The 115,343-nt window shown below is 41.1% G+C and carries 115 protein-coding genes and 1 riboswitch (2 of these 116 cut by a window edge); of the genes, 34 read left to right on the plus strand and 81 right to left on the minus strand.

What is annotated here, in order from left to right:
• On the plus strand, positions 1–810 hold the 3' portion of the coding sequence (locus ACXAH9_RS12240; RefSeq protein WP_474895149.1) for a CDP-alcohol phosphatidyltransferase family protein. 105 nt of this gene lie to the left of the window's left edge; only the last 810 of its 915 coding nucleotides appear in the window; its start codon lies beyond the left edge, outside the window; it ends in the stop codon at positions 808–810.
• 1 nt (position 811) lies between these two features.
• Here ACXAH9_RS12240 and ACXAH9_RS12245 read toward each other — a convergent pair whose 3' ends face one another.
• The 7 genes from ACXAH9_RS12245 to ACXAH9_RS12275 all read right to left on the minus strand — a co-directional run bounded on the left by ACXAH9_RS12245 (position 812) and on the right by ACXAH9_RS12275 (position 6,927).
• Positions 812–1,063 carry an acyl carrier protein gene (locus tag ACXAH9_RS12245; RefSeq protein WP_350206150.1) on the minus strand — a complete coding sequence of 84 codons (252 nt, stop codon included), beginning with the start codon at positions 1,061–1,063 and terminating at the stop codon, positions 812–814.
• On the minus strand, positions 1,060–2,343 hold the full coding sequence (locus ACXAH9_RS12250; protein ID WP_474895150.1) for a beta-ketoacyl-[acyl-carrier-protein] synthase family protein: 1,284 nt from the start codon (positions 2,341–2,343) through the stop codon (positions 1,060–1,062). The genes ACXAH9_RS12245 and ACXAH9_RS12250 overlap by 4 nt, the downstream gene beginning before the upstream one ends.
• Positions 2,344–2,346: 3 nt before the next feature.
• Entirely contained in the window at positions 2,347–2,790 is a 444-nt protein-coding gene (locus ACXAH9_RS12255) for a 3-hydroxyacyl-ACP dehydratase FabZ family protein (RefSeq protein ID WP_474895151.1), read from the minus strand.
• Positions 2,787–3,560 (minus strand): SDR family oxidoreductase, encoded by a 774-nt coding sequence (locus tag ACXAH9_RS12260; protein WP_474895152.1) that lies wholly within the window; start codon positions 3,558–3,560, stop codon positions 2,787–2,789. The genes ACXAH9_RS12255 and ACXAH9_RS12260 overlap by 4 nt, the downstream gene beginning before the upstream one ends.
• Positions 3,561–3,648: 88 nt before the next feature.
• Complete coding sequence (locus ACXAH9_RS12265) at positions 3,649–4,767, minus strand: hypothetical protein (RefSeq protein WP_474895153.1); 1,119 nt, start codon at positions 4,765–4,767, stop codon at positions 3,649–3,651.
• Entirely contained in the window at positions 4,767–5,720 is a 954-nt protein-coding gene (locus ACXAH9_RS12270; RefSeq protein WP_474895154.1) for an NAD-dependent epimerase/dehydratase family protein, read from the minus strand. The genes ACXAH9_RS12265 and ACXAH9_RS12270 overlap by 1 nt, the downstream gene beginning before the upstream one ends.
• A 1-nt stretch (position 5,721) precedes the next feature.
• Positions 5,722–6,927: an aminotransferase class I/II-fold pyridoxal phosphate-dependent enzyme gene (locus ACXAH9_RS12275; RefSeq protein WP_474895155.1), complete on the minus strand. Its 1,206-nt coding sequence runs from the start codon at positions 6,925–6,927 to the stop codon at positions 5,722–5,724.
• 95 nt (positions 6,928–7,022) lie between these two features.
• Here ACXAH9_RS12275 and ACXAH9_RS12280 point away from each other — a divergent pair, with 95 nt between their 5' ends.
• Positions 7,023–7,757: a phosphocholine cytidylyltransferase family protein gene (locus ACXAH9_RS12280; RefSeq protein WP_474895156.1), complete on the plus strand. Its 735-nt coding sequence runs from the start codon at positions 7,023–7,025 to the stop codon at positions 7,755–7,757.
• Here ACXAH9_RS12280 and ACXAH9_RS12285 read toward each other — a convergent pair whose 3' ends face one another.
• Positions 7,758–9,071 carry an inositol-3-phosphate synthase gene (locus tag ACXAH9_RS12285; RefSeq protein ID WP_474895157.1) on the minus strand — a complete coding sequence of 438 codons (1,314 nt, stop codon included), beginning with the start codon at positions 9,069–9,071 and terminating at the stop codon, positions 7,758–7,760.
• Between the two features lie 187 nt (positions 9,072–9,258).
• Here ACXAH9_RS12285 and ACXAH9_RS12290 point away from each other — a divergent pair, with 187 nt between their 5' ends.
• From ACXAH9_RS12290 to ACXAH9_RS12315, 6 genes are all read left to right on the plus strand, one after another.
• Positions 9,259–9,882 (plus strand): L-threonylcarbamoyladenylate synthase, encoded by a 624-nt coding sequence (locus ACXAH9_RS12290; protein ID WP_474895158.1) that lies wholly within the window; start codon positions 9,259–9,261, stop codon positions 9,880–9,882.
• On the plus strand, positions 9,879–10,499 hold the full coding sequence (locus ACXAH9_RS12295) for a WbqC family protein (RefSeq protein ID WP_474895159.1): 621 nt from the start codon (positions 9,879–9,881) through the stop codon (positions 10,497–10,499). The genes ACXAH9_RS12290 and ACXAH9_RS12295 overlap by 4 nt, the downstream gene beginning before the upstream one ends.
• Positions 10,500–10,638: 139 nt before the next feature.
• On the plus strand, positions 10,639–13,215 hold the full coding sequence (locus ACXAH9_RS12300) for an ATP-dependent Clp protease ATP-binding subunit (protein ID WP_474895160.1): 2,577 nt from the start codon (positions 10,639–10,641) through the stop codon (positions 13,213–13,215).
• A gap of 106 nt (positions 13,216–13,321) precedes the next feature.
• Positions 13,322–13,894: a hypothetical protein gene (locus ACXAH9_RS12305; RefSeq protein ID WP_474895161.1), complete on the plus strand. Its 573-nt coding sequence runs from the start codon at positions 13,322–13,324 to the stop codon at positions 13,892–13,894.
• Positions 13,891–14,175, plus strand: coding sequence for a winged helix-turn-helix domain-containing protein (locus ACXAH9_RS12310; protein WP_349563793.1), 285 nt, complete (start codon positions 13,891–13,893; stop codon positions 14,173–14,175). Before ACXAH9_RS12305 ends, ACXAH9_RS12310 begins: the two co-directional genes overlap by 4 nt.
• Before the next feature lie 51 nt (positions 14,176–14,226).
• A complete protein-coding gene (locus tag ACXAH9_RS12315) occupies positions 14,227–14,721 on the plus strand; it encodes a hypothetical protein (protein ID WP_474895162.1) in 495 nt (164 codons plus the stop codon).
• A 26-nt stretch (positions 14,722–14,747) separates the two neighbouring features.
• Here the strand turns inward: ACXAH9_RS12315 and ACXAH9_RS12320 are convergent, their stop codons facing one another.
• The 6 genes from ACXAH9_RS12320 to fabG form a co-directional block, all read right to left on the minus strand.
• The gene (locus ACXAH9_RS12320) at positions 14,748–16,778 is read right to left on the minus strand and encodes a hypothetical protein (protein WP_474895163.1); all 2,031 of its coding nucleotides are present in this window, start codon (positions 16,776–16,778) and stop codon (positions 14,748–14,750) included.
• 106 nt (positions 16,779–16,884) lie between these two features.
• On the minus strand, positions 16,885–18,111 hold the full coding sequence (locus ACXAH9_RS12325) for a hypothetical protein (protein WP_474895164.1): 1,227 nt from the start codon (positions 18,109–18,111) through the stop codon (positions 16,885–16,887).
• A gap of 34 nt (positions 18,112–18,145) precedes the next feature.
• Positions 18,146–19,009, minus strand: coding sequence for an outer membrane beta-barrel protein (locus tag ACXAH9_RS12330; RefSeq protein WP_474895165.1), 864 nt, complete (start codon positions 19,007–19,009; stop codon positions 18,146–18,148).
• Positions 18,978–20,681, minus strand: a complete 1,704-nt coding sequence (locus ACXAH9_RS12335) for a DUF1501 domain-containing protein (protein ID WP_474895166.1) — start codon at positions 20,679–20,681, stop codon at positions 18,978–18,980. The genes ACXAH9_RS12330 and ACXAH9_RS12335 overlap by 32 nt, the downstream gene beginning before the upstream one ends.
• 12 nt (positions 20,682–20,693) lie before the next feature.
• A complete protein-coding gene (locus tag ACXAH9_RS12340; RefSeq protein ID WP_474895167.1) occupies positions 20,694–22,466 on the minus strand; it encodes a DUF1800 domain-containing protein in 1,773 nt (590 codons plus the stop codon).
• A gap of 142 nt (positions 22,467–22,608) precedes the next feature.
• Positions 22,609–23,355, minus strand: a complete 747-nt coding sequence (gene fabG / locus ACXAH9_RS12345; RefSeq protein WP_474895168.1) for a 3-oxoacyl-[acyl-carrier-protein] reductase — start codon at positions 23,353–23,355, stop codon at positions 22,609–22,611.
• Positions 23,356–23,487: 132 nt separating this feature from the next.
• On the opposite strand from fabG, the gene lpdA (ACXAH9_RS12350) reads away from it, so the two are divergent.
• Complete coding sequence (gene lpdA / locus ACXAH9_RS12350; protein ID WP_474895169.1) at positions 23,488–24,882, plus strand: dihydrolipoyl dehydrogenase; 1,395 nt, start codon at positions 23,488–23,490, stop codon at positions 24,880–24,882.
• Positions 24,883–24,934: 52 nt separating this feature from the next.
• On the opposite strand, the gene ACXAH9_RS12355 is transcribed toward lpdA (ACXAH9_RS12350), so the two are convergent.
• The 4 genes from ACXAH9_RS12355 to ACXAH9_RS12370 are packed head-to-tail and all read right to left on the minus strand — an operon-like array spanning position 24,935 to position 28,630.
• Entirely contained in the window at positions 24,935–25,912 is a 978-nt protein-coding gene (locus ACXAH9_RS12355) for a homoserine dehydrogenase (RefSeq protein ID WP_474895170.1), read from the minus strand.
• Positions 25,909–26,877, minus strand: coding sequence for a homoserine O-acetyltransferase family protein (locus ACXAH9_RS12360; RefSeq protein ID WP_474895171.1), 969 nt, complete (start codon positions 26,875–26,877; stop codon positions 25,909–25,911). Before ACXAH9_RS12360 ends, ACXAH9_RS12355 begins: the two co-directional genes overlap by 4 nt.
• Positions 26,855–28,180 (minus strand): O-acetylhomoserine aminocarboxypropyltransferase/cysteine synthase family protein, encoded by a 1,326-nt coding sequence (locus ACXAH9_RS12365; protein WP_474895172.1) that lies wholly within the window; start codon positions 28,178–28,180, stop codon positions 26,855–26,857. Before ACXAH9_RS12365 ends, ACXAH9_RS12360 begins: the two co-directional genes overlap by 23 nt.
• 12 nt (positions 28,181–28,192) lie before the next feature.
• Positions 28,193–28,630, minus strand: coding sequence for an OsmC family protein (locus ACXAH9_RS12370; RefSeq protein ID WP_474895173.1), 438 nt, complete (start codon positions 28,628–28,630; stop codon positions 28,193–28,195).
• A gap of 257 nt (positions 28,631–28,887) precedes the next feature.
• A riboswitch (SAM riboswitch) is annotated at positions 28,888–28,992 on the minus strand.
• A 303-nt stretch (positions 28,993–29,295) separates the two neighbouring features.
• Between ACXAH9_RS12370 and ACXAH9_RS12375 the strand changes: the two genes are divergently transcribed.
• On the plus strand, positions 29,296–29,757 hold the full coding sequence (locus ACXAH9_RS12375) for a MaoC family dehydratase (RefSeq protein WP_474895174.1): 462 nt from the start codon (positions 29,296–29,298) through the stop codon (positions 29,755–29,757).
• 54 nt (positions 29,758–29,811) lie between these two features.
• Here ACXAH9_RS12375 and sucD read toward each other — a convergent pair whose 3' ends face one another.
• The gene (sucD, locus tag ACXAH9_RS12380) at positions 29,812–30,684 is read right to left on the minus strand and encodes a succinate--CoA ligase subunit alpha (protein WP_474895175.1); all 873 of its coding nucleotides are present in this window, start codon (positions 30,682–30,684) and stop codon (positions 29,812–29,814) included.
• A gap of 359 nt (positions 30,685–31,043) precedes the next feature.
• Between sucD and ACXAH9_RS12385 the strand changes: the two genes are divergently transcribed.
• Both ACXAH9_RS12385 and ACXAH9_RS12390 read left to right on the plus strand, forming a co-directional pair.
• Positions 31,044–32,363 carry an HTTM domain-containing protein gene (locus ACXAH9_RS12385; RefSeq protein ID WP_474895176.1) on the plus strand — a complete coding sequence of 440 codons (1,320 nt, stop codon included), beginning with the start codon at positions 31,044–31,046 and terminating at the stop codon, positions 32,361–32,363.
• Positions 32,356–33,375: a threonine aldolase family protein gene (locus tag ACXAH9_RS12390; protein ID WP_474895177.1), complete on the plus strand. Its 1,020-nt coding sequence runs from the start codon at positions 32,356–32,358 to the stop codon at positions 33,373–33,375. The genes ACXAH9_RS12385 and ACXAH9_RS12390 overlap by 8 nt, the downstream gene beginning before the upstream one ends.
• Here ACXAH9_RS12390 and ACXAH9_RS12395 read toward each other — a convergent pair.
• Together ACXAH9_RS12395 and ACXAH9_RS12400 are read right to left on the minus strand one after the other, a co-directional pair.
• Positions 33,353–34,237, minus strand: a complete 885-nt coding sequence (locus tag ACXAH9_RS12395; protein WP_474895178.1) for a DMT family transporter — start codon at positions 34,235–34,237, stop codon at positions 33,353–33,355. The two genes, ACXAH9_RS12390 and ACXAH9_RS12395, sit on opposite strands and share 23 nt — an antisense overlap.
• A 20-nt stretch (positions 34,238–34,257) precedes the next feature.
• On the minus strand, positions 34,258–35,262 hold the full coding sequence (locus tag ACXAH9_RS12400; RefSeq protein ID WP_474895179.1) for a fatty acid desaturase family protein: 1,005 nt from the start codon (positions 35,260–35,262) through the stop codon (positions 34,258–34,260).
• Positions 35,263–35,311: 49 nt separating this feature from the next.
• Here ACXAH9_RS12400 and ACXAH9_RS12405 point away from each other — a divergent pair, with 49 nt between their 5' ends.
• Entirely contained in the window at positions 35,312–36,580 is a 1,269-nt protein-coding gene (locus tag ACXAH9_RS12405; protein WP_474895180.1) for a replication-associated recombination protein A, read from the plus strand.
• On the opposite strand, the gene ACXAH9_RS12410 is transcribed toward ACXAH9_RS12405, so the two are convergent.
• Together ACXAH9_RS12410 and ACXAH9_RS12415 are read right to left on the minus strand one after the other, a co-directional pair.
• The gene (locus tag ACXAH9_RS12410; protein WP_474895181.1) at positions 36,577–37,008 is read right to left on the minus strand and encodes a DUF3995 domain-containing protein; all 432 of its coding nucleotides are present in this window, start codon (positions 37,006–37,008) and stop codon (positions 36,577–36,579) included. The genes ACXAH9_RS12405 and ACXAH9_RS12410 overlap by 4 nt on opposite strands.
• 11 nt (positions 37,009–37,019) lie before the next feature.
• Positions 37,020–37,790: a hypothetical protein gene (locus tag ACXAH9_RS12415; protein ID WP_474895182.1), complete on the minus strand. Its 771-nt coding sequence runs from the start codon at positions 37,788–37,790 to the stop codon at positions 37,020–37,022.
• A 66-nt stretch (positions 37,791–37,856) separates the two neighbouring features.
• Between ACXAH9_RS12415 and hutI the strand changes: the two genes are divergently transcribed.
• Positions 37,857–39,083 carry an imidazolonepropionase gene (gene hutI, locus ACXAH9_RS12420; RefSeq protein ID WP_474895183.1) on the plus strand — a complete coding sequence of 409 codons (1,227 nt, stop codon included), beginning with the start codon at positions 37,857–37,859 and terminating at the stop codon, positions 39,081–39,083.
• Positions 39,076–39,999 (plus strand): formimidoylglutamase, encoded by a 924-nt coding sequence (gene hutG, locus ACXAH9_RS12425; RefSeq protein WP_474895184.1) that lies wholly within the window; start codon positions 39,076–39,078, stop codon positions 39,997–39,999. Before hutI ends, hutG begins: the two co-directional genes overlap by 8 nt.
• Here hutG and ACXAH9_RS12430 read toward each other — a convergent pair.
• Together ACXAH9_RS12430 and ACXAH9_RS12435 are read right to left on the minus strand one after the other, a co-directional pair.
• Entirely contained in the window at positions 39,989–40,366 is a 378-nt protein-coding gene (locus ACXAH9_RS12430; RefSeq protein ID WP_474895185.1) for a RidA family protein, read from the minus strand. The two genes, hutG and ACXAH9_RS12430, sit on opposite strands and share 11 nt — an antisense overlap.
• 63 nt (positions 40,367–40,429) lie before the next feature.
• Positions 40,430–41,260 (minus strand): mechanosensitive ion channel family protein, encoded by an 831-nt coding sequence (locus ACXAH9_RS12435; RefSeq protein ID WP_474895186.1) that lies wholly within the window; start codon positions 41,258–41,260, stop codon positions 40,430–40,432.
• Between the two features lie 173 nt (positions 41,261–41,433).
• Between ACXAH9_RS12435 and ACXAH9_RS12440 the strand changes: the two genes are divergently transcribed.
• Complete coding sequence (locus ACXAH9_RS12440) at positions 41,434–43,140, plus strand: alanine/glycine:cation symporter family protein (RefSeq protein ID WP_474895187.1); 1,707 nt, start codon at positions 41,434–41,436, stop codon at positions 43,138–43,140.
• Positions 43,121–44,317 (plus strand): alpha/beta hydrolase-fold protein, encoded by a 1,197-nt coding sequence (locus tag ACXAH9_RS12445; protein WP_474895188.1) that lies wholly within the window; start codon positions 43,121–43,123, stop codon positions 44,315–44,317. The genes ACXAH9_RS12440 and ACXAH9_RS12445 overlap by 20 nt, the downstream gene beginning before the upstream one ends.
• Here the strand turns inward: ACXAH9_RS12445 and ACXAH9_RS12450 are convergent.
• The 3 genes from ACXAH9_RS12450 to ACXAH9_RS12460 all read right to left on the minus strand — a co-directional run bounded on the left by ACXAH9_RS12450 (position 44,314) and on the right by ACXAH9_RS12460 (position 45,514).
• On the minus strand, positions 44,314–44,655 hold the full coding sequence (locus tag ACXAH9_RS12450) for an MmcQ/YjbR family DNA-binding protein (protein WP_474895189.1): 342 nt from the start codon (positions 44,653–44,655) through the stop codon (positions 44,314–44,316). The two genes, ACXAH9_RS12445 and ACXAH9_RS12450, sit on opposite strands and share 4 nt — an antisense overlap.
• The gene (locus ACXAH9_RS12455) at positions 44,645–45,094 is read right to left on the minus strand and encodes an SRPBCC family protein (RefSeq protein ID WP_474895190.1); all 450 of its coding nucleotides are present in this window, start codon (positions 45,092–45,094) and stop codon (positions 44,645–44,647) included. Before ACXAH9_RS12455 ends, ACXAH9_RS12450 begins: the two co-directional genes overlap by 11 nt.
• Positions 45,095–45,172: 78 nt before the next feature.
• Positions 45,173–45,514: a TfoX/Sxy family protein gene (locus ACXAH9_RS12460; RefSeq protein WP_474895191.1), complete on the minus strand. Its 342-nt coding sequence runs from the start codon at positions 45,512–45,514 to the stop codon at positions 45,173–45,175.
• A gap of 71 nt (positions 45,515–45,585) precedes the next feature.
• Here ACXAH9_RS12460 and ACXAH9_RS12465 point away from each other — a divergent pair, with 71 nt between their 5' ends.
• Entirely contained in the window at positions 45,586–46,629 is a 1,044-nt protein-coding gene (locus ACXAH9_RS12465; RefSeq protein WP_474895192.1) for a bifunctional transcriptional activator/DNA repair enzyme AdaA, read from the plus strand.
• Here the strand turns inward: ACXAH9_RS12465 and lysA are convergent.
• The 12 genes from lysA to ACXAH9_RS12525 all read right to left on the minus strand — a co-directional run bounded on the left by lysA (position 46,623) and on the right by ACXAH9_RS12525 (position 59,273).
• Positions 46,623–47,831 carry a diaminopimelate decarboxylase gene (lysA, locus tag ACXAH9_RS12470; protein ID WP_474895193.1) on the minus strand — a complete coding sequence of 403 codons (1,209 nt, stop codon included), beginning with the start codon at positions 47,829–47,831 and terminating at the stop codon, positions 46,623–46,625. The two genes, ACXAH9_RS12465 and lysA, sit on opposite strands and share 7 nt — an antisense overlap.
• Before the next feature lie 185 nt (positions 47,832–48,016).
• Positions 48,017–48,517 (minus strand): hypothetical protein, encoded by a 501-nt coding sequence (locus ACXAH9_RS12475; protein ID WP_474895194.1) that lies wholly within the window; start codon positions 48,515–48,517, stop codon positions 48,017–48,019.
• Between the two features lie 25 nt (positions 48,518–48,542).
• The gene (gene rny, locus ACXAH9_RS12480; protein WP_474895195.1) at positions 48,543–50,108 is read right to left on the minus strand and encodes a ribonuclease Y; all 1,566 of its coding nucleotides are present in this window, start codon (positions 50,106–50,108) and stop codon (positions 48,543–48,545) included.
• Positions 50,109–50,173: 65 nt separating this feature from the next.
• Positions 50,174–50,458, minus strand: a complete 285-nt coding sequence (locus ACXAH9_RS12485) for a cell division protein ZapA (protein ID WP_349563751.1) — start codon at positions 50,456–50,458, stop codon at positions 50,174–50,176.
• A gap of 15 nt (positions 50,459–50,473) precedes the next feature.
• Entirely contained in the window at positions 50,474–50,770 is a 297-nt protein-coding gene (locus tag ACXAH9_RS12490; RefSeq protein ID WP_474895196.1) for a hypothetical protein, read from the minus strand.
• 1 nt (position 50,771) lies between these two features.
• Positions 50,772–53,183, minus strand: coding sequence for a phenylalanine--tRNA ligase subunit beta (gene pheT / locus ACXAH9_RS12495; protein ID WP_474895197.1), 2,412 nt, complete (start codon positions 53,181–53,183; stop codon positions 50,772–50,774).
• A 70-nt stretch (positions 53,184–53,253) separates the two neighbouring features.
• Positions 53,254–53,850 (minus strand): DUF1684 domain-containing protein, encoded by a 597-nt coding sequence (locus ACXAH9_RS12500; protein ID WP_474895198.1) that lies wholly within the window; start codon positions 53,848–53,850, stop codon positions 53,254–53,256.
• 22 nt (positions 53,851–53,872) lie between these two features.
• A complete protein-coding gene (gene radC, locus ACXAH9_RS12505; protein ID WP_474895199.1) occupies positions 53,873–54,565 on the minus strand; it encodes a RadC family protein in 693 nt (230 codons plus the stop codon).
• A gap of 84 nt (positions 54,566–54,649) precedes the next feature.
• Positions 54,650–54,901 carry a 30S ribosomal protein S20 gene (gene rpsT, locus ACXAH9_RS12510; RefSeq protein ID WP_474895200.1) on the minus strand — a complete coding sequence of 84 codons (252 nt, stop codon included), beginning with the start codon at positions 54,899–54,901 and terminating at the stop codon, positions 54,650–54,652.
• Positions 54,902–54,997: 96 nt separating this feature from the next.
• Positions 54,998–55,690: a TapB family protein gene (locus tag ACXAH9_RS12515; RefSeq protein ID WP_474895201.1), complete on the minus strand. Its 693-nt coding sequence runs from the start codon at positions 55,688–55,690 to the stop codon at positions 54,998–55,000.
• 153 nt (positions 55,691–55,843) lie between these two features.
• Positions 55,844–58,246, minus strand: a complete 2,403-nt coding sequence (locus ACXAH9_RS12520; protein WP_474895202.1) for a ribonucleoside-diphosphate reductase subunit alpha — start codon at positions 58,244–58,246, stop codon at positions 55,844–55,846.
• Between the two features lie 31 nt (positions 58,247–58,277).
• Entirely contained in the window at positions 58,278–59,273 is a 996-nt protein-coding gene (locus tag ACXAH9_RS12525) for a ribonucleoside-diphosphate reductase small subunit (RefSeq protein WP_474895203.1), read from the minus strand.
• Positions 59,274–59,693: 420 nt separating this feature from the next.
• Between ACXAH9_RS12525 and rplU the strand changes: the two genes are divergently transcribed.
• On the plus strand, positions 59,694–60,005 hold the full coding sequence (gene rplU / locus ACXAH9_RS12530) for a 50S ribosomal protein L21 (RefSeq protein ID WP_349563742.1): 312 nt from the start codon (positions 59,694–59,696) through the stop codon (positions 60,003–60,005).
• A 6-nt stretch (positions 60,006–60,011) separates the two neighbouring features.
• Positions 60,012–60,272 (plus strand): 50S ribosomal protein L27, encoded by a 261-nt coding sequence (rpmA, locus tag ACXAH9_RS12535; RefSeq protein WP_474895204.1) that lies wholly within the window; start codon positions 60,012–60,014, stop codon positions 60,270–60,272.
• A 136-nt stretch (positions 60,273–60,408) separates the two neighbouring features.
• Here rpmA and ACXAH9_RS12540 read toward each other — a convergent pair whose 3' ends face one another.
• From ACXAH9_RS12540 to ACXAH9_RS12565, 6 genes are all read right to left on the minus strand, one after another.
• Positions 60,409–60,900, minus strand: a complete 492-nt coding sequence (locus ACXAH9_RS12540) for an NUMOD4 domain-containing protein (RefSeq protein ID WP_349563740.1) — start codon at positions 60,898–60,900, stop codon at positions 60,409–60,411.
• A 95-nt stretch (positions 60,901–60,995) separates the two neighbouring features.
• Positions 60,996–61,445: a sterol desaturase family protein gene (locus tag ACXAH9_RS12545; protein WP_474895205.1), complete on the minus strand. Its 450-nt coding sequence runs from the start codon at positions 61,443–61,445 to the stop codon at positions 60,996–60,998.
• Positions 61,446–61,492: 47 nt separating this feature from the next.
• Positions 61,493–62,335: a phytoene/squalene synthase family protein gene (locus ACXAH9_RS12550; protein ID WP_474895206.1), complete on the minus strand. Its 843-nt coding sequence runs from the start codon at positions 62,333–62,335 to the stop codon at positions 61,493–61,495.
• Positions 62,335–63,831, minus strand: a complete 1,497-nt coding sequence (locus tag ACXAH9_RS12555) for a phytoene desaturase family protein (RefSeq protein WP_474895207.1) — start codon at positions 63,829–63,831, stop codon at positions 62,335–62,337. The genes ACXAH9_RS12550 and ACXAH9_RS12555 overlap by 1 nt, the downstream gene beginning before the upstream one ends.
• Positions 63,821–64,327, minus strand: a complete 507-nt coding sequence (locus ACXAH9_RS12560; RefSeq protein ID WP_474895208.1) for an RNA polymerase sigma factor — start codon at positions 64,325–64,327, stop codon at positions 63,821–63,823. Before ACXAH9_RS12560 ends, ACXAH9_RS12555 begins: the two co-directional genes overlap by 11 nt.
• A gap of 302 nt (positions 64,328–64,629) precedes the next feature.
• Complete coding sequence (locus tag ACXAH9_RS12565) at positions 64,630–65,520, minus strand: MerR family transcriptional regulator (protein ID WP_474895209.1); 891 nt, start codon at positions 65,518–65,520, stop codon at positions 64,630–64,632.
• 93 nt (positions 65,521–65,613) lie between these two features.
• On the opposite strand from ACXAH9_RS12565, the gene ACXAH9_RS12570 reads away from it, so the two are divergent.
• Positions 65,614–65,919 (plus strand): DUF4286 family protein, encoded by a 306-nt coding sequence (locus ACXAH9_RS12570; RefSeq protein ID WP_474895210.1) that lies wholly within the window; start codon positions 65,614–65,616, stop codon positions 65,917–65,919.
• On the opposite strand, the gene ACXAH9_RS12575 is transcribed toward ACXAH9_RS12570, so the two are convergent.
• From ACXAH9_RS12575 to serS, 3 genes are all read right to left on the minus strand, one after another.
• Positions 65,916–66,362, minus strand: a complete 447-nt coding sequence (locus ACXAH9_RS12575; RefSeq protein WP_474895211.1) for an N-acetyltransferase family protein — start codon at positions 66,360–66,362, stop codon at positions 65,916–65,918. The two genes, ACXAH9_RS12570 and ACXAH9_RS12575, sit on opposite strands and share 4 nt — an antisense overlap.
• Positions 66,359–67,159, minus strand: coding sequence for a pepsin/retropepsin-like aspartic protease family protein (locus tag ACXAH9_RS12580; protein WP_474895212.1), 801 nt, complete (start codon positions 67,157–67,159; stop codon positions 66,359–66,361). Before ACXAH9_RS12580 ends, ACXAH9_RS12575 begins: the two co-directional genes overlap by 4 nt.
• A gap of 337 nt (positions 67,160–67,496) precedes the next feature.
• Entirely contained in the window at positions 67,497–68,780 is a 1,284-nt protein-coding gene (serS, locus tag ACXAH9_RS12585; protein ID WP_474895213.1) for a serine--tRNA ligase, read from the minus strand.
• A 245-nt stretch (positions 68,781–69,025) separates the two neighbouring features.
• On the opposite strand from serS, the gene rho reads away from it, so the two are divergent.
• Positions 69,026–70,603 carry a transcription termination factor Rho gene (rho, locus tag ACXAH9_RS12590; RefSeq protein WP_474895214.1) on the plus strand — a complete coding sequence of 526 codons (1,578 nt, stop codon included), beginning with the start codon at positions 69,026–69,028 and terminating at the stop codon, positions 70,601–70,603.
• Between the two features lie 108 nt (positions 70,604–70,711).
• Entirely contained in the window at positions 70,712–71,776 is a 1,065-nt protein-coding gene (locus tag ACXAH9_RS12595; RefSeq protein WP_474895215.1) for a hypothetical protein, read from the plus strand.
• A 49-nt stretch (positions 71,777–71,825) separates the two neighbouring features.
• On the opposite strand, the gene ACXAH9_RS12600 is transcribed toward ACXAH9_RS12595, so the two are convergent.
• The 7 genes from ACXAH9_RS12600 to ACXAH9_RS12630 all read right to left on the minus strand — a co-directional run bounded on the left by ACXAH9_RS12600 (position 71,826) and on the right by ACXAH9_RS12630 (position 79,289).
• Positions 71,826–73,031 carry an NAD(P)-dependent oxidoreductase gene (locus ACXAH9_RS12600; RefSeq protein ID WP_474895216.1) on the minus strand — a complete coding sequence of 402 codons (1,206 nt, stop codon included), beginning with the start codon at positions 73,029–73,031 and terminating at the stop codon, positions 71,826–71,828.
• A 58-nt stretch (positions 73,032–73,089) separates the two neighbouring features.
• Complete coding sequence (locus ACXAH9_RS12605) at positions 73,090–73,281, minus strand: hypothetical protein (protein ID WP_474895217.1); 192 nt, start codon at positions 73,279–73,281, stop codon at positions 73,090–73,092.
• A gap of 10 nt (positions 73,282–73,291) precedes the next feature.
• Positions 73,292–74,821 carry a glutamate--tRNA ligase gene (gene gltX / locus ACXAH9_RS12610; protein WP_474895218.1) on the minus strand — a complete coding sequence of 510 codons (1,530 nt, stop codon included), beginning with the start codon at positions 74,819–74,821 and terminating at the stop codon, positions 73,292–73,294.
• Positions 74,822–74,887: 66 nt separating this feature from the next.
• Positions 74,888–75,265, minus strand: a complete 378-nt coding sequence (locus tag ACXAH9_RS12615; protein ID WP_474895219.1) for a RidA family protein — start codon at positions 75,263–75,265, stop codon at positions 74,888–74,890.
• Between the two features lie 10 nt (positions 75,266–75,275).
• Entirely contained in the window at positions 75,276–77,108 is a 1,833-nt protein-coding gene (gene glmS, locus ACXAH9_RS12620) for a glutamine--fructose-6-phosphate transaminase (isomerizing) (protein ID WP_474895220.1), read from the minus strand.
• Positions 77,109–77,119: 11 nt separating this feature from the next.
• Positions 77,120–78,532 carry a hypothetical protein gene (locus ACXAH9_RS12625; protein WP_474895221.1) on the minus strand — a complete coding sequence of 471 codons (1,413 nt, stop codon included), beginning with the start codon at positions 78,530–78,532 and terminating at the stop codon, positions 77,120–77,122.
• Complete coding sequence (locus ACXAH9_RS12630; protein WP_474895222.1) at positions 78,480–79,289, minus strand: glycogen/starch synthase; 810 nt, start codon at positions 79,287–79,289, stop codon at positions 78,480–78,482. Before ACXAH9_RS12630 ends, ACXAH9_RS12625 begins: the two co-directional genes overlap by 53 nt.
• 113 nt (positions 79,290–79,402) lie before the next feature.
• On the opposite strand from ACXAH9_RS12630, the gene panC reads away from it, so the two are divergent.
• The 6 genes from panC (at position 79,403) to ACXAH9_RS12660 (ending at position 84,674) form a co-directional block, all read left to right on the plus strand.
• Positions 79,403–80,254, plus strand: coding sequence for a pantoate--beta-alanine ligase (gene panC, locus ACXAH9_RS12635; protein WP_474895223.1), 852 nt, complete (start codon positions 79,403–79,405; stop codon positions 80,252–80,254).
• A 6-nt stretch (positions 80,255–80,260) separates the two neighbouring features.
• Positions 80,261–80,611, plus strand: a complete 351-nt coding sequence (panD, locus tag ACXAH9_RS12640; RefSeq protein ID WP_349563721.1) for an aspartate 1-decarboxylase — start codon at positions 80,261–80,263, stop codon at positions 80,609–80,611.
• 5 nt (positions 80,612–80,616) lie between these two features.
• Positions 80,617–81,603 carry a lysylphosphatidylglycerol synthase transmembrane domain-containing protein gene (locus tag ACXAH9_RS12645; protein WP_474895224.1) on the plus strand — a complete coding sequence of 329 codons (987 nt, stop codon included), beginning with the start codon at positions 80,617–80,619 and terminating at the stop codon, positions 81,601–81,603.
• 92 nt (positions 81,604–81,695) lie between these two features.
• Positions 81,696–82,385 carry a zinc metallopeptidase gene (locus ACXAH9_RS12650; RefSeq protein ID WP_474895225.1) on the plus strand — a complete coding sequence of 230 codons (690 nt, stop codon included), beginning with the start codon at positions 81,696–81,698 and terminating at the stop codon, positions 82,383–82,385.
• A 120-nt stretch (positions 82,386–82,505) separates the two neighbouring features.
• A complete protein-coding gene (locus ACXAH9_RS12655) occupies positions 82,506–83,645 on the plus strand; it encodes an acyl-CoA dehydrogenase (protein ID WP_474895226.1) in 1,140 nt (379 codons plus the stop codon).
• A gap of 114 nt (positions 83,646–83,759) precedes the next feature.
• Entirely contained in the window at positions 83,760–84,674 is a 915-nt protein-coding gene (locus ACXAH9_RS12660) for an AraC family transcriptional regulator (protein WP_349563717.1), read from the plus strand.
• Here ACXAH9_RS12660 and ACXAH9_RS12665 read toward each other — a convergent pair.
• From ACXAH9_RS12665 to ACXAH9_RS12680, 4 genes are read right to left on the minus strand one after another with little or no spacing between them, the layout of a single operon-like run.
• Complete coding sequence (locus tag ACXAH9_RS12665) at positions 84,671–85,039, minus strand: hypothetical protein (RefSeq protein WP_474895227.1); 369 nt, start codon at positions 85,037–85,039, stop codon at positions 84,671–84,673. The two genes, ACXAH9_RS12660 and ACXAH9_RS12665, sit on opposite strands and share 4 nt — an antisense overlap.
• Positions 85,017–85,376: a phage holin family protein gene (locus ACXAH9_RS12670; RefSeq protein ID WP_474895228.1), complete on the minus strand. Its 360-nt coding sequence runs from the start codon at positions 85,374–85,376 to the stop codon at positions 85,017–85,019. Before ACXAH9_RS12670 ends, ACXAH9_RS12665 begins: the two co-directional genes overlap by 23 nt.
• A 23-nt stretch (positions 85,377–85,399) precedes the next feature.
• The gene (locus ACXAH9_RS12675) at positions 85,400–86,572 is read right to left on the minus strand and encodes a Na/Pi symporter (protein ID WP_474895229.1); all 1,173 of its coding nucleotides are present in this window, start codon (positions 86,570–86,572) and stop codon (positions 85,400–85,402) included.
• Complete coding sequence (locus ACXAH9_RS12680; protein WP_349563713.1) at positions 86,572–88,287, minus strand: Na/Pi cotransporter family protein; 1,716 nt, start codon at positions 88,285–88,287, stop codon at positions 86,572–86,574. The genes ACXAH9_RS12675 and ACXAH9_RS12680 overlap by 1 nt, the downstream gene beginning before the upstream one ends.
• A gap of 232 nt (positions 88,288–88,519) precedes the next feature.
• Between ACXAH9_RS12680 and ACXAH9_RS12685 the strand changes: the two genes are divergently transcribed.
• Positions 88,520–89,689, plus strand: a complete 1,170-nt coding sequence (locus ACXAH9_RS12685) for a porin (RefSeq protein WP_350206614.1) — start codon at positions 88,520–88,522, stop codon at positions 89,687–89,689.
• Position 89,690: 1 nt separating this feature from the next.
• Here the strand turns inward: ACXAH9_RS12685 and ACXAH9_RS12690 are convergent, their stop codons facing one another.
• The 13 genes from ACXAH9_RS12690 to ACXAH9_RS12750 form a co-directional block, all read right to left on the minus strand.
• The gene (locus ACXAH9_RS12690; protein WP_474895230.1) at positions 89,691–90,881 is read right to left on the minus strand and encodes a M20 metallopeptidase family protein; all 1,191 of its coding nucleotides are present in this window, start codon (positions 90,879–90,881) and stop codon (positions 89,691–89,693) included.
• Positions 90,874–91,368, minus strand: a complete 495-nt coding sequence (locus ACXAH9_RS12695; RefSeq protein ID WP_474895231.1) for an SPOR domain-containing protein — start codon at positions 91,366–91,368, stop codon at positions 90,874–90,876. The genes ACXAH9_RS12690 and ACXAH9_RS12695 overlap by 8 nt, the downstream gene beginning before the upstream one ends.
• Positions 91,350–94,703, minus strand: coding sequence for a preprotein translocase subunit SecA (gene secA / locus ACXAH9_RS12700; protein WP_474895232.1), 3,354 nt, complete (start codon positions 94,701–94,703; stop codon positions 91,350–91,352). The genes ACXAH9_RS12695 and secA overlap by 19 nt, the downstream gene beginning before the upstream one ends.
• A gap of 198 nt (positions 94,704–94,901) precedes the next feature.
• Entirely contained in the window at positions 94,902–95,672 is a 771-nt protein-coding gene (gene dapF, locus ACXAH9_RS12705) for a diaminopimelate epimerase (protein WP_474895233.1), read from the minus strand.
• Between the two features lie 66 nt (positions 95,673–95,738).
• Positions 95,739–96,104, minus strand: a complete 366-nt coding sequence (rplS, locus tag ACXAH9_RS12710; protein ID WP_349563707.1) for a 50S ribosomal protein L19 — start codon at positions 96,102–96,104, stop codon at positions 95,739–95,741.
• 75 nt (positions 96,105–96,179) lie between these two features.
• A complete protein-coding gene (locus ACXAH9_RS12715) occupies positions 96,180–96,794 on the minus strand; it encodes a response regulator (RefSeq protein WP_474895234.1) in 615 nt (204 codons plus the stop codon).
• Complete coding sequence (locus ACXAH9_RS12720; protein WP_474895235.1) at positions 96,791–97,573, minus strand: sensor histidine kinase; 783 nt, start codon at positions 97,571–97,573, stop codon at positions 96,791–96,793. Before ACXAH9_RS12720 ends, ACXAH9_RS12715 begins: the two co-directional genes overlap by 4 nt.
• Positions 97,570–98,190 carry a hypothetical protein gene (locus ACXAH9_RS12725; RefSeq protein WP_474895236.1) on the minus strand — a complete coding sequence of 207 codons (621 nt, stop codon included), beginning with the start codon at positions 98,188–98,190 and terminating at the stop codon, positions 97,570–97,572. The genes ACXAH9_RS12720 and ACXAH9_RS12725 overlap by 4 nt, the downstream gene beginning before the upstream one ends.
• Positions 98,183–98,743 (minus strand): hypothetical protein, encoded by a 561-nt coding sequence (locus tag ACXAH9_RS12730; protein ID WP_474895237.1) that lies wholly within the window; start codon positions 98,741–98,743, stop codon positions 98,183–98,185. The genes ACXAH9_RS12725 and ACXAH9_RS12730 overlap by 8 nt, the downstream gene beginning before the upstream one ends.
• Before the next feature lie 179 nt (positions 98,744–98,922).
• Complete coding sequence (locus ACXAH9_RS12735; RefSeq protein ID WP_474895238.1) at positions 98,923–99,861, minus strand: YfaP family protein; 939 nt, start codon at positions 99,859–99,861, stop codon at positions 98,923–98,925.
• A gap of 88 nt (positions 99,862–99,949) precedes the next feature.
• Entirely contained in the window at positions 99,950–100,624 is a 675-nt protein-coding gene (gene trmD / locus ACXAH9_RS12740) for a tRNA (guanosine(37)-N1)-methyltransferase TrmD (protein ID WP_474895239.1), read from the minus strand.
• A gap of 79 nt (positions 100,625–100,703) precedes the next feature.
• The gene (gene rimM / locus ACXAH9_RS12745; protein ID WP_474895240.1) at positions 100,704–101,249 is read right to left on the minus strand and encodes a ribosome maturation factor RimM; all 546 of its coding nucleotides are present in this window, start codon (positions 101,247–101,249) and stop codon (positions 100,704–100,706) included.
• Between the two features lie 6 nt (positions 101,250–101,255).
• Positions 101,256–101,951 carry a 30S ribosomal protein S16 gene (locus ACXAH9_RS12750; RefSeq protein ID WP_474895241.1) on the minus strand — a complete coding sequence of 232 codons (696 nt, stop codon included), beginning with the start codon at positions 101,949–101,951 and terminating at the stop codon, positions 101,256–101,258.
• A 301-nt stretch (positions 101,952–102,252) separates the two neighbouring features.
• On the opposite strand from ACXAH9_RS12750, the gene ACXAH9_RS12755 reads away from it, so the two are divergent.
• The 3 genes from ACXAH9_RS12755 to lpdA (ACXAH9_RS12765) are packed head-to-tail and all read left to right on the plus strand — an operon-like array spanning position 102,253 to position 108,005.
• Positions 102,253–104,964, plus strand: coding sequence for a 2-oxoglutarate dehydrogenase E1 component (locus tag ACXAH9_RS12755; protein ID WP_474895242.1), 2,712 nt, complete (start codon positions 102,253–102,255; stop codon positions 104,962–104,964).
• Positions 104,965–105,007: 43 nt separating this feature from the next.
• Positions 105,008–106,570, plus strand: a complete 1,563-nt coding sequence (gene odhB, locus ACXAH9_RS12760) for a 2-oxoglutarate dehydrogenase complex dihydrolipoyllysine-residue succinyltransferase (protein WP_474895243.1) — start codon at positions 105,008–105,010, stop codon at positions 106,568–106,570.
• A 40-nt stretch (positions 106,571–106,610) separates the two neighbouring features.
• Positions 106,611–108,005 (plus strand): dihydrolipoyl dehydrogenase, encoded by a 1,395-nt coding sequence (gene lpdA, locus ACXAH9_RS12765; RefSeq protein ID WP_474895244.1) that lies wholly within the window; start codon positions 106,611–106,613, stop codon positions 108,003–108,005.
• A 6-nt stretch (positions 108,006–108,011) separates the two neighbouring features.
• Here lpdA (ACXAH9_RS12765) and ACXAH9_RS12770 read toward each other — a convergent pair whose 3' ends face one another.
• The 8 genes from ACXAH9_RS12770 to ACXAH9_RS12805 all read right to left on the minus strand — a co-directional run bounded on the left by ACXAH9_RS12770 (position 108,012) and on the right by ACXAH9_RS12805 (position 114,687).
• Positions 108,012–109,760: a tetratricopeptide repeat protein gene (locus ACXAH9_RS12770; protein WP_474895245.1), complete on the minus strand. Its 1,749-nt coding sequence runs from the start codon at positions 109,758–109,760 to the stop codon at positions 108,012–108,014.
• 129 nt (positions 109,761–109,889) lie between these two features.
• Positions 109,890–110,249, minus strand: a complete 360-nt coding sequence (locus ACXAH9_RS12775) for a DUF1801 domain-containing protein (protein ID WP_474895246.1) — start codon at positions 110,247–110,249, stop codon at positions 109,890–109,892.
• Positions 110,246–110,878, minus strand: coding sequence for a GyrI-like domain-containing protein (locus ACXAH9_RS12780; protein WP_474895247.1), 633 nt, complete (start codon positions 110,876–110,878; stop codon positions 110,246–110,248). Before ACXAH9_RS12780 ends, ACXAH9_RS12775 begins: the two co-directional genes overlap by 4 nt.
• Positions 110,879–110,966: 88 nt before the next feature.
• Positions 110,967–111,455 (minus strand): YybH family protein, encoded by a 489-nt coding sequence (locus tag ACXAH9_RS12785; protein WP_474895248.1) that lies wholly within the window; start codon positions 111,453–111,455, stop codon positions 110,967–110,969.
• 5 nt (positions 111,456–111,460) lie between these two features.
• Positions 111,461–112,429 carry a helix-turn-helix transcriptional regulator gene (locus ACXAH9_RS12790; protein WP_474895249.1) on the minus strand — a complete coding sequence of 323 codons (969 nt, stop codon included), beginning with the start codon at positions 112,427–112,429 and terminating at the stop codon, positions 111,461–111,463.
• Between the two features lie 46 nt (positions 112,430–112,475).
• A complete protein-coding gene (locus tag ACXAH9_RS12795; protein WP_474895250.1) occupies positions 112,476–113,360 on the minus strand; it encodes a hypothetical protein in 885 nt (294 codons plus the stop codon).
• Positions 113,361–113,514: 154 nt separating this feature from the next.
• Positions 113,515–113,868 carry an arsenate reductase family protein gene (locus ACXAH9_RS12800; protein ID WP_474895251.1) on the minus strand — a complete coding sequence of 118 codons (354 nt, stop codon included), beginning with the start codon at positions 113,866–113,868 and terminating at the stop codon, positions 113,515–113,517.
• 3 nt (positions 113,869–113,871) lie between these two features.
• The gene (locus ACXAH9_RS12805; protein ID WP_474895252.1) at positions 113,872–114,687 is read right to left on the minus strand and encodes a DUF3667 domain-containing protein; all 816 of its coding nucleotides are present in this window, start codon (positions 114,685–114,687) and stop codon (positions 113,872–113,874) included.
• Positions 114,688–114,879: 192 nt separating this feature from the next.
• Between ACXAH9_RS12805 and ACXAH9_RS12810 the strand changes: the two genes are divergently transcribed.
• Positions 114,880–115,343: the 5' end (the start) of a hypothetical protein gene (locus ACXAH9_RS12810; RefSeq protein ID WP_474895253.1), read on the plus strand. It continues 823 nt past the right edge of the window; only the first 464 of its 1,287 coding nucleotides appear in the window; it begins with the start codon at positions 114,880–114,882; its stop codon lies off the right edge, out of view.

The raw sequence follows: 115,343 nt of genomic DNA on the forward strand, positions 1-115,343 counted from the left end.
TTCTATGGGCTGTATTTTGCCAATGCAGCTAAATGGTTGAAGATGACACCCACTCAAGTTTCGATTATTAGTTTGGTGATAGGAGTAGTAGGGGGAACCTTGTTTTATTATCAAGATACTTTGTGGATCGTCGCTTTAGGCGCCTTTTTAGTGACCTGGGCGGGCGTGCTGGATAGCGCCGATGGACAACTAGCCCGAATGACCGGTCAATCATCCGAACTTGGCCGCCAGATCGATGGACTGATTGATAACCTGGTCTTTATCTCCTGTTACATAGGAGGTACAATGTATCTCATACCTATTTATGGATATTGGATCCTGCTGTTAATGGTAGCTGCAGGCCTTGCACATAGCTACAAGGCGGGACTTTACGAGTTTTATAAATCCGAATACATTTATCTGGTAGGAAAGTCCCAGGCAGGATATATCCCTTTAACGAAGGATGAAATCAAGCCAACTGGAGATAAGTGGCATCATAAAATCATGCACTACATCAACCTGGACTACACAGGTAAGCAGATAAGCTCAACTACACGATCACCAGAGGAGCGTAGCAAAATGCGGGTACTTGCAGAGAACAATCCTCAGGAGTTTGATCCGCTATATAAGAAATGGAACTTTATAATGCTATTTTGGTGGGCATGGCTGGGTGGAAGCAATACCCACCGAAATGCGATGGTAATTTCTGCGCTCTTTGGGAGATTTGATATTTATCTGGCTGCCAGCCTGATTTGGACACTAGGCTACCTACCTCTAAATATCATGCAGAGGAAATACGATCAAAAATTATTGAAGGAGTTAACCAACTAGATTAGGCAGTTTTTTGCAAAACTACGTCGATTGAATCCTGCACGGTATTCATCTCACCAATCACATCGTCATCGATCATGATGTCGAATTTATCCTCAATATCTAGTACGATATCAACAATGTGTGCAGAGTTAATCATTAAATCATTGATTAGGTGCTTGTCTTCAGACACCTCGTTAGCCATTACATCTTCAGGTAGGTAAGGCTTTATGATGTTAATCAGGTCGGTTTTTACAGTTTCTCTAGTCATCATTCTTTGTATTTCCTTAAAACGAGCGCGCAATTTAAATCACCAAAGCCAAAATTAGCTTTGATAATAGTGTTTACTTCCTTGTCTTGGCAACTCGTTGGGATACAACCCCCAAAAATTTCTGAAGAAATTTCAGGATGAATGTTTTCAACGTTCAAATTGGCATGTACAAAATTCTTTTTCAGCTGCAATACGCTGGCTACTAGCTCCACTGATCCTGCGCCCGCTACTGCATGTCCGATCATGGATTTTGGGGTGTTAATCATAGGGAAATCTTCACCAGATCTTCCAAGTGCAGCTACCCAGTTTCGTATTTCTGCAGGATCACCTTTTGTGGATGTTAGGTGTCCGTTGATTAAATCAATGTCTGTAGGATCAATTCCAGATACCTTGATTGCTCTCTTGATACAATCCTGCACAGCTTCCGGATTTGCAGCAGTCATCGTACCACCGCTGCGCTGGCCTCCGGAATTCACATGACCTCCCAATATTTCACCGTAGATCTTAGCTCCTCTGTTCTTTGCGCTTTCCAGTGTTTCCAGAACTAGTGCCCCGGAACCTCCTGCTGGAACAAATCCAGTGGAGGTATCACTCATCGGACGAGATCCGAACTCAGGGTTCTCGTTTGAGTCCGAGCAGAGTACCCGCATCGCATCAAATGCAGCCCAGATGTATCTTCCATCTCCTTCTGTACTGCCACAAATCATTCGATCAGCCCTGCCTTGCGAAAGGTGTTCATACCCCATCAGTACAGCTTCTGACCCGGTTATACATGCAGATGAGTTAGACTGAATCCGGTTTCCTAAACCTAAAATATTATTGAGATAAGCGGCAGCACCGCTATTCATGCACTCAGAAATAGTTCGAGAGCCGAGTCTTCTACTTTCTCCATTATCGATAGGGTATGCTGGAAACTCTCGATTGATAAAGCTATCAAAGCTAAGGTCACCTGCTCCGAAGATCATTCCTGAGTTATAGTCCGTATTTTCCGCATTTGGTTCAAGACTTGCATCTTTCCATGCTTCAACGCCTGCAAGCATCGCGTAAAGGATGCCCTTATTGGTTATTTTTTCGGCTAGTAAACGCGGTAGGTGATCGCCAAGGTTGACAGAGGAAAGATCAGGTGCTCCTCCTATCTGACATCTAAGTTTGATGTCATCTAATTCCGGCCAATGCTTGATTCCGGATTTCCCTTCACGTAATGCTTTTTCATAATTATCAACACCAATAGCATTGGCGGATACTACTCCAAGTCCGGTTATTACAACTCTATGTTTTTCCAAAATTTACGCTTCTGATTTTACCACCATCCCTGCTAACTCTCCTTTTGCCACGACAGTTCCATCCTCTTTTTTGCAGGAAACAGTGCATTTCAACTTTCCGAAGCGAAAATAGACTTTTTTTGATTCAACAATAAGTTTGTCTTCAGGGATTACTTTGGAGAGAAAATCAACATTGGCGCTGGTGAAGGCAGGTAAGACCTTAGAATCTTCATCTAAATCCATCAAATACATAGCCAAAGTTACCAAGCCGATTTGGCACATGATCTCTGTTAAAATCACTCCGGGAACGACAGGATTTCCTGGAAAATGCCCTTCTAAAAAGGACTCATCTTTCCGGATGGTGTAATTTCCTATAGCACCTTCCTCATTGATGGAGATAATCTCATCCACGAATAGAAAAGGCCTCTTATAAGGAAGTAGGCTCAATATTTTATCGTACGAACTCATATTAAATGTTCCCCACCATCTACATGAATCAAAGCCCCGTTAATCCAGCTCGCCTCTGGTTGTGCCAGCAGATAAACAGTGTTAGCCACGTCTTCAGGTGTGGTGAGTCTTTTATATGGATTTCTGTTTTTCGATTGCTCAATTAATTCTTGAGATCCAGGAATCAATCGTAGTGAGGGCGTATCTGTAACCCCGGCCTGAATGATGTTGACGGTCATTCCTTTGGGAGCAAGTTCGATAGCTAAATATTTCGATAGTGTTTCAAGCGCAGATTTTGCTAGTGCTACTGCTCCATAACCCTCCCAGAATTTATTATTTCCTTCGGAGGTTAAAGTCAGGATGCGAGTACCTTCTCCAATTAAATTTTTATTTAAAAGCTCATCTATCCACACCCTCAGATTGGTCCCCATGGCATCAATCGTAAGAGCCAAATCTTGAGAGTTTAACTTTGGCCCATCAGATATAAAAGGCTTTAAGTTTCCTCTGGAAACGGCATGAAGTAAGACATCATATTTTTTTACTCCATCATTAGCAATTGAGCCGATGCATTCCTGAATTTTCTCCGTATTGGTGGCATCTATGTTGAAGTTGGTAATTGCAATGTCGTGATTGGATTTCAAGTCATTTATTACTACTTCCAGATCAGCCAAACCCTGACGTCTGTCTCTGTGGATGATGGTGATATTACAACCATGAGATGCAAGTTTTTTTACTGTTGCCAGACCGATACCGCTGGATCCACCAATGATCAATGCATGTTTATCTTTCAACTCCATTTAATTATAAAGTAATTCTAGCCTGACAGTAGAAAAAGGCAGGCAATATGCTCATTTCATCACGTGAAGCTACAAAAATTGACTAGAAATGTTTGATGAAACAAGAGCGCTTTATTTTTCCAATGTCGATATCAAACGCACTCCACGTATTCAGCACATTTTTATTATCCTCCAGCATAGGACCTGAGGCCATGTATTTTATCCCGTGTTTTTCATAGACCTTTTGTAGGTGGTCAAAGATAAGCGCATGAACTCCCAGCTTTTGATACTCAGGCTTTACACCAATCAAAAACAGATCGGCTGTATCATTGTAATAAAAAGCTTTTAAGACATGAATGAAGCCTAGGGGGTAAAGTGACCCTTTGGCCTTCTGTAAGGCTTTCGAAAGAGAGGGTAGCGTTAATGCAAACCCAACTACCTCATCTGCTTCGTTTACGACAATACAAACAAAATCTTTGCGGATGAAGCCGAAGTATTGCTCCACATAGTAATTGATTTGTTTTTGCGTGAGTGGGATGTAGCCATAAAGTTTTGAGTATGCTTCATTCAAAACACTAAACACTCCAGGGGCGTACTTTAGAATCTCTTTGGTGTTTTTGAAATCCTTTACTTTCACTTTATATCGATCCTGGATAAGCTTGACCACTCTGCCAATTTTTTCAGGATTTTTGGCAGGAGCTTTCCCTCTCAGCTCTACCCAGGTCGCAGCGATTTCCATATTCCAGGCACGGAAATGATCAATGTAGTATGAGTGGTTGTATATGGTTGCTTGAGTAGCGATTTGATCAAATCCTGAAATCAAAGCACCCTCAAAATCCAAATCTGTAAAGCCCATTGGACCATGGATTGCTTTTGCTCCTTTTGACTCAGCCCACTTTTTAGCCGTGTTCAGCAAAAGTTGTGAGACATCTTTATCATCGATGAAGTCGATCCAACCAAAACGGGCAAGTGATTTTTCTTTTAGCTCAGTGTCTAAAATGATCGCTGCGATTCGGCCAGCTATTTTTCCATTCTTCTCAACAACCCAATACTGCGCTTCTGCATGTTCAAAGGCAGGATTCTTGTCCTTCATCAGTGTGCTCATCTCAAAATCGATGAGTGGGGTGACATAGTAAGGGTTGTCTTTGTAAAGCACAAAAGGGAACCTAATGAATTGCTTTAGCTCCTTTTTGGTGTTGACTTCCTTTATTTCAAGTAACATCAGATGAGGTTGTTTTCCTGGTAGTATTTAAGTGCATCTTTAAATCCTTCCTTCAAAGATATTTCAGGTTTTACTGAAGAGTGTTTCAATTCGGTGGTATGAAGATCCCAATGCTGAGAAATCTCATCAAATTTCTCGAGAGTTATTCCGGGCCTTTTGTTGATGAGTTTGTGCCACACATCAGAAGAACCCATCGAAAACTTGGCCAGCCATTTCGGAAGGGGGAAAGTTCTGATCTTTCTTTTAAAAAGTGCCACAAAAATTTCTACAAAATCTCTGTGAAGATAGGTATGGCCATCATTGTAGTGCAGTGGTCCGGTTTCATTTTGCATATCCTGCACAACCATTCGAGCCAGGTCAGCTCCATGGATCATACTCATGCGCTGCTTACTGTCTGTGATAGGGTAAACACCCATTTTAGCACCTTTAAAAAGGGGCAAGAAAGCTTCATCTCCAGCACCATAAATGGCTGTTGGACGAACCAGCAGGTATTTTTTCATCTTTTCCTGAATTACCTGCTCTGCTTGTAATTTACTGCGACCGTAATGAGAAACAGGCTTTTTCGTATTCGCAGGGCCATGGGCTGCATAAGAGGAAGTATAGACGAAAGTTCCACCTTCTTTTAGTAGTTCGGTTTTAAGTAGCGAATCACATATGGCTGTAGTTAACCCAACGTTTACCTGATAGTACTCATCATTCTTAAGGCTCACGGTCATTCCTGCATTGTGCAGGAAAAAATCTATTTGACCAGCTTCCTTTTTGATATCGGAAAACTGAGAGGTTAAGTCTTGTCTGTAATCGACGTTTTTTACGTAAAGGTTCTTATCCTCAGAAAGGAGTGAAGTGTTAGCACTTGCCCGTATTAAAGCATATACCTCCATCTGCTGACGGAGGCATTCTTTCACCAGGTATGATCCGAGAAAACCATTAGCTCCAGTGATCGCTACTTTCAATTTAAGCCACTTCTGTTTGACGTTTCACTTCAAGTTCGTCAGCTACTTTCAAAATCTTATCGATAGCAATATCGATCTGTTCAATGGTGTGAGTAGCCATCAGTGAGAATCGGATAAGTGTATCAGTAGGGGCTACAGCAGGAGCAACGACCGGATTCACAAATACGCCTTCTTCAAACAAACGCATTGTCATTTTATAGGCTTTTTCATTATCCCTGATGTAGATAGGAATAATTGGTGTTTCCGCATAACCTGTATCAAAACCAAGCTCTTTCAAACGCTTCAATGAGTAATTCGTGTTTTCCCAAAGCTTAAGTCTTCTAGAGTCATCCGATTGCATGATTTCAAGAGCTGCAATAGTGGCTGCCGTAGATGAAGGCGTCATACTCGCACTAAAAATTAATGAGCGAGCCACGTGTCTGATGTATTGAATAGTTTCTTTATCGCCTGCAACAAATCCTCCAAGAGAGGCTAGCGACTTACTAAATGTACCTCCGATTAATTCTACGTCATCAGTTACGCCAAAGTGATCTGGTGTGCCTCTTCCATGATCTCCAAGCACACCTACTGCGTGCGCACAGTCACTCATAACTGAGGCATTGTATTTCTTTGCAAGAGCAACGATTTCCGGAAGCTTGGCAATATTTCCTTCCATGCTGAAGATTCCATCCACTACGATGATTCGGTGGTTGGCATCCTGAAGATTCGCAAGCTTCTTTTCAAGTGCCTGCATGTCGTTGTGACGAAAAACGACAGTGGATGCATCGCTTAGTTTGGCACCTTCATAAATGGAAGCATGATTCAGTCGATCTAATAAAAGCGCATCACCTTGTTTGGCAATGGATGGCAGAACTCCGAGATTAACCTGAAAACCTGTACTGAAAACGAGTGCTTCTTCTTTATTGAGGAATTGGGCAAGCATGTTTTCCAGCTTCTCATGCATGTCGGTAGTTCCATTCAAAAACCTGGAACCCGAACAACTTGATCCATATTTCCTCACAGCTGATTCTGCAGCCTCAATCACCTTTGGGTGAGTGGTAAGACCCAAATAGCTGTTTGATCCAAACATTAAAACATCTTTCCCATTCACCTTCACTTCAGTCTCTTGTTTGGACTGGAAAGTTCGGAAAAACGCATAGTATCCGTTCTTCTTAGCGTCTTCTGCTAACTTGAAGGTTGAAAATCGTTCTCTCAGAAAATTCCCCATTCCGCAAAAATAGTTATATCACTTGGAAACATTTTCGTAACATTGAGATTTGAATCGAAAGCTTCATCATTTTTTAATACGAAAACCAATTCATTTTGAATCTAGTAATACTTGCTGCTGGTAAAAATACCCGATTAGATACAGGCATTCCTAAAAGTTTGGTCTCTTTGAATGGCGAAACCTTGATGTCTCGTCATATCCGAATTTTCAAAAGCCACGGTGTGAAAAAGTTTTGTATCATCAGCGGATATGGAGCAGAGAAACTTGAAGAAGCATTACCAGAACTTAAAAAAACACACAATGCTGATATAACTATCCTTCACAATGAGAGGTTTGATTTGGAAAACGGTTTTTCTGTTTTTCGGGCGAAAGAATGGGTTGAAAAAAATGAAATGTCGGACTTTTTCCTCACAATGGGGGATCATGTTTTTGATCCAGAGTTTGTAGGAGAATTTGTAAAAAAATCGAGTGGATTAGAGAATACACTTCAATTGGCTGTAGATATGCCGGGGGAATCTAATAATCACATTGACATTGATGATGTGACCAAAGTACTTGTAGACGATAACGACTTTATCAAATCGATTAGTAAAACAATACCAGATTACAACAGGTACGATACGGGTCTGTTTAGGCTAAAATCTGAGGTGTTTGATGTTTTTCAACAATCGTTTGACCAGAAAGAGTACACCATCTCTGAGTCAGTCTCAAAATTGATCGACAGCCGAGAGGCAAAATCTGTACTAGTGGAGGGGTACACCTGGAATGATGTAGACAATCCAGATGACCTCCAAAGTACAATTAATTTAATGGATCAAAAACGACTCTGATCAATCGTAGTAATCCAATCCTAAATTCGTAATTAGCGTTTCACCCGCAAGATGGCGAAGCGTATTCTTAAGCTTCATCAGCTGAACAAAGATGTCATGCTGAGGCTTAAGTCCTTTCAATGCTTGCGGCGATTTTAAGTAGAATGAAAGCCACTCTTGAATACCTTTCATTTCAGCACGTTGCGCAAGGTCAAGGAATAAGGCAAGGTCTAGAACCAAAGGAGCTGCAAGAATGGAATCTTTACATAAGAAATCCACTTTGATCTGCATTTTGTAGCCCAACCATCCTTTAATGTCGATGTTGTCCCATCCTTCTTTATCATCACCTCTTGGTGGATAATAGTTGATTCTTACTTTATGATAAAGGTTTCCGTAAAGTGTAGGGTGTAGTTCTGGTTCAAGCACTTGCTCCAACACACCAAGTTTTGAAACTTCTTTGGTTTTGAAGTTATCCGGATCATCCAATACTTCACCGTCTCTGTTACCAAGAATATTGGTAGAGAACCATCCGTCAATACCCAAAGATCTTGCTTTTAAACCTGGTGCCAGAATGGTTTTCATCAAGGTTTGACCTGTTTTAAAGTCTTTTCCAGCGATTGGAGTTCCCGTTTGCTTAGCAAGCTCTACCAGACAATCTACGTCACACGAAAGGTTAGGTGCTCCGTTGGCATATGGTACCCCCATTTTGATGGCAGCATAAGCATAGATCATGCTTGGTGGAATATCAGGGTGGTTGTTTCTTAGCCCTTCCTCGAATTTTTCAATAGTAGAGTGAACTTCCCCTTCCTCGATGTAAATCTCGGTAGATCCACACCACACCATCACTACACGCTCGCAGTTATTTTCTTTTTTGAAGTTTTCAATGTCTTCCATCAACATTTCCGCAAGCTCCATTTTGTTAGCTCCTTTTTTAAAGTAGCTACCTTCCAGTCGTTTCACGTAGTTTTTGTCAAACACTGCCTTCATCGGCTTGATTTGCTCAAGTTCATCTTTCAGGTCGTTCAAAAGATCTTTGTCCAAAACCTTCGCATGCATTGCAGCTTCATAGGCATTGTCTTCGAATATGTCCCAGCCACCAAGAGCGACATCTTCCAAGGCTGCCAAAGGAACAAAGTCTTTAATAAGTGGATTTCGATTTTCAGTTCGCTTTCCCAGTCGTATGGTGCCCATTTGAGTGAGGGAGCCGATAGGTTCTGATAAGCCTTTTCTAATGCTTAGTACCCCGGCCATAAAAGTGGTCGCTACAGCACCCATTCCTGGAGTAAGAATTCCTAATTTACCATTAGGTTTTTTGATTGTTGATTTATCTGACATGTGTTTTTTATTAATCTCGTATCAATCTTCTGTCATAAAAAAGAGGGATCCTCCCCAAAAGTGAGCAGAAATTTTCCGCAAAATAAATTAATCCATAGCGGATAATCTTAACGATTCCATATTTTGATTTTAAAATACTGGTTATTCCATCCTTTTTGTAACTTATTTTGTTCAGATTTAAGCACTAATGGCAGCTGAATTCATCAAATTATATCCAGAGAACCCTGAGCGAAGGAAAATAGTGGAGATTGCCAATGTCCTAAGAGATGGTGGGGTTATTATCTATCCAACAGACACGATCTATGGGCTGGGGTGTGATATTTTCAATCAAAAAGCGATTGAGCGGATCCGAATCCTCAAGGGAATTAAGGGAAAACACCTGAATCTATCTTTCATTTGCTACGACCTGAGTCATATCTCAGAATATGTCAAGCATCTGGATACCCCAACTTTCAAGTTGATGAAAAAATCGTTACCCGGGCCATATACTTACATACTGGAATCGTCATCAAAAGTCCCGAAGATTCTCAACGTTAAGAAAAAGACGGTAGGTATTCGGGTGCCGGACAATAACATTCCTCGTGAAATCGTAAAAGAGTTGGGCAACCCAATCATAACGACATCAGTACATGATGATGTTCAGGATCATGCCACAGATCCGGAATTAATTTACGATGAGTTTAAAAATCAGGTTGATATTGTAATTGACGGAGGGTATGGAGAGGTGCATCCAAGTACGGTAATCGATTGTACGGGAATGGACCCTGTCATTGTGAGAGAAGGAATCGGAGATGTGAACATCATTGCATGAGAAAAATTGTTGTTGAACCGCACTACTTAGGTAGTCTGGAATATTATGCATTACTCATTCAGCATGAGGAGGTGTGCCTCGAGGTATATGATTCGTTTCCCAAACAGACGTATAGAAACAGGGCTTATTTTCTAACGTCAAACAAAATTCAACCGTTGATTATTCCCGTGCGGTATTCCAATGGAAGTCTGACGAAAGATGTTGAAATTGATTACTCTCAACGTTGGGTCAGGGATCATTGGGGTGCGCTTTATTCAGCATATGGCAAGGCACCATTCTTTGAATATTTTGGTGAGGAGTTTAAGGCAATTTGGGATCAAAAAATCCCTGACTTGGTCGGCCTCAATTTAGCATTCATGAAATTAGTGCTAAGGATATTGCAAAAAGGCCTAACCATCTCATACACAGAAGACTTTCAAAAGCAATGTGAGGCAGACTATCGAAATGTAATCAATCCGAAGAAACCGTTTTCTGATCGAAAAATATATGAGCCCTTCACTTATCCCCAGCTTTTTGGTGGTACCTTTGTACCAAATCTGAGCATAGTGGATTTGATCATGTGCGAAGGTCCAAATGCGGCACAAGTTTTACGCAAATCGTATTTGGGATCTAAATAAAGCTTGCAGTATATCGATGCTTAAAAGTATTTCGACGAGAGAATGAACAAATCCTAAACTGCTCACGTTTTTTCATCTACATTGAAGGATATTTCTTCGTATATCCTATATTTTTACTAAAAAGCGAAAGGCAAAACGCATGTCAAAAGAGGCAAAATTTTCAAACAGAGTCAAAGAAGTTATCTCACTGAGTAGAGAAGAGGCCCTACGTTTGGGCCATGACTATATTGGCACAGAGCACCTCTTACTGGGAATGATCAGAGAGGGAGAGGGCGTTGCTGTAAGCGTAATGAAAAAGCTTGGCTTGTCCATGAAAGAATTACGCTCTGCAATAGAGCAAGCCACCAAAGGAACAGCGACCAGCAACGTAAAGAACCTGGCGAACATTCCATTAACAAGGCAGTCAGAAAAAGTATTAAAAATCACATATCTGGAGGCAAAGATCTTCAAGAGTGCATTAATTGGTACTGAGCACTTGTTGCTTTCGATCCTCCGGGATGAAGATAATCTTGCAACTCAAATACTGGAGAAATTTGAAGTAAACTATGATTTGGTAAAAGAGATGTTAGAGTATCAAACAGAGAATCCAATCGCATCTGCCGATACAGATGACCCAAACGATGAAGGAGACGAGCTGTATTCCAGTACTCCTCGTGGGTCAGGCAGATCTTCTGCAGGCAAAGAAAAAGGCAATGAAAAATCAAGAACTCCTGTGCTTGATAATTTTGGTAGAGACCTGACCAAATTAGCAGAGGAGGATAAACTTGACCCGATCATTGGTCGGGAAAAAGAAATTGAGCGGGTGGCTCAGGTACTGAGTCGAAGAAAGAAGAATAATCCGATTCTTATTGGGGAACCAGGGGTAGGTAAAACAGCCATTGCTGAAGGACTTGCGCTTCGAATTTCCCAAAAGAAAGTATCCAGAATTCTTTTTGGCAAAAGAGTAGTTACACTTGATCTGGCATCATTGGTGGCCGGTACCAAATACCGAGGGCAGTTTGAAGAGCGAATGAAAGCAGTGATGAATGAGATTGAAAAATCTCCTGAAGTCATTCTTTTCATTGATGAGCTTCACACTATTGTTGGTGCAGGAGGGGCTTCCGGCTCTTTGGATGCGTCCAATATGTTCAAGCCAGCGTTAGCCAGAGGTGAAATTCAATGCATCGGCGCTACCACACTGGATGAGTATCGTCAATACATTGAAAAAGATGGCGCTCTTGCTCGTCGATTCCAGATGGTAATGGTAGATGCTACTTCTCCAGAGGAGACACACAAGATTCTCGAAAACATCAAAGACAAGTATGAGAATCACCACCACGTAAATTATACGCCAGAGGCTGTAAAAGCGTGTGTGACGCTCTCGGATCGATACATTTCTGACCGGTTCCTTCCGGACAAAGCGATTGATGTCCTGGATGAAGCAGGAGCTCGGGTACACATCAATAATATCAATGTACCGAAGATCATTACTGAGCTTGAGGAGCAGATTGAAGATGTGAAGAAGGAGAAAAACAAGGTTGTAAAGAGCCAAAAGTATGAGGAGGCGGCACAGCTTAGAGATCGTGAGAAGAAATTGATTGCTCAGCTGGAAGATGAAAAAGCTCGATGGGAAGAGGAAACAAGAACAAAGCGATATGAAGTAGGAGAGGATAATGTAGCTGATGTCATCGCCATGATGACTGGAATTCCAACCAAGCGTATTGCTGAGAATGAAAGTGCCAAGCTTTTGACCATGGGCAAAGAGCTTCAGGGGAAAGTTATAGGACAGGAAGAAGCAATTAAGAAACTGGCTAAGGCCATTCAGCGAACAAGAGTAGGGTTAAAAGATCCTAAAAAACCTATAGGCTCATTCGTGTTTCTGGGACCTACCGGGGTAGGAAAAACCGAAATGGCGAAAGTCCTTTCTACTTTCCTTTTTGATAAAGAAGATTCACTCATTCGAATTGATATGAGTGAATACATGGAGAAATTTTCTGTGTCTAGATTAGTTGGAGCGCCTCCGGGATATGTTGGATATGAAGAAGGGGGACAGCTTACAGAGAAAGTAAGAAGAAAGCCGTACAGTGTTGTGCTTTTGGACGAAATAGAAAAAGCACATCCTGATGTTTTCAATATCCTTCTTCAGGTATTAGATGATGGTGTCCTCACAGATGGTCTCGGCAGAAAGGTGGACTTTAGAAACACTTTGATCATTATGACATCTAACATTGGTGTGCGTGACTTGAAAGATTTCGGTGCTGGAATTGGTTTTGCAACGCAAAGCAGAAAAGACAGCATGGATGATATCATGAAGTCTACCATTCAGAATGCATTGAAGAAAACCTTCAGTCCGGAATTCCTGAACAGGTTAGATGACGTGATCATCTTCAACTCTCTTGAGAAAGAAGATATATTCAAGATCATCGATATAACACTTGGTAAATTATTCTCGAGAATTACCGACCTGGGTTACTCCATTGAGTTGACCAAAAAGGCGAAAGAGTTTTTAGCAGAGAAAGGATATGATCCTCAATATGGAGCACGACCTTTAGCCAGAGCAATTCAAAAACACTTGGAGGATCCAATTGCAGAGGAAATATTGCAAGGAGAAATTCAGGAAGGCGATACTTTAGTAGCTGACTGGGACGGCAAGAAGGAGGAACTGACGATTAAGTTGAAGAAAAAGAAGCCAAATAAGTCGCAGGACAAAAAAGAACAAGATAAAAAAGAGAAGTAATTGATAATAAGGGATGGTAATGCATCCCTTAATTTTTTTAAATTAGGTTTATAATGTAAACTTATTTATATTTGATTCGTATTTATAGTAAAAAACTATAAAAATTATGAGTAACAAAGAATTATCAAAAGAAGAGAGCTTGACGCTGATCACAGAGATGATTGGACAGGCAAAGCAGAATGTAGCAAAGGGAGGTAGCTTCTTCTTTCTACTATGGGGGTGGGTAGTAATGACTGCCAATCTCGGACACTATCTAATCGCAAGGTTCGATTGGTATGAACATCCATATATCGTTTGGTTGCTTGTGATTCCAGCGGCGATTGCCTCAATGGTATATGGAGCCAAAATGGGTAAAAGGAGCACGGTAAGGGGGCATTTGGACAGATTATACAGTCATATTTGGATTGCCGTCTTTATTGGGGTTCTTATTATTCTGTTTTTTATGGAGAATGTAAACTACAATGTCAATGCAATCATTTTGGCTTTTGCCGGGATTGGAACTTATATATCTGGTCAGGCTCTTCGGTTTAGTCCATTAACAATGGGTGGAATAGCACTTTGGATTTCTAGCGTAGTGGCTTTTAACCTGAATCCCATTGATCAATACATTGTAGGAGCTGTTGGAATATTTGCCGGATACCTTATTCCTGGATATTTACTTAGAAAAGCAGAAAAATGAGTTTCGCGAAGCTAGATCCATTATTACACTCCCAGCTTCGTCTGGCTATTATGTCTTTATTGATTGGAGTTGATTCTGCTGAATTCGTTTTTATTAAAGAAAAGACGGGTGCAACTGCGGGAAACTTGAGTGTCCAATTGGATAAATTATCAAATGCGGGGTATATCAGTGTGACTAAGTCATTTAAAGGCAAAAAACCACTTACTACGTGCAGCATAACAAAAGTGGGGATAAAGGCTTTTGAGGATTATGTGAATAATCTCAAACAATATATAGAATAATTTTTTTCAATTTATAGTTTATAAAATAAACAACTTTAAATATTATCAATTATGAAAAGCATCGTATTAACGATTTTAATGATGCCAGGTATCTGTTTTCTGGCACAATCACAAAATGAAATGAGAAAATTAGATCCTATGGTTGGAAATTGGAGAGGTGGGGGATGGTACATGGATAAATCTGGAGTTCGGTATGAATTTACGCAAGAAGAAGAGATTACAATGGAGCTGGACGCTACAGCGCTTTTAATCAAAGGCAAAGGGTATTCTGAAGGAAAAATTGTTCATAATGCTATGGCGGTGGTAACGTACGACACAGTTTCTTCTGATTATAGTTTTCATTCTTTTCTTCCGGATGGAAGAAAAACGGAAGCCAAAATGAAAGAAATAGAGAATGGAAAATTTGAATGGGGCTTTAACATCCCAAATGGTCAAATTAAGTACACAATAGATATCGATGATGAAAAATGGGTTGAGAACGGGGCTTTCTCTGCGGATGGTAAAAACTGGTATCCGTTCATATCGTTTGAACTCACCAAACAATAGCAAAAAAGGGGCATTTTAGCCCCTTTCTAATATCCCCCCCAATACTTCCTCAAAAACCATTCAGTAGAAAAAAGCATGAAAATGATCAGGTACCACCACCATGCACGATAGAGCGGCACCAGTTCCTCATCACTTTTAATAATGGACTTAAAGCCTCTGTTTTGAATTTCGGATATGAGCACTTCCAGGTCATCAATGTGTGCATAAGAACCCCCTGTTTTTTTGCTGATGTTTTTCAACAGGCGGTGATTAGCCGTAAGATTTAGAAACTCAGGGTTTACATCCTGAACTGAAAATTCACCCTGATCTGTAAATACCTTATCACCTACATTGACTCGAGCCTGATAGCGATAAATACCCTGTGATAAGATAGGTGCACGAAAAGTGGAATTATATTCAGAATCTGTGAAATTGAAACGATGAGACTCTCCATTTTCTGAAGTGATATTGATTTCTATACCATTCCCGTAAATTCTTTCATAAATATCATTATAAACCTCTACATCAAACAGAGCAGGCTCTGAATCTAAAAAGCTATTTTCCCTCACATCAAATCGGAATTGCTTCTTGTCGTTTTTAACAGAAAGGAACTGAATGGTCTTAGTAATCAGGCTTTCGAAGTGAGTTGCATCGTTATGGATGGCTGCCTCCTGCAACTTCCATTTCCAAATGTCTTGCCCTAGAAGCACAGCGCTTTTCTGAGATCCATCATCATATACAACCATTAGTGGTTTCTGTGTTTTCACACTTCCCAGTTGCTGGTACATCACAATTTCGGTTGGTCCGCTCAATGTGTAATTTCCAAAAGGAACTTCGATGGGCGGATACTCCTCGAATACTGAAGCATCCTCTATTTTGAATTTACTGAAATTCTGATTAAAAGAGCCCACTACTTTATCCGGCTGAGAACCACGTCTTTCAATGTTGATGTAAGGCAATGCTTTGTTTATCGAAGTAATCGAACTTTCATTACTCAAAATATACCATCGACCGGGATTCTCTTTAGGGATGAACTGAACCCCGGATGTAAATGCCCCATGAAACACCACTACATCAAAAATATCGTTGGGTCTTTCATCATGTATTTCAGGAATATAAACTTTGGTGTCGTAGTTACCAGTAGCTTCGAGCGAGCTTCTAATGGCTTTGATGTCCGGGTGTGGTGAACTGGCTACAAATAGCACTTTTTGCCTCCCATCGATGACTTCCATAAAAACATTGGATTGATTGTTTTGCACAGTAGACTCTTCCTCTAACGGTGAAATACTGGCAACCAGGTGCCTAAGACCTTCCTCCCCGGATTTGACTATGAATTCAACTTCTTCGATTGTATTTCTCAGACGAATCTTCTTCTCTTCGATAAGGCTTCCTCCTTCACTAAGCCGCACGGACACTTGCCTGTTATCATATCCTTGCTGACTAACTTCAAGCCTGACCGGTGTTTCATTCCCCTTGAAAGTCACGCTGTTATACAATGTTCTGGAAATACTTATATCCTTAGGTGGAATGGTATCGCCAAGCCCTAAAGTGAAAACGGGCGTGATGTAACTTTTATAGAGTGGCGAACTCCCCCTGTTATAAATACCATCAGTTACGATCAGAAGGGCTGCCAGATTTTCATCTTTTAGATTGTCTTTCGTTTTGTCAATTAAATCGGAAAGACTGGTCGTGGGAGCATTGAAAACCAATGAGTCAGAGAACGTAACCACAGTCGCCTCCATATCCACGTTCCTCAGGGATGCTTCCATTCTTTCGACAGCTTCTAAAATTTCATTTTCTTCTGTCCCCCGCTCTATTACTGACTCAGAGTTGTCCAAAGCAATGCCAATAACAGGCTTTTTTACTGTATTTGTTACGTTTCGAACAGAGGGTGAAAGCAGCAAAAGTAGGATTGCCATTATGCCCAGAAACCGGATGGAAGCCAGTATCCAGTTTTTCGTAATGCCCCATGGTACATTTTTTTTAGCGTACAAAAAATAGGACAATCCTGCTGCTAGTAGCACTACTAACAAAATCCACCAGCCTGAATATTCTAGTTGAAGGAAGCTTCTATCCATGAAGTACTTTTTCGATTCGAATCAATTGAATTTGCTGAACGTGAAATCTAATTCAAAAGGACTATACGAGAGTGCTTTTTGATAGATACTATTTTTTGCTGAGTGGCTAATTCAGATTTCCAGCGATTTCACTGGAAGCCATTTTGTTTAATGTGATCCGTTCAAACCTTCCTGCAACGAAAGTAGTACCCAATATTAAAAGGGAATTGTCTCTGCCTTGCTTGATGGATGCAAATGTGAATGGATTTAAATATCCAATTCGATGCATGCCACTGATCTCTCCAGACGAGTTGTAGAAGTTAAGTAAAATTTGTCTTCCCTTTGTCTCACAGGCAAATATGGAATAAGTGTCACTATCAGTGTAACTAATAATCTGAGCTGGGGTATATGGTTTTATTTCAGCCATGTTTCCTTGAAAAAGGTCAACACTTGAGGAAATCCCACCTGTTGAAAGTGAGGCTGATGCCAGTTGGAAATTAGCATCAAATTGAAATCCTGCCACTGCAAAATCACTTCCGCTTAAAGGCATTACTGCTCTCAATCCGGCATTGCTGGCTTGCCCTTGCACAACACCACTTGGAGTGTCAGCAAAATCTGTGAAGACCAGCGAAAAACTATAGTTGTAAAACCCATTGAAATAATAATTACCAGCTGACACTTCCCCGCAAAAGAATGGGAGCGGTCTTTCGGTGGCATTCAGATAGTGATTAATAATTTCTGCTTCCACATCATCTCCCGGCCCAATGGAGTAACTATTCCCTCCAGCATAAGATCCATCCAGGGAGATTTCTGAGATTTCCGTTTCTTGCGTTAGCGGATCATAGCTCTGAAGCAGAAAGTTTCCGTTGCTCAACACAGCCGATGAAAGCGGATAGTTTAATCCCCCAATTAAAGCCTCTGTTTGTACCTCCAGTTGAGGGTTTACACCAATGAGAACAGCTTCCAGTGAGGTTGGATTCATACCAAAAAAGTAGCTATTACTGTCAGACTCATTCAGGTACATTTTCCCAACTGGAACAACATAATCATCCAAATCTCTTTCATACTCGTAGTTTCCTTCTTCGTCGATTTTGAGTAAACGAATACCCATGAAGTCAGATTTGGATAGTTCCGTTCCGGTCAAAATGATGAAGCCATCAACGGTTTCAACCACATCAATGGGCTTATAGCTGACATCCAGATTTGAGTCATCATAGATTTTTAAAAAAGAAGCGCTTAATGCAGGCTCGTCATCTGCACAGGAAAATATAATTGGGATCACCATTAGAAACAGTACTTTCTTGATCTGGCTTTTTAGCCTTGGAATTAGGTGATATGTTTGATTTGTGCACATATTATTTCAAATAAATGGCTGGGCATCCCATGCCCTAATAGGCTTTGAATTGTTGATCGATAAATCGGAATGGAAATACCAAGCTTAGAGAGACATTGATATCTCTTAGAAAAATTTCATCATTTGTTTCTCCCAAAGATGACAGCTCGTTTTCCTGCGTGTTCGGCTGGGTCGCCGATGTGAGGGAGTGCTTATAGTTCACTTCAAATACCGTTCGGATATTCCAATAATCCAGATTCACTCCTAGTCCACCGGATACTCCTGAAAAAGGCTTGAATGCATCTTTTACTCCCAGGGAGGTGGACCCTCCATCGGAGGTCAATGGGTTGCCTATTGAGTAATCTATCTGGGTGATGTCAACCTCTTTTTGCGCCGAAAGTATCCGTGAATGAAACCCTCCTACCATTACAAACGGACGAATTTTCCCGGATCGGATCACGTCATATTTGATCATCAAGGGGAGTTCCAACACATCCACTCGCTGCTCTACATCATATCGCGTCTCGAATCGATTACCAGATGTCTCACCTCTCCACTCTAGTGCACTATTGTATTTAAACCTACTTCTTTTATATGCAGGCTGAAAGGAGGCAGAAAACCCTTTGTGATAAAAATTCATCTCTAGCCCAACATGAGCACCAGGCAATGCGAAATCGTCATAAGATTTTTGTAGACTATCCGCATTATAGTCTATAGGACTAAACCCGGTATTGCGAGTCTCAGGGAATGCCTGGGTATAATTCATTCCCATTTTGATACCCAGCCAAAACTGCGTATCCAGAAAAGACTCCAATGGATTCTTGTCCGGTTTCTTTTGGGCCATAATAGCTCCAGATAAAACCACAAGCATCAGAAAGCTGATGAACTTATTTACGGATGATGAGTCTTTTCGTATCATCTAACATTTCAGATTTTGCTTTGATAAAATAGAATCCCGGGCTAAACGAATCTAGCATAAAAGAGAAAATATGTTCTCCCGGTGCTACTCTTCTGGTACTTTGAGCCACGATATCTCCTCTAACATTAATCAGTTGCACATTCACATCCTGATAATTGTTTACAAATATTTTTGCCTGAGCATACGTCGAGGCGGGGTTTGGATAAACCGATTCAATTCGGTAGTTCTTTTTTACATACTCCTGCTCTCCAAGAATCACTTCCTTGATCAGATCCATCGGTTCGTAATTTCCTCCCGCCGGGTTTGGTCCTTCAATAAAATCCCGGAAAAAGATATCGTTAGCAATAACCGTACGATCCACACCCATCCATTCATACAGCACATTTGCGTAAATCTGTCGGTAGTCAAACTGCATGCCTACGTTGCTTTGTGATACATCCGGGACTGTGCCGTAAATTCCGGGTTTTACACCTAACCCGAACATCATCACAGGGCCACCTGTACCGTGATCACTTCCATAACTACCATTTGAGCCTACTCGTCTCCCAAACTCAGACATGGTTAGAGTTAACACCCGGTCTTCCAGCCCCCGAGATCTTAAATCTTTCTGAAAGGCATGCATTGCAGATGAAATATGGTAAAGCAAAGCAGAGTGCACACCCATTGTTGGATCATATTCTTCTACCTGAGAAGCGTGCGTGTCAAAGCCGCCTATTTTCACCAAAAACACTTTGGTTTTTACACCACCAGCAAGCAGACGTGCTACCAATTGAAGTTGGCTGCTCAGAGGATTTCTTCGAGAGCCTTCTGGTGCGTTGAAAGGATAAGTTTCGGGATATGTTACTGATGTTTCTGCCGCTGACTCATAGATTTCAGCAAGCCGTTTAATGTAGGTTTCAGATTTGTCTTCCAGTCCCAAAATCCAATCCATCTCCCTACCATAGGGTGAGTTATTCAGAAAACCTGGAGGATTACCACGTGGGTCTACTCCTTCATCCACATACCCCTGAAGCTGATCAATAAGGTTGGCCAGATTTTCCGGACTACTGCCCAAAGAGATGGATGTGGGAATGTTTCCATCCTGATGAAACAGTAGCGAAACATCATTTCCCATTTCCAGGGCCAATGGGTCTGGCATGTCTTCGGTTGGGAAGTCAGACGGGTAGGTAAGGGGCTCATATTCCTTCCCCAGGTATCGACCAATCCACCCTGAGCTGAAATAGTCATCAGCATCTCCACCCATGAACCATATATCTCGTCCTCTGAAGTGAGAGCCATTATTGTTTTCATATGAAACGCCCTGAAAGACAGCCGCCTTCCCGGTATCATATAGTCTCTTGAAATCATGCATATCCGGGTGAAGTCCCACCTGCTCTTCACTTGCCACGGTACTGTCGAGTGGAATCAATGTCCTATTACCTACCTTGTATGGGATCGCGATATTGGCTCTGCGGCTATAATACTCGTCATAGTTTGAAATTGGAATGACGGTATTCAGCCCATCATTGCCCCCATGTAGCTGCATGATAATGAGTACTCGATCATTGGTGCTTTGTTGTGCGATGTGCTGAATCTCCTGATGAGAACCCAATAGCTTTAGCGGCACCCCTTGAAATGCAATGGGAGCACCTGCAGCAAAACCTATTTTCTTTAAAAAATTCCTTCTTTTCATATCACTCCCTCTTTACATTAGCTGATATTCAGGTGATTGCAACATTGCATTTAAGAGATCGACAATTTGATTGGCTCTTGTATTTGCGTCCAGATTCCCGTCCCATCGGGTCGTCCAGGCCGCCTCCGGATCGGCATCAATGGCGAATTCAAACATGGCAGTTTTAAAATAGTTGAGTCGTTCTGTGGTTAACTCTCCTCCAGCCGTATCGAATGATAGGTTATCAGAGTTTGGAAGGAAGTATTCCGCAACTGCGATGATGAAATCTTCGGCAATTCGAATAGTGCCGATATCAAAATTGTTTGTCACAAAGTCCAGTACGTTTACCTGACCCATTTCCATATTTGTGCCATCGGATAGAGCACCTCTTATAAAATTGTACCTATTAGTCAGATAGTTGGTAGTGATCCAGCTTCTGTTAAAGATAGGGAACTGATGATATGCCGCGTACCCTGCCACTTCAAATGGCTCGTAATAATCCATTCCCTGAACATCAATTTCACGGAGCAGGTCAATCGTAAACTCGTAATAGTCATTGAGCTCTGTTTCATAGTCTGGTAGCTGAATCTCAAAATTTCTGGCAAACCCAAGAACTAGATCAACTGGTGATTTAATAATGCTACCAAAATTGTTGTCATCTTCTCCTGCATCAGCTTCATAAAAGTGCTCGCTAGTAAATAGTGCCTCCAATACTGGCTGAATCTTAAATTCATTAGCAATGAATATATCCGCCATGTCCTGGATGATGTCATCCTGCAAGGTTTGATCCACCTGATGATAGACGAAGAAGCGGTAGATTTCTCTGCAAATAGCTCTTGGGGTTTCGTCCTGATCGTAAATCAAATCCACAAACTGACTGATCTCATCCAGTACACTTTCCTCAGTAGGGTTGCCTGCCTGCATTAGGTCAGTATCGGGAGTTACTACTCCATTTCCCATTCTGGAACTAAAAGTCTTCGTTCCTTCTTCATGACTGGTTGCTATGGTTCCACCACGAACAACACCTCGAGGAAGCCCGGTCTCTTCATCAATATTAGAGAAGGTTTGATCTACGTTAAACCCGGATAACACCCGAGCCCCGGCCTGCACATCTTCCTCTGTGAAATAGAAGTAATCTCCCTGAAACTCAGGTTCAGGTACGTTTCCTTCAAGGCCTCTGCCAATTGAGTAAAGTTCTAGTAATTCTCTTGCGTAATTTTCATTTGGACTGCCCTTAACGTTGAATCTTCCATCAAGGAAAACGAGCATCGCATTGTCCACACTAAGTTTTTTCGTAAGCTGTTTGAAATTCCTTGGCACAATGGTGTCAGGGTCCATTGGGTCCTCTGCTGGGATTGTGATATCCTCCTGATCAAATGCAAACAATCTGAATAGAGCTTGCTGGTAATACAATGCTCGAGAGCTTCCAACAACCGATCGTTTTGTAGTGAAATGAGTGTGGAGAAAAAAGACCAGCCGCTCGCGAAAAATGTAAGGGAGCTTTACAGAATCGTCGATCCCATTGCCCAGCATTTGTCCAATGTGCCAGGCCAAAAAATATCTTTCCAATTCAAATCCTTCACTTTCAGGAGCGAATGCACCAGTGATCCATTCATTTCCTGTAAGAGGATCGATCGGTAAAACCGGATCCGGAAGTGTAGCGCTGAACAGCTGGTCTACTGCCTGTGCCGGTGTAAGTGCCGCGAAAGCATCAATTTCTGCAATTGATCCTGCGAAACATGTACGACGAAGCAGGTGAGCAGCTCGCTTTTTTCCTAGTGCGCTGGTTAATTCATTTAAAGGCATTCGGAGCTGTTTGAATATCTAACAGGAAATTTAAATCAATTATTATAAAATAAATGATAAAAAATCTCCAAATAGTTTAATTGATTGTTAAGGCAATAAAAAAACCCGCAACTGCGGGCTTCAATTTAAATTGATTTATTCGTTATGTCAACATTCCACCGTCTACCTGGATGGTCTGTCCTGATATATAAGAAGACATATCTGATCCAAGGAAAACACAGGCGTTAGCTACATCTTCCGGTGACCCGCCTCTTTTCAAAGGAATGGCATCTCTCCAGCTCTGCACCGTTTTTTCATCCAATGCGTCAGTCATTTCCGTTTCAATGAAACCAGGAGCAATCGCATTGCATCGAATACCACGAGATCCTAATTCCAGTGCCACAGATTTGGTGAAACCAATAATTCCAGCCTTAGAGGCAGCATAGTTGGCCTGGCCTGCATTTCCCTTTATACCAACCACCGATGACATGTTAATGATAGAACCGCTTCTTTGCTTCATCATGGTTCGGCATGCTGCTTTCACAGTATTGAAGCAAGATTTGAGATTAATATTTTGGATGGCATCCCAGTCCTCCTCGCTCATTCTCATGAGTAGGTTGTCCTTAGTGATACCTGCATTATTTATAAGGATATCCAGCGAACCGAAATCTTCCACAACGCTGTTGATCAAGTCCTGAGCAGCCTGATAGTCGGATGCATCAGATCTATATCCTTTGGCTTTGACGCCTTTCGCGGCAAGCTCTTTTTCTAAAGCTTCTCCCTTTTCTACACTGGATAGATAAGTAAATGCTACGTTAGCTCCCTGTGATGCAAATTGCTCTGCAATAGATTTTCCTATTCCTTTTGATGCTCCGGTAATGAGTGCTGTTTTTCCTTCTAGTAATTTCATTCCAATAGTTCTGTGTGAGTGATTCAAAATTTTTGAACGTCAAAGATAATGAGAGATAGAAGACTGCTCACCTACTTATTTTCCACAACTTTTCGAGTTAAATTTGCGCCTCAATTTAAAATCTAATACAGCATGGCATCTAAATATGATCTAATTGTAATCGGAAGTGGACCTGGCGGGTACGTAGCAGCTATCAGGGCATCCCAACTTGGAATGAAGGTGGGTGTGGTAGAAAAGGCAGAGCTTGGTGGGGTGTGTTTGAACTGGGGTTGTATCCCTACAAAAGCACTTTTGAAAAGTGCTCAGGTATTTGAATACATCAACCATGCGGAAGATTATGGGATCATAGTGAAGGATGCAAAAGCTGATTTCTCAGGAATGATAAAAAGAAGCCGTGAGGTAGCCGGAGGAATGAGCAAGGGAATTCAGTTCCTTTTCAAGAAAAACAAGATCGATCACATCGCTGGACATGGCACACTGAAGAAAGGTAAGAAAGTAGAAGTGAAGGCCGAAGATGGTAAGGTAACTACCTATAATGCGGATCACATCATACTTGCAACAGGAGGAAGATCAAGAGAACTTCCTTCCATGCCTATCGATGGGAAGAAAGTCATTGGATACCGGGAGGCAATGGTGCTGGATAAGCAACCTAAGAAAATGGTGGTAGTTGGTTCCGGAGCGATTGGTGTTGAGTTTGCTTATTTCTATAAATCAATCGGTACAGAAGTGACCATTGTTGAATTCATGGATCGAATAGTACCGGTAGAAGATGAAGAAGTGAGCAAGCAACTGGAAAGAACCTATAAGAAGGCAGGCATGAAAATCATGACCAGCTCAGAGGTTACGAAGGTTGATACCAAAGGATCAGGCTGCAAAGTGACGGTGAAAACGAAGAAAGGCGAAGAAAAAATTGATTGTGATGTGGTGCTTTCTGCTGTAGGTGTGGCTACAAATCTTGAAAACCTTGGACTGGAAGATGTTGGCGTGAAAACTGAGAAAGGAAAAGTAGTTGTTGATGACTACTATAAAACAAATGTCGATGGCGTTTATGCGATTGGTGACATAGTAAAAGGACAGGCACTTGCTCATGTAGCATCAGCTGAGGGAATCATCTGTGTTGAGAAGATTAAAGGCATGAATGTAGAACCACTTGATTACAATAACATCCCTGGATGTACCTACTGTTCTCCAGAAATAGCATCTGTAGGATATACAGAAAAAGCTGCTAAGGAGGCCGGCTATGAAATCAAAGTGGGTAAGTTCCCATTCTCAGCATCAGGGAAGGCAAAAGCAGCCGGAGCGTCAGATGGATTTGTTAAGGTGATCTTCGATGCAAAATATGGCGAGTGGCTAGGCGCACATATGATTGGAGCTAATGTAACAGAGATGATCGCTGAGGCTGTGGCAGCCAGAAAACTAGAGACAACCGGCCATGAAATCATCAAAACGGTACACCCTCACCCAACCATGAGTGAAGCAGTAATGGAAGCAGCAGCTGCTGCCTATGATGAAGTGATTCATCTTTAAGAAGAAGTTTGAAATTGGAATATTGCCCCTGACAAAATTGCCAGGGGCTTTTTTATGCTACAGTTCTAACCCTTTTACTAACCTGATAACTGTAGCCTTGGAGGAGGCGTTTTAAATCTTCCAGTACTGCGGATCCAGTAGGAAGTGAGCCCGCACCTTTTCCCACAAATACATGTCGCCCGCTTATTAGTGTTTCAACACTGACTGCATTATTCTCAAAATCGACCGAGTAGAGTTCATCATTTGGGCCTATTGTTTCTGGTTTTACTGAGCAAATGATCTCATGACCTGTTTTTTTAAGGGTAGCGACTGATTTTATTTTTCTTCCCTTTGATTTAGCTTTTTTAATGTTCTCTTTGGTGACGCTTTCGATGCTTTCAATCTCAAAACTTTTCATTGAAGGGAGATCACCAAAAGCATGATAACCTAGGATAGATAGTTTATAAGAGGCATCAATTCCACTCACATCTAAAACAGGATTTCGCTCAGCAAATCCCTTCCATTGAGCATCTGAAAGGGCTTTTTCAAACGTCCAATTATTTAGTTGCATCTGAGTCAAAATGTAATTGGAAGATCCATTAAGAATACCTCGAATGGCTGTCACCTCCTGATCATGCAAAAAGCCATCAATAGAATGGACGATAGGTATGCCACCACCGACTGCTGCTTCATATAAAAAAGCCGACGGGTGGATATTGTGCCATCTGGCTACCTCTTGAAGTGATTCGCCAATCATTTTTTTGTTCGCACTAATTGCATCTTTGCCAGCTAATAAGGCTTGTTCAATGTAAATTTTAGCTGCCTCTGCATCATCGATCAACTCAATAATGATGTCAAGTTCAGGATCAGAGAGCAGCTCATCCGGATTATCTGTGAAATAAAGCTCGTGACCGATTCTTGGCAAATCCAATCGCTTCACGCAAACCTTTTCTATGCTCACAGGCAAATGCGGTTGTTTCTTTAGATTCTCGTAAAATCCCTTTCCGACTGTGCCAAAGCCAAATAGACCTATTTTTCGGGCTGACTTCATTGTAATACCTTTTGTAAAATGTCATTAATCTGTTCCGTCTCTATTAAAAATCCATCGTGACCGTAAAGGCTAGATATCAAATGCACCGAGCTGTTTGATATATGTTGAGTCAAAAATTCCTGCTCATGAATCGGGAACAAAATATCAGTATCCAATCCGATGGTAATTGTTCTGCATTGAATTCGATTGAGTGCTTTTTCTACCCCTCCGAAATGTCGTCCTACGTCATGGCTATCCATTGCTTTGGATAAGAAATAATAGCTGTACGGACTGAATCGTTTGCTTAGCTTTTCTCCTTGATATCGCTGATAGGAGGAAGCAGAAAAATCATCCTTTCTTCCATCTTGATCAGTCTGTGTCACCTCATACGTATCGTAATGTCGATAGGAAAGCATGGCAATTGCTCTTGCTGTTTCCAATCCATTAATTGGATCAACTTGTAAGGCCATTCGTTGGGCTTCATTGAATGCAATGCCCCATGCCGAGTGTTTGGCATTAGTTGCTATTGGCACAATTACTTCAAAAAGATCCGGCTCTTGTACCGCCCACTCCAGTAATTGCTGACCACCCAATGATCCACCTATGCCCAGGCTGATTTTCTCTATTCCAAGATGATCTTTTAAACGTTTGTGTGCTTCCACGATATCCCGAATAGTGATCAATGGAAAATCAAATCCTTTTGGTTCTGTGCTGCCATAGCATGACCCAAGCACGTTAGCACACACAATAAAGTCTTTTGCTGGATTGATTGGACTATCCTCAGGAAAGAAATTTTCCCACCATTCGGAAGGGTCACTATTTGCGGTGAGGGCATGAAAGATCCAGACCACATTGGATTTATCCGCACTCAAATCCCCCCACGTGGTGTATTGGATCCTAAGATCCCGGAGCGTTTCTCCACACTCCAGGACCAAAGGTTCCTCAACCTTAAAACCAAATGACTTAGACGTTAGCAGCGTTTGCATAGACTTTTTCAAATGCTTGTTCAAAATCGGATTTGATATCATCGATGTGCTCAATTCCTACGGAGACTCTCAACAGGTTAGGGAAAACACCAGCATCTTTTTGCTCTTCTTCTGATAGTTGCTGATGAGTGGTAGCAGATGGTTGAATGATGAGTGTTTTTGCGTCTCCTACATTCGCTAGATGACTTACTAAATTCAGGTTATCAACGAATTGAGTAGTTTCCTCTTTCTCTCCCTTGAGTTGGAATGAGAATACCCCACCAAATCCATTTGTTAGATATTTTTTGGCGAGCTCATGGTACGGACTGGAAGTTAGCCCAGGATAGTTGACCTTTTCCACCAGTGGGTGCTGTTCCAGCCAGGTAGCTAGTTCCAAAGCATTGTCTACCGTTCGTTGCACGCGCAATGAAAGTGTTTCTAATCCTTGCAGCAATAGAAAGGAATTGAAGGGGCTCAAAGCAGGTCCGAAATCCCGGAGACCTTCTACCCGGGCTCTGATTGCAAACGCAATGTTTGGTAAGCCCAGAGGGTTTCCTTCACCAAAAACTTCCCAAAATTTTAATCCATGGTATCCCTCTGATGGCTCAGTGAATTGGGGATATTTCCCATTGCCCCAGTTGTAGCTTCCACCATCGATGATCACTCCTCCGATGGAGGTGCCATGACCGCCAATCCATTTGGTTGCGGAGGCGGTTACCACGGAAGCTCCGTGCTCCAATGGTCTGAAGAGATACCCGGCAGCACCAAAAGTATTATCAACAACGAGTGGGATATCATGATCTTTTGCAACTTCAGCTATGGCCTCAAAATCAGGAATATTGAATCCCGGATTTCCGATCGTTTCCAGATAAATGGCCTTCGTATTTTGATCGATCAGTCGTTCAAAATAAGAGGCTTTATCTGTCTTTGCAAATCGTGTTTCAATTCCCAGTCGCTTAAACGCAACCTTAAACTGATTGTAGGTTCCGCCATAGAGAAAGGAAGTGGAAATGAAATTATCTCCTGCCTGAAGGATGTTGTTCAACGCGATGAACTGAGCCGCCTGACCGGAACCCACTGCCAGTGCAGCTACCCCACCTTCCAAAGCGGCAATACGCTTTTCGAAAACATCATTGGTTGGATTCATGATCCGCGTATAGATGTTTCCAAATTCCTTCAAAGCAAACAGGTTCGCCCCATGCTCAGAATCCTTGAAAGTATAAGAGGAAGTCTGATAAATAGGCACTGCTCTGGATCTCGTCGTTTCATCGATTTCCTGACCTGCATGTAATTGTAGTGTTTCGTATTTTAATTCTTGTGACATGATATATTCGTTTTAGTTAATTGAAAATGAAATGGGTGTAGGGTTAGACAGATTATCGTTGACGGGACATCTATGAGAGATTTCTTTGAGCCATTGCTTTTTAAGTTCTGGGTCTATCTGTGAGGTGGTCTCCAGTCGAACATCGATTTGCTTGTAGCCTGCCCTTTCCTCAAGAGACTTTCCGAACAGTCGTCCTGGGTTGAGAAATCCATCTATATTGATTTTAAGATTCTCGAGAAAAAAGTCCAGTTCTTCGGCAATGATGTGAGCTACCACATTGATGCATCCTGCATATCCCGCAAGGACATATTCTACTGGATTTGGCGCTTCATTGGTGCCGCCTAAGGCTTCTGGTTCATCGACAGTGAGATCGAAACCTCTGGCTTGAATACGTGTTTTTGCTCGAGATTCACTCACAGAGCTGATGGAAAATTTTATTTCTTGTGACATGATTTGTAATTCTTTGATTAATGAAAATGAGAAGGTGTGGATTTTTCACAAGTAACTGAAAAGTTGACTTATGAAAGGATTTTTCCGGACGAAGACGCACTTCAGTCCTAAGATGATCGCAAACCCTAATGGATCAAATGTGAATTACCTGTTGCTATAACAGCAACACATGCAGATGAAATGGAATATTGATGAGGAAACGCAATTTCCCTGTCTGACCATCTTGTCAGTTACCTTGGGAACGATGTGATTTTGTTTGTTCATAGCAATCAATTTATCGTTCAGGAATTAGCACCGTTTCCGATTTTCGGAGGGTTGCTAGCGCGTCATGGAGCCTGTCTCTCGGCGCTTCTTTATAAATCGATACCTTATCGATTTGATGATGCAAACGTAGAGCAGGATTTTTGGTTTCTCCAAATTTTATTCAGAGAAAATTTCAGTGGGGGATGATAAAAGAATTATATAACGTTATGAGAAATAAATATTTATTGAATTAATTTGTTGATTATAACATGTTGTTAATCAATCCTTAACAAATTTTATAACTAGTCGTATTGCTGATTCAAGTTTGAAGAGAAAAATTTATTTGAAAATCAAAATGAATTTTTCTTAACATACTGTTCTACCTTTGGTTTTGAAATGAAAATTTGACCTAACAGAGAATCATGAGTAAACTTATCATCAATAATCACGAGGAGTTTGAGCAATATTTAGGAAAAGTAATGGGTGAGTCTGAGTACCATCAAATCACCCAGGAACAGATCAATCAGTTTGCGGATGCCACCTTGGATCACCAATGGATACATACGGATCCTGAGCGAGCGAAGGACGGTCCGTTCGGCACTACCATTGCTCATGGTTATTTGACACTCTCACTGATGCCCTATTTGTGGGAGCAAATTGCTGAGTTCAACAATGTGAAGATGTTGGTGAATTATGGAATTGATAAGCTCAAGTTTGGTCAGGCGGTGAAAGTGAATGATGAAATTAAGCTTACTGCAACACTAAAATCACTCGCTAACCTGAGAGGGATTTCCAAAGCAGAAGTGGAAGCTTTGCTGGAAATTAAAGGAGAAAAGAAACCAGCTTTTACAGCTACGATGATATTCTTATATCATTTTGAGTAGACATAAAAAAAGGCCTCTCTGAGGCCTTTTAAGTTCTTTTATTTTAATTGTCAATTATGACAATGCTTTCTTCATCACTGCTCCGATATCAGCCGGAGACTCTACCACGTGCAATCCGCACTCGCCCATAATTCTCATCTTTGCTTCTGCCGTATCATCTTTTCCTCCGATGATCGCTCCAGCGTGACCCATTCTTCTTCCCGGAGGAGCTGTTTGTCCTGCAATGAATCCAACAACAGGCTTTTTATTTCCGTTTTCCTGGATCCATCGGGCTGCATCTGCTTCATATGAACCACCAATCTCACCAATCATCACGATTCCGTCAGTTTCCGGATCTTCCATCAGCATTTGTACAGCTTCTTTTGTAGATGTTCCGATGATTGGGTCACCTCCGATACCGATAGCAGTAGAAATACCCATTCCGGCTTTTACTACCTGGTCTGCTGCTTCGTAGGTCAATGTTCCTGATTTCGATACGATTCCTACTTTTCCTTTCTTGAAGACAAAGCCCGGCATGATACCCACTTTTGCTTCTTCCGGCGTAATTACTCCCGGACAGTTTGGCCCAACAAGTACCGCACCTCTTGATTTCGCATATGGCTTGGCATTCATCATGTCTTTCACAGGAATACCCTCGGTGATAGTCACAATCACTTTAATGCCGGCATCAGCCGCTTCCATGATCGCATCAGCTGCAAATGCTGGTGGTACAAAAATGATGGTAACATCAGCACCGGTTTTATCAACAGCCTCCTTTACGGTATTAAATACTGGCTTTTCCAGATGGGTCTGGCCTCCTTTGCCCGGAGTGACGCCACCTACCACGTTGGAGCCATATTCGATCATTTGACCGGCGTGAAAAGTACCTTCAGAGCCAGTGAAGCCCTGTACGATGATTTTGGAATCTTTATTTACAAGAACACTCATTTCTTTTAGATTTTCCGCAAAAATATACGATTAAATCTGTCTGCCAATTACTTCGTCCATTTGCGGCTCATAAAATCTTGATAAATGGTCTTTCTTTCAGAATGTGTAAAAATATTCTTCTGATTCCGGTTGGTTTTGGCACACTTTTCGCGACTTATTTTAAGTGATCGCATCATTTAGATGATTAAACTTTCGACGAGTGAGCTTGTCCAATAGTTAAAGATCGTTAAATCGCTAAACTTCAGATAGATGCGATCGTTATAAATAGTAAGTAATTAATCCTCTTCATATTTACTTAGGTTTAGAATTAAAGGAGCTTTCGGGCTCCTTTTTCTATTTTCACAGTCTAAACACTAAGTATGCTTTCCTCTGCGCGAACATTTTTTGGCACTGAAGTAGACAACAGTCCGCTGGTACTGTTTAGGATGGTCTTTGGAATGCTGGCAGCTGCAGAAAGTTTCGGAGCAATTTTCACGGGATGGGTTCAGGAAACATTTATCGAGCCTAGTTTCACCTTTACTGTTATTGGTTTTGAATGGCTACAGCCATTGAGCGGTGATGGGATGATCTACTACTTCATTGTAATGGGGGTGGCCGGCCTCAGTATTATGATGGGACTCTTCTACCGGGCCACTACGTTTGTTTTTGCTGGATTGTGGACCATGGTTTATCTCATGCAAAAGTCCCATTACAATAATCACTATTACTTATTGGTGTTGCTTGGATGGGTGATGTTCCTTCTACCTGCTCATAAAAGTTATTCTTTGGATGTGAAATGGGGACTAACCATTTCTAAAAAGACATGTGCCAGAATTTGTCATTGGTTTTTCATTATTCAGGTAGCTATTGTGTACCTCTATGCAAGCTTCAATAAAATGCATGCAGACTGGGCTTTGGCCAAGCCCATTGGGATTTGGTTCCAGTACAAAGCAAATTATTGGTTGATTGGCCCACTCTTACAAGAAGAATGGTTTCAATACTTCATTGCCTGGGGAGGCATTATTTATGATGGAACCATTGTTTTTTTGCTTCTTCATCCGAAGACGAGGAAACTGGGTTTTGTATTGTCAGTTATTTTCAACCTGGCTAATTCTGCCATTTTCCAGATCGGCATTTTTCCTTATTTAATGATTGGTTTTACGGTCTTCTTTTTTCCACCTGAAACGATCAGGAGTATTTTTTTCAGGAAAAAGGAAAAGGTATATTCAATTCAAAAGAAGCTTTCTCTGGGTTGGACATATGTTCTTATCGCTTATTTCAGTATTCATCTCCTTTTACCCTTGCGACATTTTCTTTATAAAGGGAATGCCTCCTGGACGGAGGAAGCACATCGCTTGTCATGGCGGATGATGCTGCGGGTAAAATCAGGATATGTCAAATTCTATGTTTTGGAAAGAGGCAAAGATGAGAGGGAGAAAATTAACTTGAGAGATTGGCTTTCTCGGGAGCAGCGAACAACCATTTTCGGGAAGCCTGATATGATTTGGCAGTTTGCTCAGAAACTCAAAGAAGCCTATGCAAAAGAGGGAAAAGATGTTTCTGTTTTTGCTGAAGCTAAAGTTTCTTTGAACGGAGGACCGAGAAAACATCTCATCGATCCTAATGTTGACCTTGCCAGTGTCAAATGGGAACCATTCAAACATTCCGACTGGATTTTAACTTACAACACCTATGATTGATTTGCGTAGCGATACCATTACCAAACCAACTCCAGAAATGCTAGAAGTGATGATGACGGCTGAGGTTGGAGATGATGTGTTTGGAGACGATCCTACTGTCAATGCCCTGCAGGAAAAAATTGCGGTAATGTTTGGAATGGAGGATGCACTTTACTGTCCTTCGGGAACGATGACCAACCAAATAGGTATGCGCATTCATACCCGTCCTCAGGATGAGGTGATCTGTCATAAGCATTCTCATGTGTATTTATATGAAGGTGGAGGAATGATGTATAATTCCATGCTGTCGCCCAAGCTACTTGAGGGGGATCGAGGGAGGATAACCGCTGAGCAGATTGCTGATAGCATCAATCCGGATGATATCCATTTTCCTAAATCAAAATTGGTGGTCCTTGAGAACACGATGAACAAAGGTGGTGGATCAATTTACGATATCGAAGAGATCAAAAAAATCAGCGGGGTTTGTGGTGACAATGACTTAAAGCTTCATCTCGATGGCGCTCGTTTTTTTAATGCGATTGTGAAAACAGGCGAAAGTCCAAAAGAATATGGGAAACTATTCGATACCATTTCCATTTGCTTTTCCAAAGGGTTGGGTGCCCCTGTAGGATCTGTCTTGTTGGGTACTTCAGAACAGATCAAGGAGGCCAAACGAGTACGAAAGGTATTTGGTGGGGGTATGCGTCAGGCCGGGTATCTGGCCGCAGCTTGTATTTATGCGCTAGATCACCATATCGATCGATTAGCCGAGGATCACCAGCATGCTCAAAAAATTGGCGGAGTTTTGAAAACCCTTCCTTTTATTGAGGAAGTGATGCCTGTAGACACGAATATTGTGATTGGCAAGCTGGTAGAGGGCAAATCTGAAAAGTGGCTGCTAGATGAACTGGAAAAACAGGATGTTTTGGCAGTTGGTTTTGGCAAAGAGTTGGTTAGGTTCGTTACGCACCGCGATTTTACAAGCGAAGATCTGGATAAGTTTGAATTGGCTATTTCGAAGATTTCTTCGTAACTAACCACACACCAACAAACACAAAAAATGCTGCTATAAGGTGCTTCAGTAGAAAAATCTCTCCAAAAAACAGAATAGCTGTTAAGGAAGCAAAAACAGGTTGTAGGTAGATAAATGCACCCACAACTGACGAGTTGACCCTTACCAGGGTCCATGCATTCAGGAAATAAACCACAACAGTAACGATGATTATGGCGTATCCTATGCTCCACCAAACTTTAGGTGGGAGTGTGCCAAAATCAACCTCCAGTGCTTGAAATGATCCAACGGGAAGCACAAATAAAATGGCAATAGTGAAAACCCAGGTAACAACCGTCATGGGCCTGTATTTTTTCATTAGTGGCTTTACAATAACCAAATAGCATGCGTAGCTGGCTGCATTGACAAGCACAAGTATATCTCCTCGCCAGTCACCTGAAGTCACAATAGTGTCTGGCTGATAAAGAATAATCACAGCTCCAATGAGGCCTATAATTACTCCTATGATTTTTGTTCGGGTGATTCTTTCACCAATGAGCAGAGCTGCCCAAATCAATACCAAAACAGGGGTTAAGGTCATGATGATGGAGCCATTGACAGCAGATGTCAAACTAAGTCCTTTATAAAAAAGCAATTGATTAATGGCTACACCGGTTAGAGCACAAAGCGCAAGCATCCACCCATCCTTCTTCCAATTGATTTTCTCTCTATTGAATAAATGGATCATCCAGAAAATGGCAGCAGCGATAATTACTCGGAATACAATGAACCCATATGGACCAATGAAATCAGGGACGATTATTTTTAAGACACTGTAGTTGATGCCATAGAAAAGGCTCACGAGAGTGAGCGCGATGTAGGTTTTAATTGAGTCCCAATTCACTGCGTAAAAGTAGCTGGGGTTTAGTTTACGCTTGCTGCTTTTCGGATTATTTCACCATAGCCAAAGCTGTAGTTTGCTTCTTTGTAAAGCCCTCTTTCTTTTAGCATTTGGTGCATCTTTTTGAAATTATAAGAAGGCACGGTAAAAAGTAGGTGATGCTCCAGGTGGTAATTGACATTGAGTGGTGCGAATAAGAATTTTTCTAACCAGTTTGCTCTAATGGTTCTGGAGTTTTGTAATGGATCTGTTCTATCCTTCACCATACTGTGCTCTGCCATTGATCGAACCCGGAGGATGAACATGTAAGTCGTAAGCATGGCCACAGGCCACAAAAGATATAGCCATGGACTTGCAAATAACCAGCAGAGTCCAAGTATAATTAAGTTCGATGCAATTGGTCCCCAAAGATTCTTGATCCCGTTTTTCCATAAATAACCACGTTGCTCATTCACCACCTTTTCCACATAATTACCCAGATTGTATTTCAGAAAACCAAGATGCATAGCCAATAGTCCGAAATAGTTTTTCATTCCGGAAACACCAGAAAGATCCCTTGAAAACTTACGAATCATGCTCTTTTTGGAGGTAGGGTAACCTTTTGTCAGATTGATATCCGGATCCTCATCTGTGCCTGTAGCCAGGTGATGTTGCAGATGGTATGGACGGTATTGGTTGATATTGTGAATGATTGGAAATGCCCCAAACCAGTTTCCAATGAAGTTGTTGAGACGTTTCGAATGAAAGAGGGTGTAATGTGACGCATCATGCATGATGATGGCGCAACCCAGCTGTTTGGCTCCAATAATGATAAGAGCTATGATAACTGATAGAGCACTGGGCCAGATAACCACAATCGCAAAAGCAAAACCAATCCAGAACCAAACTTTGAATACTTCCCATGCTGCTTTAAGGTCTGACTTTCTTAAAAGTGAATCAATTTCTTCACGTGAGAAATACTCAGATACAATCTGTTGATATCGCTTTGATTGGTTGTTTTTATCGCTGACTCGAACTACTCCCGACATTCTATAAAGATAAAATTTTTCCGAATCAGATTTCTCATAATTTTACTTCATGTTTCAAGACACATCCCCTCTTGCTGAACGTATGCGACCCTCCAAACTCTCCGACCTGGTGGGGCAAGAACACCTGGTAGGCGAAAATGGCGTATTGCGAAGAGCGATTAGTTCCGGTCAGGTACCTTCTATGATTCTATGGGGACCTCCGGGTACCGGAAAGACCACCATCGCAAACATCATTGCCAATGAAGTGAAAAGACCGTTTCATACGCTGAGCGCGATAAGCTCCGGAGTAAAAGAAGTAAGGGAAGTAATTCAGCTAGCAGGTAGGGGTAACAAGGCGATCCTTTTTATTGATGAAATTCATCGTTTCAATAAAGCACAGCAGGATGCCTTGCTTGGTGCAGTTGAAAAAGGCGTGATTACTTTAATTGGTGCAACCACTGAGAATCCAAGTTTTGAGGTGAATTCAGCGTTGATTTCCAGGTCGCAAGTGTACACACTCAACGCTCTCACGAAGGAAAACCTACTAACCCTTGTTGAAAAGGCTTTGCAGCAGGATGATGAGCTTAAGAAGGAGGAGGTAGTCTTAAAAGAAACAGAAGCACTGTTTAATCTTTCCGGAGGAGATGGAAGAAAGCTATTAAACCTGCTGGAATTGGTCATCAAAAGTGATGATGGAAAACAGAAAGTTATCACGGATGAAAAAGTGATCGAGGCAGCTCAGCGTAAGACGGTACTATACGATAAGAAAGGAGAGATGCACTATGATGTCATTTCTGCTTTTATTAAATCCATTCGAGGGAGCGATCCGAATGCTGCGGTTTACTATCTGGCCCGAATGATCGAAGGCGGAGAAGATGTAAAATTCATAGCCCGTCGTTTGGTGATACTTGCCTCTGAAGATATTGGAAATGCGAATCCTACGGCCCTTGTAATGGCCACTAATGCTTTTCAGGCAGTCAATATGATTGGATATCCGGAATCGAGAATCATCCTTTCACAATGTGTGACTTACCTGGCTTCTTCACCAAAAAGTAATGCCAGCTACATGGCGATCAATCAGGCACAAGCATTGGTTCAAAAAACCGGTGATCTTCCGGTACCAATGGCGATCAGAAATTCTCCAACGAAACTGATGAAAGATCAGGGGTATGGAAAGGGATATAAGTATGCGCACGATCACCCTGGAAATTTTGCTGAGATGGAGTTTTTACCTGATGAAATTAAAGGAATGAAACTTTATGAACCTGGACAGAACGCCAGGGAAGAAGAATTAAGAAAATTTCTAAAGGCCAGATGGAAGGAAAAATATGGCTACTAAGCGCCTTTTTTCTTCAGCACCATGAATCCTAAAATGGAAATTAGTAGACAAAGTGGGGAGTAAAAAAGATAATCAGCCTGCGCAAATGGGGTTGAGTCCACTGTTTTGAAAAAACCTATATAGCGGAAGTCCCCGATCGTCCGTATTAAGAAGATGATTGGTATGATCCATCCAAAAGTTCGATTAATCCATTTAGGTATTTTTATGACCTGTGAGGTTTGAAATAAATAGAACAAAGCAAAGAATAAAAGTGTAGCACCAACAATTGCCGAATCAATACTTGTAGGGGCGAGTACAGGGCTGCCGTCAACATTTTTTGGAAGGGCTTGCTCAAGACCCCAGTTACCAAAAAATGCCCAATAGAAATGTAAGAACGAGAGGGCCAGAAAAATGAGAAACAGTGAGTAACATAAATAGTTATGCTTCATTGCTTCTTCCCTTAGAACTTAAAAGCTATGCCGAACTTCAGCATTAAAAGATCAGTAGTTGATTCTCTGGGTTGATTTTCGTAAGCAAGATCTCCAGGAGAAAGATTTTCACGATCGTAATTTTCTGAGGATCCAGTAAACTCTACCGTCCATGATTCAGTATCGTCTCCATCGTAATACTGCGCGCGCTCTCCTTTGAAATAATCAGCCCGGATATCCACAAAAAACTTGGGACCTACTTTAATCATGAAGCCACCACCCCAGCCGTAGCTGAAAATCCAATCATCAAGGACAGTTTTTCTGGATATTACATCACTGTCTTCCTCTCTCGCATATCTTCTGTCGTCAGAGCGGTCCAGTATTTTGGTATTAGTAGAGATGTACCTGAATCCGATTAATCCTTCTACATAGGGTTGCACCAATTCAAATGGTGCCTGAGCTCTGATTAAAGCATGCGTTCCAAAAATGCTATTGGTATTGACAATTCTCAAGGGAATATTGAGTTGATCAATTACCTGACCATTGGCAACTATTTCGGCCGTCAGATCTTCATCCTGTGTATTCCGTCCATACACGATGTAATTTAGGTCCAGTCCGAATGATACTGGAAAGCCTTTTTGAAAAGGGATCCCAAAGGAAAGGTCGGCACCAAATCCGGTCGCGTCGGTGTTTTCTCTGAATTCATTTCTTGGAAGTCCAAAGGTTAAACCAAAACTTCCCCACTGTGCCACGGTACAAAAAGCAAGGAGGATGAAAGTAGAAGTGAGTAGGTATTTTTTCATGTTCAAATGGGTTCGTGGTACATTCGCAAAAATCGTAACTTTTACCATCTTTTCAATTTTCGTACCATGTCTAAATTAATAGGGCCATTTAAGGAGATCATTACACTTGCTAACACCCCACTAAAAGGGGCTATAGGAGATGATAAACTGGATATTATCCAAAAAGGAGGTGTGTTGATCGAAGAAGAAAAAATTTTAGAAGTAGGTGAGTTTGAGGGATTAAGATCGGACGCCTCTACAATAGAGGAGGTAGCAGGCGAACACATTTTGCTCCCTGGTCTTGTCGATTGTCACACCCATTTGGTATGGGGAGGAACCAGAGCAAGAGACTATACCCTTCGAATGTCCGGAGAATCTTATGAGAAAATTCTGGAGCAGGGTGGAGGCATTTTTGATTCAGTGGAAAAGACTCGAAAAGCTTCTGCAGATAAATTGAGGGAGGGGCTGATAAAAAGAGCAAATCGCCATCTCAATGATGGGGTCACTACCATAGAAGTAAAAAGTGGATATGGACTGGATGTAGAGAATGAGCTAAAGGTGTTGAATGTTGTTAAGAATGCGAAAGCAGACGTAGATCCAGACTTGATTCCAACCTGTCTGGCGGCACACGTTTGTCCAAAAGAATTCAAGGATAAGAGGGAATTCTTGACTTATCTGGAAAAAGAACTTTTACCGCAGCTACTGGTCAAAGGACTTGCCAATCGCGTAGACATTTTTGTTGAGCCTTCAGCATTTCCGGTAGAAATCGCTAAAGATTACATGTTGGCAGCTAAGAATCTGGGTTTTGATTTGACCATACATGCCGATCAGTTTCACACAGGAGGAAGCCAGATAGCAGTGGAATTAGGAGCAAAAAGTGCGGATCACTTAGAGGCAAGTACTAAGAAGGAAGTGGAACTTTTGGCAAAATCTGAAACGGTGGCCGTCGCATTACCCGGAGCATCCATTGGTTTGGGGATGCAGTTTACACCTACCAGAAAGTTGCTGGATGCAGGTGCATCTGTAGCCATTTCCACTGACTGGAATCCGGGATCAGCTCCAATGGGAGACTTGTTGGTTCAGGCGGCTGTTCTGGGTATTTATGAAAAGTTGTCTTCAGCAGAGATATTTTCCGGCATGACCTTTCGCGCTGCATATGCTTTGGGGCTGAGTGATCGTGGTAGAATCAAAACAGGTAAGAAAGCAGATTTTATCGCTTACCCATTTGATGATTACCGCGAAATACTTTACAATCAAGGGAAGGTGAAACCAGATATGGTTTGGAAGAATGGAAAACAAGTAAAGCATGTATAAGCCGGGTAATAAATCGATTTGGAAAGGAAGACAGGACCCTGGTTCTATTCGGGATGTTTGGCACCAGGTAGTGGAAGTAGGTGATCTGAATGCGAATGTTCCGGAAGGCATAAATTTTCTCGGGTTTTGCTCCGATTTGGGAGTCAAAAGAAACCAGGGGAGAACAGGTGCTGTGGAGGGACCCGATGCGATCCGAAAAGCAATGGTGAATCTGGCGATCCATTTTGATGATGAAATGCGATTAACGGATGTTGGAGATGTCGTAGTTAGTGGAGATCAATTGGAAAATGCGCAGAAAGAGTTTGCCAGGTATGTTACAAGCATAGTTAAAAATGGATCTTTTCCTGTTTTACTCGGTGGTGGTCATGAGATCAGCTACTCTCACGGAAAAGGTGTTTTGGACGCCTTTCCTGACAAGAAAATTGGAATGATCAATTTCGATCCTCATTTTGACCTGAGGCAATATCCTCAGGGTGCACATTCGGGGAGTTGGGCTCGTCAGCTTTTTGAAGAAAGTGAAAACTTTCATTACCTACCCATAGGTGTTAATGAAGCGGTAAACATTGCTTCAATGTTTGAATTAATGCGGAAGAAAAATCAATCCTTCATTTCGATGGAAGAGCTATTGGAAGAGTCTGAAGAGGACCTTCTCGCTCGCATTGACTATTTCATTAACCAAATGGATAGAGTGTGCATTACTTTGGATTTGGATGTCTTTTCTGCAGGGATAGCTCCCGGTGTTAGTGCAGCTAACCCTTATGGTGCTTTGCCGCATCATATTAAGCCATTGATGAACAAAATTTTGCAATCTGAAAAAGTGGTCAGCTTTGATGTAGCTGAATTGAGTCCGCAATACGATGACGGGCGAACAGCTAAGCTTGCAGCAACTTTTATTTATGATGTTGTCATGAGATAACTGCAGTCGCTTCTATCTCTATTAGCATATCTTTTTCAATCAGGGAACTTACCTCTACCATTGTAGTGGCTGGTTTTATATCACCGAAAAATTCACCATGAGCTTTACCTATAGCCGCCCATTGGTTGATATCAGTTACGTACATACGTGTTCTTATAACATGTTCCAATTTGGCGCCAGCTTTCTCTAAAGCTTCTTTAATAATCTCAAGACATACCTTGGTTTGCTCATAGGGACTATCTCCTACCGTCTGTCCATTACGAACAGGGGCTGTTCCGGAAACTTCTATCGTGTTTCCAATTCTTACTGCTCGGGAGTATCCTACTTCATCTTCCCAGCGTGCTCCTGATGGAATGTTTTGTCTCATTCCTATAAAAATAAAAAAGTCCGATTCGAAAAACCGGACTTTCGCACTTTAATTCTAATGAACTTAGTTTTCTTTATGAACGTGTACATCCATTTGAGGGAATGGAATATTCAATCCTTCTTCGTTGAACTTGTTGTATATCCTTTCGTTCATATCGAATTTCAACGGCCAGTAATCGCCTGCTTCAACCCATAATCTTACTGTAAAATTGACCGAACTGTCTGCAAGCTCAGCTACCGCTATAAATGGTTCGGGATCTTTAAGAATTCGATCGTCTGCGTTGATCAATTCCATCAATGTTTCCCTTGTCTTCTCCGTGCTATCACCATACCCGACCCCCACTGTAAGGTCCAATCTTCTTTTGGGTTCTGTTGAGTAGTTAGTTAAGGATGAATTAGCCAATGGACCATTCGGAATAATTATGGTCTTGTTGTCCGGTGTTTTCAGAATAGTATGAAAAATTTGAATGGCATGAACGGTACCTGAATGATTTGGTGTGTCAATCCAATCACCCACTTTAAACGGTTTAATCAATAAAATAATGACACCACCTGCGAAGTTTTGCAACGTTCCCTGAAGAGCAAGGCCGACTGCCAAACCAGCTGCACCAAGAACTGCTACAAAGCTTGTTGCCTCGATTCCCACCATTCCAATCACCGAAATAAAGAGCATCACCTTTAATGCGGTTGAAATCAACGTTTTAAGAAAAGGCCTTAGAGACGGATCAACATCGCGTTTTACCATCGTTTTTCCGATCCCTCGTGTGATGATGCCAATGATCCAAAGACCAACCAGTAAGGTGACAATTGCAGCGATCACTTTGGGACCCCATGTCATAATAAGATCAATCGCCATCTGGGTATATTTTGATGCTTCAGAAGTTACTTCTTCCATGATGTTAGGTTTAATATTTATAAAATTTCACATTGAAAGATACTTAAAAGGTGCCTTTCAGGACTTTCTTGTCCCATCTATGTAACAGGCTGGATATTGAAATGTTCATTGTGAGTCATGATTCATTAAAAAAGCTATTTTTGTCGGATTGCGAAAATCGAAAAACCTAATTCATGCGAGAACTTAACGAAATACTAAATCAAATCGATGGTGCCATAGGTGGATCTTCTTGGTTCGTTTACTTGCTTCTGGGGACCGGACTTTTCTTTACTATCTACCTGAAATTTCCTCAAATACGGTATTTCAGATTTGCCCTACGCGTTGTAAGAGGAAAATTTGATAAAGCCGATGATGAAGGAGATGCTTCTCACTTTCAGGCGCTGGCAACTGCCCTTTCGGGAACCGTCGGAACTGGAAATATCGGAGGAGTTGCATTAGCTGTACACCTGGGTGGACCTGCGGCTTTGTTTTGGATGCTTGTTACAGCAGTTCTAGGTATGACAACCAAGTTTGTGGAGGTGACACTCTCGCATAAATACCGTGAAAAGGTTGGAGATGGAATTTCAGGTGGTCCGATGTACTACATGAAAAAGCGATTGAACATTACCACTAAATCGGGGAAGGTCATTAAGACCGGATACTTTTTAGGCGGTTTGTTTGCAGTGGCCACAATCATGTCCTCATTTGGAACAGGAAATCTGCCACAAATAAATAACATCGCGAATTCAGTATTCACCACATTTGGAGTGGAACAATGGATAACAGGAGCTGTGCTGGCCGTTTTACTTGCGGCTGTAATCCTCGGTGGAATTAAGCGCATCGTGAAAGTGACGGAGAAAATTGTTCCGTTTATGGCTGTTGTTTACCTCATCGGAGCGCTTTCGGTAATATTTTACAATGCAGGGAATATCCTGCCTTCGATCATTGCGATTTTTGGTGACCTTTTCACAGGTAGTGCAGCTATGGGAGGATTCCTCGGAGCTAATCTGGCATTTGCCTTTAACAGAGGAGTAAACAGAGGGTTGTTTTCAAATGAAGCCGGTCAGGGATCAGCGCCAATTGCACACTCCGCGGCACGAGCACATGAGCCAGTATCAGAAGGAATGGTGGCGATTCTTGAGCCTTTTATTGATACAATTATTATTTGTACAATCACCGGTCTGGTTCTTTTATCATCTGGAGCCTGGGCAAAAAAATATGAAAACGAACTTCAGTATTCAGACATCATCGTCTTTGCAGAGGCATATGATGAGAACAATGAAGCGGATCGACTGGTAGTGAAGAACCACCTGATTCAGGAGGAGCCCGCTCCACTATTTACAGGTGATTTGAATATATCAGAGGGAGTCATTCAAAATCCGGTAACAGTTATTGCGGCAGAATCTTTTGCAGAAAATGTCAGGATGACACTGAATGAGAAGCCTTACACAGGAACCATCGAAATAATCAATGGAAGCATATCTGGTGAAGTGGATGTGACAATAACAGGGAAGTCACTTCTACATAGTGCACCATTGACTACCGTAGCATTTAATGAAGGCTTTTTTGGTGATTATGGTAAATACATCGTTTCGATAGGATTGATCCTGTTCGCGTTTTCTACAGCGATTAGTTGGTCATACTACGGTGGGCGAGCCACCACCTACCTTTTTGGGACTAAGTATATCATCATTTATAAAATCGTATATGTGGCGGGTTTCTTCATTGCCTCATTCGCTGATACCACAATTATCTGGACTTTGGCCAATATCACCATTGCATTGATGACCATTCCTAACCTTATAGGAATTCTAATTATGCATCGAGAGATGAAACAGACAGTAGGAGATTATTGGAAGGACTTTAAACTGGAATGGCCGGATGAAAAGACACCTGAGTAATTTTTGTGCAATGAGCATGATCCTGCTTACTGTCCAATGTAAGCAGGAGTCACCAACTCCTGATACTGTAATAGAAATAGCTAGCTTTTCTGAGTTAGTAGAGGCAGTGATGGAGTCTGACTCTGCTAATCAAGCAGTGTTGACAGAGGGGTTCATGGATACTGTAGAGGCACCTTATATCGAGGAAAAAACAAATGCCTATTTCTTATACTATGGTGATGCGAATAGCGTTCAGGTCGCCGGCGATTTCAATGGGTGGAATCCATCGGGAAGGAGTTTTACCAAACTTGGCAAAACGAATTTGTGGTATAGAAAAGAAACTTTCGAATCAAACGCGAGACTTGACTACAAATTGGTAGTTAATGGCTCAAACTGGATATTGGATCCAAAGAATCCGAATCGCATCGGCGGGGGGTTCGGCCCAAATTCGGAATTAGCCATGCCTAAATACGAGCAACCGGAAGAAATAAACTCAAGAGACGATATTGATAAAGGATTGATTTCAGAATTTCAAATTGCCAGTACCCATACAGGGAAGACTTATGATGTGCACGTTTACTTGCCGGCTTCTTATAATGATTCGAATGAATATCCTGTTGCATACTTTCAAGACGGATCTGATTATCTTACTTTGGCAAGTACAAAGAATGTGTTAGATAACCTCATCGCAGATAACAAGATCACTCCGACCATTGGTGTTTTTGTGGTACCCAAGGACCGAAACATTGAGTATGCTTTTGATGATCGATTCAAATACACGGACTTTTTTGTAAAGGAGTTGGTTCCGCACATAGATGGCAATTATGCTACCATAGCGTCTGCTGCTTCAAGAGCAGTAATTGGCGATTCATATGGGGGTAATATTTCAGCGATTATTGCTTTTCAAAACCCTGAAGTGTTCGGGAATTGCGGCATTCATTCAGGCGCATTTCAGCCCAATAACTACCATACAAATGGGATAGTAATGGATGGCGTGAAAAAGGACATAAAAGTGGCAACCATCTGGGGAACTTATGAAGGAAGCTCATTACCTCCGAATATGCGAAAGGTGAAAGACTACCTCATCGATACAGGCCATGACCTAGTATGGAAAGAACTTCCGGAAGGCCATAGCTGGGGCCTTTGGAGAGCCACCACCGATGATATATTGGAGTTCTTTTTTCCGGCAGTTAACTAAAGTGATTCTTGTACTTTTTTTGGCAATTTCTGTTTAACTAATTGATAAGACTCATCTAGTATTTCCCGCCAATTGTTGTCAGGGATAATTCCAATATCTTCTATTGCTATCCATTTGTATCTGGCCAGGTAGGGTGCAGCTTTCATACCCGGTTGGTGTTGCATTTTCTCAAAACCTTCATTACTTACTTTGAAAGATGCGGTGACAGGTGTTTGATCCAACCCAAAAATGGCAAACATTTTTTCACCAACCATGAAAGTGAGGTGATCTCCCCACTTCATTCCTTCAGTTACTCCTGGTTTTTGAAGGCAATAATCTCTAATGGCTTCAATTTCCATATTTAGGGTTTCCCTCAGCAAAAGCCTTAAAATCATCCATATATGATTGTGTCTGTTTGCTAAACGTCTTCTTCCCCATAAAAAATGCCAATATCTTCATGAAACCGTAAAACTTAAACTCTGTTTCAGATATCCAACGAGTCTGACTGCCTTCATCTTTAAAATAGTTCTTTTGGATGTTTACAACGTTTTTTGTCTGGTAGTTTGCATGAAACTCATCTGGCAGGTTTCTGAAAGTGATGGTCTCAATTAACTCCATCTTTCGTTTTCCAAAATCATATTTAATGATGGATTCTGCACCTGGTTTTCCGGGTTCACCAGAAATGTGCTCGAAGCTGATAAATCCTTTTTGCCAGTACTTCATGTTATCCGGATTGTCGAATAATTTAATGGTCTCATCGCGGGACTTATCGATGACGACTTCATTGGTGTATTTCATTGGTAAGGAGTCTAGGTCAATGGTAGAATCTTTTTTAAAAGTTAGAAAGTTTTTCTAAAAAATCACCTGAAAGTATGATCACTTCTTTTTAGAGGATTTGGCTTCTCTATTGAATTCCAGACATTGATGAACCCACTCACTAAGCTCATCATCGTTATCCCAACCTGCCGGGTTGACGTATAAATATCCTTTCATGGGACGTTTGGTGAAATCCATCACTCGCGCACAGGGCTTATCTAAAAACCTCTGATATTCATGAGGTCCGACTCTGGCCATGAGGTCATCCTTAATAACCCCAATACACATTTTATCATCGACCATGATGCACAACCCTCCCATCATTTTCTTTTCCTCAAAGACGACCTTACGCTCTTTCAGTGACTGACGTAATTTATCAGCTAAGAATTCATTGAATGCCATTGTATAAAGGTAAAAAATGCTTGTTCAATTTTCGGTTGTACCTTGATGCCCAGGTATTCTACATTTGATCCATGATTTCTGCTCTTCCATCTCCTGACGAAATGTACCAGGCCCTTTTGGACAAAAACTCTCAATATGAGGGTGTATTTATTGTGGGAGTGAAAACTACAGGGATATTCTGTAGACCTACTTGTTCTGCCCGGAAGCCAAAATATGAGAACGTAGAGTTCTTCAGTTCTACCAATGAGGCATTGAGCCATGGGTATCGAGCCTGCAAAGTATGCCGGCCTATGAAAAGCTATCAATCAGCTCCAGCGTGGTTAATTCCACTTTTGAAGGCTGTGGAGGAAGATCCTGCAAGAAAATGGAAAGACTATGAATTGAATCAGCTAGGCTTTAGTCCGAGTAGAGTGAGGAGGTATTTTAAGAAAACGCATGGCATCACCTTTCAGGCTTACTTAAGGATGAGTAGAATCAATGAGGCTTTTTTGAAAATCAAAGAGGGTCAAACAGTTACACAATCCGCATTTCAAAATGGATATGATTCACTGAGCGGCTTCTCAGATACCTTTAAAAATATGACAGGATTTTCACCGGGCACGCAAGGACAGCTTATTACCATTAATCGCATTTCAACACCATTAGGACCAATGATGATTGGGGTTACGGACGAGGGGCTGTGTCTTCTTGAATTTACAGATCGAAAAATGCTGGAGACGCAAATTTCCATCCTTAAGAAACGCATGACTTCTGAAATGGTAACAGGTAAACATCCGATGATCGACACAGCAGCTGGTCAACTAGATGAATATTTCAATGGGGAAAGAAAATCATTCGAGGTACCGCTTGTGGTACCGGGTACCGACTTTCAGCAAAAAGTTTGGAATGCATTGGTCCATATCCCCTATGGCGTGACACGTTCGTACAAACAGCAGGCAGATGTGGTAGGGGATGTGAAAGCCGTGAGAGCAGTGGCAAGAGCAAATGGTGAGAACCGAATCTCAATCATTATCCCTTGCCACCGTATCATTGGTTCTGATGGTAGCATCGTTGGTTATGGCGGTGGTATCCACCGGAAACAATGGCTCCTCAAGCATGAGTTTGAAAATCAATAGTTGATATCAGCCTCAATCTGTGTACTTAATATATCCTCTATCGTTTCTCTTCTTCGAATCAAGTGTTCCTTACCATTATGAACAAGCACCTCTGCAGGTCGAGGACGTGAGTTGTAGTTTGAAGCCATTGTAGAACAATAAGCTCCTGCATTTTTGAAAACCAGTAAGTCATTTTTTCTCACTTCCGGTATGATTCGATCAGAAGCGAATGAGTCTGTCTCGCATACGTATCCGACCACATTGTATACTTTCTTTTCTCCCTGTGGATTTGACAGGTTTTCAATGTGATGATAGGCATTGTAAAACATCGGCCTGATGAAGTGGTTGAAGCCGGTATCCAGACCGACAAATGTACAGGAAGTTGTTTGCTTGATCAGGTTTGCTTTGGCCACAAAATATCCGGCATTACTTACCATATATTTCCCCGGTTCAAACTCGAGTGTGTAAGTCTTCCCCTGCTTCTCACAAAAGTCATTAAATGCCTTGCTAAACTTCTTGCCAAAGCGATCAATGTTGGTGTGTAGGTCATCCGGTTTGTAGGCCACTTTAAATCCACTACCAAAATCAATGTGAGTGACCGAATCAAATTTTTCAACTACACTGAAAACCAATTCAGCTGCTTTTATGAAAATATCAGCATCAAGGATGTCTGATCCTGTATGAACGTGAACTCCCATTACATTAATACCTAGTTTCTTTACAATTCGCTCAATGTTGGGAACCTGATGGATAGAAATACCAAACTTTGAATCGATATGACCAACAGAAATATTCTGATTCCCACCAGCCATCAGGTGTGGATTGATTCGAATGTAAATCGGAATATCAGGATGATTGATCCCAAAATACTCCAGCGTATAGAGATTGTCTACATTGATTTTTACTCCAAGCTCGATGGCTTGTTCATATTCCTCAGTTGATATGTTATTTGGAGTAAAAAGAATATCCTCTGCCGGATAGCCTGCATGTAATCCCAGGTGAACCTCTTCAATAGAAACACAATCCAATCCGGCACCCATGGATTTGAAGAGTTTTAGAATGGCCTGATTATTAAGTGCTTTACAGGCATAATGTACCTTGAGCTGATCCACTTTAAACGCGCTGGTGAATTTTTCATAGTTCTCCATCATTTGATTTGCATCGTAGATGTAAAGTGGTGAGCCATGATTAACTGCGGCTCGGATCAGATTAGCATTTTCCATTCTAAATATTTTACAAAAGGTTTAAACAAAAAAACCGAAGCTTGATGCTCCGGTTTTTGAAATATTATTGGTTAAATAAAATCTATTCAATAGCCGGACCTACAGAAATCGTTTTGATTTCTTATCAGATTTTCTCTTTTTATCTGTCCAGCTTTTAAACATGGAGTCAAAAATATTCAAAAAAATTAGTTTGTAGCAAATTCTCCTTTAAACCCGCCTGTAAGTTTGTCTCCGTTTTCCAAAGAGAGGTCAAATTTCACAGTAAAATTCGGACTGGAACCACTGAGGTTAATTGTTCCGTCGTTGACGGTATAGGAGGTCCCATCTGCTTGAATGAGTGAAATAAAGAAAACTTTACCTGCGTCTGGACTTACTACATCTCCTTCCGAATAGCTTCCGGAGCTAAGCGTAGAGCCTAAGGCTACTAAGGTGAAAACAATTCGAATGGATGATGAACTTGAAACTGAAAATGAGGTCTGGGAGATTGACACCTCAGCATCTGCTAAAGCAAAGGCACCTTGCTTTGTCCCTTCCGTTTCTCCAAGGTCAATAAACCCCCCATGAGTAATGTCAAAAGTCTGATCACCAACGGTAATTTGATTGTTTACCGATACTCCGTCATCACTACCACAAGAAGTAATGATGATAATTGAAAGTATCGAAATAGATAATAATAGCTGTTTCATAATGCTTTTATATTAAAGTTAATTTTTACTTAGCAAAAGCCACCGCACGAGTTTCTCTTATCACGGTCACTTTTATTTGTCCCGGGTACTGCATGTCTTTCTCTATTTTCTGAGAGATATTGAAAGAAAGATCACTCGCCTGCTTATCGTCTACATTCTCTGCATCCACAAGTACTCGAAGTTCACGACCTGCCTGAATGGCGTAGCATTTATTTACTCCGTCAAAATTTAGAGCAATGCCTTCCAGGTCTTTCAATCGTTTCAGGTATTGTTCCATGATCTCACGACGGGCTCCCGGTCTGGAGCCTGAGATGGCATCACAGGCTTGTACGATAGGGGAGATCATAGAAGTCATCTCAATCTCATCGTGGTGGGCTCCAATGGCGTTGCACACTTCGGCGTTTTCTTTGTATTTCTGGGCCAGCTCCATTCCTATAATGGCGTGAGGCTTCTCCGGTTCATCCGGCCAAACCTTGCCAATATCGTGAAGTAATCCTGCTCGCTTCGCAAGCTTAGGGTTTAGTCCCAGCTCCGAAGCAAGTGTAGCACAAAGGTTGGCAACTTCTCTGGAATGCTGAAGCAGGTTCTGACCGTATGATGACCTGAATCGCATTCGACCCACCATCTTGATCAATTCAGGATGCAATCCATGGATACCAAGGTCAATAACCGTACGCTCTCCAATCTCTACAATTTCATCACCAATATTCTTAGAGGTTTTGTTTACTATCTCTTCAATTCTGGCTGGGTGAATCCTTCCATCCTGAACCAGGCGATGAAGAGAAAGTCTTGCTATCTCCCTTCGTACAGGATCAAATCCGGAAATAATGATTGCTTCCGGTGTATCATCGACGATGATCTCTACTCCGGTTGCTGCCTCAAGGGCTCGAATATTTCGCCCTTCACGACCGATGATTTTTCCTTTGATATCGTCACTTTCAATGTTGAAAACCGAGACTGTATTTTCGATGGCATGTTCTGTAGCCGTTCGCTGAATTGCCTCGATTACCACTTTTTTAGCCTCTTTAGTGGCGGTCATTTTTGCCTCTTCTACAATTTCTTTGATGTGGGCGGATGCGCTTGTCCTCGCTTCATCTTTTAGTGCCTCCATCAATTGAGCTTTGGCTTCATCGGCTGGAAGGTTGGCTGCTTTTTCCAGGATAGCCACTTGCTGTTTTTGCATTTTCTCAAACTCCTCCTTTCGCTGACGTGCGATCTCCATCTGATTAGAGAGGGTTTCCTTGAGGCTGTTTAGCTCGTCTTCCTTTCGCTTTACCTGTTCAAACTGCTTATTCAGATTAGACTCTTTCTGCTTTAGCTTTTGTTCGTTGGAAATGATGATACTTTTCTTTCGAGCAGCTTCTTCTTCAAATTCACTTCTTAGCTTGAATAGCTCTTCTTTGCCTTCGTGAATTTTATCCTTCTTGATGCTTTCTGCAGTAACCTTCGCCTCTTTCAGGATAAGTTTACTTTGTTCTTCGGCATCTTTTACTTTTTTGCCGGCACTTCTGCCTTGCAACGCCCGACCAATCAGCAAGCCTGCAACGGCTCCTGTTATGCTGGCGATTACAATTAATATTGTGGTGTCCATCTGTGTGTATTTGAGTGATTCAAATAACAGGACAGTCAGGTGTGTCTAAATCAAGGGCGATATAATCAGATCGAGTCGGTTATGAGCTGGTTCAGTTTTGAAATTTCGCCGAGTGCAAAATCATCAGATGCTTCCGAAGATTCTTCTCGTTTTAGTTTCTCTACCAGACAATCAAAAGCTACCATTGCTACCAAATCTTGTGTATCATCGATACCAAACTGGTTTTGGTAATTTTTTATTTTCTCGTTTAACAATTTTCCTGCTCTTCTAATACGTTCCTCATCCTCCGCTTTCACTCTCATGGGATACTCCCTGTTCCCAATTCTGATTTTTATGGATAGTTCTGCCATTCGGATTTCATTTAATTATTCTGCCAAATGGGCAATACATTTATCTATCTCCTTGATGTAGCCATCAATCGTCTCTTTCAGCTGTGCTGAATCCCCATCACTGACTACCTTGTTATTTACTAGTTTATTTATTTTCATCTGATCCTGGAAAGAATTCAAGCTAGCCTGCTGACTATCTATTTTCTCTTTCAGGGTGCCATTTTCCTCTCTGGCGTGATTTAATTCATCTTTCAGGCGCTTATTTTCACTAAGCACCAGTTGAATTTTTCGCTCCAGATTCTGAAACTCACGATATAATTTCTCGCTTGGCATCTTATTTTCTAATGACTGCACCGAGCTCTTTCTCGTAAAGATTCATCAGTGCATTCATGCTCTTTTCTATCTGTTTATCTGTTAAAGTTTTGAATTTATCTTGAAGAAAAAAACTAATTGCGTAAGCTTTTTTTCCTTTTTCGATCTTATCCCCCTCGTACACGCTAAAAAGGTTCATTCTGTTCAATAATTTCTTTTCCTGCCTGAAGGCAAGTTGTTGGATGTCAGCGTAAGATACACTTTTGTCCAGCACCAATGAAAGGTCTCTTTTTACCTCAGGGAATTTTGGGATCGGCTCGTACGCAATGTCTGATTTATAAACGCTAAGCACAGCTTCCCAGTCAAGCTGTGCATGAAACACATCCTGCTTGATTCCATAAATGGAAACCAGCTCTTTCTTCAGCTTACCAAGCAAACCGAGCATTTTACCCTCTTTCTTAATTACCACACCGTAATCATAAAGGGTCCCTTTTTCGGAAGGAACGATCTCCGTTTTTCGGATGCCGGCATATTTTAGCATGCTCATCACGGTGGTGCTGAGGTCATGGAAAGAATTCTTTCTTGGCTCATCCAGCCAGTTTTCTTCCAAGGTGTTTCCTGTCAGATAAAAAGAAAGCCATTCGGTTTCCTGGTATGCTTTATCTTCATTTTTGTAAGATCGTCCAAACTCGAAGAATTTCAGATTCGGATTTCTGCGGTTGATGTTGTAGGCAACAGACTCCAGTGCGGTATATACCGGAGATGTTTTCATGATCGTCAATTCTTCGCTGGAAGGATTCAGCATTTCAACTGGTTTGCCACCTAGAGGAAATTTCTCATGATATTTAGGGTTGGTCAATGAGTTAGTAAGGATTTCAGAAAAACCATTTCCTGCTAAAAACCTGGAAAGGTCTTCCTGCACCCGGTATGGTTCAAATTCATTGAACTCAGCCAGGTAGTCAGCCGAGAAGTCCTCATCCAGCTCTACCTCATTGAATCCATAGATTCGAAGCACTTCTTCTACCAAATCGGCAGGGCGTGTCACATCGCTTCTATAAGCTGGTACTATGGCTTTAAAGCCTTTCTCAGTCACATTTTCTGTTTTGATATCCAGCCAGTTTAGAATATCGAGGATTAGCTTATGGTCCAGCGATTTACCGATTAGCCAGTGGAAATTCTGAAAAGTGATTTCAATTTCCTTTTCTTTAATTGGCTCAGGGTAGATGTCAATCACTTCAGAGGAAACTTTTCCTCCAGCGACATCCAGAATTAGTGTTGTAGCAAGCTTCAGCGCATATACGGTCATTTCAGGGTCGGTACCTCGCTCGTATCTAAAGGATGCGTCTGTGGATAGTGTATGACGCTGAGCAGCGGCTCTCACCCAGTCTGCTGAGAAGTATGCACTTTCCAGGAAGATGTTCTTTGTGGATTCAGTCACTCCTGACTTGGTGCCTCCGAAAACACCAGCAATACACATGCCCTCACTTTTGCCATTACAGATCATCAAATCTTTTTCATGCAGCTCTCTTTCCTTTTCGTCTAAGGTTGTGAATTTGGTTTTGTTAGGAAGTGTTTTCACCAGAACCTTATTCCCCTCAACCCTGTCTGCATCAAATGCATGCATAGGTTGGCCTATCGCATGGCACACATAATTGGTAATGTCTACAATGTTGTTGATTGGTTCTAAGCCAATTGATCGAAGTTTCCATTGGAGCCAGTCTGGTGAAGCTTTTACTTCTACTCCACGAATGGTAATTCCGGAATACCTGGGACATGCCTCGGTGTTTTCAACCACCACTTCAATAGGCTGGTCTACTTCTACTTTGAAATCTTTGGTTTCAGGTAGGGTTAATTCCTTCCTGAAGTATGCTTTTAGATCCCTTGCGGCACCCATGTGAGAAGTGGCATCACCTCGGTTTGGAGTAAGCCCGATTTCAAAGACGTGATCTTCACCGGTTTCAAAGAGTTCGATTGCAGGAGTGCCATTTGGCTTATCAGTGTCCAACACCATAATTCCATCGTGGCTTGTACCAAGACCCAGTTCATCTTCGGCACAGATCATTCCTTCAGAGACCTCTCCTCTGATTTTGGCTTTCTTGATTTTGAATGGCTCACCGTTAGTTGGGTGGATGGTTGAGTTTACGGTAGCGATCAATACTTTTTGCCCAGCGGCCACATTTGGAGCACCACAGACGATATCTGATAGTTCATCAGCACCGATATCTACCTTCGTGACCTTGAGCTTATCCGCGTTAGGGTGCTTTTCGCAGGACTTCACTTCTCCTACAACAATCCCCTTTAATCCACCCGGAATTTTTTCAACTTTTTCAATGCCCTCAACCTCCAGGCCTGTCTGAGTAAGGATGTCACCCAGTTGCTCTGGTGTTTCTTTAAAGTCGATGTATTCTTTCAGCCAATTGTACGAAACCTTCATTCTACTCTATCTCTGAATTTAAGAGAGCAAAAATAAGGAATCTGTGAAGCTGTGGGTTGAGTTTGAGTGCCTAATACAGATAATTCTTTTCCCCGGCTTCAATCGCCACATCCAACAGGTTTTCGCGGGGAGGGAGCGGGCAGGTAAAGTCATCAAAGTAGGCGCAGTAGGGGTTATATGCTTTGTTAAAATCCAGTGTAACCCGATCCGATTTCCCAATTGCTACGTCCAGATAACGGCCGCCACCATAGGTTGTGTCTCCACTGGTACCGTCACCGAATGCCAGTAGGTATTGGTTGCCGAATCCCAGTGCTTTTAAAATTAGCAATGAGCAGGACTGTCCCTTGATTTTAAATTTCACATCCGCAAACTTGAGGTAGGTGGTTGTGGTGCCGTCACTGTTGCCCAGTTTAAGCGTTTCTCGCTTAGAATATCTATCCAATGTGCCATTTACCTTATATTCCGGATTTGGATCGAAGTATTCGACCGATTGGTAGTCAACATCCTTTTGGATAAACGGGCTAGCTTCTGACGTTTTGAAGAAGTCATGCCTGTCTTCCCAAAATTGATTGATCTCCTGAATGTAGCTCTCATCGTTCCCTCCGGAGCGCATCATAAAGAAGACGACTAGTGCAACAGGGATGAGTATAAGCCAAGCCTTTTTCATGATGCAAATTTAGCTAAGTGGGTCATAAAAGCCCCTCATCAGCGAAGCTGAAAAAAGTATGGTCTGTAATAATGAGATGATCAAGTACGGATATGTCAAGAGATTTTCCAGCCTCTTTCAGGCGCTTTGTCAGATTGATGTCCTCCTGGCTGGGTTTGAGGTTTCCGCTCGGGTGATTGTGAGCTAGTATGAGGCCACTGGCCGTTTCTTCCAGTGCTCGCTTAAAAATAATTTTTGCATCTACTATTGTTCCTGAAACTCCGCCCCGGCTCAGCATCTCTTTTTTGATCACTTCATTGTTTCGTTTTAATAAGAGCAACCAGAATTCCTCATGATTCAAATCCATCATATCACCATGAAGCAAGTGAAATGCATCGTCTGATGAAGTGATTTTTACTTTTTTGGAGGGTTCGGATTCTTTTCGTCTCCTTCCCAGCTCCAGAGCAGATACTATGGAGATCGCTTTAGCCTCGCCAATGCCTTTAAATTTTTGTAGATCCTTTACAGAAAGGCGCGCAAGGTTGGCCAGATTGTTTTCGCACTGACTGAGGATGTGTTGTGAAAGCTCTACAGCAGTTTGTTCAGTATTTCCTGATCCTATTAGAATTGCGATAAGCTCTGCTTCTGAAAGTGAAGCCTTTCCTTTTAAAAGGAGTTTTTCTCTGGGGCGATCTTCTTCTGCCCATCGCTTTATCGTCAAACGGTTGCCTTCCATTCCGCTTGTAAAATAAAGCCTCAAAATGAAAAAACCCTGTGCAATTGCTCACACAGGGTAAAAAAAATATCTTGTAACTAAAGCTTAAAGACCAGCTACGTGCTTAGTCAATTGGGACTTAAGGTGTCCAGCTTTGTTTTTGTGGATAATATTCTTCTTAGCAAGTTTATCCACCATAGAGATTACCTGAGTTAAAAGCTCTTCACCTGCTTTCTTATCAGTCGTCTCTCTTAGTCTTTTAATGAACGTACGAGTCGTTTTATGCTGGTATCTGTTTCTCAGTCTTTTCGCTTCGTTGCTTCTGATTCTCTTAAGTGCTGATTTATGGTTTGCCATAACGCTATTCTGTGTTCCAAAATTTTAGGACGGCAAAGATAGGATTTTTCTTTTGAAATGTAAAAGCTTTTCCCAAAGAGAAATTAATGTATTGGGTTATTTATTAAATGAGGTTAGCAGGGTATAGCCCATTAGGTTTCCTTTTTTGTCATAATTCTCATTACGAACCATACCAACACCCTTAGCATACCATGAAGCTGCTGATGTTTCAGTTGTTTTGTTCATGCCCATCATGTTCATTTTCATAATGGTGGTTTGGGTTATTTTGAAGCTCTCAAACGAACCGGCAGGGGTATCCAGTGTTTCCTTCTTTTCCACCTTTCTATCGGTGATGGTCATATCCATGGTGATGTTCATGGCTGCTGAGCTCGTCATTTTAATGGTAATGGTTCCTGTTCCATCCGGAAGTGCCTGACCTGCCTGAAGATTATCCGGAATTGTGATGAAATCACCCTCTACACTTACTTCGGCATCCCCGTATTGATCTAGCATGCCATCAGGAATGAAATTATTGAAATCCATTTTGATGGTGCTGCCTTCACAAATAATCGTGTATTCACCATCTGCCATTTCCTTTCCTTTTTTATCATAATAGACGTTTTTGACGATGGCTGAAGATCCATCCACAGAAATCACTTCACTCATACTTTTTCCTTGTACTTTGTCTTTTTTGTCGTAGGCCGTTTGCTCAAAACTCACGCCTTCAGTAAAAGGAAAGAAAGAATCATCACACTGGGCGAATGTGACAAGTGTGCATCCAATGAAAATTAATGTAAATAGCTTTTTCATAAACTGTGATTTTAGTGATGGCTCAATTTACATAAATATAAATGGATTGAATAGGACATTTCGAAGTGATTCTAAATAAAAAACCCTGACGTTTCCGTCAGGGCTATCTAAATCTAGAATTACACTTGTTAACTATCTCCCGAATTATTCGGGTTAAGAGCCACACATTTCGCAATCGTCCGGATTGTCCAGTGAGCATTGCATTGCTGCCTGCTGGTCAACCTGTGCTTGCGTCTGGCTTGCTGCGCCCGCCTGCTGTGCGGCTACTGCTTCCTTTGGTTGCTCTTGTTTTTCTTTTGATACAGTAAACTTGATTGCGTCAGTCGCTGCTTTCGTTCTCAAGTAGTACATTCCTGTCTTCAGGCCTTTTTTCCAGGCGTAGAAGTGCATAGAGGTCATCTTACCAAAGTTGGCATCCTGTAGGTGGATGTTTAAGCTCTGGCTCTGACAGATGTATGCCCCTCTGTCTGCAGACATATCGATGATTGCCTTTTGAGAAATCTCCCAAACGGTCTTATATCTTTCCTTGATCTCCTCCGGAATTTCAGGAATGTTCTGAATCGATCCATTCTCTGCCTTGATTCGATTCATCATACGCTCATCCCACAGACCAAGGTCGATCAGTTCTTTCATTAGGTGCTTGTTTGCCACAATGAATTCACCTGAAAGTACTCTTCTCAAGTATAGGTTGGAAGTGTAAGGCTCGAAACACTCATTGTTTCCTAGTATTTGAGAAGTTGATGCTGTCGGCATAGGAGCAAGAAGGAGTGAATTTCTCACCCCGTGCTTCTTCACTTTTTGCTTAAGGTCTGTCCAGTCCCAACGTCCCGAATCAGGTGTTACACCCCACATATCAAACTGGAATACACCTTTTGATACCGGAGAACCTTTAAATGTCTCATACGGGCCTTCTTCCTGTGCGATTTCCATGGAAGTCTCCATTGCCGCATAGTATATGGTCTCGAAGATTTCCTTGTTCAGCTTTCTTGCTTCACTTGACTCAAACGCCATCTTAAGAAGCAAGAACGTATCGGCTAACCCCTGAACACCAATACCGATTGGTCGGTGCTTCATGTTAGAGTTTCTGGCTTCAGGAACAGGGTAGTAGTTCACATCAATCACCTTATTCAGATTTCTTGTCACTACTTTGGTTATTTCATACAGTTTTTGATGATCAAACTTACCATCGATCACGAATCTGGAAAGAGCAATAGAGGCCAGGTTACACACAGCCACCTCGTCTTTAGAAGTGTACTCCATGATCTCAGTACACAGGTTACTGGATCGGATAGTACCTAAGTTTTTCTGGTTAGACTTCTTGTTGGCTGCATCCTTATATAACATGTAAGGAGTACCTGTCTCAATCTGAGCTTCAAGAATCTCAAACCAAAGGTCTTGTGCCTTTATGGTTTTTCTACCCTTTCCTTCACGTTCGTATTTTTCATATAGTGCCTTGAACTCATCACCGTATGCTTCGAAGAGTCCGGGACATTCATCCGGAGACATGATCGTCCAGTCACCATTGCTTTCCACGCGTTCCATAAACAAATCAGGAATCCAGAGTGCATAGAACAAGTCTCTTGCTCTCATCTCTTCTTTTCCGTGGTTTTTTCTTAGATCGAGAAAATCGAAGATGTCTGCATGCCATGGCTCTAGGTAGATAGCGAAGCTTCCTTTTCTTTTACCACCCCCCTGATCTACATACCGAGCGGTCATATCAAAGTTTCGAAGCATAGGCACAATTCCATTAGAAGTACCATTGGTACCTTTAATATATGCACCAGTAGCTCTCACATTGTGAATGCTGAGGCCGATACCGCCAGCAGATTGTGAAATCTTAGCACATTGCTTTAGTGTATCGTAAATCCCATCGATGCTGTCGTCCTGCATAGAAAGCAGGAAGCATGAAGATAACTGTGGCTTTGGAGTACCTGCGTTGAAAAGAGTTGGAGTCGCATGCGTAAACCACTTTTCAGACATCAGGTCGTACGTCTTAATTGCAGACTCGATATCCTCACCATGGATACCAACAGAAACTCTCATAAGCATGTGCTGTGGTCTTTCCACAATCTTGCCATCGAGTTTCATTAGGTATGAACGCTCTAATGTTTTGTAGCCAAAGTAGTCGTAGTTGTAATCCCTGTTGTAATCAATTGCGTCATCCAGCCTTTTCGCATTCTTTCGAATGATGCCATAAACCTGCTTTGAAAGGAGTGCGGCATTTTCACCTGTTTTGGGGTTGATGTATTCGTACATTCTCTTCATGGTATTGGAGAATGATGTCTCTGTTACCTTGTGCAGGTTAGAGATTGAAATTCTTGCTGCCAGCTTAGCAAAATCAGGATGACGTGTTGTCATTGTTGCAGCTGTCTCAGCTGCAAGGTTGTCTAATTCAACAGTTGACACACCATCATACAATCCATCAATTACTTTCTTGGCAATTTCTACAGGCTTTACATAGTCTGCGTTTAAAGCATAACACAGCTTCTCAATTCGAGCTGTGATTTTGTCAAATTTTACGGATTCTCTTCTTCCGTCTCTTTTTACAACTAACATAGGCTATCGTGATAAGGTGATTACAAATAATTTAAAAGTCTTCATCTAGGGAGAATTTGTCTTTTCCGCTTTCGCCGTTATCCATTACTCCGGCTTTTTGATACTCACCCACTCGTTTTTCAAAGAAGTTAGTTTTACCCTGAAGGGAGATCATCTCCATGAAATCAAATGGGTTAGTCGAGTTATATACTTTGTCGCATCCGAGCTCATCCAATAAACGATCGGCAACAAACTCGATATACTGACACATCAGGTCAGAGTTCATTCCAATCAGCTTCACTGGAAGTGCGTCGGTTACAAATTCCTTTTCTATTTCTACAGCATCCTTAATAATCTCCTGAACTGTTTCTTTGGGGAGCTGATTATTTACATGGTTATTATATAGCAGACAGGCAAAGTCACAATGAAGCCCTTCGTCTCTTGAAATGAGCTCATTGGAAAAAGATAAGCCAGGCATCAAGCCTCTTTTCTTTAACCAGAAGATGCTACAAAAACTACCTGAGAAGAAAATGCCTTCCACTGCTGCAAAAGCAACTAATCGCTCTGCGAATGATCCTTCATCGATCCAACGTAAAGCCCAGTCAGCTTTTTTCTTCACACAATCCATTGTTTCAATGGCGTTAAAGAGATAATCTTTCTCTTTAGGATCTTTAACGTAGGTATCTATTAGTAATGAGTAAGTCTCAGAGTGGATGTTTTCTACAGCAATCTGGAAACCATAAAAGAATTTAGCTTCTGTATACTGAACTTCAGCGACGAAGTTTTCTGCAAGGTTTTCATTTACAATGCCATCACTGGCAGCAAAGAATGCAAGCACGTGTTTAATGAAGTGCTTTTCATCGTCAGTCATGGTGTTTTGCCAATCCTTAAGATCCTGGCTTAGATCTATTTCTTCTGCTGTCCAGAAGCTGGCTTCTGCTTTTTTGTAAAACTCCCAGATGTCATTGTGCTGGATTGGGAAAAGAACAAAACGATCCTTGTTCTCTTTGAGGATGGGTTCTTCTAAATGTGCTGCTGTGTCGCTCATAAGTCTCTGTTTTTCAAACAGTTTTAGTCTATTTCACAAAACAATAAAATCCCCCTTGGGCGCATCTTTTTTGATGTGCCTTTTTAAAAACTTTTTAAGTCTCGGGATACAGCCCTAAGAGTGGTTTATTTTTCTCGCGGCTTGTCTACAAATGTGTTAAAAACGACGCGAAAATCCAAGCAGTTATTACGGGTGCGGAAGGTGTGATTTGGATATTAAAAATATATTATAACGAATTGTTTTTTAGCTATTTAGGAGTCAAATTTGTAATTGCTACTTTGAGGAAAACACGCAGAAATGGGGGTAAAAAAAAGTGAAAAAAAAATTAAAAATATTTTTATAGCATTTTATCCACACTGCATGTTTGGATATTCATATTAGAATGGTATCTTTGCAATCCTTTTTTCAAAAGAAGACAAAATGTACGCGATAGTAGACATTGCTGGGAAGCAGTATAAAGCAGAGAAAGACAAATTCCTTTACGCTCCATTAATGGAAGGTAAGGAGGGTGCAAAAGTAGACTTTGATAAAGTACTACTTGTAGATAACGATGGCAAAGTGAAAGTGGGAGCGCCTACTGTAAAGGGAGCCAAAGTTTCTGCGAAAATTCTTGAGCATGTGAAAGACGATAAGGTGATCGTGTTCAAAAAGAAAAGAAGAAAAGGCTACCGAGTGAAGAATGGTCACCGTCAGCAGTTTTCTAAAATTTTGATCGAAGACATTAAAGGATAAAATCTCATGGCACATAAGAAAGGTGTAGGTAGTTCGAAAAACGGAAGAGAGTCAGAAAGTAAACGACTTGGAGTGAAAATCTTCGGTGGACAGCAAGCTGTAGCTGGGAATATCATCGTTCGCCAGAGAGGTACAAAGCACCATCCGGGACAAAACGTTGGTCTGGGTAAGGATCATACGCTTTTTGCACTTGCTGATGGTGTGGTAAAATTCCACAAAGGGAAAAAAGACAGATCCTACGTGAGCGTAGAGCCATCTGCTAAGTAATTCCACTATTTATAAGGTTATAATTGTCCTCACTTGATGGTGAGGTGAAGATATTGCGTTTAAGCGATTTTAGGTTAGGTTAGTTAGAGTATTAAAAAAGGGGTTCCATCTGGAACCCCTTGCTCTTTTTAGGCCTTTAAGCCTTTGCTTTATTCTTCTTCGGTCTTCCCGGAAGAACAGTGTCTGGTTTGAAACCATTTTTATATCTCTTCTTCCTGGTCTTCCACACTTTGTAGTTGTTTTTGTTACCCACTTCAAATTGCCATTTCATGTGCTCAGAAGGAGTCATCCACTCCAGATTTTCGAAGTAGTTATTTCTAGGATTATTATCCTTATGAATGATCATGGTTTTTTCAGAATCATTCTTTTTCACAAATACCTTTGCGGTTTCTTTATGCGGATATACGGTTCTTCGTTTACCGTTATCATCAATTAGGTCCAGAAAGTAGCACTTGCATATTTTGTTCCACCGTTGACGCATGAGTTTTCCACGTAACTTCATGTGTGTCTTGCTTCCCTTGTGCCAAACTTTCCTTGTTTTACTCCGGATTTTTCCTCTGTTGGAGATTTCATAATTGGAGAAACCATCGATGGCTCCCCATACCTCCTCTTTTTTTTGATCTGCCATTTAGCTCGCTTTTTTTGGTTTGTTAAAACAAGCCGATTCTTTAATGATTACCAAATGTAATTAAAATCACTTTATCAAATGATAATGTTGAAGCGTTATTTCTCGTATTTCTTAGGAGCATACAAAAAACCGAAAGCCTCGGCCCCTTCTTTCGTGTGTTTTTCATGGTGTACATAGTGTGCACGCATGATTCGCTTCATGTATTTGCTTTTTGCTTTGAAGGGAATTTTGATCCTTCTGTGTACAATAATGTCGTGAAAAACAAAGTAAAAAATTCCATAACACAAGATTCCAATACCTACATATAGGAGCCACCAGAACTCCGTGTAGTTGGCATATCCAAAATATATAGTGATAATTGACGGGATGCTAAACACCACTGCAAACAGGTCATTCATCTCCAATGCATGATTGTGTACCTTATGATGCGATCTGTGCCAACTCCATAAAAAACCATGCATGATATACTTATGTGTAAACCACGCCACCCCCTCCATGAAAAGGAAGGTCCCCGCTACAATTAGAATATTTATTACAACTTGCATCAACTATTTGATTTACACCTTAATAACTCCTGTAAAGCTAGTCTTGTTCATTCTGAAATGAAGTTTAGTTTGTGTAAAAAGTAGCACTTTAACAGTAATAATAATTTTTTGAAGTTAGGAACACGTATTCTTTCCGTCTTGATTCTCTCCGGTGAGAGACGAGTGATTTTTTTGAATAATACCGTATAATAGATGTACGCCAGGTAAACCCCGGCACGCACCCCTTTTGGTAACTTTTTAATCCCCACCAGTGCATTTTTAAACTCCTCCTTGATATCTACTTCAATCTGATTTTTCTCTTCTCTTGTGAATTGATTGAAATCAACACCTGGAAAATACACCCTCCCTCGCTCATTATAGTCACTTTTGAGATCCCGGAGAAAATTTACTTTTTGAAAGGCTGAACCTAAAAGTTTAGCAGGAGTTAACAATTCTTCGTATTTTCCTTGATCCCCTTCGCAGAACACTTTAAGGCACATAAGGCCTACTACTTCAGCACTTCCATAGATGTATTTTTTATACTCAGAATTATCATAATCTTTTTTACTAAGGTCCATTTCCATACTGACTAGAAAAGCCTCAATGAGATTCAGGTCAATTTTGTATTCATTAACTACTTGCTGAAAACTATGAAGCACAGGGTTTAGACTGATACCTTCTTCAATGGCCTGATAAGTGTCCTTCTTGAATCGTCTTAGGAGTTCGCCTTTGTCATGATCATGAAAGGTATCCACGATTTCATCTGCATATCTAACAAAGCCATATATGGCATAGATAGGGGCATGATATTTTTTGTTTAATGTACGAATGCCCAACGAGAATGAAGTGCTGTATGTTTTGGTGATCAGCTTACTACAATCAAAGGCCGTCTGTGTATAAAGGTGCTCCATCAGTCTTTAAAAATAGGAAAATCTTTGGCGATTTCTTTTGCCACTACCTCACCTGAGATAAGTGACGGGGGTACACCTGGTCCCGGAACTGTTAACTGACCAGTGTAATAAAGATTTTTCAATTTCTTATTCTTAAGAGATGGCTTTAGAATAGCTGTTTGCAATAATGTGTTGGCCAGGCCATAAGCATTGCCTTTGAATGAATGGTAGTCTTCCAAAAATTCCCTATGTGCATAGCTCCTTTTGGTTAAGATGTGATTGCGAATATCTTCACCTGTAAAGGCCTCAAGCTTATCCATAATGATGTTAAAATATTTCTCACGTATCTCCTCTGTGTCCTCGATATCCGGGGCTACTGGAATCAATACGACAAGGTTTTCTTTTCCTTTTGGTGCTACCGTTTCATCTGTCTTTGATGTGGCAGATACATATAAAAGAGGCTTACTTGGCCACTTTGGATTGTCGTATATCTCACTTGCGTGTTGTTTGAAATCTTCATCAAAGAATAAGGTATGATGCTCGAGATTTGGAAGCTTTTTGTCTACCCCGATATAGAATAAAAGGGAAGAGGGTGCTAATACTCGTGAGTCCCAATATTTTTTACTGTAGTTCTGAAAAGGTTCAGGTAGAAGATGTTGATCTATATGATGATAGTCAGCTCCCGCGACCACCATGTCACACTCATAGCGTTCAGTTGATGTGTTTACAGAAACTATCTTTTTATTGCTGAATGAGAAGTTGCTCACTTCTTCTCCTAATTTAATATTCACTCCAAGATCTTTAGCCAGTGTTACCATTCCATCCACAACCGACTTCATGCCACCTTTTGGATACCATGTGCCAAGTGATAAATCAGCATAATTCATAAGGCTGTAAAGTGCGGGTGTGTTTTCAGCCGTGGCACCTAAAAACAGAATGGGAAATTCCATCAGCTGGATAAGGCGTTCATCTTTAAAATGCTTTCTGACATGCTTGGCAATAGAGGTGAAAACATCCATTTTCAAGAGTCCAAGTAGCAATTTAATGTCTAGAAATTCGAGCAGAGACCGGCTTGGTTTGTAGACTAGATTTTTTACACCAACATCATATTTGTACTTTGCCTGTTTTAAAAATGACCGAAGTTTTTTGCTACTTCCTGGCTCTATCTGTTCAAAGAGGTTCTCGAGTTCAGACATGCTTGCCGGAATATCGATGGTATCGTTTTTAAATTTGATACGGTAGGAAGGATCTAGGCGATCCAATTGATAATAATCAGATACTGTCTTACCAAAAGTGCTGAAAAATCTTTCAAAGACATCTGGCATCCAATACCAGGAAGGCCCCATATCCCAGGTAAATCCCTGATCTGAATAACTTCTGGCTCGTCCGCCCGGTTGAGGGTTTTTTTCAATAAGAGTCACCTTATAACCCAGCTTTGCTAGGTGGCAGGAACAAGAAAGGCCGGAAAATCCGGCCCCTATCACTACTACTCTACTATGGAAATTCTTAGTTGGCATATACTTTTAATCCTTTCTTGAGCTCTTTTCTTGCTATGTGAATTCTGTTTTTTACAGTTCCTATGGGAATATTAAGCTTTTCAGCAATTTCATGGTATTTAAAACCCCTAAAATACATGGTAAATGGAATCTTATACATATCCTTCAAGGCATCAATTGACGAATTGATATCATTCATCACAAAGTTACCTTTAGCGTCATTCTCGATAACAGTACTGGAAGAGTTGATGAAATGATTGTTTTCAGTTGTATCAATGAAAGTATTTCTTCTCACCATTCGCTGATAGTTGGTGATGAAGGTGTTTCTCATGATTGTATACATCCAAGCTTTCAGATTGGTGCCGTCCTGAAATTTGTCTCTGTTGTTATAAGCTTTGAAAACGGTTTCTTGTAGAAGGTCATTAGCATCTTCTCCATCCTTGGTCAACTTCAAAGCATATGGTTTGAGTGAACTGGTTAGGTTCTCAATTTTGTAACCGAATTCTAAAGCTGTCATATTGTTTAACGTTTAGTTCGAAAAGTTAAACGAAGGTAAGTAAATAATGTTTAATAAAACAAGAAAAAAGTTAAACAAAATTTAATTTTTTACTCTAATCCTTTAAAAAGGCACTTTCAGGTTCATTGAAATGGATTTATTACCCTTCGTTTAGATATCAAAGAAGGAGAACTATAGATTACATTTTTTGTGCAAAAGCTTTCATTTCTTGCATTTCACGAGAGTGATACTCCAACATGTAGAGTACGGCGCATCGTATCCCGATTAATAAATCCGGACGACTTGATATGTTGATTAAGATATTATGATTGGTTGACAGCTACTTCTTCAGTGATTTTGCTTAAATCTTCAAATCGATTAAGAATAGAAGCATTATCAGGTATAGTAATATCCTGCCCAATTACTCGACTTCCAGTAAGACAGATTTTGCACTCTTTAAATTTATTGCCAAGCCGGTCAACATATTTCTGAACCTTGGATGGATCCGGGGCTGTGGTCATAGCAGTCATGATACACTCTGGGTGCAATTTGTAATAAACTTCCTCTAAGGCATCCAATGGGACGCTTTGTCCAAAAAAAATGGTTTTAAAACCTCTGGATCTTAAAATATAATTTGCAAAAAGCAATCCCAGTTCGTGTAATTCTCCTTCAGGAAGAAATAAAAAATAGAGTGGACCATCAGTATTAACAGTAGTCTGGTCAGTAGCAGCAATAATTTTTTGACGTACCAGGTGTGTAATGAAATGTTCCTGTGCTGGGTTGATTGCGTTTGTTAGCCAGAGGATACCAATTTTTCGCATAAAAGGATAGATTACTTCCATCATCGCACGCTCAAACCCATGATGATCGATGTTTCTATTCAGAACATCACTGAATCTCGTTTCATCCAGATCTACCATAGCAAGTGTTAATGCACTGATTTGATCTTCATCGGATTTGTTATCCTTACTTACCTTATGAACTTCCCGTTGCAAGCGCTCAGGCGGCATTTCTACAATCTTGCTGATTTTCATGCCATTATTTTTGAGCGTTGCTATGTTAAGGATGAGCTTAACATCTTCGTCATTGTAATAGCGAATGTTTGTAGCTGTTCTTTGCGGTGAAAATAGATTATACCGCTGCTCCCATATCCGTATGGTATGTGCTTTAATGCCTGATAAATGTTCCAGGTCTTTAATGGAATATACGCTCATGCCCATGATAACCGACAGCCACTTAAAATGTTTTGAAACCTAAGGAAGTTTGTTTTGCGTATCCTTAATTTGCCAAACCTAATAAAAGCACGGATGATTTTATACAATGTTACTGTCAATATAGATGCCGATGTAGAAGATGACTGGATCGGATGGATGAAAGAAACCCACATTCCAGAGGTGATGGATACAGGTTTTTTTAAGGAATATCGGATGATGAAGATGCTGTCTGAAGGTCAGGATGATACCGGAGCAACCTATGCTATCCAGTATATGGCAGAAACATTGGGACACCTGGAAACCTACCTAAATACTGTGGCGCCTAAAATCCAGAAAAAGTCCATTATTCGTTACGGTACGAAAATGGCAGCATTCAGAACGGTGCTCGAAGAGGTTTAAAAGTCAATGTTGCAATTCAGCCAATTGTCTTCAAACCGGGTTTTGTATTTTTTGTAAAAATTTATGGCTGGCTCGTTCCAGTCAAGCACCTGCCACATCATTCCGGTACAATCTGTTTTTCGTGCTATTTCAAGTGTTGCTTCAAATAATAGCTTCCCCGCACCAACTCCTCGCTTAGATTCAGTAACGACTAAATCTTCCAGGTAAAGACGCTTGCCTTTCCAGGTGCTGTATCTGTAATAATAAATGGAAGTGCCAACTATTCTTCCTTCTTGTTCGGCGACAATAAATCCAAATACAGGATGATCGCCAAAGCCATCTGTCGTCATCTTTGAAACAGAATTTTCAACCTGGTCCAAGGCTTTTTCATATACTGCCAATTCCTTGATTAAATCCAGAATATGGGGTAAATCATCCTGTTTGCCTTCTCTTATTGTTATCATTCGATTGATTTATTGGTGAAGGTAATGCTGTTTTCTGACGGATTCACAAGCAATGTGTACCGTGAGAGTAGGTCTCCACCTAGCAACCCATTTGCCAGGCCAGCCAAACTTGAAAGATCTTCATAATATAATTGGCTGGGGGTGACGTTGGTCCCGGCCAAATACAACTGATTGGTCTCTGATTTTAATGTTGCGTCAAGCACAGTAACTGGAGATCCTGTGTCGACAAGCAGGTTAATGGGCTGATCTTCCATTATCGCAGGAATAATTAAATAGCCATCCGAATTGTCGAAAGGAAGCTCGAAATCCACCTTCTTTTCTGGTAGCTGATGAAATAGTATAATTTTTCCGGCTTTGTAGTCAATGGTAAAAGGTTTCTTTGAAACATATCCCCATCCTACAACTGCCTGAAACTCCATCTGAATTTGATTAGAAACATTCTCAATTTCATTTGGTGATGAGTGAAAATGGTAACTCTTGTAATCTTTATCACCTATCTGCAAGTAGGGGATTTCACCTTTGTAGAGCGAATATCTATTTCCATTTATGTCTGAGATTTGGCTTCCTGTATCATTCATTTTGATGCCCATTTTTAGGGCAAAGGAATGCGCAAGCATCAAAGAATGTGGGTCTCCAAAGTCAATCATTGCCTTTACTTTTTCTCCCTTTACTGTTATTTCAGTAAATATTAATCCATACTCTGTTTTTTCGAAAGTCAGGGTGTTGTAAACATGATCATCTCCCTTAAATGTGAAATGACTGAAAAGAATGGAAAGAAAAAGTAAGTAGGTTTTCATCGATTTTTTTTTTCAAAAATCATGTTTATAAAACGAAATCAATATGTTATCAACCTTAACATATGTTATTTACTGTTAATAAAAGTTAAGTGACATTATGAGCTGTTTTCAGGACACAAAAAGGTAAGCCCTTTGCCAGTAGAATTATGGGTTTGATTGAATTTATAAAATGAATTCACATCTTCTTCTTGGCTACTTCGGGAAGTTCAATTCGCTTTACCGTTAAGATTATCACACCATGCCCTGATTGTCAATACAAGTGGATTTCTTCATAGCTTATATATGTGACTATGAAATATAATGATTAAAAAATCAACCCTCTTTATCTCAGAAGCAATTAATGATTACGGATCTCCTTGAATCCAAGGTATGGATGTAGCACCTCTGGCATTTTGATATGGTCATCTGCCTGATTGTTTTCCAACACTGCAGCTATAATCCTTGGTAAGGCCAATGCACTCCCGTTTAGTGTATGTGCCAGCTCTTTCTTTCCGTCACTATTCTTGATCCGGAGTTTAAGCCGGTTGGCCTGAAAAGCTTCAAAATTTGATACCGAGCTAACTTCTAACCATTTTTCCTGAGCTGCTGAGAAAACCTCAAAATCATACGTGAGTACAGAGGTAAAGCCAAGGTCTCCTGCGCATAGCCTTAAAATTCTATAGGGAAGCCCGAGGGATTTAATTATTTCTTCAACATGAACTACCATCTGATCCAGAACTTCATATGATTTAGAAGGCTCCACCACCTGAACAATTTCCACTTTATCAAATTGATGTAGACGGTTTAAGCCACGAACGTGTGAGCCCCATGATCCAGCCTCTCGACGGAAACAAGGTGTGTGTCCGGCGTGCTTGATCGGAAGCTGATCTGCTTTTAGGATCACATCCCGGTACATGTTTGTAATCGGCACTTCGGCAGTAGGAATCAAATACTGGTCATTTGCTTCCATGTGGTACATCTGCCCTTCTTTATCTGGTAGTTGTCCTGTCCCCAAACCTGATGCTTCATTGATTACTACCGGTGGCAATACCTCTTCATATCCTGCTTCTATCGCCTTGTCCAGGAAGTAGTTGATCATCCCTCTAACCAGGCGTGCTCCCTGTTTTTTATAAAAAGGAAAACCTGCTCCGGTCACCTTATTGCCAAGTTCAAAATCTATGATATCAAACTCTTCTATTAGATCCCAGTGAGGCTTTTTATGATCCCCAAGGTTTGGTATGGTTTCATCAGCAAGCTTCACCACTTCATTGTCCTCATCAGTCTTACCGGCAGGCACGGACTCATGAGGAATGTTTGGGATGTTGTATAAGTGCTTAGTGAGCGAATGCTCAATTCCGTTCATTTCTTCACCAAGCTCTTTACTTTTCTGTTTCAGCTCAGTTGACTTAGCCTTAGCTGCCTCAGCTTCCTCTCGTTTGCCTTGTTGAAATAGTTGTCCTATTTCCTTTGCCAGTTTATTTGATTCGTGCAGAACTTCATCCAATTCTCCTTGTACCTTTTTTCTGCTTTCATCCAAGCGAAGAACATCTTTGAGGAGTGATTCGGCTCCTTTAATTCCGCGCTTTTCCAACCCTTTTACACAACGATCAAAATCTTTCTCTATGATAGAAACTTGCAACATGGCATCATGAATTTAATTCGGACGCAAAGAAAAATGATTTTGTTTTGAAATAGCACCCGAATGAATAAAAGGTAATTTTTTAGTTGATGTTTGTGATATTGTGGTGGATGGTCTATCATTGCGAAGCAATCCACGAAAAACTCATCCGGGTTTTTCTGCTTTAACAAAAGCTAACTAGCGATTACCACGAATTCTTCGGAATCATTTTTACAAACAAATTTTGAAACCCACTTTTATACACAGTTATGTACACACTAGATGATCTTAGTGTCATGTTGCTATCCGAATTGAAGGAGATAGCAGAGAAACTAGGAATTAAGAACTACAAGAAGCTGGCAAAACAGGATCTGATCTACGCGATCCTTGACCAACAAGCCAGCATGCCAGAAGGCGAAATAAAAAAAATTAAGAGCGAAACATTGGGAGGTGCATTGGCAGAGGAACCAAAAGCCAAAGAGGAGAAAAAGCCTCGAGCCAAAAAAGAATCACCTAAGAAGGAGAAGCCTGACGCTGACAAGAAAGACGATAAGTCAGATAAAAAAGAAAGCAAAGATCGACCTGATCGTAAACGATCTGATGACAAGAAGTCTGATGACAAGGATAAGCGTGAAGGTGACAGTAAAGAACGTCAGGAAAGAGAAAATCAACGTGCAGAGCGAGAGGAGAGACGAAAAAAGAAAGAAGCCTACAACGAGGAAATCAAAGAATTTGATGGCGTCATTGAGAATGAGGGAGTACTCGAAATCATGCAAGATGGTTACGGTTTCCTTCGATCAAGCGACTATCACTACCTGGCTAGCCCGGATGATATTTATGTTTCTCCGTCACAGATCAAATTATTTGGTCTGAAAACAGGAGATACTGTGAAAGGTCAGATCAGACCACCTAAAGATGGTGAAAAGTATTTCGCTTTACTTAAGGTTGAGTCAGTAAATGGAAAGACAACTGAAGAGGTGAGAGATAGGGTTGCATTTGAATACCTGACTCCATTGTTTCCACAAGAAAAACTAAATCTTAGTACCAAGCCTGATAATTACTCCACGAGGATTCTGGATCTTTTCTCTCCGATTGGTAAAGGACAAAGAGGTATGATTGTAGCACAGCCTAAAACAGGTAAGACGGTGCTATTGAAAAATGTAGCCAATGCTATTGCAGAGAATCATCCTGAATGTTACCTGATGGTACTGCTCATCGATGAGCGTCCTGAGGAGGTAACAGATATGGCCAGATCAGTAAAAGGAGAGGTGATTGCTTCTACCTTTGATGAGCAGGCGGATAAGCATGTGAAAGTATCTAATATGGTGCTGGAGAAAGCGAAGCGAATGGTTGAGTGTGGTCACGATGTAGTGATTCTTTTGGATTCAATTACTCGATTGGCACGAGCACATAATACTGTAGTTCCTTCCTCTGGTAAGATTCTTTCTGGTGGTGTGGATGCGAATGCGCTTCATAAGCCTAAGCGTTTCTTCGGGGCAGCAAGAAATGTGGAAAATGGCGGGTCATTGACCATCATCGCAACTGCATTGATTGAAACGGGCTCTAAAATGGACGAAGTAATCTTTGAGGAATTCAAAGGAACGGGCAACATGGAGCTTCAATTGGATCGAAAACTATCCAACAAGCGAGTATACCCTGCTATCGACGTTCCTGCTTCAGGTACGCGTCGTGAAGACCTACTGATGGATAAAGAAGAACTGAGCCGAGTATGGATTCTGCGTAAGTTCATGGCTGATATGAATAGCAATGAAGCGATGGAATTCTTACTAAGCAAAATGAAAGGAACTGCTAACAATGAGGAGTTCCTTGTCAGCATGAATGGCTAGTTCATCGAACAAAAAATAAATAAAAAGCCAGACTTAGGGGTCTGGCTTTTTTTATGTGCCTATCCAAATAATTACATTCAATCTTTATAAAAGATAATAGGGACTATTATGAAAAAATTAATTACGATATCCATTATTGGGTTATCTGTTTTGACAAGCTGTCAGAATGATGATGAAAAAAATGTGGACCTAAATGCTGAAGAAGCTTCTCAGGTAATCAATGCCTCTGCGGATCAATTATCTAACGATGTGGTATCACTTGTTGAGTCAGAGGGAGTTACAGCTATTACTGACCTTGCCGTATTGATAGAAGGTTCTACGGTAATAGGTGGAAGAATGGACCAGAAGGCCTGGACGAAGGAACGACTAGATTTTATTGTTCAATATTTTGTAAATGGTCCTGCCGTACGAACTGGCAATAACGGAACGCAATCCTTTGATGACTTAAAAGGATTATATGAGTGGAATCCTACCACTCAGGAATTCGATAAGGAAGCATCTGAATATTTCATAGTTAAATTTCCAACGGAAGGATCTGCAACAAATAATGCAGAGTTAAAAATATCTGATCTTCAATTTGTAACAATTACAAAAACGGATGATGGGTTTGTAGTTGAACATGAAGTGCCATCAGTAATCGTTGGCTATTTAAAAGTAGACGATGTTACCTATATCGAGCTGAATTTTAACGTTAACTGGTCTAGTGAAGGCATGCCAGAAGAGGCCGATGTATCATTGTTTGTTAAGCCTTTCACTTTCACAATCAAATTCGATGACACATTTGCTACATCTGCTTCTTTATTAAGCACTATTTACATAGATGAAGAGCTGATCATTGGTATCGATTTGGATGTGCAGTTCGAAGACAATACCAAAGAGGAGCCCGTCTATTTTGAGGGAAGCATTAGTTATAGAACTTTGAAAATTGCTGGAAATGTAGATGTGAGAGAAATCGGAATGGATGCTGATCCCAATGATTTTATTGATTTGGCATTATACAGCAATGACTCCAAGCTTGGAGAAATCATTTTTGAGTTGGAAGAGGTCGATACAGGACATGAAGATTATGTAGCGTATGTACTGTATTCAGATGGATCAAAAGAAAATCTTGAAGAGATTTTGGAGCCTGTTTTGGCTGAAATCGAAGCAATTTTTGCTGAATTTGAAAACTAATAAATGTTAAAAGTTATGAAGGCCATCCCTTATTGCAAGGGATGGTTTTTTATTTTCCGTCTACATAATCTTGCAGATAGCCATACTTTTCTGTTAAAGCTCCTGCCTCGGTAATGGTTGCTCGGTTAATTATTCCTTTATCATCTTTACCCAACAGGTGTTCCACTACATTTTCAAGGAATTGATCTCCGAAGCTTTGGGAGGCATCTCTTGGGAGCTCACATGGCAGGTTATCTACAGCCATCACGGTGACATTACCCTCATCGGTAAGTGGCTGTTCAATCTCATCATCACTTGGGTTGTAATCATAGATCGGGTCATCGATGGTGCTTGGCTTTTTAGTTGAAGGGATTGAACCTTCAATGTCGCATGTGATATCAGCAATTACCTTAATGTCAAAATCATCTTTAATGATATCCTCCCTATGAAATAATACGGGTGCAGCTGGATCCCAAAAAGCACATGCTACAAGGACATCTGTTACTCTGGTGTATTTGAGAAAATCTCCCTCATATAGTTCTGGATTTTTGTAGAATTCATTCCTGTGAAATTCTCCTCCATCTTTCCGTTTATTATAGTCCCGTGAGTTAAGCTGAGTGAAAACGGGCTCATCAAAACGTTTTGTCAAGTAATCGTGAGGAGTAACCTGGCTGATTCCTGCTCCAAGCAATACTTCCATGGCACCTTTCGTCACACGTCCACCCCCCGTCAATGCAATCTTAATATTTGGCAGGTTGATCTTCTTAAATTCTGTTTTTAAATCCTCATAGTCAAAGCATTCGTGGGCACGTCTCAGATTGAACAGGTTGTATCGTTTTCCAAAAGTCCATAATCCATTGTAAGCTCCAACGATTCCAGCCCACCGACCGAAGGCAATCACACGATTCCCGCTTTCATTGGTGAGTGTTTCCCAGTCGATCAGTTTTATGTTTTTCTCAAGAATTGCACGCAGCAGGTCTCGATTATAATCTTGCTTTTTAATGGTGTGTGAAAAGAAGAAATGCGTTTTGTTAGGGATCAGCTTTTCAATCGGCACCTCTTTTACTCCCAAAATGATATCACAGTCATCCAAAGAGTCTACGATGGACAGACCAGCATTTCTGTAATCATCGTCTGTAAAGCATCGAATATCACTTGATTGTACAACTACTTCAACATCGTAGTTTTCTTTTAGTTGCTTTGCCTGTTGTGGGGTTAGGGGAACCCTTCGGTCTATTGGAATTTTACCTTCCTTAATAATACCAATTTTCGTCATATCACCATTTTTAGAATGGGTGCGAAATTAGTCAATAGCAATGGAGGGTAGAAATGTGTTACTCGTCTTTCTTCAGTTCATCCAGATCGTCACGATCTTTCAGTTTTTTGTCATCCACATTTTTGTTGAGGAACTTATTCAGTTTGTCAATGGGCATACTAGACGAAATTTCCCCAAAGGAGTCAACGTTAAGTTCCAGACCATCTAAATCCTTATGTACGCGTGCCTTTTCTTTGTCTTTCTTACTCATAATATATGTTTTAGGTACTTAACGCATCAATAGAAGATTTGATTCGTTCGGCCGCTTTTTCACCTCCTAATATCTCAATGATTGTCATTAAATCTGGACCTGAACCTTCTCCAGTAAGTGTCAAACGAAGCGTCTGCATGAACTGCCCAGGCTTGTATCCTTCGTCTTCAAGGGTTTTCCAGAAAAGCTCTTTGGCCGACTCTGATGAAATATTTTCTTGTTGTGATAGCTTTTCTGCAAAAAGGGTAAGTGCTTTCGGTGTATCTTCATTCCACTTCTTCCGAACCACTTTTTCATCGAATGATTCGGGTGCTTTGAAAATCATCAATCCCTTCTCAACAAACTCATGAGGGAACGTTACGCGCTCTTTTAACAAATCAATAATTTGAATGGCTTGCTCTGATGGACACTCGATTCCATATCGTTGATCAAACGCTTTAACCAGATCTGCTGCAAAGACGTTGGAGTCAGTTGCTTTGATGTATTGCTGATTGAACCACTTTGCCTTATCAAAATCAAACTTGGTTCCTGCTTTATTAATTCGCTGTTCTGAGAATTCATTTACTAATTCTTCAAGAGAGAAAATTTCTTGCTCGGTACCCGGATTCCAGCCGAGGAATGCCAGGAAATTGATCAAAGCTTCAGGTAAAAAACCTGTTTCCTTAAACCCTGTTGATAATTCTCCTGATTCCGGATCATTCCAATTCAATGGAAAAATAGGGAAGCCTGCTTTATCTGCTGCACGCTTACTCAGCTTACCATTTCCATCAGGCTTTAGAATCAACGGGAGATGCGCAAAGCGGGGAATTTCTTCTTCCCATCCTAAAAATCGATACAAAAGCACATGCAAAGGGGCCGATGGAAGCCATTCCTCACCTCTAATCACATGTGTGATTTTCATCAAATGATCGTCTACGATATTGGCAAGATGATAAGTCGGCATTCCGTCTGATTTCATTAGAACCTTATCATCTAATACTTCTGTGTGGACCATTACCCATCCACGAACCATATCATTAAGCCTTACTTCTTCTTTTTTAGGAACCTTAATCCGAATAACATAGGGTTCACCATTGTCAATTCTTCGCTTTACTTCCTCTTCGGAAAGTGTGAGCGAGTTTTTCATAGTTGTTCGCGTAATGGTATCATATTGCGGATTTACAACTCTTTGTTCTTTGAGTCGTTCTCGCATGGCCTCCAACTCTTCAGGAGTATCAAAAGCATAGTAGGCATTTCCTTCTGATACAAGCTTTTCGGCATACTGCCTGTAGATGTCTTTTCTTTCAGATTGTTTGTAAGGGCCAAAATCACCGCCTTGCTCAGGGCCTTCATCCGGATTGATGCCACACCAGTCAAGCGTGTCCTTAATGTATTGCTCAGCACCTTCTACATACCTGGTTTGATCAGTATCTTCTATTCGAAGAATGAACGTACCGTTATTTCTTTTGGCAAAAAGGTAATTGAACAAGGCTGTTCTTACTCCGCCAATATGTAATCCCCCGGTAGGGCTAGGTGCAAATCTTACTCTTACGTTTTCCATCTCATGCTTGATTGGAGCGCAAAAATAAGAATCAACAGGTGGAAAGCTAAGTAATGGAAGTTATTCTTAGAAAGTCGCGATGCAGGAGATTTCCACATTCACTCCTTTGGGAAGGCCACTTACCTCAACTGTTTCCCTTGCAGGAGGGTTTTCCGTGAAATATCGACTGTAAACTTCATTGATCCGGGAAAAATTACCCATATCGGAAACGAAAATGGAACACTTTAGAACATTTTCAAAAGTAAGGCCGGCTTCTTCGAGAATGTAACCAAGGTTTTTCATGACCTGCTCGGTTTCCTCCTCTATTGAGCTTTTAATTAAGTTACCAGTACTTTGATCTATCGGAATTTGCCCTGAAACATAAAGAGTGCTACCAGCTTTAACTGCCTGTGAATAAGGGCCAATAGGAGCTGGTGCTTTGGGTGAGTTGATAATTTCCTTCATGAGTGCCAAGTTATTCTACAGTCACGGATTTTGCCAAATTTCTCGGCTGATCTACATTGGCTCCTCTCATAACAGCTATATGGTAGCTAAGGAGTTGGAGTGGAATAACTGATACAAGCGGCATTAATGACTCATGCGTGGACGGCACTTCAATAGTAAAATCGGCCATTTCAGGAATTAAAGCATCTCCTTCTGTGACGATTGCTATGATGATTCCTTTTCTCGCTTTTACTTCCTGTATATTGGAGACAATCTTGTCGTAGCTGCTATCTCTTGTTGCGATGACAACAACTGGCATGTTCTCATCAATGAGTGCAATTGGTCCGTGCTTCATCTCTGCAGCCGGGTACCCTTCGGCATGGATGTATGATATTTCTTTGAGTTTAAGCGCACCTTCCAAAGCTACAGGGAAATTGTAGCCTCTTCCTAAGTAAAGGAAGTTTTTGGCATCCTTAAACATGTCGGAAATGTGCTCAATCTTATCATTTGATTCCAGTGCTTTTTCCACCTTACCAGGAATAAGACTTAGTTCTCTTAGAAGTTCCTGGTATTTGCTTTCGGTGATTGTTCCCTTATTATGTGCCGCTCTAAGGGCAATCATGTACAGGACAGTCAACTGAGCTGTAAAAGCTTTTGTAGAAGCAACACCAATCTCTGGGCCGGCGTGAAGGTAGGCTCCTTCATGTGATACTCTAGAAATGGATGACCCTACAGTATTAACTACCCCTAAAACAATAGCTCCCTTGCTTTTAGCAAGCTCAATGGCCGCAAGCGTGTCCGCAGTTTCTCCAGATTGAGAAATTGCTATAGCTATATCTCCCTCTTTGATAACAGGATTTCTATAGCGAAACTCTGATGCATACTCAACCTCTACGGGTATCCTGCACAGATCTTCAAAGATGTACTCTGCGACAAGTCCTGCATGCCATGAAGTACCACATGCTAAGATGATAATACGATCTGCATTTTCGAGTGCCTTGGCATAATTCCTGATTCCCCCCAACGTGAGCTGTCCAGTATCAGCATTTAATCTTCCACGCATGCAGTCGGCAATGGAGATGGGCTGCTCGAATATTTCCTTATGCATGAAATGCTCATGCCCACCTTTTTCTATTGCTTCGAGCTCCAATTCAAGCTTCTGTATGTAAGGTGTTTGAGATACGTCTTTAGAGTCTTTGATGGAATAGTTTCCATCTTCCATAACAACAATCTCTTCATCCTTGAGATATACAACCTCATTTGTATATTCAATAATTGGAGTGGCATCTGATGCAAGAAAAAACTCATCTTTCCCAAGCCCCAACACCAAAGGACTACCTTTTCTGGCGGCAACCAGCTTATTTGGATTTTCTCGGGAGATGATCGCAATTGCATAAGCACCTACTACTTTAGATAGAGCAATTCTAAGTGCATCCTCCAGTTTCAACCCTTCACTTTTTTGAATGTCTTCAATAAAGTTGACGAAAACTTCCGTGTCAGTTTCACTCTGAAACGTAAATCCTCGTTTTGTGAGATCGGCTTTTAGGGATCCATAATTTTCAATGATGCCATTGTGGATCATAGCCAGGTTTCCACTATTGGAAACATGAGGGTGAGCATTCACGTCATTCGGTTCTCCATGAGTAGCCCATCGAGTATGCCCAATACCTATGGTTGCCGAATTATCAGGAAGAATGTTTTCCAAATCGACAACCTTACCTTGCTTCTTGTAAGTTTTTAAGTCTCCGTTCTCAATAATGGCTACTCCAGCACTGTCATAACCGCGATATTCAAGTCTTTTCAGACCATTTATTAATATAGGACAGGATTTTTTTTCACCTAAGTAACCGACGATTCCGCACATAGACGTTTGCTTTATTGATCAACTTCCGTATAGTATAATCTTAATATAAGACCATTTTCTTTAAAAATGGTTCGCTGCAGGGTGACATCAATGCGGTTCATTAGAACCATTTCATCAATGGATTTAATTTTTCCATTAGTTGGTACTAAGAACGCCAGACTATCTCCCTTTAAGTATTCCCTGTAAAGCTGTTGATAAAATAGCGTAGATGATTTAAGGATTTTGTCTTTATCCTCATTAAGGACTCCACTTGCCGGATCTGAGTTTGAGCTTAGGTATGCATTGTCTGTCATGACAATGTTTCCAAAAGAATTGCTAACCAAGGCAGGACCAAAAATGCTCTTATCTTCTTTACGCAAGAAGCTTATGAAATTCACTAGTGTATCTCGATTATTTTCTGGTTCAAAATCAAATGAAATAGTAGCATTGTTAATAATGATATTTCTGTTTTCATTAAAAAAATCTTCTAATTCAGTTACAGAATAAGCGGTGCTTAATCCAGACAGAGGATCTATGATGGTTTTTCCTGAGGAAAGCACAAAATCCTCCATCTCACCAATGCCATCAAATTCGGAACCAGATCTGTCTCTGTCTAGATAGGTATAGTTTTTTCCGGAAAACCTAAAATAGGTTAAGTAAGTTGTGTCTTTTGCTTCAGGATCAGTTGGAGAAGAGTAAATGATCATTCTTGAAGTATCGCTGGTAAGATCAAAAGACGCTATACTTTCTGAAGCTGAGCCAGGAATTAATCCTAAAGATTTGAAAGTAGTAGAAGCAATTACTTTATCGGCATCCTTTGCAATTTCACTTATTTGATCAAAGAAACTTTCAGAAAAAGAATCTTCTAACCGGAAACTATAGATAGTATCCAATAGAGTATTTATTGGGCCTGAATACGAACCAATTTCTGTCCCCAGGCTTTGCTTGAGGGTTGAGAGGTAAATTGCATTACTTTCTAAACTATCCTGAAGTTCATACAAAGAAAACTCCTGAAAAGAACTTCCACTCTGAGGAATGATAGCATTTGCTTCAACAATAAAAACTATTGAATCTGGCTTAAGTGTATCTGCGGAATCGTCAACGCCTCTAGGCAATGGTCCTTTCTCATAGAAAAACTGAAAATAACCTTCTGCACTTACTGACCCTGTGAGAGCGTCTGAATAACTTCCTACCAGGATTCTGTTTTCTCCGTCTGTCCTTAAACTATCCAGATAAACGTTACTTGCAGGAAGTGTGAATTCAACAAATTTCACATTGGCGTCAGACCCCAAGTCGTATTTTATACCCAGGTCGTCTTGTGTTTCACAGCCGAAAAAAACCGGGATCAAAAATGTCAATCCCGGTTTAATCATATTTTTTAATGAGAGCTTCTTAGCCAATAAGTTCATTGTATAAGTTGTAGTAAGACTCTTCAAAATTTTCATCCTTCTCAATCGTATCTGTTTTCTTGTCTCCGATATCTGCGATGAGTTTCTTAAAGCTATCTGTGTTCTCCTCATTCGCATTGATTACTGCATCTGCATATTGCATGCCAAGCTTCACGAAACCATCATAGTCTGCCGTTTTTAATGGATCCAGCATTTGGTCGTCAATATCGATCATTTTCACCTTCTCTAACAGGTCATCGCCAAATTTGTGCGAGAACCGATTGTTATAAATTGTGAAAACGGTCTTAGAGTCCTTGTAAATAGGGTCGTTTTTGTAAGTTGTTTTTGTATAGAGAGGAATCAAACTAGTCATCCAGTCATTACAGTGAATAATATCAGGTGACCATCCTAATTTTTTAACTGTCTCTAAAACGCCCTTACAGAAAAAGATCGCTCTTTCGTCATTATCTTCAAAGAAGTTGTCCTCTTTATCGAAGAATACTGATTTTCTATAAAAATAATCTTCATTGTCAATGAAGTAAACCTGAAGTTTAGCATTTGGTATTGACGCTACTTTAATCACCAATGGCTTTTCCTCGTCACCTACCGCGATATTAATACCCGATAGTCTCACTACCTCATGTAGTCTGTTCTTTCTCTCGTTGATGAGTCCGAATCTTGGAACTAAAATCCTGATTTCCATTCCCCGCTCTTGCATAGCTTGGGGCAACCTTCTCACAAACTCCGCTACTTCTGTGGTTTTGAGAAAAGGATTGATCTCACTAGCCACATAGAGGATTCTAATGTTTTCCATAAGTGCTTTTGATTAATTTCTTGATGGGACCTTAAAAATGACCACAAATTTACCATTTTTTTGATTTATTATCAACGCATTCAATAAGTTAGCCGCTTAAATCAATCTACTTTATGCGCACAATTGGCGCCTTAAGCGAGCTTACTGACACAATTTCTGGTTATAAAAGAAATTCTCAATCCATTGGATTTGTACCCACAATGGGTGCATTACACGATGGACATCTGGCTTTAATCAAAAAATCATCCGAGCAAAACGATGTAACAGTCGTAAGCATTTTCGTGAACCCGCTTCAGTTTAACAATGTATCGGACCTGGAAAAATACCCAAGGGTCATCGAGGAGGACATTGAATTACTGAAAAAGTATGATGTAGATCTTGTTTTTATACCCGATGAAAAGATATTGTATCCAGAACAGCCTAAAGTGACGATCAATTTTGGCCCCTTGGCTGAGCGGTTAGAAGGAAAATATAGAAAGGGTCACTTCGAGGGTGTGGGTGTCATTGTTAGCAAATTATTACACCTGGTTGATCCGGTTAGGGCCTATTTTGGACTAAAGGACTTGCAGCAATTCATTCTGATCAGGAGAATGTGTCAGGATTTGAATTTTCCCTGTGAGATTGTGGGCGTAGATACGATTCGAGAGAAGTCAGGATTGGCACTTTCGTCAAGAAATCGCAGACTTTCATCTGATGGACTTAAGATAGCGACAGTTATTAGTAGAGGGTTGTATGAGATAAAAATTGGAATTGAGAATGGAACACCTCTAAATAAACTTCTTGTAGAGTGCCAATCGACTTATCAGAACAAGGCAGGGTTTGAATTAGAATATCTGGAAGCTGTTGATCCCAATGACCTTTCACCTGTCGATAATTATTCAACGCTCAGCGAACTTGCAGTATGTGTTGCTGGTTATGTAGAGGGCGTAAGACTGATCGATAATTTATATTTGCGCCTCAAATAGCAGGGAATGTTAATAGAGGTACTTAAATCCAAGATTCACAGAGTTAAAATCACAGAGGCAGAACTGCATTATGTGGGCTCCATCACCATTGATGAGGATTTGATGGAGGCTGCCAATTTGGTGGAAAATGAAAAAGTGCAGATTGTGAACATCAATAACGGTGAACGATTGGAAACCTATGTGATCAAAGGTGTTCGTGGATCAGGCCAGATTTGTTTGAACGGTCCAGCAGCAAGAAAAGCTCAGGTAGGAGATGTGGTTATTATAATCTCTTATTGTTCTATCGATCAAAAAGAGGCTGGTGAGCACAAGCCTATCGTTATTTTTCCTGATGAAAAGAACAAGTTAGGTTCTTAAGATTAATGTCCAAAAACTTAATTATTCTCCTGAAAACCCTGATCAGTATAGGTCTGGCTGGGATGCTTCTCTATTTAGTATTCAGAAATATAGAGTGGGTGGAATTCTGGGAGAGAGCCAGAACGGTAGATTACACCTGGGTTATTGCTTCCATTTTGTTATCGATTGTGGCTTATGTTGCGAGAGCTTACCGGTGGAATATCCTACTAGAGCCTCTGGGTTACAAGCTAAAAACTTCCAGAACCACATTAGCCGTATTGGTCGGATATCTGGCTAATCTCGCTTTTCCCAGATTAGGAGAAATAACCAGATGTGGAGTGCTGAAAAGAAATGATGATGTAGCGGTTCCATCCTCCTTGGGCAGTGTGGTTACAGAGCGCATTATTGATGTTTTAACCCTATTAGTTTTAATCTTGATTAGTCTGATTGTTGAGTCTGACAGACTCTTCACCTTTCTCAGAACAGCATACAGTGACCTTCAAATTCCGGCTTACGTTGTTATCGCAATGATAGCATTCGCTTCAATTGGTGTCATTGCATTGGTCATTTTTATAAAAAGGCAAGACCAGCTAAAGGGGAAATTCGCTGCGTTGATTAAAAGTTTCATTGCTGGATTTCTTTCACTAAAAGACATAAAAAAGCCTGTAGGTTTCGTTGTTTCCACGATCGTTTTATGGGTGGTTTACTACTTGATGTCTTACATCATCATCTTTTCACTGCCGGAAACTGCTCATTTAGGTCTTGGCGCTGGGTTTATGTTGCTAATAACAGGAGGGATCGCACTTTCGCTACCTGTTCAAAGTGGGTTTGGCACTTATCATGGAATGATTGCCGGCATGCTTTTACTTTACTCCATTGACCAGACTACAGGGGTGTTTTTAGCTACCCTATTACATACATCGCAAATCTTAGCAATCGCACTTTTTGGCAGCATTGCTTTAATAATTTCTTTTGTAATCAGGAGAAAAACGGTCAGGAAAGAGACAAATTGACAGAGTCAAAAATTGGCCTGAAAATGGTAGTAACTTCAATGGATACTTTGTCGTATTCCGATGTATTAAATAAGAATTAAAAGAATAGAAATATGTTATTGGTAATCATTGTTGTGTTTATGATCGCCAGCTGGGCTGTCAGCTCAAGGCTGAAAAATAAATTTAAGAAATACTCACAGGTAACACTGGGTTCGGGCCTCTCAGGGAGAGAGATTGCGGAGTTGATGTTGAGAGACAATGGAATCTATGATGTGAGCGTGACTTCTGTGCAGGGAAAGCTCACAGACCACTACAACCCGGCAAACAAAACCGTGAACCTGAGTCAAGAAGTTTACAATGGAAGGTCAGCTGCTGCCGCTGCTGTAGCAGCCCACGAATGTGGTCACGCAGTACAGCATGCAAAAGCCTATCGTTGGCTGGAGTTTAGATCGGCGATGGTGCCTGTCCAAAATGTTAGCGCCAAAGTGATCAATTTCGTATTCATAGCCATGTTCATTGGTGCATTTGGGTTAAATATGCTGAATACCACAACTGCATTGTTGGTGATCATCGCCTGCTACAGTGTATTCACACTTTTTGCTTTTGTGACACTTCCTGTAGAATATGATGCCAGCAACCGTGCACTGGCGTGGATACAAGATCGAAACATTGTAGATGATCGGGAGCATAGAATGGCCAAGGATGCGTTGAATGCAGCAGCTTCTACGTATTTAGTGGCTGCACTTGGTGCGCTAGCTACACTTCTGTACTATGTCATGCTGTTCCTCGGAAACAGGGATTAAAAAATCAAAATTTTAATTGAAAAGCCCCAACACTGGGGCTTTTTTATTGGTTGATAGTCTGCATGCATAACAATGAATATATTTGCGGCCAATTCTATATAAACCATAATCCAAAGACAGATGAATTTCAACTTTACCGAGGAGCAATTAGCAGTTAGAGATGCAGCAAGAGATTTTGCACAAAAAGAACTTTTGCCAGGAGTAATAGAACGCGATGAGAAGCAGCAGTTTCCTGCAGATCAAATAAAACAACTTGGTGAGCTGGGATTCATGGGAATGATGGTGGATCCGAAATATGGCGGAAGTGGCATGGATACAGTTTCATATGTCCTTGCCATGGAAGAGATCTCAAAGATTGATGCATCTACTTCTGTGTGTATGTCAGTAAACAATTCCCTGGTTTGCTGGGGGCTTGAGAAATATGGTACGGAAGAGCAAAAAGAAAAATACCTGAAGCCATTGGCTAGCGGCCAAAAAATAGGTGCTTTTTGTTTGTCTGAGCCGGAAGCAGGGTCAGATGCAACCTCCCAGCGAACAACGGCCGAGGATAGAGGAGACTATTACCTATTAAATGGTACAAAGAACTGGATCACCAACGGAAACTCAGCATCGTTCTATATTGTAATAGCACAGACAGATCCTGAGAAAAAGCACAAAGGGATCAACGCCATCATCGTGGAGAGAGATATGGAAGGGTTTACCGTAGGCAAGAAAGAAGATAAGCTAGGAATTCGAGGTAGTGACACCCACTCTTTAATGTTCCAGGATGTGAAGGTGCCTAAAGCTAATAGAATTGGTGAAGATGGATTTGGTTTTACGTTCGCCATGAATGTGCTAAATGGAGGAAGGATTGGAATTGCTGCTCAGGCATTAGGGATTGCATCAGGAGCGATGGAGTTTGCGCTAAAATATTCTCAGGAACGAAAAGCATTTGGCGTGGAGATTTCCAAGCACCAGGCCATTCAGTTTAAGCTTGCCGACATGGCTACTCAGATAGAGGCAGCAAGGCTTTTGTGCCTGAAAGCGGCTCAAAAGAAAGATGCTGGAGAAGACTTCTCTCAAGAGAGTGCCATGGCCAAACTTTATGCCTCAGAAGTGGCAATGAAACAAACAGTAGAGGCCGTGCAAATACATGGTGGATACGGGTATGTAAAGGAATACCATGTGGAAAGGCTTATGAGAGATGCTAAGATTACGCAGATTTATGAAGGAACTTCAGAAATCCAACGAATCGTCATCTCACGTGGTTTATTGAAATAGTTCAATAGCTGAAAAACTGGTCACCCTTCGTTTATTAGGTTTTAAGGGCGAATATTATTAGATTCGTCCTATTATTTTACTATTTATTAATAGATTAACCGGCTTTATTTATAAATGGAGGACTACAACAAGATTATTGAGTCATTAGAAATTCGATTCGTGAAGGCTAAAAATATTAATATTTTGAAGCCCGTAACGATTGATAATAACTACGAGGTAGAAAACTACCTGATGCTGGTGACGGGCGGTGAAATCAAATTTGGAAAGGAAAAAGAAGTAGCCTCCGAAGGGGATGTGATCTTTGTCCCAGGCGGGAGACCAGTATCCATGAGTTATGGTGCCGGTGAGCCCACCATCCTATCAAAAGATGATTTTCTGACTAATAAAGACCAGTTTCTAAAGTCCTTCAATGAGCATTCGGTTAGCGATGAGCACTATAGTTATGTGGCCTTCGATGCGAAGGCCTTTGATTCAGTTAACTTCTTTTCTTCACTGGATATTCCACCATTTAAAATTGATGAAAATTATAAGCTCGCAGGATTGATCAAGCAGATCAATGATGAAGTAAAGGACAGCATGCCTGGCAGGGATAGAATCGTGAAGGTGCTGACTGAAAATATGACGATCGAATTGATCAGGTATATTTTAAACAATAGTCTTTTCGTAGAAAAACTGGCAACTAACAGTACTTACTTTAAGGATCCAAGACTCATAGACATCTTCACTTTCATTAAGGAAAATCTGTCGGATGATCTCTCGAATAAGGTTCTAGCAAACGTTGCAAACGTTTCAGAGGATTATGTAGGTCAGTATTTCAAGATGCTTACAGGCATCAATCCGCAAGATTACATCGAGTACCAAAGAATGGAAGCGGCAGTTAATCTCTTACGCACAAGCAAGAAGAGCATTCGTGACATTGGAAAAGAGGTTGGCTACAAGGATACCGCCTATTTCTGTAGACGATTTAAAATGATGTTTGGAATACCGGCTGGTAAAATGCGTCGAAGAGAATCGTTGATGAACGTTTAATCAGTCTCGTGTATCTCTTTTTTCTCAGTCTTATTATCCTCCTCTTCATCATCCAAAACACCATCCAGAAATTTATTCAGGTAGGGTAGAAGTAAAGTTGCGATTCGTGACGTGGTGCCATCACTTGATTTTCTTTTCTCTTTCTTCTTTTTAGGCTTTTCCTCTTCTTCCTCTTCTTCGTCAGAGAAAACATTGAATAGCCAGTAGCCAACAAGCGTTACCAACCCTACTACAAGCGCAATTTTTCCTACACGCATGGCCTTGTCTTTCATTTCATCTGAGTCGCTATCGAGCTGCCTCTTAATTTTTTCTTCCCGCTCGGAAAGTGCTTTCACTCGATCTTCAATGCTTCCTTTCTTGCTCATATTTGGCTTCTTCTAGTTTAACAATGAGTTTTTCAATCCATTTCTGAAGTTTTCTGCTTTTGACCAGCGCAAACACCAAAATAATAACAAGCAGGTAAACCCCTGCTATTATGAGGAATCCATAATATGTACTTTCCAATGCAGCGTTGATCATCTCAGCAAAAGCAAAGCTGAGAAAGAATAAGAAGAAAAAGGAAAGCAATGCTGCTATAGAAAGAGCTAGCACACCAGATAGCATACGAGCGACACGGGCGATAATTCGGAGCTTGATCTGCTCGGTTTTTACTTCGATGAACTCTACTATATTATCAATCACTTTTCTTGCTGAAGAGGCCATATTAGCTTCGTTTGTTCACAAAGCTAATCTTCAGAAGTCACTTCTACAGGGTCTTGCTTGTTTTCAATTGATTTTGAGAAATAGATCAGTGTAAAAGGAAGCAAGAAAAATGCAATAAAGATGTAGGCAAAACCTACCAATCTGATTTTCATCGTGACTCTACCCATTTTCTTGGCCAGGTAGACAGGTATTTTAGAAAGATAGGGAATCAGGAAAAATACCATCACACCGATCAAATTAAACAGTAAATGAACGATTGCCAGACTGATGGCTGCCTCTGATTGAAAGATAGCTGCAATTAGTGCTGTGATTGTCGTACCAATATTGGCGCCTAAAATAAATTGAAAAGCTTTTTTGATTTTCACTTTGCCGGTAGCTACGAGTGGAACAATCAATGAGGTAGTTAATGAGCTTGACTGGGCTACTGAGGTTATGATCAGTCCCCAGCTAAATGCTCTGTATTTGTTCTTGAATACTGCGTTTTCGAATCGATCCTTGGCACGACCTATCAGGATTTTATACAACCACTTAGAAATAAATTTTATACACGTAAAGATCAACACTACTCCGACCAATAGAGAGAGTATGGGCCCTAGGGTTGAAACAAGCCAGTCGGTACTTGTTTCAAAAAGTGAAGTAAACCCATACTCACCAGAGCTGCCAATGCCTGACCTTCCAGTTATGTGGATACTCGATGAAATAGAGGCACTGATCTTCTCAAGAAATCGGTAGTTCACCTCCAGTGGGAATAAAATAAGCACCGTTAGAATATTGAAAAAATCGTGAGAAGTACCAGCTGCCACAGCCCGTCTAAACTCTTTTTGTTTGGAGATGTAGCTCATGGAAATGATGGTACTTGTAATCGTGGTACCCACATTGGCTCCCATGATAATTGGTATGGCATTCTGAAGGCTGATTGCTCCGGAAGCTACAGCTGCCACCGCTATGGATGTGGTAGTGGAGCTACTTTGAAGCAATGCGGTTGAAAGAAGCCCAATGAATAGGCCAATAAATGGATTCGCCGTAACCACCGATATGCTATCCGTAAAAGGCCCAGCCATTTCAGCTAATGACAGTCCCAGAAGTTCTATCGCGAACAGGAAAAATAAGATGGACACTACGATGACGAGTGTCTTTTTCGATATGGATTGATAATTGTATTTTCCCATGTCAGATGACAAGAGTACCTCACTCATCATTCAGCTTCCATCTCTTCCTTTAACACTCTTTCTTTCTCTCCAGTCATGGCTTCAGAAACGTTGATTGCATGATCACCCACTTTTTCGCACAAGTGGAAAAGATCTTTATACCATCCATCTCTTTGTGGATCGTATTTGTCTTTCTCAATGTCTTTAGTGAGATCCTTTCGAAGCGAGTTTCTAAGCTTATCAATTTTTTCCTCTACTATCATAGCAGGCTCTAGACTACCATGTTTTGTTAAATCAAGGTTTTCAAGCATGATTTCCAATGCTTCATCCACAAGAGCCATCATTTCCTGAAGGTTTTTGACCTGTTTGTTTCTGAACTTTTTCTCACTTTTGAGAATACGCTCAACATCTTTTGACATTTGGAAAAAGATATCACCAATTCTCTCCAGATCGTTTACCGCACTTAGAAGGCTGGTAACCCTAATTGTACTTGTGTCGCTCAATGTTCCGCTGGAGGTAACTTTCATCAGGTATTCAGAGATTTCTTGTTCCATTCGGTCAGTCATCTCTTCATAATCCCTCATTTTCTTAAGTAATTTCTTTTGCTTTTTAGGCTTGTCTTCCACAATCAGGTTTTGAAATTGTTTGGACATCTTATTGGTCATACCACCCATTCGCACCGTCTCCTTTCTCGCTTCCTCTATAGAAAGTTCCGCGGTATTCATCATACCGGTACTGATGTACTCCAGCTGGAATTCATCATCGCCAGTGGATTTTATCACTTTCGTTACGGTGTTGGCAATGAAATTGACAAACCAGATAAGGAATAAGGTATTTAAAATGTTGAATGAGGAGTGGAAAAGCGATAGCGCCACAGGTATGCTTGCAGCGGTAACAAACGGAGATGCAGATCCATTGGAGACAAGGTACCAATCAACCAGATTCAATGCTGGCCTTATCAGTATAAGTATCCAAATCACTCCAAAAATATTGAAAATTAAATGAGAGAGTGCTGCTCTTTTAGCGTGAACATTTCCAACCAATGCAGCCAGGTTTGCTGTAATAGTTGTTCCGATATTTTCACCTAGAACCATAGCAGCGGCTAGTTCGAATGGAATCCATCCATTATTAGCCATTACCAGAGTGAGTGCCATTGCAGCACTGGAAGACTGGACAATCACTGTCAATCCAGTACCTATGAGTACAAATAGCAGAATAGATAAGTATCCCAAATCCGTGTACTGACTTAAGAAAGCAAGGATTTCAGGGTTTGATTTAAGGTCAGGTACAGAATCCTTAAGCAGAGCAAGACCCATAAATAGTAATGCAAAACCTACCAGTACTTCACCCCAGAACTTCAGTCTTTCCCTATTAAAAAACATTAAAGGGAAGCCAAGAGCAATTATAGGAAGGGCATAGGTGGCTATTTTTACTTTAAAGCCGACAATAGATATTAACCAGGCTGTGATCGTTGTTCCGATATTGGCTCCCATAATCACTCCAATTGATTCAGTGAGGGAAAGAAGCCCTGCATTTACAAAGCTTACAACCAGTACTGTTGTTGCGGAAGAGGACTGGACTAAACTGGTAATGGTAAATCCGGTAAACACCCCTTTGAAACGATTAGAAGTCATTGAGCTGAGGATGGTTCTCATCTTGGCGCCAGCTACCTTCTGAATACCTTCACTCATCACCTTCATCCCGTAGATGAAAAAACCTAGCGCTCCGAGTAGATTAAGTAGGTCTAACAGTCCGTATTTCATGCGAATTATTTTTATCTATTCAATTCCGCAAAGGTATCGGTTGAATGTTTCGTGTATGTTAAGAAATTGTTTACTCTGGGTGTTGATTGAGAGAAGTTCATCGTTGCATTTTTGGATGCGATTGCCCCTTTTGCAGTGTTAAGCTAATGTTAACTATTTAACATAGGGGAAATAATTAGATAATAATAAAGCCCTAACATTGCGGCTGAATTGAAAGAATCATTAAAAAATTATGAATTTTTCTAAATATTGGGTTTTTCTGGTGTTTTTGATAGGAACAACAGCGATTGCACAGGATGCAACTTCCAGTAAATGGGGTAAGCGCTTGCAGTTTGCTGCACAAGACTCTTCTTTCTACTTAAAATTCGGGTTTCGATTTCAAACTTTATATGATGGTAGATACGACCTGGAAAGCAATGTTTATGAAGATGCACTTATGGTGCGAAGAACACGGCTAAAATTTGATGGTTGGGCGATTGATCCACGTATCGTGTTCAAGCTTGAGTTGGCCGTTTCAAACAGGGATCAACGAAGTGGGCACAATGATGAGTCTGGCAATACTGCAAACATTGTCCTGGACGCTGTAGTGAAGTGGAATTTTGCCAAGAATTGGCATGTATGGTATGGGCAGACAAAGCTACCTGGTAACCGTGAGCGTGTTATCTCTTCCCAAAATCTTCAGTTCGTCGATCGGAGCTTGGTGAATTCCCGTTTTAACCTGGATCGGGATGTTGGGGTTCAGCTTAGACACAAAAGTGCCAATGATAAATTCAGGCAGATTTTTGCAATATCAATGGGTCAGGGAAGGAATGTAATTGCTAGAAATCCAGTAGAGGGGTATCAGGTGACAGGTCGATTGGAGTTTTTGCCAATGGGTAGCTTTACAGGAAAGGGTGATTATTTTGGCTCTGATATTAAACGGGAACCAACCCCAAAGCTATCTATTGGTATTTCAGGAGACCTAAACACGAATGCTGTTCGTTCCAGAGGAAATCTTGGTGGCTTTGTGACTGTCTCCGAAACGGATGATAGCTACCTTCCCACAGACCTTAAATCATTCATTGCCGATATGATGTTTAAGTATAATGGGTTTTCGGCCATGTCTGAATACGTAAAGCGAACTGCTGGGAATAATGAAGAAAGGTATGGAACGGGCACAGGGTTTGTCTTTCAGGCAGGCTACTTGTTTCCATCCAACTGGGAAATAGCGAGTAGGTTTACAGATATCGATGCTGATAATACGCAAACGGTATTCTCGGATCAAAGAGAGTATACGATAGGATTGTCACGATACATTTCAGGACATGACCTAAAATTCCAAACAGATTTTAGCTATCAGACATTTCCTGGCCAGGAAAAAGAATACCTGATTTTTAGATTTCAGACAGAGGTAGCACTTTAAACTAGCTGTTTAACTCATAAACAGCCAGGAATGCCATTAAGCCCATCCCGGTTTTTAGTGCATTTTCATCAATGTTGAATGTAGGTGTATGAACACCAGAAATGATGCCTTTTTCCTCATTTCGAGTACCCAGGCGATAGAAACATCCGGGCACTTCATGGGAGTAGAAAGCAAAATCTTCAGCTGCCATCCAAAGATCCAGCTCTACGACATTTTCTTCACCCATGTATGCCTTAGCTGCTTCTATGTTTCGCTGTGTGTATGCTTCGTCATTTACTAGAAACGGATATCCTGATGCAATATCCACCTCACACGACCCGCCCATAGATGAGGCAATAGCGGTTGAAATGTCTCTAATTTTTTGGAGTGCCTCCTTTCTCCATTTTTCATCAAACGTTCGGAAAGTCCCATCAATTTTTACTTCATCAGGGATGACGTTGTTCACATTACCTCCAGCTATTTTTCCGAATGAAAGCACAGAAGGCGTTTTAGGATTGGCCATCCTACTGACAATCTGTTGCAAGGAAACAATGATCTGGCTGGCAATGGCAATCGGATCTACGAAGTTTTCCGGCATAGCCGCATGCCCACCTTTACCTTTCACTGTTAGATAAACTTCATCGGCGCTGGCCATGTATTTTCCATGCCGAAAACCAACTTTACCTTCAGGGATCAAAGGCATCACGTGTTGGCCCAAAATAGTAGAAGGAGCAGGGTTTTTCAGTATGCCTTCTTTGATCAGTATAGATGCTCCTCCGGGAGATTTTTCCTCTGCAGGCTGAAAAATGAACTTGATGGTTCCTTTAAATTGATCGGTGAGTTCTGAAAGGATTTTAGCAACTCCCAGCAAGCTCGAGGTATGAACGTCATGCCCACAGGCATGCATCACTCCCTCATTTTTTGATTTGTACGGAACATCATTTGCCTCCAGGATTGGGAGGGCATCTATATCGGCCCTTAGCGCAATGGTTTTCCCTTTTTCTTTTCCTTCCAGGCAGAAGGTAACGCCAGTTTCTGCGATTCGCTGTATATTTTGAATGCCGAATGATTTCAGCTTCTCCTCGATAAAATTTGCAGTATTATGCTCCTGAAAAGACAGCTCAGGATTGGCGTGAATGTAATGCCTTATTTCAAGAATTTCCTCAAAATAAGATGCAGACAGTGATTTTATTTGATGAATGAGGTCACTCATATCTTAGAAAAAATCTTTCCGGGATGAGTAATGCGCGAGGAAACTCTTCCTTTACATCTGCATATACCCGATGGGCTCTCAATCGATTAGTGAATTTCCCCGCCTTCACTCTGAAATTTGGTTGATGATAAGACACTTTTGGACTTAATTCAGGAAAATACTCGTTCATCTTGTAGCGCGCATCGTTGGCATCCTGACGACTATTTCCGGAGTAGACTTGAATAACATAACCATCTACGTATTGTCCGTCTTTATTCTGCTCATAGGCCACCTTGGCGATACTATCCAACTCAGCTTTGATGTGTCCGGTTAGCGGCATATACGGTTCAGTTATGACCTCCTGAGTCGTTTCAACACTATCCGATTCTAATTCCATCATCACCGGCCGATGGATACTCAAATCCTCGGAATAGACACTCGTTGAAGTTGGAGTAGTCGCTTTACAAGCCACTAAAAAGCATAATATAATCAGTCGATAAGTACGCATTTATTGTTTTTGATGTCGTCTTCTACGGTTTTGTATTTTACATCTTTCTTCACTGACCCATCAGCGTACTGCACGTTTACACGCTGATTTCTACTTGCAATTTTTTGAGATTGAGCCGGCTGAGTTTGCTGCTGAACCGGTGGTCGGTTTCCACCCTGTGGTCCGGCCAGCGCAGATCGGCTTTCCTCTTTTTGTTCTTTGTAGTTTCGGGCAGTCTTTTGCTTTTGTGCGGCCTGCACATCATCAGCCTGTTCTACCGGAATCTCTGCTTTCATCAGGAATGAGACTGTTTCCTCATTTACCCTTCCAATGAAACGCTTGAACATTTCAAACCCTTCGAATTTATAGATCAAAAGTGGATCTTTTTGCTCATACTGCGCATTTCGCACACTCTGACGAAGATCATCCATCTCTCTCAGGTGTTCTTTCCAAAGCAAATCGATGGTCGCCAGTGCGATCATTTTTTCCATCTCAAGAATCACTTCCTGGCCTTCTGTTTCAACCGCTTTCTTCAGGTTGACAGATGTTCCGATTTGTTTTTTACCATCGGTAAATGGTACCAATACATTTTCCAGGGTAGCACCTCTTGTAAGTTCCAGCTGTTTCAAAATTGGAAGTGCTTTATCCTTTATGATCTGGTTTTTCTGCTGATAGCTCTTAAGCGCCTCATCATACAGCATGTTCACCAATGTATTTTCGTCCCCCTTCTCAAGTTCCTCCTGAGTAATGTTGAAATCCAATCCAAGAATAGAAATCGCGTTCAGCTTCAGGCTATCCAGATCGTTGGTGCCTTTCGCATTGAATATAATGTCCTCACATGTTTCAAGCAGCATATTGAGAATATCCAGCTCGAGACGCTCTCCGTAAAGTGCATTTCTTCGTCGCTTGTAAATGACCTCCCGCTGACTGTTCATCACATCGTCATACTCAAGGAGGTTCTTACGAATCGCAAAGTTGTTTTCTTCTACTTTTCTCTGCGCACGCTCAATGGATTTCGTAATCATTGAATGCTGAATCACTTCACCCTCCTGAAGGCCCAGTCTGTCCATGATTTTCGCAACTCTATCTGACATGAAAAGACGCATGAGGTTATCTTCGAGAGAAACGTAGAACTGAGATGATCCCGGGTCTCCCTGACGACCTGAACGACCCCTAAGCTGTCTATCTACTCGTCTGGATTCATGTCTTTCCGTACCGATAATGGCTAGGCCACCGGCCTCTTTCACTTCAGGTGTCAGCTTGATATCGGTACCACGACCCGCCATGTTGGTGGCAATTGTTACTGTTCCTGGTTTACCTGCTTCGGCTACCACGTCTGCCTCTTTGGCGTGCTGTTTTGCGTTCAACACCTGGTGGTTGATGTTTCGCATCTTGAGCATTCTGCTCAAAAGCTCAGATATTTCAACAGATGTGGTACCCACCAACACTGGTCGCCCTGCCTTGGTTAATTCAACTACCTCTTCAGCTACTGCATTGAACTTCTCGCGCATGGTCTTATAGACCTTGTCATCTTCGTCCTTCCGTGCAATTGGCTTGTTTGTTGGGATGACTACCACATCCATTTTGTAGATGTCCCAAAACTCTCCGGCTTCCGTCTCTGCCGTTCCTGTCATACCGGCCAGCTTGTGATACATTCGGAAGTAGTTCTGAAGGGTCACTGTCGCGTATGTTTGAGTGGCATCTTCCACCTTCACATTCTCCTTCGCTTCAATTGCCTGGTGCAATCCGTCGGAGTAACGACGACCCTCCATGATACGACCGGTTTGCTCATCTACAATTTTCACCTTGTCATCCATCACCACATACTCCGTATCTTTTTCATACATACAGTATGCTTTTAGCAATTGGTTGACGGAGTGAATTCGCTGACCTTTTATATTGTAGTCACGAATGATTTCTTCCTTTTTCTGGAGCTTTTCATTCTCAGAAAGCTCCTCATCTTTTTCAAGCTTAGCAATCTCATCGCCAATATCAGGAAGGATAAAAAAGGTTGCATCTTCCCCTTCGCCAGTGATCAGATCAATACCCTTCTCGGTCAGGTCGATACTGTTGATTTTTTCATCGATTGTAAAATAGAGCGGTTCATCAGCCTCCGGCATGCGTTTTTGATTGTCTGCCAGATAAATGTTTTCTGTCTTTTGGAGGATTTGTTTGATGCCGGTCTCACTCATAAACTTAATGAGCGGCTTATTCTTAGGAAGGCCTCTAAACGCCCTGAATAGCGGAAGCCCTGCTTCGCCCTCTTTACCTTCTTTAATCAGTTTTTTTGCTTCGTTCAGGTAGTCACCCACGAGCTTTCGTTGTGCATCTACAAGCCGCTGAATACGAGGTTTCAAATCGTAAAACTCATGCTCATCACCTTTCGGGATGGGGCCTGAAATAATCAAAGGCGTTCGAGCATCATCAATGAGTACGGAATCGACCTCATCCACCATGGCATAGTGATGCTTTTTTTGCACCAGCTCCTCTGGGCTTCTGGACATGTTGTCTCGCAAATAATCAAAGCCAAATTCATTATTTGTTCCATAGGTGATATCTGCCATATACGCCTTTCTTCGCTCCGGTGAGTTAGGCTGATGGTTATCGATGCAATCGATGGTCAATCCGTGAAATTCGAAAAGTGGTGCATTCCACTCAGCATCTCGTCTGGCCAGGTAGTCATTCACCGTTACAATATGCACGCCTCTTTCTGCCAATGCGTTGAGATAGGCTGGGAGCGTAGCAACCAGCGTTTTACCCTCACCTGTCTGCATCTCAGCGATTTTACCTTGATGCAGTACTACTCCTCCTATAAGCTGCACATCGTAGTGAACCATGTTCCAAACAACTTCTGTTCCGGCAGCTTTCCACTTGTTTTTCCAGGTGGCTGTTTCACCGCTGATTTCTACATTGTCTTTTTTGGCAGCTATTTCTTTGTCGTGTTGAGTAGCTGTAACGACAATTTTCTCATTCTCAGCAAATCTCCGAGCGGTTTCTTTCACCACAGCAAAGCCCAAAGGAAGGATTTCGATAAGCACTTTTTCCAGTTCCTCGTCACGGTCACTTTCCAGCTTGTCTATTTGTGCGAAAATTTCTTCTTTTTGATGAACATCCAGGGACTTATCCTCATCTACTTGCTTGTGCAAGCCTTCAATTTGATCATCTATATCCCTTAACCGTTCCTTTATGATAGATTTTAGTTCGGTGGTTTTGCCACGTAACTCATCATCTGTGATGTTTCTTAGCTTCTCAAATTCAGTGTTAATGAGTCCAACGTAAGGATTAAGTTCTTTTAAATCCTTCTCTGTTTTCGTACCAAAAATTTTGGCGAATCCCTTCGTAATCGAGTTTAGCATTGAAAATTATTATTTGTAGACCCTTTACGGATCGTTTGTTTCCAAATTAGCCTTTTGTAAAAGGCCTTAAAGTTATAATGGTTTCATGTGTATTTTGCCATTTTTCAAATGCACACATGGAATTCTGTCAAAAAATCCATTTACTATTCTTAATAATCAGTTTTTGTATTTTTTGACATTCATTTAATGTAAGAGTGGTCAGATTGTCACACTTCCTTCAAACACTTTTTTAGCCGGTCCTGCCAGCCAAATGTCGGTGAATTTATCACCTTCTTGTTGGAACGAAACACTAAGCGCTCCTCCCTGTGTTTGAACCTGTACGGGACTCTCAAATCCCAGATACCCAGCCATGATGCCAACTGCAGTAGCACCTGTTCCACAGCTCAGTGTTTCATCTTCGACACCTCTTTCATATGTTCTAATGCGCACTTCATCATGCAAAAGCTGTGCGAAGTTGACATTTGTGCCATTTTGGCTGGAATAAGCTTGTTGATTACGAATGTGTCGTCCCTTGGTGACAATATCCTCATTTTCGACATTATTGCTTATGACAATGTGATGTGGAGACCCGGTATTGATATACCATTCCAGATCGTTTAATTTCTTGATCTCATCTACATCAAAAAGCTGAAAGTGGATGAGGTTATCTTGCTCTTTGATTTCATGGACACCATCGGTTGTTTCGAAAGTGGCTGATTTGTCTACCATCCCTAAACTTTGAGCAAACGCAAATCCGCAGCGGGATCCGTTTCCACAAAGGCTTTGAGATCCATCAGGGTTGAAATAAACCATTCGGTAGTTTAAGTCGGGATGGTTTTGAATGAGGATTAGTCCATCTGCACCAATGCCGAATCTTCGGCCGCAGAGTTTTTCAACAAGGCCTGAATTAACTGGAAATGTTTCCTCTCGATCATCGATGAGGATAAAGTCATTGCCTGTGCCCTGGTATTTAGAGAAGTGGAGCTTCATGAGAAGCTAATTTAACAGGATAATGAGCAAAAAAAATCCTGACATGATTGTCAGGATTGAAATTTTTTATTTAGAGGAAAGCTTCTCTTTGATTCGAGCGGCTTTTCCTTTTCTTCCTCTCAAGTAGTAAAGTTTTGCTCTTCTTACTTTTCCTTTTCTAAGCACTTCGATCTTCTCGAGGTTAGGAGTAAGGATTGGGAAGATTCTTTCTACAGCGATATCACCAGAAACTTTTCTTACGGTGAAGGTCTCACCGTTAGAATTTTGGTTTCTAACCTGCATCACAGTGCCCTGGAACTGCTGCACACGCTCCTTGTTACCCTCTTTAATTTTATAGTGAACGTTGATCGTGTCACCTGGTCCAAATGAAGGAAACTTAGATCTGATGTCTTTGTATTCTTCCTCTACTACTTTCAATAATTCTGTGCTCATTTCTGTACTCTTTGCTGAGTGTTTTGAAAAAGGAGTGCAAATATAGAAATAAGTATTGGAAAAAAAGAGATTGCACTAAATAATTCCATTGTTTAGCGCGTATTGAATGAGCTCTGAACTACTATGCAAATCTAACTTCCTTAAAATGTTTTTGCGATGCGTTTTTACTGTATGTTCTGAGATGTAAAGTTCACTAGCGATTTGTGAGCTTGTCATACCATCACCCAGCTTTCTGATAATTTCCAATTCACGATCTGTGAGCGTATAGTTTTGTTTGACCTCCTCTTTTGAAAAGTTTTGAATTTGATCGTAATAGGACTTACCATTGGTTACCCTGGCGATTGCATCTGAAAGTTCTTTGCCCGTATTGTTTTTTAACAAACATCCATCTATCCCAATTTTTACAATCTCTTCAACGAAAGATTTTTGGGCATACATGGTTAAAATGATGATTTTAATGTCGGGATATATGGATTTGATTTTTTTGGCACATTTGATTCCATCCATTTCCGGCATATTGATGTCGAGCACCACTACATCTGCTTTTTTTTGGGATAGAAATTCTAAGACCTCAAGACCGTTTGACGCCTGACCAATGACATTAAAATCTTCCCTGGAACTAAGCACAAGTTTAAGACCATCGATGACGATTTGATGATCGTCGGCTATCAATATATCTGTGGTTTTCATAAATCCTGAATTTCAATGATAAATGTGCTGCCTTTCCCTTTTGAAGAATCGATGGTGAGTTCACCGTCTAACTTTTGCACACGATTTTCTATGTTTTTTAGTCCCATGCCAGATTTAATTTCAGATCGATTGAAACCCACACCATTGTCTTCATAGATCAAGGATAAAGCTTTGCCTACTTGTGTTAATTCCAAATTGACTCTATTACAATGCGCATGTTTGAGTGTATTGTTAACCAGTTCCTGAATAATACGATATATCTCTAAAGCTGCATCAGATGATATTCTGTCTGTCTGGAGTGAAAGATTGAATGTTATATCCCTTGCAGATGCGACTGCTTCTGTCAGTTGGTTGATTGCTGCCTCTAATCCAAAATGCTTAAGCATTCCTGAATCGAGGCTGTGAGAAATTTTCCTTGATTCTTCATTAGCTAATTGGGCAACCTCTGCTATTTTATTTGCTATTTCGGGCATTTCTTTGGGCTGTTTTGTTTGGAGCGCATCTGCATACATATTGAGGGTTACCAGAATGCTACCAAGGTTGTCATGCAGTTCTGCCGCAATACGTTTCCTTTCTTTGTCCTGACCTTCGAGTAGCGCATTCGTAGCTTTCATTTCTTGGTCAGCAAGGAGGTTATGAATTTGCTGGTTTTCCAGATTTTTCTTTATCAGCTTTCTTTGGTAGAGATAGATAAACAGAACGATGGCAAAAGCCAGCAAAAGCATACCCGAGGTTCCAACAATCAAAATCAACTCATTATTGTCTTTGATCTCATTCATCGTTTAATGCAGATAACAAATCCAATAAACAGGAAAATATTTTTAATGGTATTTGCCATGTTATGTAACATCCAGGTTTTAAAGGTTTCATAGCTTAAAAAGGTAAAGAAGGAACCTGAGTAATAAATCAAAAATCCTGTCACAATCCAGAAATGCTCATTCCTTTCAATGAAGAGGCTTTCTTCATCGGAGTATATTTTATAGTAAAAGAATAAACAAAGGGCAATGAAAAATACAGCCGAAACGGAAGTTCCTCTGGTATTAAACTCAAAGAATGATCCCAAAAAGAGTGAGTTAATAAGCAAAAAAGTGAAGAAAAGAAGGCTGGTCACAACCCACATTATTTTTCTCTCAAAGAGATTAGTGAAATAAAAGGCTAATAAACCTCCTTCCAAAATTTGATACCCATGAAACCATGGCATGTTGTTGCCAAAGGTTTTTGCGAGAAAAATTGATATAACATCCGAAATAAAACTCAGAATAGTTAAAATAAATACTGAAATTGTATTTTGAGAAAGGCTCCCTTTCCCTATAGCGTAAGCGCCGGCAAGAAAAGGGAGCCAAACGGAGTAGTTGGATGATACCCTTAGAATATTATCAATGTGATCGCTATTCATTGTTTTTACCCGGATCATCACAATATTCAGGACAAGGATTTGATTGATTTAGGATTAAGCCTCCATCAACAATCCCTGGCCGGAATTTTTCCTCTATATAGACATAGTTTCTTCCACTTTGCTGCACAGGAGCCAGGAACACATCAGTGTATTTAATCCTTTTCCCTTCTGCATTTACCGTATCAATTAGAGCCAGATGAACTCTAATACCAGATATAGAATCTCCCGGTTGGTGGCGGTCGTCTATATTTAATTGATCAATCTTGTTTATCAGCTCTTTGAGAGGATCCAACCCAAATGAATATCCGGAAGAAATAAAAACATTCTTTCTATTCCATAGCTTTTCCTTCCATTCCTTTACTCTTGTCAATCTTTTATTTGCTTCTGAGGCAGATATTGGAGCTCCACGATTTGCGCCAACCTGAGGCCCACTTATAAATGATGCAAAATCATTACGTTCATCTTGGCCTATCTGGCTACTGCTATTGAAATAGAAATAGGCCATTATAAACCCAATAATGATTCCCAGTACAATGAATATTAAGTTTTTCATTTTTCTAAAAGTTTAGGTTAGTTAATTGGTTTACTTAAAAATATTGAATCCAGTTGATGATTCACCTCAGCTTAGATAAAGATCTGACAGAATAAGGCCATTTGAAATACCCATGCAGGGGTATTTAGAAAATAAAAAAGCCCTCCGAAGAGGGCTTTTTATGTGATCTTGAAGGTATCTTATCTGCTATACGTATAAGTACTAGATTGTCCGTTGGATAATGTGCCACTTTGGCTGGCTACTACCCTTCCACCGTCAAATACACGCACCGTCCATGATGCTGTTGTTCCATCATCGTCAAAGTGATCCACATAATATTGATAAGTGCCAGAAGGTCCTCCATTCGGCCAGGTGATATTTTCATCTGTACAGCTGGATGTGCAATCTACATCTAATTCGCCTCCAGACGAACTGGTGGTATTGGTGTAAGATATTGTTTCGCCAGAAGGATCAGTGACATAAAGATCTAAATCAACCCCCACTGGGCTCCAAGTTAGATTGAATCTCGGGTTTCCGTCTCCTCCTGCTGCGCCACAGTCTGGGCCTAAAAGTGCCACGCATTGTGGCTCATCACAACCACCGCAAGCCGAAGCGAGCTGATTAATATTGGCCCTGGACACTTGAAATTGACCTCCACTGCCATCTGAGGTAACAGCAAATTCGTAACACCGAATATCATGACAGATGTCGTTAAGGTTTTCGCAGATATCGGCAGGAATTCCGAAACTAAAATCAAGTGTTCCACTGCTGTTACCATTTGCAGCGGGAATCGGGATCATAATGATGTCCCCACTGTCTCCAAACCGCATGCCAGCATGAGTTACATTACTATTTTGTGCGGTAAATGGAATACTGACATTGACAGTTTGTCCACCAACGACTTGCATTGTACCAGATCCACTGCTTTGGACAGTAACATCATTTGTTTCAGTTACTTGATCTTCAGAAACAGTAAAACTCCCTGGAGGCAAGGTGATGTTTTCGTTGAGATATGCATTTGCATCATCTGGAGCGGCATCACCATCATCATCTCCACCACCGCAACTGGTGATGAAAAGTAAAGTTGAAAATCCAAGCAGTAGGCTCAAGATTTTGAGTGAATTGTAAAGTGTCTTCATGGCTTTAGTGATTTTTCCATAAAAAGATACAAAAAGACGCACCAATAAAATACCTCTTTAGGGGTATTTTTAAATCCCAATAAACGGCTTAATGAAGTAAGTCTGGCCTTCTTTCTTCTGTTCTTTTTAACGCCTGCTCATTCCTCCAGGCTTCTATTTTAGCTTCATGGCCGGATTTCAATACTTCCGGGACTTTCCACCCTTTATACTCAGCAGGTCTTGTATAAACAGGAGGAGCTAATAAGTTATCCTGAAATGAATCAGACAAAGCAGAGGTTTCGTCATTCAATACTCCGGGTACCAATCTAATAAGGGAGTCTGCTAAAACCATAGCGGCAAGCTCCCCACCTGAAAGTACGTAATCACCAATACTAATTTCTTTTGTTACCAGATAATCTCTAACTCTTTGATCTACTCCTTTATAATGTCCACACAGAAAAATAAAATTTTCCTTTAGCGAAAGCTGGTTGGCGATTGATTGGTTGTAGGTTTCACCATCCGGGGTGAGATAGATCACCTCATCGTAATTTCTTTTTTCCTTGAGTTGAGAAATGCACTTGTCGATGGGCTCAATCATAAGCACCATTCCTGCACCCCCTCCAAACGCATAGTCATCCACATGCTGATGCTTATCGGTGGCGTAATCCCTGAGATTATGAATCTCCAGCTCAACTAATCCTTTGTCCATAGATCGCTTCACGATGCTTTGGGTAAGTGGGCCTTCGAAAAGAGTTGGTAAACAAGTGATGATGTCTATTCGCATACTATTAACCACAAAGGGCGCTAAGTTTAACTATAATGAACACAAAGTTAATCACAGAGAGCGCTGAGCTTTAAGTGTTTTAATTTTCAGGAGCGTTAGAATCTCCCTCCAGGTACATGTCCAATAAACCATCAGGAAGCTTTACCGTAAGCCTCTGCTTTTTGATATCAGCAGAAAGTAGAATTTCATCTTTTAGTGGGATCAGAATTTCTTTTCCGTTTGCGTCTACGGAAAGTAGTTGGTTCCCATTTAGGTCAATCACATTTATAGCTGTACCAATTAGCTTGTCATCTTCAAATACTTCACAACCCACCAACTCATGAAAGTAGTATTGGCCCTCATCTAATTTTGGCAGGGATGAGAGAGGGAGAAAAAGTTTTGATTTGACCAGTTCTTTTGCATCGTCCAAAGATTGAATGTCTTCAAACTGCACGAGCGCTTTCTTTCCGTTGATCTGGATGGTATTAATAAAAAAAGGAACCAGTTTTCCGGATTGTTCCAGAAATACTGATTCCAAATTTTGATATTCATTTGGGAAGTCTACATCTAGAAGAATAGAGACTTCACCGATAAGACCGTGGGTCTTGATTACTTCCCCAAGTTGGTAGCAATCATCCTGCCGCATAGCAGATTAACCCTCTTTTTTGTCGTCTTCTTTTTTCTCCTCTTCAGGAGCTTCTTCCTTAGCTTCAGCTTTTGGCTCTTCCTTCTTCGCCTCAGCAGGAGCTTCTTCTTTGGCTTCTGCCTTTGCTTCTTCTTTTGGAGCTTCAGCGGCTTGTGCTTCTTCTACTTCTGCAGCATCTTCAGCTACATCTTCATCACCTTCGGCTCCACCTTCCTTGATCTCTTCAACCAATGCAGCTTCTGCTTCGTGTGCTCGCTTCTTCAGCTCTTCAGCTCTTGCATCACTTACTTTCTTCTCAGCTTCAAGTGCAGCCTTCTTCTTATCTGCCTTAGCCTTAGCAAGCTTTTCTACTTTGCCTTGGATTTTAGATTCTTTGTCTTTCATCCAGGCCTCCAGCTTTTTATCAGCTTCTTCCTGAGTAATAGCTCCCTTGTTCACACCCACTTGTAGGTGTTTTTTCATCATGATACCTCGGTATGAAAGCATTGCTCTAACAGTATCTGTAGGCTGTGCTCCTTTCATTACCCAATCAAACGCCTTATCATTATCCAACTTAATGGATGCAGGGTCAGTGTTTGGATTGTAGGTACCAATCTTTTCAATAAAGCGACCATCTCGTGGTGCTCTACTGTCCGCCACTACTACATCGTACATGGCTTGCTTCTTGCGTCCTCGACGCGCTAGTCTAATTTTTACTGGCATAATTCTTTTTGTTTATGGAACTCGTCCATCAAAAGTTTTAAAAATGGAGCGCAAATGTAGTCTATTTTTCTCGCACTGAGAAAGTTAGAAGTAAAAGAAAACAAATACTGAAGCCATTGTGTTTTTGGTGGTGATTTATCAGTAAAATTTAAATGTACACCCTGCCCCTCTGAATGCTATTTTTTGAAAAATTCAACTAGCTGGTTATCAGTGATTTTTTCTATGTGTATTTGAAAAACCGATTTTGCGGTTTTCAAAGAAACTTTATTGAATATACCTTTGTTTCACAACAAAATTGAATATGGATAAATATTCTTACATCGCCAACGCCCACGGCAATTATCTTGACGGTCTTTATAAATCTTACAAAAAAGATCCTGATAGCATTGATGAATCCTGGAAGAAGTTTTTTGAAGGATTTGAATTTGGGCAGGAACAATATGGTAAAGGAGAAGACCAGCAGCTTGCTACTCCTAAAGAGACCGCAGTTAGAAACCTTATTTACAATCACAGGTCTTATGCTCACCTCGAAGCAGACACCAATCCGGTTCGTGCCCGTCGCAAACATTCTACTCGGTTAGAGCTGGAAGATTTTGGGCTTTCAAAAGAAGACCTTGATACAGAGTTTGAAGTAGGAAGTGAGATCGGTTTAGGAAAAGCTCCACTAAAAAAGATTGTTGAGCGCCTTAAGAAGGTTTATTCCGGTCATATCGGATTCGAGTATAACCATGTTCGTGATTCTGATATTCATGAATGGTTTAGAAACAAAGTGGAGACAGAGGGTGCGAATATCAATCCTTCAAGGGAAGAAAAGCATCGTATTCTTTCCAAGCTGAACGAGGCAGTTGTTTTTGAGAATTTCCTTCACACAAAGTTTTTAGGGCAGAAACGTTTCTCCCTTGAAGGAGGAGAAAATATGATCCCTGCTTTGGATAAAGTGATAAATAAAGCTGCAGAGCTCGATGCTGAAGAGGTGATGATCGGTATGGCTCATCGCGGAAGACTCAATGTACTTGCGAATATCATGGGCAAAACCTATGAGGAGATATTTTCTGAATTCGAAGGGAATCAGGAAGTGGATCTGACCATGGGAGATGGAGATGTGAAGTATCACCTGGGTTACGCTTCCCATATGGAAACCTCAGCCGGTAAAAAGATGTACGTCAAGCTGGCACCAAACCCATCACACCTGGAAGCAGTCGATCCGGTGGTTCTGGGATATTCAAGAGCTCAGATTGACGATGAGTATAAAGGGGATATGGGCAAAGCAATCCCGGTTCTAATTCATGGAGATGCAGCAGTAGCTGGGCAAGGTATTGTCTACGAATGTGTTCAGATGTCTTTACTGGAAGGGTATAAGACTGGAGGAACAATCCATTTTGTTATCAATAACCAGGTTGGATTTACTACTGATTTTGCAGATGCTCGTTCCAGTATCTATTGTACGGATTTAGCAAAAATCGTTGATGCACCGATTCTTCATGTAAATGGTGATGACGCTGAAGCAGTAAACTTCGCAGCGAATCTGGCGGTTGAATATAGACAGAAATTCAAGAAAGACATTTTCATTGATATGCTGTGCTATAGAAGGCATGGCCATAATGAGAGTGATGAGCCAAAATTCACCCAACCGAAACTCTATAATGCAATTGGCAAGCATCCCAACCCACGGGAAGTGTATGTCAAATACTTAACAGAACGAGGTGACCTGGATGACAATGAGGTCAAGAAACTTGATAAAGATTTTAAGCAGCGGTTGCAAAACCGCCTAAACGAAATAAAGGAAAGACCACTTCCATATAAGCCTCAGAAAATTGAAGAGGAATGGGATCATCTGAGACGTTCGGATCCTAAAGATTTTGAAAAGTCACCGGACACTTCCATTTCAGAGGACCTTATTCAGAAGGTAGCCAAAGCAATCACAGAAGTTCCAAAAGGATTTAAACCTCTGCGTCAGATTGAAAAACTCCTGAAGGATCGCAAAGCAAACTTTTTCGAAAAGAATGAGCTGGGCTGGGCGGACGCAGAATTGCTGGCGTATGGTTCGTTGCTGGCAGAAGGCACAATCGTTCGTATGTCCGGACAGGATGTAAAACGTGGCACCTTCTCACATCGGCATGCGTATTTCTTTGATTCCAATACCAATGAGCCGTATTGTGGATTAAATCACATTCAAGACGAACAGCAGCCACTAAGAATTTATAATTCACTGCTGTCAGAGTATGGGGTGTTAGGGTTCGAATATGGGTATGCGATGGCTACCCCAAATGCGTTGGTGATTTGGGAAGCACAGTTTGGTGATTTTGCCAACGGGGCTCAGATCATGATTGATCAGTTCATAACCAGTGCGGAGAGCAAATGGCAAAGAATGAATGGTCTGGTGATGCTACTCCCACATGGGTATGAGGGGCAGGGTCCGGAGCATTCCAGTGCACGAATGGAACGGTTCCTTCAGATGTGTGCCAATGAAAATATCATTATAGCGAATCTTACCACCTCGGCAAACATCTTCCATTTGATGAGGAGACAGGTAGCTTGGGAGTTCAGAAAACCCGCAGTTGTCTTTTCTCCAAAATCACTATTAAGGCACCAGGGAGTTGTTTCGCCAATGAAAGAATTCACTTCCGGCAGATTCCAGGAGGTGATTGGTGATGACTATGTTACCAACAAGAATGTGAAGAAAGTGCTTTTCTGTTCCGGAAAGGTTTATTTCGATCTTCTTGAGGAGCAGAAGAAAAAGAAAGCAAAAGATATCGCGATTGTTCGGATAGAGCAGCTATACCCCTGGCCGCAAAAGCAAATTGATGCTATCCTTAAGAAATACAATAAACCAAAGCTTGTGTGGGTTCAGGAAGAGCCAAAGAACATGGGAGCCTGGAGCTATATCAATATGCGCATCAATATGGATTTTGATGTGATATCAAGACGAATAAGCGCCTCACCTGCTACTGGATTTTCTAAAGTTCATAAAGAAGAGCAGGAGACCCTTGTAAAGCAAGCGTTTGAAATTTGATAAATATCTGGAAAGAATATAAAAACATTAAAACAAGAAGAAAATGAGTCTTGAAATGAAAGTTCCTTCGGTTGGCGAGTCTATCACGGAAGTGACCGTAGCATCCTGGACAAAAAGCGATGGTGATTATGTGGAGATGGATGAGGTGATCTGTGAATTAGAGTCAGACAAAGCCACATTTGAGGTGACCGCAGAAGCTGCTGGTACATTGAAAATAAAGGCAGAAGAAGGAGATACACTTGAAATAGGTGCAGTTCTTTGCGAAATTGATGAAAGTGGTGAAGGAGGCGGATCCACTGATTCCGGCGATGATTCTTCTGATGAAAAGAAAGAAAGTTCGGGAGACACATCATCTGAAGCGAAAGCGACAGGAGAAATACTGGAAATGAAGGTTCCTGCAGTTGGTGAGTCAATTACTGAAGTAACTATTTCCAACTGGGCCAAGGGTGACGGAGATTTTGTGGAACTGGATGAAGTCATTGCTGAGATCGAGTCGGACAAAGCCACTTTTGATCTAACTGCAGAGGCTCAGGGAAACCTACAAATCGTTGCTCAGGAAGGCGATACATTAGAAATAGGTGAGTTGATATGTAAGATTGAAGTAATGGAAGGGGGAGCGCCATCATCGGATTCCTCTTCAGGTGATTCATCGTCAGCAGAATCTTCCAGTGGTTCGGGTGCTGATAAAGAAACCTATGCAACGGGTCATGCGTCACCAGCAGCAGCAAAAATCTTAAGCGAGAAGGGGATTTCTCCTGATGATGTGAAAGGAACAGGTAAGGATGGGCGCATCACCAAAGAGGATGCGATGAAAGCGGAGAAGCCCAAGCAAGAGTCTAAAGCTTCTTCGGAAGACAAACCGTCAAAACCACAGTTTGAAGCTCCGAATTTTGGCGGAGGTGTAAGTCGAGAGCAGCGAAGAGAGAAGATGTCTTCACTAAGAAAGACGGTTTCCCGACGGTTGGTCTCTGTGAAGAATGAAACGGCTATGCTTACTACCTTCAACGAGGTGAACATGAAGCCGATCATGGATCTGAGGAAGAAATACAAAGAGCAGTTCAAAGAAAAGCATGAAGTAGGATTAGGTTTCATGTCATTCTTCACTAAGGCAGTATGTGTGGCATTGCAGGAATGGCCGGCTGTGAATGCTCAGATTGATGGGAATGAAATGGTCTTTAATGATTATTGCGACATCTCCATCGCAGTATCAGCTCCAAAAGGGCTGGTAGTGCCAGTAATCAGAAACGCAGAAGCGCTTAGCTTCGATCAAATAGAGAAAGAAGTGGTAAGACTGGCTACTAAGGCCAGAGACAATAAACTCAGTATCGAGGAAATGGAAGGCGGAACTTTCACCATCACCAATGGAGGAGTTTTTGGTTCTATGATGTCAACACCAATCATCAACGCTCCACAATCGGCGATTCTTGGAATGCATAATATCGTAGAGCGTGCAGTGGTTGAGAACGGTGAAGTGGTAGTGCGACCAATGATGTATGTAGCGCTTTCGTACGATCACCGAATCATAGATGGACGAGAGTCTGTGAGCTTCCTTGTGAGAGTGAAGCAACTGCTCGAAGACCCTACCAGATTGTTGTTAGGTGTTTAATTCTTAAATCAAAAAATCTCCCAATCATAAATCTGTAAATATGGATTATCAAGTAGTAGTAATTGGTTCAGGTCCCGGTGGATACGTTGCGGCCATTCGTTGTGCACAGCTGGGAATGAAAACAGCCATCATAGAAAAATATGATACCCTTGGTGGTACATGTTTGAATGTGGGTTGTATTCCATCAAAGGCATTGCTGGATTCCTCCGAGCATTTTCATGCTGCAGAACACACATTTAAAGAGCATGGAATAGACATCAACAAGCCGAAGGTGAATCTGAAACAAATGATCGGTCGTAAGGCGGATGTGGTGAAGCAAAACGTGGAAGGAATCGACTACCTTATGAAGAAAAACAAAATCGATGTTTTTCATGGGATGGGCAGCTTTGTTGATAAAAACACGATACAAGTTGATGGGAAAGACAAGAAAAAGATCACAGCTGAAAAAGTGATCATTGCAACCGGATCAAAACCGGCAAATCTTCCTTTCATCAAGCTAGACAAGGAGCGTGTGATCACCAGTACTGAAGCTTTGGAACTGAAGGAGGTGCCGAAGCACATGATCGTGATTGGAGGAGGAGTAATAGGTGTTGAGCTTGGCTCTGTTTATGCCAGATTGGGAGCCAAAGTTTCTGTTGTAGAGTATCTAGATAGCCTGATCCCAACGATGGATTCTACTATGGGTAAGGAGCTGCAAAAGTCGCTTAAAGGTCTGGGTTTTGATTTTTACCTGGGTCATAAGGTAACTGCAGTTGAGAAGAAAGGTAAGAACGTAACCGTAAAAGCTGAGACCAAGAAAGGAGAGCAAGTAGAGGTTAAAGGAGATTATTGCCTGGTATCAATCGGTCGAAGACCGTATACGGATAAGCTTGGCCTAGATAAAGCCGGTGTAAAGATGGATGACAGTGGCAGGGTAGAAGTTGATGATCATCTCCGCACAAATGTTGACAATATATACGCGATTGGTGATGTGGTAAGGGGTGCGATGCTTGCACACAAAGCGGAAGAGGAAGGAGTATTCGTAGCAGAAGCAATTGCCGGACAAAAACCACATATCAATTATAACCTAATTCCAGGTGTTGTTTACACATGGCCGGAAGTAGCATCCGTTGGATATACCGAAGAGCAACTGAAAGAGCAGGGCAAGAATTACAAAACAGGTAAGTTTCCTTACAAAGCACTGGGTAGAGCCCGGGCAAGTATGGATACGGAAGGACTGGTGAAAATTCTGGCTGATAAAGAAACAGATGAGATATTGGGTGTCCACATCATTGGCGCAAGAGCAGCTGACATGATCGCTGCTGGAGTAACTGCCATGGAATATCGTGCCTCTGCAGAGGATGTGGCCAGGATGTCACATGCGCATCCTACATATATGGAGGCATTCAAAGAAGCAGCACTTGCTGCAACTGAAAACAGACCGATACATATGTAATGGAAATTATTTGGGAAGGGTGATTTTGAAAGTAGTTCCCTTCCCAAGTTCACTCTCTACATCCACTTCACCATTAAGCCGTTCAATGGCTCTTTTCAAGATGTGAAGGCCTAAACCGGTTCCTTCAATTGTGCGATTAACCCGGAAAAACATGGTGAAGATTTTGTCCACGGTTTCCTTATCCATTCCTATCCCATTATCAGTTGTGGTAATAGTGATATTGGAGCCTTGGTCTTTTATTGTAATTGCGATGTAAGGTTTATTATCCTCAATTCGGGCATACTTAATTCCATTCTCAATCAGGTTTTGCATCACCGTATTGATCAAGGCCCATTCCGCTTCAAATTTGATATTTGGATCAACATCGATTTTAAACTCCACCTTTTCATAGTTTGCCAGAAACTTATATGAAGAGATGCAATCGTAAATGATCTTTTCAAAATCGATCTCTTGTTTACTGTCTTCATTGAATGACATTTTGGTCAGGTTGAGCAGGCCATCCAAAATGTTGTTCAGCCTGTTCGCTTGTTTTTCATAGTCATCAATAAATCTGAGCGCAGTTTCGTCTTTAACTTCCAGTTTCGCCACATAGTTAAGGCTCATGAGTGAAGTGATGGGGCCTTTTAGATCGTGTGAGATGCGATAGAAAAATGAGTCCAGCTCAATTTTTTTCTTTTCAATGAGGTCGGCCTTTTCTTTCTGAGCTTTTGCATCTTGTTCTAGCCTCTGCATCTCATTGATTACATCATAGCTTTCGATTACCTTGGCTGTGCGATCATTAATTACACTTTCTTTCTCATCAATATATTGTTGAAGATACTTTAGCGCCAGTTCATGGTCACCTCTTTTCTTGGCTATTTCATGAAGGAGAAGGTTGGCCTTAAACTTGATAAGGATGATCCGGTTTTTATTGCTGTACTGGAGTGCGTTTACCAATGTTTCTTCCGCCTTATCAAGCTCCCCCATTTCGAGATAAAGCGCCCCTCGCTTGTGCCAACACATGGCGAGCCCCAGCTTTTCACCCATTTCTTCATGAATTCTTTCTGCCTCTAGAAAATCAGTCTCAGCCTTTTCAAAATCTTTGGTGATGGTGTGGATTTTCCCTCTTCCATAGAGTGCAAAAGCTAGCCCCCTGGTATCACCCGTTTCGTTTTTGAAGGCGATTGATTTTTCGATAAGCTCTATTGCCTGACGTAATTTACCCTGGTTCAGATAGATGCCAGATAGGGGATTGAATGCATTGGACTGAAGGTTCTTATCGTCAGCTTTTTTTGCAGATGCTATTGCAGCTTCATAAGCTTTAATCGCACTTTCTACGTCACCAAAGTATTCATATATGGTGCCCATGGATTTCTCAACGCGTGCCTGATTGTGATAGTCCTCCTGCTTCTTGTAAGTTTTCAGGCAGTCAACCAGGTAGGTGAGACCCAGGTTGTAATCGTCAGTTTTGTAAAGAGCCCCTGCTATGGTATACTTTGCATCAGCAATACCCTTTTCGTCACCCACTTCCTCAAAAACTTCGATAGCTTCATTGGCCATATTTTTTGAAAGATCAAAATCACCAATGATCATGTGGAAAAGAGAAAGCTGAGTAAGTGATTGACCAATACATGATTTGTCATCTAACTCCTTGCTAATCTGGAGTGCTTCCTCTGCAAGTTTAATGCTTGTATTTAAATCATTAACTCGCTTTTCATATGCTTCTCTGAGCAGGATATGAACTTTTGTATCAGTGAGAGTTGGTGAGGTTTCCAAAAGTTTTTGTGGCTATGTAATCTTGAAAGATAATTTAGAATGAAGTTTTTTCTTCTGATTTTTTCCACTGATAATGCGCCAGTTATAATATTTAGGTGAATACACCTATGAAATCCATAGTTAATTTGACTATCGCTTGGGTTTTGCGAGTTCATCTAGAATAAGTGCCTCCTGCACAATTTCATCAATGGATTTTTCTGGTATGTTACTGACATTAAACAGATCTATTCCACAGACCATCTTTCGTCCTTTGCAGTTGAGTAACCCTTGTTCATTCGAAAGGCTTTTGCCACTTAAAAATGCTAGTTCAATTCCATTATTTTTGATTGGATTGAGGTAGCACACCCAACTCTTCCGATAATACATGGGTATTTTGAATCTGATTTTTGGGATCAGGTCATGTTGGTTTGTGAGCCGCTGATGTAAAAAAGAAACGATGGCCTTTTGCTGACCATCGAGTCCTAATATGAAATCTTCAACGGTCTTCATCCTTTTTTTACAGCGTATCTCAAAATGGTCTTCAGTTTCTCCTTTGGTGTTTTCCTGGGATCACTAAGATAGATTTCATGATGATAACCAGCTACTTGTAATCCATTGTACTGGATGAACTCCATGATTTTGGCAATGGTTGGTTCCTCTTCATAGTAACTCCCAATGTGCAAACCTTGTACAGATAGTCCTTCATTTATGAGTTCAAAATTCACTTCATCGTCAGACAATAGTTCAGGATTTTTAGCCTTCACCTTTTGAATGGCCCGGTAATAGTGATCACCCTCTACAAAATCCGGCATTCTGATAACGATCTTCCAATTCCATTCATCGGGAGGTGTTTGAGCAAATTTATGTTGTGCTTCTAATCCTCCGTCTACCCACCAGAAACCTTCCATTTTGGGCATTATGAAATCCATATCCTCTGCCTGGCAGATGAACTTGACGGAATATGCAACCGAATAGAGCTTATCAATAGCTTCCATAAATTGATTGGCTTGAGGGTCACATCTTCCAGAAATGGACAGATAATAATAACTATCCAGGTCTCTGATTTCAGGATTTTTCTTTGCTGAGTAATAGACTGGGTCATCTTTTTTTAGATCGATTTTGTCAACTGTTGCTTCCATAATTTGTGAGTGTTTAATATTTATGAAAACAAAGAAAAAAGGCAGAGTGACAGCCCTGTGTCACTGGATTCTGATGGGTAGAAAAATATTATTGAAAATGGATAAAATCCCTCTTTTCAAGGCTTTCGGGAGTGATTTTTTCTCCGTTTATTTCATCAGTATCCCAATCCTGAGCAATTCTCCATACTCCATCGATCTTTTTTATCGCGACATGAAACCTGCCAACGAAATATCTTGGCTGATCCTCAGATCTGTCTGTAATACGGTAATAGCCGACTTCATAGGCATTGTCTCCGTTGGCCGTTCGTGTCTCGAAAGTAAATTCAATGATTCGATCCCTTTTTTGTCCGGTCATCCGTTCAGTATTCCTCTTTTTATATAGGTCACCAACGAGTAATCTGCCGGGGTTGATACGCCAAACATTATCCGTATGTACCGCATTGTATGCCTCACCATCATTAGCTTCCCAGGCACGGGTGAATGGAACCCAAACCTGTTGCTCGATTTCCTCATGAGCGCTTTGACCAAAAACAGAAAGCGAAACAGAAAGAAGTAAAGTAAAAATTGAAGCTTTCATACCTTTTAAGTTTTAACTAAAAATGGAGCGCTGTGATGTTCCAGAAGTTCTTTAGCAAATGTGGCTGCCGTGCCTAAAAGTTCTGATGGAGAAATGATCTCTACCTGGTTTCCATACATCATGAGCCAATGAGCAAAATAGTCGTAGCGAGGAGTTACGAACTTCATCTCATAACGTCCATCTTCCAATTTCTTTTCTTCAGCAAAGCCCATGTAATATTTCTGCTCACCCATAAAACGAGCAACCATGGCAGAAGTACGAATGACAGCTTCTTTAGCGTCTGTGCCTAGCAATGCCTCACTTAGAAACTCCAGATAGTTGGGATGGCGACCTGGATCGAACTCCTCCGGAAGCACATTGACTTTTTGAATTCGGTCTGTTCGGAAATCTCTGAGGTCATCTCTGAGACGACAATGGGCAACCAAATGCCATCTGCTGGAATAGAAAACCATCCCCAAAGGCTCCACCTTTCGCTCGGTGGTAGAATCGTTGTAATGAGAATAATAAGTCATGGAGATGACCCGATTCGTTGCAATCGCTAGTTGGATTTCTGCCAAATGAGAATCAGGTTTCTTCATCGGTACCGGTGTAGGACGTATCGCAATGCGATCTTCCAGGTTATCCAAAAATTCCTTATCTGAATATTTAAGAACCGCCTTGATTTTGTACATCGCCCTATTAAACGTATCGATGGTCTGAGTGTCTGCACTTCTCTCAATGAATTTGGCCCCCATTAAAATAGCGCTAGCTTCCTCTTTGTTAAAGACAACAGGAGGGAGATGATAACCATCAACAATAAAATATCCTTCACCCGCATCCCCGCCAATGGGAACCCCAGCATCCATAAGAGATCGGATGTCACGAAAAATGGTTCTCCGACCTACCTCGAATCGGTCTTCCAATTCTCCAATGGGAACTCTGGGTTTTCCTTGTAAGTGAATGAGGAGTGCGTTGAGTCGGTCGATGCGGTTCATAAGAGAAAATTATCAAATTTTCTCACGTGAAAGCATCAGTCAAGGTTTAATGATTTTCGGCAATCAGATAAACTGTGTCAAGAGGGATGTTGTTTTTAAGAAATTCAAAACCTTCCCAAAAAGAATCAGTACTTATTTCAGTGGCTTTAGCGAAAAGCGGAACATTGTCGTCTATGAAAACCATATGCTGGGGGATTTTACTTAATGTTTCAAGCTGATCCATGGCAAGCATAGCCTCATAATGAAAGTCGTCTTCGGAGCTTTGCCCTTTAAATGTGACATTTACAAGCTCATAAGCACCATTTCTAAATTCAAAATTTTCTGTCCAGGATACCTCATTCCAGACCTTTGAAGAAGCGGTGAGCGGTGTGTATTCTATCCTTACTATCCCATAATACAGTGGATCAATGTAGATTCTACCTTTCACATTTCCATGAGTGCCCTCTGCTGGACTAAACTCCACGATTAATACCGCATAGGAATTTAGTTTTGTTGATCCTGAGTAAGTAAAAACGTAATCATCCCGATTTTTTTCATGTAAAAATGAGTTTGGTCTCCAGATGGATGAACGAGCCATATCGCTGGCGTTTCCAAAGAGGAGCTTATCCTCTTCGATCTCCTTAAATGCCTTTTTTCGAGTTTTGATAGGGTATATCGCGGCATTTTCTGAATGATTCAGGTTGCTTGGTATGTAGATATCTACAATTCCTTCGGCCAGATAATAAATGGAGTTGGAATCTGAGACAGATTCTTTGTAATAGCCCATTTTATGAAGTCGGCTCATCTCATAGTTTGTATGAAAGCGCACAAACACTTTCTCCATGATGGAATTGCCTAATACTATTTCTTCCTTAGCTGTATCAGTCTGCATGGTTGCCGATTCTCCCTTTAGAAAAATCAGCATCAGTGTAATTAGTACAATAAGTCGCATACCGAAACAATTTGGTACGATACAAACTTAGATGGGAAATTGCCACAGTTAACCCCATAATTACGCTCATTTATTCATAAGCATTACTACTAATGGCATCTAGATACTTTTACTTAAAGTGATACTTTAATTAATAAGGCGAATAATCGGTGATTTAACTCAAATGATTCCTTAATGAATCGATCACTTTCTTGCTATTACCTACAAACACCATATCATCAACGATAAAGACCGGACGCTTTAGAAAGGTGTATTCTTCCTGAATCAACTTCCTGTAGTCCGCTTCTGAAAGATTTTTATCTCCAAGGCCCATAGAACGATATTTCATTGCTTTCCGTGAAAATAGAGACTCGTAGGATCCACCTCTTGCTTTCATTTCATCGATTTGATCAAAAGTCATTTGCTCATTTTTGATGTCTTGTTTTTCGAAATCAGCAATTAGATCTCCAAGCTCATCCATGATGCGTTTGCAAGTAGTACATGTGGATAAATAGTAAACTTTCTTCATGCCTCAAATAGACCAAAATGTGATGAAAAACAGAAGCGCTCTATAAGCTATTAAGCAAACTAATATTGCTCCCACACAAAGGATCACGTTAATCAAAGCCCTCCACGGTTTGAATTCATAGAAGTTGCGTTCCATGAAATAGAAAAAGTAGGCTAGCGCCAGGCAGGCAAAGCTTGTAGAATAAAAATTTGTTCCGAGATTTATTGAGCCCAGTTGATTTACAATAATTGCTACAAGACCAAATAATTGAATAATGACAAGAAGTATGAAGGTCATTACTTCAAGACTTACCGTTAGATGGTCTGCAAAATATTTGCGCTTGCTTCCGATGTGAATTGGAACGAAAAGCATTGCCAGCATATATGCAAATACCACTAAAAGTAGCTTAGATAACTCTGTAGTTTTAGCGTTATATACATTACGATATTCTTCATAAGAAACCTTTCGTTCAGATACAATTTCATCCACCCACTCAACGACAATCGGACTGTAGTAAAATGAATTTCTTTGGATGTTCAATGGGGTGGTAAAGGTGTTTATCAGTGGAAATAAGAAATAAATAAGGTTTGCAAGAAAAAAAATGGAAACCGGCTTCATGTATGGTTTTCGCCTCCCCTCAACAAATTCATTTGAGAGTAATCCGGGTTTGCTGAAAATGATCTTTATTGTTCGCCAAAGTTTATTGTCTGCAAATGTTATCACATTTATTAACTCTCCAAAGAAGTGCTTGAGTGTCCGGTCTCTTTGATCTATCACTTTCTCCCCGCATTGATTACAGTACTTGCCTGAGAATTCATTGCCACACGATTTACACGTCATTATAGATCCAGCTGGGGACATTTAGTAAATATCTCTCCCTTTGGTCGAGATGACCAAACAGATGAATATCTTTTTTGAGATATCATTTCCAGTGAAGCAAGAATCCTCAGGTATTCAGTTGACTAAGAGCATTTGTGAAAGACTTAATTCTCTAATTCAGTAAATTACGTGACAACCTAAAATGATAAACACATGAAAAAAACCAGCCTTTGGACTTTACTACTATTGACTTTTATTGCATGCACACCTACTGACCAAACTTCAGATCAACCTACTGCAATGGGTGATATTGCGGAGCGTTACGTCAAGCTCATGCTGGAAATCGGGCAGTATGATAGAGATTTTGTTGATGCCTATTACGGTCCGGAAGAATGGAAACCTGCAGCAAAGAAAGATACGTTTCCTTCTGGTGATTTTATTGAACGAGCCAATAGCCTCATTAGCCAGATTCAGTCGGTAGAAGGTGATAAAGACCGGAAATTCATGCTAGTGAAACAGCTCATTGCCGCACGAACTAAAGTGGAGATCATCAATGGGAAAATTTATTCATTTGATGAGGAGGCTAAACTTTTGTATGATGCGGAACCACCATCATATGAAGAATCATATTTTGATAGCTTATTGATGGATTTAGAGAGTGCTTTGCCAGGAGAAGG

It is taken from the genome of Ekhidna sp. ABH4_415 (assembly GCF_056161305.1).

Bases quoted from the DNA above. Each gene is read 5' to 3' on its own strand.
- ACXAH9_RS12245 (WP_350206150.1), bottom strand. From the start codon at position 1,063: ATGATGACTAGAGAAACTGTAAAAACCGACCTGATTAACATCATAAAG.
- ACXAH9_RS12255 (WP_474895151.1), bottom strand. From the start codon at position 2,790: ATGAGTTCGTACGATAAAATATTGAGCCTACTTCCTTATAAGAGGCCT.
- ACXAH9_RS12265 (WP_474895153.1), bottom strand. From the start codon at position 4,767: ATGTTACTTGAAATAAAGGAAGTCAACACCAAAAAGGAGCTAAAGCAA.
- ACXAH9_RS12275 (WP_474895155.1), bottom strand. From the start codon at position 6,927: ATGGGGAATTTTCTGAGAGAACGATTTTCAACCTTCAAGTTAGCAGAA.
- ACXAH9_RS12285 (WP_474895157.1), bottom strand. From the start codon at position 9,071: ATGTCAGATAAATCAACAATCAAAAAACCTAATGGTAAATTAGGAATT.
- ACXAH9_RS12290 (WP_474895158.1), top strand. From the start codon at position 9,259: ATGGCAGCTGAATTCATCAAATTATATCCAGAGAACCCTGAGCGAAGG.
- ACXAH9_RS12295 (WP_474895159.1), top strand. From the start codon at position 9,879: ATGAGAAAAATTGTTGTTGAACCGCACTACTTAGGTAGTCTGGAATAT.
- ACXAH9_RS12300 (WP_474895160.1), top strand. From the start codon at position 10,639: ATGTCAAAAGAGGCAAAATTTTCAAACAGAGTCAAAGAAGTTATCTCA.
- ACXAH9_RS12305 (WP_474895161.1), top strand. From the start codon at position 13,322: ATGAGTAACAAAGAATTATCAAAAGAAGAGAGCTTGACGCTGATCACA.
- ACXAH9_RS12310 (WP_349563793.1), top strand. From the start codon at position 13,891: ATGAGTTTCGCGAAGCTAGATCCATTATTACACTCCCAGCTTCGTCTG.
- ACXAH9_RS12315 (WP_474895162.1), top strand. From the start codon at position 14,227: ATGAAAAGCATCGTATTAACGATTTTAATGATGCCAGGTATCTGTTTT.
- ACXAH9_RS12320 (WP_474895163.1), bottom strand. From the start codon at position 16,778: ATGGATAGAAGCTTCCTTCAACTAGAATATTCAGGCTGGTGGATTTTG.
- ACXAH9_RS12325 (WP_474895164.1), bottom strand. From the start codon at position 18,111: ATGTGCACAAATCAAACATATCACCTAATTCCAAGGCTAAAAAGCCAG.
- ACXAH9_RS12330 (WP_474895165.1), bottom strand. From the start codon at position 19,009: ATGATACGAAAAGACTCATCATCCGTAAATAAGTTCATCAGCTTTCTG.
- ACXAH9_RS12335 (WP_474895166.1), bottom strand. From the start codon at position 20,681: ATGAAAAGAAGGAATTTTTTAAAGAAAATAGGTTTTGCTGCAGGTGCT.
- ACXAH9_RS12340 (WP_474895167.1), bottom strand. From the start codon at position 22,466: ATGCCTTTAAATGAATTAACCAGCGCACTAGGAAAAAAGCGAGCTGCT.
- fabG (WP_474895168.1), bottom strand. From the start codon at position 23,355: ATGAAATTACTAGAAGGAAAAACAGCACTCATTACCGGAGCATCAAAA.
- lpdA (WP_474895169.1), top strand. From the start codon at position 23,488: ATGGCATCTAAATATGATCTAATTGTAATCGGAAGTGGACCTGGCGGG.
- ACXAH9_RS12355 (WP_474895170.1), bottom strand. From the start codon at position 25,912: ATGAAGTCAGCCCGAAAAATAGGTCTATTTGGCTTTGGCACAGTCGGA.
- ACXAH9_RS12360 (WP_474895171.1), bottom strand. From the start codon at position 26,877: ATGCAAACGCTGCTAACGTCTAAGTCATTTGGTTTTAAGGTTGAGGAA.
- ACXAH9_RS12365 (WP_474895172.1), bottom strand. From the start codon at position 28,180: ATGTCACAAGAATTAAAATACGAAACACTACAATTACATGCAGGTCAG.
- ACXAH9_RS12370 (WP_474895173.1), bottom strand. From the start codon at position 28,630: ATGTCACAAGAAATAAAATTTTCCATCAGCTCTGTGAGTGAATCTCGA.
- ACXAH9_RS12375 (WP_474895174.1), top strand. From the start codon at position 29,296: ATGAGTAAACTTATCATCAATAATCACGAGGAGTTTGAGCAATATTTA.
- sucD (WP_474895175.1), bottom strand. From the start codon at position 30,684: ATGAGTGTTCTTGTAAATAAAGATTCCAAAATCATCGTACAGGGCTTC.
- ACXAH9_RS12385 (WP_474895176.1), top strand. From the start codon at position 31,044: ATGCTTTCCTCTGCGCGAACATTTTTTGGCACTGAAGTAGACAACAGT.
- ACXAH9_RS12390 (WP_474895177.1), top strand. From the start codon at position 32,356: ATGATTGATTTGCGTAGCGATACCATTACCAAACCAACTCCAGAAATG.
- ACXAH9_RS12400 (WP_474895179.1), bottom strand. From the start codon at position 35,262: ATGTCGGGAGTAGTTCGAGTCAGCGATAAAAACAACCAATCAAAGCGA.
- ACXAH9_RS12405 (WP_474895180.1), top strand. From the start codon at position 35,312: ATGTTTCAAGACACATCCCCTCTTGCTGAACGTATGCGACCCTCCAAA.
- ACXAH9_RS12410 (WP_474895181.1), bottom strand. From the start codon at position 37,008: ATGAAGCATAACTATTTATGTTACTCACTGTTTCTCATTTTTCTGGCC.
- ACXAH9_RS12415 (WP_474895182.1), bottom strand. From the start codon at position 37,790: ATGAAAAAATACCTACTCACTTCTACTTTCATCCTCCTTGCTTTTTGT.
- hutI (WP_474895183.1), top strand. From the start codon at position 37,857: ATGTCTAAATTAATAGGGCCATTTAAGGAGATCATTACACTTGCTAAC.
- hutG (WP_474895184.1), top strand. From the start codon at position 39,076: ATGTATAAGCCGGGTAATAAATCGATTTGGAAAGGAAGACAGGACCCT.
- ACXAH9_RS12430 (WP_474895185.1), bottom strand. From the start codon at position 40,366: ATGAGACAAAACATTCCATCAGGAGCACGCTGGGAAGATGAAGTAGGA.
- ACXAH9_RS12435 (WP_474895186.1), bottom strand. From the start codon at position 41,260: ATGGAAGAAGTAACTTCTGAAGCATCAAAATATACCCAGATGGCGATT.
- ACXAH9_RS12440 (WP_474895187.1), top strand. From the start codon at position 41,434: ATGCGAGAACTTAACGAAATACTAAATCAAATCGATGGTGCCATAGGT.
- ACXAH9_RS12445 (WP_474895188.1), top strand. From the start codon at position 43,121: ATGAAAAGACACCTGAGTAATTTTTGTGCAATGAGCATGATCCTGCTT.
- ACXAH9_RS12450 (WP_474895189.1), bottom strand. From the start codon at position 44,655: ATGGAAATTGAAGCCATTAGAGATTATTGCCTTCAAAAACCAGGAGTA.
- ACXAH9_RS12455 (WP_474895190.1), bottom strand. From the start codon at position 45,094: ATGAAATACACCAATGAAGTCGTCATCGATAAGTCCCGCGATGAGACC.
- ACXAH9_RS12460 (WP_474895191.1), bottom strand. From the start codon at position 45,514: ATGGCATTCAATGAATTCTTAGCTGATAAATTACGTCAGTCACTGAAA.
- ACXAH9_RS12465 (WP_474895192.1), top strand. From the start codon at position 45,586: ATGATTTCTGCTCTTCCATCTCCTGACGAAATGTACCAGGCCCTTTTG.
- lysA (WP_474895193.1), bottom strand. From the start codon at position 47,831: ATGGAAAATGCTAATCTGATCCGAGCCGCAGTTAATCATGGCTCACCA.
- ACXAH9_RS12475 (WP_474895194.1), bottom strand. From the start codon at position 48,517: ATGAAACAGCTATTATTATCTATTTCGATACTTTCAATTATCATCATT.
- rny (WP_474895195.1), bottom strand. From the start codon at position 50,108: ATGGACACCACAATATTAATTGTAATCGCCAGCATAACAGGAGCCGTT.
- ACXAH9_RS12485 (WP_349563751.1), bottom strand. From the start codon at position 50,458: ATGGCAGAACTATCCATAAAAATCAGAATTGGGAACAGGGAGTATCCC.
- ACXAH9_RS12490 (WP_474895196.1), bottom strand. From the start codon at position 50,770: ATGCCAAGCGAGAAATTATATCGTGAGTTTCAGAATCTGGAGCGAAAA.
- pheT (WP_474895197.1), bottom strand. From the start codon at position 53,183: ATGAAGGTTTCGTACAATTGGCTGAAAGAATACATCGACTTTAAAGAA.
- ACXAH9_RS12500 (WP_474895198.1), bottom strand. From the start codon at position 53,850: ATGAAAAAGGCTTGGCTTATACTCATCCCTGTTGCACTAGTCGTCTTC.
- radC (WP_474895199.1), bottom strand. From the start codon at position 54,565: ATGGAAGGCAACCGTTTGACGATAAAGCGATGGGCAGAAGAAGATCGC.
- rpsT (WP_474895200.1), bottom strand. From the start codon at position 54,901: ATGGCAAACCATAAATCAGCACTTAAGAGAATCAGAAGCAACGAAGCG.
- ACXAH9_RS12515 (WP_474895201.1), bottom strand. From the start codon at position 55,690: ATGAAAAAGCTATTTACATTAATTTTCATTGGATGCACACTTGTCACA.
- ACXAH9_RS12520 (WP_474895202.1), bottom strand. From the start codon at position 58,246: ATGTTAGTTGTAAAAAGAGACGGAAGAAGAGAATCCGTAAAATTTGAC.
- ACXAH9_RS12525 (WP_474895203.1), bottom strand. From the start codon at position 59,273: ATGAGCGACACAGCAGCACATTTAGAAGAACCCATCCTCAAAGAGAAC.
- rplU (WP_349563742.1), top strand. From the start codon at position 59,694: ATGTACGCGATAGTAGACATTGCTGGGAAGCAGTATAAAGCAGAGAAA.
- rpmA (WP_474895204.1), top strand. From the start codon at position 60,012: ATGGCACATAAGAAAGGTGTAGGTAGTTCGAAAAACGGAAGAGAGTCA.
- ACXAH9_RS12540 (WP_349563740.1), bottom strand. From the start codon at position 60,900: ATGGCAGATCAAAAAAAAGAGGAGGTATGGGGAGCCATCGATGGTTTC.
- ACXAH9_RS12545 (WP_474895205.1), bottom strand. From the start codon at position 61,445: ATGCAAGTTGTAATAAATATTCTAATTGTAGCGGGGACCTTCCTTTTC.
- ACXAH9_RS12550 (WP_474895206.1), bottom strand. From the start codon at position 62,335: ATGGAGCACCTTTATACACAGACGGCCTTTGATTGTAGTAAGCTGATC.
- ACXAH9_RS12555 (WP_474895207.1), bottom strand. From the start codon at position 63,831: ATGCCAACTAAGAATTTCCATAGTAGAGTAGTAGTGATAGGGGCCGGA.
- ACXAH9_RS12560 (WP_474895208.1), bottom strand. From the start codon at position 64,327: ATGACAGCTTTAGAATTCGGTTACAAAATTGAGAACCTAACCAGTTCA.
- ACXAH9_RS12565 (WP_474895209.1), bottom strand. From the start codon at position 65,520: ATGAGCGTATATTCCATTAAAGACCTGGAACATTTATCAGGCATTAAA.
- ACXAH9_RS12570 (WP_474895210.1), top strand. From the start codon at position 65,614: ATGATTTTATACAATGTTACTGTCAATATAGATGCCGATGTAGAAGAT.
- ACXAH9_RS12575 (WP_474895211.1), bottom strand. From the start codon at position 66,362: ATGATAACAATAAGAGAAGGCAAACAGGATGATTTACCCCATATTCTG.
- ACXAH9_RS12580 (WP_474895212.1), bottom strand. From the start codon at position 67,159: ATGAAAACCTACTTACTTTTTCTTTCCATTCTTTTCAGTCATTTCACA.
- serS (WP_474895213.1), bottom strand. From the start codon at position 68,780: ATGTTGCAAGTTTCTATCATAGAGAAAGATTTTGATCGTTGTGTAAAA.
- rho (WP_474895214.1), top strand. From the start codon at position 69,026: ATGTACACACTAGATGATCTTAGTGTCATGTTGCTATCCGAATTGAAG.
- ACXAH9_RS12595 (WP_474895215.1), top strand. From the start codon at position 70,712: ATGAAAAAATTAATTACGATATCCATTATTGGGTTATCTGTTTTGACA.
- ACXAH9_RS12600 (WP_474895216.1), bottom strand. From the start codon at position 73,031: ATGACGAAAATTGGTATTATTAAGGAAGGTAAAATTCCAATAGACCGA.
- ACXAH9_RS12605 (WP_474895217.1), bottom strand. From the start codon at position 73,281: ATGAGTAAGAAAGACAAAGAAAAGGCACGCGTACATAAGGATTTAGAT.
- gltX (WP_474895218.1), bottom strand. From the start codon at position 74,821: ATGGAAAACGTAAGAGTAAGATTTGCACCTAGCCCTACCGGGGGATTA.
- ACXAH9_RS12615 (WP_474895219.1), bottom strand. From the start codon at position 75,265: ATGAAGGAAATTATCAACTCACCCAAAGCACCAGCTCCTATTGGCCCT.
- glmS (WP_474895220.1), bottom strand. From the start codon at position 77,108: ATGTGCGGAATCGTCGGTTACTTAGGTGAAAAAAAATCCTGTCCTATA.
- ACXAH9_RS12625 (WP_474895221.1), bottom strand. From the start codon at position 78,532: ATGAAAATTTTGAAGAGTCTTACTACAACTTATACAATGAACTTATTG.
- ACXAH9_RS12630 (WP_474895222.1), bottom strand. From the start codon at position 79,289: ATGGAAAACATTAGAATCCTCTATGTGGCTAGTGAGATCAATCCTTTT.
- panC (WP_474895223.1), top strand. From the start codon at position 79,403: ATGCGCACAATTGGCGCCTTAAGCGAGCTTACTGACACAATTTCTGGT.
- panD (WP_349563721.1), top strand. From the start codon at position 80,261: ATGTTAATAGAGGTACTTAAATCCAAGATTCACAGAGTTAAAATCACA.
- ACXAH9_RS12645 (WP_474895224.1), top strand. From the start codon at position 80,617: ATGTCCAAAAACTTAATTATTCTCCTGAAAACCCTGATCAGTATAGGT.
- ACXAH9_RS12650 (WP_474895225.1), top strand. From the start codon at position 81,696: ATGTTATTGGTAATCATTGTTGTGTTTATGATCGCCAGCTGGGCTGTC.
- ACXAH9_RS12655 (WP_474895226.1), top strand. From the start codon at position 82,506: ATGAATTTCAACTTTACCGAGGAGCAATTAGCAGTTAGAGATGCAGCA.
- ACXAH9_RS12660 (WP_349563717.1), top strand. From the start codon at position 83,760: ATGGAGGACTACAACAAGATTATTGAGTCATTAGAAATTCGATTCGTG.
- ACXAH9_RS12665 (WP_474895227.1), bottom strand. From the start codon at position 85,039: ATGAGCAAGAAAGGAAGCATTGAAGATCGAGTGAAAGCACTTTCCGAG.
- ACXAH9_RS12670 (WP_474895228.1), bottom strand. From the start codon at position 85,376: ATGGCCTCTTCAGCAAGAAAAGTGATTGATAATATAGTAGAGTTCATC.
- ACXAH9_RS12675 (WP_474895229.1), bottom strand. From the start codon at position 86,572: ATGAGTGAGGTACTCTTGTCATCTGACATGGGAAAATACAATTATCAA.
- ACXAH9_RS12680 (WP_349563713.1), bottom strand. From the start codon at position 88,287: ATGAAATACGGACTGTTAGACCTACTTAATCTACTCGGAGCGCTAGGT.
- ACXAH9_RS12685 (WP_350206614.1), top strand. From the start codon at position 88,520: ATGAATTTTTCTAAATATTGGGTTTTTCTGGTGTTTTTGATAGGAACA.
- ACXAH9_RS12690 (WP_474895230.1), bottom strand. From the start codon at position 90,881: ATGAGTGACCTCATTCATCAAATAAAATCACTGTCTGCATCTTATTTT.
- ACXAH9_RS12695 (WP_474895231.1), bottom strand. From the start codon at position 91,368: ATGCGTACTTATCGACTGATTATATTATGCTTTTTAGTGGCTTGTAAA.
- secA (WP_474895232.1), bottom strand. From the start codon at position 94,703: ATGCTAAACTCGATTACGAAGGGATTCGCCAAAATTTTTGGTACGAAA.
- dapF (WP_474895233.1), bottom strand. From the start codon at position 95,672: ATGAAGCTCCACTTCTCTAAATACCAGGGCACAGGCAATGACTTTATC.
- rplS (WP_349563707.1), bottom strand. From the start codon at position 96,104: ATGAGCACAGAATTATTGAAAGTAGTAGAGGAAGAATACAAAGACATC.
- ACXAH9_RS12715 (WP_474895234.1), bottom strand. From the start codon at position 96,794: ATGAAAACCACAGATATATTGATAGCCGACGATCATCAAATCGTCATC.
- ACXAH9_RS12720 (WP_474895235.1), bottom strand. From the start codon at position 97,573: ATGAATGAGATCAAAGACAATAATGAGTTGATTTTGATTGTTGGAACC.
- ACXAH9_RS12725 (WP_474895236.1), bottom strand. From the start codon at position 98,190: ATGAATAGCGATCACATTGATAATATTCTAAGGGTATCATCCAACTAC.
- ACXAH9_RS12730 (WP_474895237.1), bottom strand. From the start codon at position 98,743: ATGAAAAACTTAATATTCATTGTACTGGGAATCATTATTGGGTTTATA.
- ACXAH9_RS12735 (WP_474895238.1), bottom strand. From the start codon at position 99,861: ATGAAGACACTTTACAATTCACTCAAAATCTTGAGCCTACTGCTTGGA.
- trmD (WP_474895239.1), bottom strand. From the start codon at position 100,624: ATGCGAATAGACATCATCACTTGTTTACCAACTCTTTTCGAAGGCCCA.
- rimM (WP_474895240.1), bottom strand. From the start codon at position 101,249: ATGCGGCAGGATGATTGCTACCAACTTGGGGAAGTAATCAAGACCCAC.
- ACXAH9_RS12750 (WP_474895241.1), bottom strand. From the start codon at position 101,951: ATGCCAGTAAAAATTAGACTAGCGCGTCGAGGACGCAAGAAGCAAGCC.
- ACXAH9_RS12755 (WP_474895242.1), top strand. From the start codon at position 102,253: ATGGATAAATATTCTTACATCGCCAACGCCCACGGCAATTATCTTGAC.
- odhB (WP_474895243.1), top strand. From the start codon at position 105,008: ATGAGTCTTGAAATGAAAGTTCCTTCGGTTGGCGAGTCTATCACGGAA.
- lpdA (WP_474895244.1), top strand. From the start codon at position 106,611: ATGGATTATCAAGTAGTAGTAATTGGTTCAGGTCCCGGTGGATACGTT.
- ACXAH9_RS12775 (WP_474895246.1), bottom strand. From the start codon at position 110,249: ATGAAGACCGTTGAAGATTTCATATTAGGACTCGATGGTCAGCAAAAG.
- ACXAH9_RS12780 (WP_474895247.1), bottom strand. From the start codon at position 110,878: ATGGAAGCAACAGTTGACAAAATCGATCTAAAAAAAGATGACCCAGTC.
- ACXAH9_RS12785 (WP_474895248.1), bottom strand. From the start codon at position 111,455: ATGAAAGCTTCAATTTTTACTTTACTTCTTTCTGTTTCGCTTTCTGTT.
- ACXAH9_RS12790 (WP_474895249.1), bottom strand. From the start codon at position 112,429: ATGAACCGCATCGACCGACTCAACGCACTCCTCATTCACTTACAAGGA.
- ACXAH9_RS12795 (WP_474895250.1), bottom strand. From the start codon at position 113,360: ATGCGACTTATTGTACTAATTACACTGATGCTGATTTTTCTAAAGGGA.
- ACXAH9_RS12800 (WP_474895251.1), bottom strand. From the start codon at position 113,868: ATGAAGAAAGTTTACTATTTATCCACATGTACTACTTGCAAACGCATC.
- ACXAH9_RS12805 (WP_474895252.1), bottom strand. From the start codon at position 114,687: ATGACGTGTAAATCGTGTGGCAATGAATTCTCAGGCAAGTACTGTAAT.